This window comes from Pseudomonas sp. MWU12-2319, from assembly GCF_023242525.1.
Classification (GTDB): Bacteria; Pseudomonadota; Gammaproteobacteria; order Pseudomonadales; family Pseudomonadaceae; genus Aquipseudomonas; species Aquipseudomonas gingeri_D.
The window spans coordinates 518,483-631,119 of sequence record NZ_JALJES010000001.1; the positions used below are offsets into that span (position 1 = coordinate 518,483).

General features: G+C 62.3%; 106 protein-coding genes (1 of these 106 cut by a window edge). 47 read left to right on the forward strand and 59 right to left on the reverse strand.

Translation table 11 applies throughout. The annotated features are described in order from the left end of the window. A protein-coding gene (gene ppsA / locus M5C01_RS02170; RefSeq protein ID WP_103499189.1) for a phosphoenolpyruvate synthase crosses the window boundary here: on the reverse strand, window positions 1–210 show its 5' end (the start). It extends 2,166 nt beyond the left edge of the window; the window shows 210 of its 2,376 coding nt (coding positions 1–210); the start codon lies at window positions 208–210; its stop codon lies beyond the left edge, outside the window. 175 nt (window positions 211–385) lie between these two features. Between ppsA and M5C01_RS02175 the strand changes: the two genes are divergently transcribed. Then, window positions 386–1,204, forward strand: a complete 819-nt coding sequence (locus tag M5C01_RS02175) for a pyruvate, water dikinase regulatory protein (protein ID WP_103499188.1) — start codon at window positions 386–388, stop codon at window positions 1,202–1,204. A 5-nt stretch (window positions 1,205–1,209) separates the two neighbouring features. Here M5C01_RS02175 and prpD read toward each other — a convergent pair whose 3' ends face one another. From prpD to M5C01_RS02205, 6 genes are all read right to left on the reverse strand, one after another. Then, window positions 1,210–2,694, reverse strand: a complete 1,485-nt coding sequence (prpD, locus tag M5C01_RS02180; RefSeq protein ID WP_152737155.1) for a 2-methylcitrate dehydratase — start codon at window positions 2,692–2,694, stop codon at window positions 1,210–1,212. A gap of 28 nt (window positions 2,695–2,722) precedes the next feature. After that, window positions 2,723–3,913 (reverse strand): 2-methylaconitate cis-trans isomerase PrpF, encoded by a 1,191-nt coding sequence (gene prpF / locus M5C01_RS02185; RefSeq protein WP_152737156.1) that lies wholly within the window; start codon window positions 3,911–3,913, stop codon window positions 2,723–2,725. Between the two features lie 165 nt (window positions 3,914–4,078). After that, on the reverse strand, window positions 4,079–6,673 hold the full coding sequence (gene acnD, locus M5C01_RS02190; RefSeq protein ID WP_152737157.1) for a Fe/S-dependent 2-methylisocitrate dehydratase AcnD: 2,595 nt from the start codon (window positions 6,671–6,673) through the stop codon (window positions 4,079–4,081). A 19-nt stretch (window positions 6,674–6,692) separates the two neighbouring features. Next, complete coding sequence (gene prpC, locus M5C01_RS02195) at window positions 6,693–7,820, reverse strand: 2-methylcitrate synthase (RefSeq protein ID WP_152737158.1); 1,128 nt, start codon at window positions 7,818–7,820, stop codon at window positions 6,693–6,695. Window positions 7,821–7,876: 56 nt separating this feature from the next. Then, complete coding sequence (prpB, locus tag M5C01_RS02200) at window positions 7,877–8,776, reverse strand: methylisocitrate lyase (RefSeq protein ID WP_103497645.1); 900 nt, start codon at window positions 8,774–8,776, stop codon at window positions 7,877–7,879. Next, window positions 8,773–9,495 carry a GntR family transcriptional regulator gene (locus tag M5C01_RS02205; RefSeq protein WP_103497646.1) on the reverse strand — a complete coding sequence of 241 codons (723 nt, stop codon included), beginning with the start codon at window positions 9,493–9,495 and terminating at the stop codon, window positions 8,773–8,775. Before M5C01_RS02205 ends, prpB begins: the two co-directional genes overlap by 4 nt. Window positions 9,496–9,798: 303 nt before the next feature. Between M5C01_RS02205 and M5C01_RS02210 the strand changes: the two genes are divergently transcribed. The 5 genes from M5C01_RS02210 to M5C01_RS02230 all read left to right on the forward strand — a co-directional run bounded on the left by M5C01_RS02210 (window position 9,799) and on the right by M5C01_RS02230 (window position 15,166). Continuing rightward, window positions 9,799–10,338 (forward strand): ATP-dependent zinc protease, encoded by a 540-nt coding sequence (locus M5C01_RS02210; RefSeq protein ID WP_103497647.1) that lies wholly within the window; start codon window positions 9,799–9,801, stop codon window positions 10,336–10,338. A gap of 5 nt (window positions 10,339–10,343) precedes the next feature. Further along, entirely contained in the window at window positions 10,344–11,876 is a 1,533-nt protein-coding gene (locus M5C01_RS02215; protein WP_152737159.1) for an inactive transglutaminase family protein, read from the forward strand. Next, window positions 11,876–12,862, forward strand: coding sequence for an alpha-L-glutamate ligase-like protein (locus M5C01_RS02220; RefSeq protein ID WP_152737160.1), 987 nt, complete (start codon window positions 11,876–11,878; stop codon window positions 12,860–12,862). The genes M5C01_RS02215 and M5C01_RS02220 overlap by 1 nt, the downstream gene beginning before the upstream one ends. Window positions 12,863–12,979: 117 nt before the next feature. Next, window positions 12,980–14,323, forward strand: coding sequence for an aminodeoxychorismate synthase component I (pabB, locus tag M5C01_RS02225; protein ID WP_152737240.1), 1,344 nt, complete (start codon window positions 12,980–12,982; stop codon window positions 14,321–14,323). A gap of 108 nt (window positions 14,324–14,431) precedes the next feature. After that, window positions 14,432–15,166: a phosphoadenylyl-sulfate reductase gene (locus M5C01_RS02230; protein WP_100940816.1), complete on the forward strand. Its 735-nt coding sequence runs from the start codon at window positions 14,432–14,434 to the stop codon at window positions 15,164–15,166. A gap of 189 nt (window positions 15,167–15,355) precedes the next feature. Here M5C01_RS02230 and cysB read toward each other — a convergent pair whose 3' ends face one another. The 4 genes from cysB to M5C01_RS02250 form a co-directional block, all read right to left on the reverse strand. Continuing rightward, window positions 15,356–16,330 carry an HTH-type transcriptional regulator CysB gene (cysB, locus tag M5C01_RS02235; protein WP_040065465.1) on the reverse strand — a complete coding sequence of 325 codons (975 nt, stop codon included), beginning with the start codon at window positions 16,328–16,330 and terminating at the stop codon, window positions 15,356–15,358. 111 nt (window positions 16,331–16,441) lie between these two features. Beyond that, the gene (locus M5C01_RS02240; RefSeq protein ID WP_103497650.1) at window positions 16,442–16,942 is read right to left on the reverse strand and encodes a universal stress protein; all 501 of its coding nucleotides are present in this window, start codon (window positions 16,940–16,942) and stop codon (window positions 16,442–16,444) included. A 229-nt stretch (window positions 16,943–17,171) separates the two neighbouring features. Beyond that, window positions 17,172–18,137 carry a putative 2-dehydropantoate 2-reductase gene (locus M5C01_RS02245; protein WP_152737161.1) on the reverse strand — a complete coding sequence of 322 codons (966 nt, stop codon included), beginning with the start codon at window positions 18,135–18,137 and terminating at the stop codon, window positions 17,172–17,174. Beyond that, complete coding sequence (locus tag M5C01_RS02250; protein ID WP_103497652.1) at window positions 18,134–18,520, reverse strand: thioredoxin; 387 nt, start codon at window positions 18,518–18,520, stop codon at window positions 18,134–18,136. Before M5C01_RS02250 ends, M5C01_RS02245 begins: the two co-directional genes overlap by 4 nt. Here M5C01_RS02250 and M5C01_RS02255 point away from each other — a divergent pair. Both M5C01_RS02255 and M5C01_RS02260 read left to right on the forward strand, forming a co-directional pair. After that, entirely contained in the window at window positions 18,519–18,965 is a 447-nt protein-coding gene (locus M5C01_RS02255) for a PilZ domain-containing protein (RefSeq protein WP_103497653.1), read from the forward strand. The two genes, M5C01_RS02250 and M5C01_RS02255, sit on opposite strands and share 2 nt — an antisense overlap. A gap of 129 nt (window positions 18,966–19,094) precedes the next feature. Next, the gene (locus M5C01_RS02260; RefSeq protein ID WP_103497654.1) at window positions 19,095–20,171 is read left to right on the forward strand and encodes a 3-deoxy-7-phosphoheptulonate synthase; all 1,077 of its coding nucleotides are present in this window, start codon (window positions 19,095–19,097) and stop codon (window positions 20,169–20,171) included. Between the two features lie 60 nt (window positions 20,172–20,231). Here M5C01_RS02260 and M5C01_RS02265 read toward each other — a convergent pair whose 3' ends face one another. Then, complete coding sequence (locus M5C01_RS02265; protein WP_040065473.1) at window positions 20,232–20,513, reverse strand: GNAT family N-acetyltransferase; 282 nt, start codon at window positions 20,511–20,513, stop codon at window positions 20,232–20,234. Between the two features lie 684 nt (window positions 20,514–21,197). On the opposite strand from M5C01_RS02265, the gene oprI reads away from it, so the two are divergent. Then, window positions 21,198–21,449, forward strand: coding sequence for an outer membrane lipoprotei OprI (oprI, locus tag M5C01_RS02270; RefSeq protein ID WP_100940823.1), 252 nt, complete (start codon window positions 21,198–21,200; stop codon window positions 21,447–21,449). A gap of 133 nt (window positions 21,450–21,582) precedes the next feature. Here oprI and M5C01_RS02275 read toward each other — a convergent pair whose 3' ends face one another. From M5C01_RS02275 to M5C01_RS02285, 3 genes are all read right to left on the reverse strand, one after another. Further along, on the reverse strand, window positions 21,583–22,548 hold the full coding sequence (locus M5C01_RS02275) for a L,D-transpeptidase family protein (RefSeq protein WP_103497655.1): 966 nt from the start codon (window positions 22,546–22,548) through the stop codon (window positions 21,583–21,585). Between the two features lie 127 nt (window positions 22,549–22,675). Continuing rightward, window positions 22,676–22,969, reverse strand: a complete 294-nt coding sequence (locus tag M5C01_RS02280; protein WP_100940825.1) for a hypothetical protein — start codon at window positions 22,967–22,969, stop codon at window positions 22,676–22,678. A gap of 54 nt (window positions 22,970–23,023) precedes the next feature. Further along, window positions 23,024–23,629 carry an arylesterase gene (locus M5C01_RS02285; protein WP_103497656.1) on the reverse strand — a complete coding sequence of 202 codons (606 nt, stop codon included), beginning with the start codon at window positions 23,627–23,629 and terminating at the stop codon, window positions 23,024–23,026. A 10-nt stretch (window positions 23,630–23,639) separates the two neighbouring features. Between M5C01_RS02285 and M5C01_RS02290 the strand changes: the two genes are divergently transcribed. The 3 genes from M5C01_RS02290 to greB are packed head-to-tail and all read left to right on the forward strand — an operon-like array spanning window position 23,640 to window position 27,359. Continuing rightward, on the forward strand, window positions 23,640–24,323 hold the full coding sequence (locus M5C01_RS02290; protein ID WP_103497657.1) for an ABC transporter ATP-binding protein: 684 nt from the start codon (window positions 23,640–23,642) through the stop codon (window positions 24,321–24,323). After that, the gene (locus tag M5C01_RS02295) at window positions 24,323–26,827 is read left to right on the forward strand and encodes an ABC transporter permease (RefSeq protein WP_152737162.1); all 2,505 of its coding nucleotides are present in this window, start codon (window positions 24,323–24,325) and stop codon (window positions 26,825–26,827) included. The genes M5C01_RS02290 and M5C01_RS02295 overlap by 1 nt, the downstream gene beginning before the upstream one ends. A gap of 34 nt (window positions 26,828–26,861) precedes the next feature. Then, window positions 26,862–27,359 carry a transcription elongation factor GreB gene (gene greB, locus M5C01_RS02300; protein ID WP_103498635.1) on the forward strand — a complete coding sequence of 166 codons (498 nt, stop codon included), beginning with the start codon at window positions 26,862–26,864 and terminating at the stop codon, window positions 27,357–27,359. Between the two features lie 30 nt (window positions 27,360–27,389). Here greB and M5C01_RS02305 read toward each other — a convergent pair whose 3' ends face one another. The 3 genes from M5C01_RS02305 to M5C01_RS02315 form a co-directional block, all read right to left on the reverse strand. After that, complete coding sequence (locus M5C01_RS02305) at window positions 27,390–27,698, reverse strand: class I SAM-dependent methyltransferase (protein WP_103498634.1); 309 nt, start codon at window positions 27,696–27,698, stop codon at window positions 27,390–27,392. A 329-nt stretch (window positions 27,699–28,027) separates the two neighbouring features. Then, complete coding sequence (locus tag M5C01_RS02310; protein WP_100940830.1) at window positions 28,028–28,465, reverse strand: DoxX family protein; 438 nt, start codon at window positions 28,463–28,465, stop codon at window positions 28,028–28,030. Between the two features lie 101 nt (window positions 28,466–28,566). Continuing rightward, entirely contained in the window at window positions 28,567–29,991 is a 1,425-nt protein-coding gene (locus M5C01_RS02315) for a transglycosylase SLT domain-containing protein (RefSeq protein WP_152737163.1), read from the reverse strand. 237 nt (window positions 29,992–30,228) lie between these two features. Here M5C01_RS02315 and M5C01_RS02320 point away from each other — a divergent pair, with 237 nt between their 5' ends. From M5C01_RS02320 to M5C01_RS02330, 3 genes are all read left to right on the forward strand, one after another. Continuing rightward, entirely contained in the window at window positions 30,229–31,035 is an 807-nt protein-coding gene (locus M5C01_RS02320; RefSeq protein ID WP_152737164.1) for a TatD family hydrolase, read from the forward strand. Window positions 31,036–31,132: 97 nt separating this feature from the next. Next, window positions 31,133–32,611: a methyl-accepting chemotaxis protein gene (locus M5C01_RS02325; protein WP_152737165.1), complete on the forward strand. Its 1,479-nt coding sequence runs from the start codon at window positions 31,133–31,135 to the stop codon at window positions 32,609–32,611. Window positions 32,612–32,694: 83 nt separating this feature from the next. Further along, window positions 32,695–32,934, forward strand: coding sequence for a terminase (locus tag M5C01_RS02330; RefSeq protein ID WP_103498628.1), 240 nt, complete (start codon window positions 32,695–32,697; stop codon window positions 32,932–32,934). Window positions 32,935–32,970: 36 nt separating this feature from the next. On the opposite strand, the gene M5C01_RS02335 is transcribed toward M5C01_RS02330, so the two are convergent. The 6 genes from M5C01_RS02335 to M5C01_RS02360 form a co-directional block, all read right to left on the reverse strand. Further along, on the reverse strand, window positions 32,971–33,768 hold the full coding sequence (locus M5C01_RS02335; protein WP_152737166.1) for a thioesterase family protein: 798 nt from the start codon (window positions 33,766–33,768) through the stop codon (window positions 32,971–32,973). Window positions 33,769–33,870: 102 nt separating this feature from the next. Continuing rightward, window positions 33,871–34,635 carry a CHAD domain-containing protein gene (locus tag M5C01_RS02340; protein ID WP_152737167.1) on the reverse strand — a complete coding sequence of 255 codons (765 nt, stop codon included), beginning with the start codon at window positions 34,633–34,635 and terminating at the stop codon, window positions 33,871–33,873. A gap of 7 nt (window positions 34,636–34,642) precedes the next feature. Continuing rightward, on the reverse strand, window positions 34,643–36,613 hold the full coding sequence (locus tag M5C01_RS02345) for a DUF3488 and transglutaminase-like domain-containing protein (RefSeq protein ID WP_152737168.1): 1,971 nt from the start codon (window positions 36,611–36,613) through the stop codon (window positions 34,643–34,645). Continuing rightward, window positions 36,610–37,593 (reverse strand): DUF58 domain-containing protein, encoded by a 984-nt coding sequence (locus tag M5C01_RS02350; protein WP_177100363.1) that lies wholly within the window; start codon window positions 37,591–37,593, stop codon window positions 36,610–36,612. The genes M5C01_RS02345 and M5C01_RS02350 overlap by 4 nt, the downstream gene beginning before the upstream one ends. Beyond that, the gene (locus tag M5C01_RS02355; protein ID WP_103498623.1) at window positions 37,563–38,480 is read right to left on the reverse strand and encodes a MoxR family ATPase; all 918 of its coding nucleotides are present in this window, start codon (window positions 38,478–38,480) and stop codon (window positions 37,563–37,565) included. Before M5C01_RS02355 ends, M5C01_RS02350 begins: the two co-directional genes overlap by 31 nt. Window positions 38,481–38,749: 269 nt before the next feature. Then, window positions 38,750–39,028 carry a hypothetical protein gene (locus tag M5C01_RS02360; protein WP_100940841.1) on the reverse strand — a complete coding sequence of 93 codons (279 nt, stop codon included), beginning with the start codon at window positions 39,026–39,028 and terminating at the stop codon, window positions 38,750–38,752. Window positions 39,029–39,237: 209 nt separating this feature from the next. Here M5C01_RS02360 and M5C01_RS02365 point away from each other — a divergent pair, with 209 nt between their 5' ends. Beyond that, entirely contained in the window at window positions 39,238–40,284 is a 1,047-nt protein-coding gene (locus M5C01_RS02365) for a patatin-like phospholipase family protein (protein WP_103498621.1), read from the forward strand. On the opposite strand, the gene M5C01_RS02370 is transcribed toward M5C01_RS02365, so the two are convergent. The 6 genes from M5C01_RS02370 to kdpF all read right to left on the reverse strand — a co-directional run bounded on the left by M5C01_RS02370 (window position 40,281) and on the right by kdpF (window position 48,290). After that, a complete protein-coding gene (locus M5C01_RS02370; protein WP_103498620.1) occupies window positions 40,281–40,970 on the reverse strand; it encodes a response regulator in 690 nt (229 codons plus the stop codon). The two genes, M5C01_RS02365 and M5C01_RS02370, sit on opposite strands and share 4 nt — an antisense overlap. Before the next feature lie 36 nt (window positions 40,971–41,006). Continuing rightward, the gene (locus M5C01_RS02375; protein WP_152737170.1) at window positions 41,007–43,658 is read right to left on the reverse strand and encodes a sensor histidine kinase KdpD; all 2,652 of its coding nucleotides are present in this window, start codon (window positions 43,656–43,658) and stop codon (window positions 41,007–41,009) included. A gap of 140 nt (window positions 43,659–43,798) precedes the next feature. Further along, complete coding sequence (gene kdpC, locus M5C01_RS02380; RefSeq protein ID WP_103498618.1) at window positions 43,799–44,350, reverse strand: potassium-transporting ATPase subunit KdpC; 552 nt, start codon at window positions 44,348–44,350, stop codon at window positions 43,799–43,801. A 70-nt stretch (window positions 44,351–44,420) separates the two neighbouring features. Next, complete coding sequence (gene kdpB, locus M5C01_RS02385) at window positions 44,421–46,484, reverse strand: potassium-transporting ATPase subunit KdpB (protein WP_103498617.1); 2,064 nt, start codon at window positions 46,482–46,484, stop codon at window positions 44,421–44,423. A gap of 10 nt (window positions 46,485–46,494) precedes the next feature. Continuing rightward, a complete protein-coding gene (gene kdpA, locus M5C01_RS02390; RefSeq protein WP_152737171.1) occupies window positions 46,495–48,189 on the reverse strand; it encodes a potassium-transporting ATPase subunit KdpA in 1,695 nt (564 codons plus the stop codon). A gap of 11 nt (window positions 48,190–48,200) precedes the next feature. Beyond that, window positions 48,201–48,290 (reverse strand): K(+)-transporting ATPase subunit F, encoded by a 90-nt coding sequence (gene kdpF, locus M5C01_RS02395; protein ID WP_017128001.1) that lies wholly within the window; start codon window positions 48,288–48,290, stop codon window positions 48,201–48,203. 351 nt (window positions 48,291–48,641) lie between these two features. On the opposite strand from kdpF, the gene M5C01_RS02400 reads away from it, so the two are divergent. The 3 genes from M5C01_RS02400 (at window position 48,642) to M5C01_RS02410 (ending at window position 51,431) form a co-directional block, all read left to right on the forward strand. Next, complete coding sequence (locus M5C01_RS02400; protein ID WP_152737172.1) at window positions 48,642–49,406, forward strand: response regulator; 765 nt, start codon at window positions 48,642–48,644, stop codon at window positions 49,404–49,406. Then, window positions 49,406–50,446 carry an ATP-binding protein gene (locus M5C01_RS02405; protein WP_103498614.1) on the forward strand — a complete coding sequence of 347 codons (1,041 nt, stop codon included), beginning with the start codon at window positions 49,406–49,408 and terminating at the stop codon, window positions 50,444–50,446. The genes M5C01_RS02400 and M5C01_RS02405 overlap by 1 nt, the downstream gene beginning before the upstream one ends. Before the next feature lie 115 nt (window positions 50,447–50,561). Continuing rightward, window positions 50,562–51,431, forward strand: coding sequence for an EF-hand domain-containing protein (locus M5C01_RS02410; RefSeq protein WP_152737173.1), 870 nt, complete (start codon window positions 50,562–50,564; stop codon window positions 51,429–51,431). A gap of 135 nt (window positions 51,432–51,566) precedes the next feature. Here the strand turns inward: M5C01_RS02410 and M5C01_RS02415 are convergent, their stop codons facing one another. The 5 genes from M5C01_RS02415 to M5C01_RS02435 form a co-directional block, all read right to left on the reverse strand. After that, window positions 51,567–52,619, reverse strand: coding sequence for an AI-2E family transporter (locus M5C01_RS02415; protein ID WP_103498780.1), 1,053 nt, complete (start codon window positions 52,617–52,619; stop codon window positions 51,567–51,569). A 126-nt stretch (window positions 52,620–52,745) separates the two neighbouring features. Next, on the reverse strand, window positions 52,746–53,564 hold the full coding sequence (locus M5C01_RS02420; protein WP_103498788.1) for a DUF4892 domain-containing protein: 819 nt from the start codon (window positions 53,562–53,564) through the stop codon (window positions 52,746–52,748). Between the two features lie 147 nt (window positions 53,565–53,711). Continuing rightward, window positions 53,712–54,566 carry an alpha/beta hydrolase gene (locus M5C01_RS02425; protein WP_152737174.1) on the reverse strand — a complete coding sequence of 285 codons (855 nt, stop codon included), beginning with the start codon at window positions 54,564–54,566 and terminating at the stop codon, window positions 53,712–53,714. Continuing rightward, the gene (locus M5C01_RS02430) at window positions 54,563–55,372 is read right to left on the reverse strand and encodes an alpha/beta hydrolase (RefSeq protein ID WP_103498778.1); all 810 of its coding nucleotides are present in this window, start codon (window positions 55,370–55,372) and stop codon (window positions 54,563–54,565) included. The genes M5C01_RS02425 and M5C01_RS02430 overlap by 4 nt, the downstream gene beginning before the upstream one ends. 111 nt (window positions 55,373–55,483) lie before the next feature. Continuing rightward, entirely contained in the window at window positions 55,484–55,927 is a 444-nt protein-coding gene (locus M5C01_RS02435) for a hotdog fold thioesterase (protein ID WP_103498777.1), read from the reverse strand. 222 nt (window positions 55,928–56,149) lie between these two features. Between M5C01_RS02435 and M5C01_RS02440 the strand changes: the two genes are divergently transcribed. Then, the gene (locus tag M5C01_RS02440) at window positions 56,150–56,965 is read left to right on the forward strand and encodes a pentapeptide repeat-containing protein (RefSeq protein WP_248747556.1); all 816 of its coding nucleotides are present in this window, start codon (window positions 56,150–56,152) and stop codon (window positions 56,963–56,965) included. Between the two features lie 3 nt (window positions 56,966–56,968). Here M5C01_RS02440 and sixA read toward each other — a convergent pair whose 3' ends face one another. From sixA to M5C01_RS02455, 3 genes are read right to left on the reverse strand one after another with little or no spacing between them, the layout of a single operon-like run. Further along, a complete protein-coding gene (gene sixA / locus M5C01_RS02445; protein WP_152737175.1) occupies window positions 56,969–57,418 on the reverse strand; it encodes a phosphohistidine phosphatase SixA in 450 nt (149 codons plus the stop codon). Then, window positions 57,415–57,750 (reverse strand): DUF4389 domain-containing protein, encoded by a 336-nt coding sequence (locus tag M5C01_RS02450; protein WP_100940855.1) that lies wholly within the window; start codon window positions 57,748–57,750, stop codon window positions 57,415–57,417. The genes sixA and M5C01_RS02450 overlap by 4 nt, the downstream gene beginning before the upstream one ends. Before the next feature lie 24 nt (window positions 57,751–57,774). Next, the gene (locus M5C01_RS02455; protein ID WP_152737176.1) at window positions 57,775–58,800 is read right to left on the reverse strand and encodes an NAD(P)H-dependent glycerol-3-phosphate dehydrogenase; all 1,026 of its coding nucleotides are present in this window, start codon (window positions 58,798–58,800) and stop codon (window positions 57,775–57,777) included. Window positions 58,801–59,040: 240 nt separating this feature from the next. Between M5C01_RS02455 and M5C01_RS02460 the strand changes: the two genes are divergently transcribed. The 8 genes from M5C01_RS02460 (at window position 59,041) to M5C01_RS02495 (ending at window position 68,043) form a co-directional block, all read left to right on the forward strand. After that, window positions 59,041–61,119 carry a TonB-dependent receptor gene (locus M5C01_RS02460; RefSeq protein ID WP_152737241.1) on the forward strand — a complete coding sequence of 693 codons (2,079 nt, stop codon included), beginning with the start codon at window positions 59,041–59,043 and terminating at the stop codon, window positions 61,117–61,119. A 23-nt stretch (window positions 61,120–61,142) separates the two neighbouring features. Further along, a complete protein-coding gene (locus M5C01_RS02465; RefSeq protein WP_177100424.1) occupies window positions 61,143–62,054 on the forward strand; it encodes an ABC transporter substrate-binding protein in 912 nt (303 codons plus the stop codon). Beyond that, on the forward strand, window positions 62,051–63,946 hold the full coding sequence (locus M5C01_RS02470; protein ID WP_152737177.1) for an ATP-binding protein: 1,896 nt from the start codon (window positions 62,051–62,053) through the stop codon (window positions 63,944–63,946). Before M5C01_RS02465 ends, M5C01_RS02470 begins: the two co-directional genes overlap by 4 nt. 236 nt (window positions 63,947–64,182) lie before the next feature. Beyond that, the gene (gene fabA / locus M5C01_RS02475; protein ID WP_027898655.1) at window positions 64,183–64,698 is read left to right on the forward strand and encodes a 3-hydroxyacyl-[acyl-carrier-protein] dehydratase FabA; all 516 of its coding nucleotides are present in this window, start codon (window positions 64,183–64,185) and stop codon (window positions 64,696–64,698) included. A gap of 11 nt (window positions 64,699–64,709) precedes the next feature. Further along, a complete protein-coding gene (fabB, locus tag M5C01_RS02480; RefSeq protein WP_152737178.1) occupies window positions 64,710–65,930 on the forward strand; it encodes a beta-ketoacyl-ACP synthase I in 1,221 nt (406 codons plus the stop codon). 436 nt (window positions 65,931–66,366) lie between these two features. Then, entirely contained in the window at window positions 66,367–66,612 is a 246-nt protein-coding gene (locus M5C01_RS02485; protein WP_248764275.1) for a hypothetical protein, read from the forward strand. A gap of 67 nt (window positions 66,613–66,679) precedes the next feature. Continuing rightward, a complete protein-coding gene (locus tag M5C01_RS02490; RefSeq protein WP_103498772.1) occupies window positions 66,680–67,096 on the forward strand; it encodes an OsmC family protein in 417 nt (138 codons plus the stop codon). Between the two features lie 62 nt (window positions 67,097–67,158). After that, complete coding sequence (locus M5C01_RS02495) at window positions 67,159–68,043, forward strand: pirin family protein (protein ID WP_152737180.1); 885 nt, start codon at window positions 67,159–67,161, stop codon at window positions 68,041–68,043. 174 nt (window positions 68,044–68,217) lie between these two features. Here M5C01_RS02495 and M5C01_RS02500 read toward each other — a convergent pair whose 3' ends face one another. From M5C01_RS02500 to M5C01_RS02515, 4 genes are all read right to left on the reverse strand, one after another. Then, complete coding sequence (locus M5C01_RS02500) at window positions 68,218–68,946, reverse strand: dienelactone hydrolase family protein (RefSeq protein ID WP_152737181.1); 729 nt, start codon at window positions 68,944–68,946, stop codon at window positions 68,218–68,220. 66 nt (window positions 68,947–69,012) lie between these two features. After that, entirely contained in the window at window positions 69,013–70,917 is a 1,905-nt protein-coding gene (gene htpG, locus M5C01_RS02505) for a molecular chaperone HtpG (protein ID WP_103498784.1), read from the reverse strand. Between the two features lie 89 nt (window positions 70,918–71,006). After that, the gene (locus tag M5C01_RS02510; RefSeq protein ID WP_152737182.1) at window positions 71,007–71,462 is read right to left on the reverse strand and encodes a PaaI family thioesterase; all 456 of its coding nucleotides are present in this window, start codon (window positions 71,460–71,462) and stop codon (window positions 71,007–71,009) included. Next, window positions 71,459–71,935, reverse strand: coding sequence for a PaaI family thioesterase (locus M5C01_RS02515; protein ID WP_103498783.1), 477 nt, complete (start codon window positions 71,933–71,935; stop codon window positions 71,459–71,461). The genes M5C01_RS02510 and M5C01_RS02515 overlap by 4 nt, the downstream gene beginning before the upstream one ends. Before the next feature lie 166 nt (window positions 71,936–72,101). Between M5C01_RS02515 and M5C01_RS02520 the strand changes: the two genes are divergently transcribed. Next, window positions 72,102–72,347 carry a hypothetical protein gene (locus M5C01_RS02520; RefSeq protein WP_152737183.1) on the forward strand — a complete coding sequence of 82 codons (246 nt, stop codon included), beginning with the start codon at window positions 72,102–72,104 and terminating at the stop codon, window positions 72,345–72,347. A 271-nt stretch (window positions 72,348–72,618) separates the two neighbouring features. Here the strand turns inward: M5C01_RS02520 and brnQ are convergent, their stop codons facing one another. The 10 genes from brnQ to sdhC all read right to left on the reverse strand — a co-directional run bounded on the left by brnQ (window position 72,619) and on the right by sdhC (window position 85,637). After that, the gene (gene brnQ / locus M5C01_RS02525; protein WP_152737184.1) at window positions 72,619–73,932 is read right to left on the reverse strand and encodes a branched-chain amino acid transport system II carrier protein; all 1,314 of its coding nucleotides are present in this window, start codon (window positions 73,930–73,932) and stop codon (window positions 72,619–72,621) included. A 289-nt stretch (window positions 73,933–74,221) separates the two neighbouring features. Then, a complete protein-coding gene (sucD, locus tag M5C01_RS02530; RefSeq protein WP_019692317.1) occupies window positions 74,222–75,103 on the reverse strand; it encodes a succinate--CoA ligase subunit alpha in 882 nt (293 codons plus the stop codon). Next, window positions 75,103–76,269, reverse strand: a complete 1,167-nt coding sequence (sucC, locus tag M5C01_RS02535; protein WP_103498765.1) for an ADP-forming succinate--CoA ligase subunit beta — start codon at window positions 76,267–76,269, stop codon at window positions 75,103–75,105. Before sucC ends, sucD begins: the two co-directional genes overlap by 1 nt. A 197-nt stretch (window positions 76,270–76,466) precedes the next feature. After that, complete coding sequence (gene lpdA / locus M5C01_RS02540; RefSeq protein ID WP_103498764.1) at window positions 76,467–77,906, reverse strand: dihydrolipoyl dehydrogenase; 1,440 nt, start codon at window positions 77,904–77,906, stop codon at window positions 76,467–76,469. Window positions 77,907–78,016: 110 nt separating this feature from the next. Further along, the gene (gene odhB / locus M5C01_RS02545; protein WP_100940870.1) at window positions 78,017–79,240 is read right to left on the reverse strand and encodes a 2-oxoglutarate dehydrogenase complex dihydrolipoyllysine-residue succinyltransferase; all 1,224 of its coding nucleotides are present in this window, start codon (window positions 79,238–79,240) and stop codon (window positions 78,017–78,019) included. 42 nt (window positions 79,241–79,282) lie between these two features. After that, window positions 79,283–82,114 (reverse strand): 2-oxoglutarate dehydrogenase E1 component, encoded by a 2,832-nt coding sequence (locus tag M5C01_RS02550; protein WP_103498763.1) that lies wholly within the window; start codon window positions 82,112–82,114, stop codon window positions 79,283–79,285. 293 nt (window positions 82,115–82,407) lie between these two features. After that, complete coding sequence (locus tag M5C01_RS02555) at window positions 82,408–83,112, reverse strand: succinate dehydrogenase iron-sulfur subunit (RefSeq protein ID WP_100940979.1); 705 nt, start codon at window positions 83,110–83,112, stop codon at window positions 82,408–82,410. A 12-nt stretch (window positions 83,113–83,124) separates the two neighbouring features. Beyond that, window positions 83,125–84,897 carry a succinate dehydrogenase flavoprotein subunit gene (sdhA, locus tag M5C01_RS02560; protein ID WP_100940872.1) on the reverse strand — a complete coding sequence of 591 codons (1,773 nt, stop codon included), beginning with the start codon at window positions 84,895–84,897 and terminating at the stop codon, window positions 83,125–83,127. 3 nt (window positions 84,898–84,900) lie between these two features. Continuing rightward, window positions 84,901–85,269 carry a succinate dehydrogenase, hydrophobic membrane anchor protein gene (gene sdhD, locus M5C01_RS02565; protein WP_103498762.1) on the reverse strand — a complete coding sequence of 123 codons (369 nt, stop codon included), beginning with the start codon at window positions 85,267–85,269 and terminating at the stop codon, window positions 84,901–84,903. Beyond that, entirely contained in the window at window positions 85,263–85,637 is a 375-nt protein-coding gene (sdhC, locus tag M5C01_RS02570) for a succinate dehydrogenase, cytochrome b556 subunit (RefSeq protein ID WP_103498761.1), read from the reverse strand. Before sdhC ends, sdhD begins: the two co-directional genes overlap by 7 nt. A gap of 363 nt (window positions 85,638–86,000) precedes the next feature. Here sdhC and gltA point away from each other — a divergent pair, with 363 nt between their 5' ends. After that, window positions 86,001–87,290 carry a citrate synthase gene (gene gltA / locus M5C01_RS02575; protein ID WP_103498760.1) on the forward strand — a complete coding sequence of 430 codons (1,290 nt, stop codon included), beginning with the start codon at window positions 86,001–86,003 and terminating at the stop codon, window positions 87,288–87,290. 383 nt (window positions 87,291–87,673) lie between these two features. Here the strand turns inward: gltA and M5C01_RS02580 are convergent, their stop codons facing one another. The 3 genes from M5C01_RS02580 to M5C01_RS02590 form a co-directional block, all read right to left on the reverse strand. After that, window positions 87,674–89,332 (reverse strand): cation acetate symporter, encoded by a 1,659-nt coding sequence (locus tag M5C01_RS02580; RefSeq protein WP_152737185.1) that lies wholly within the window; start codon window positions 89,330–89,332, stop codon window positions 87,674–87,676. Beyond that, window positions 89,329–89,640: a DUF485 domain-containing protein gene (locus M5C01_RS02585; RefSeq protein WP_103498758.1), complete on the reverse strand. Its 312-nt coding sequence runs from the start codon at window positions 89,638–89,640 to the stop codon at window positions 89,329–89,331. Before M5C01_RS02585 ends, M5C01_RS02580 begins: the two co-directional genes overlap by 4 nt. Before the next feature lie 225 nt (window positions 89,641–89,865). Further along, entirely contained in the window at window positions 89,866–90,714 is an 849-nt protein-coding gene (locus M5C01_RS02590; RefSeq protein ID WP_152737186.1) for a glycine betaine ABC transporter substrate-binding protein, read from the reverse strand. A gap of 288 nt (window positions 90,715–91,002) precedes the next feature. On the opposite strand from M5C01_RS02590, the gene M5C01_RS02595 reads away from it, so the two are divergent. After that, a complete protein-coding gene (locus tag M5C01_RS02595) occupies window positions 91,003–92,595 on the forward strand; it encodes a beta (1-6) glucans synthase (RefSeq protein ID WP_178129741.1) in 1,593 nt (530 codons plus the stop codon). A 167-nt stretch (window positions 92,596–92,762) separates the two neighbouring features. On the opposite strand, the gene M5C01_RS02600 is transcribed toward M5C01_RS02595, so the two are convergent. Then, complete coding sequence (locus tag M5C01_RS02600; RefSeq protein ID WP_152737188.1) at window positions 92,763–93,122, reverse strand: hypothetical protein; 360 nt, start codon at window positions 93,120–93,122, stop codon at window positions 92,763–92,765. Window positions 93,123–93,357: 235 nt separating this feature from the next. Here M5C01_RS02600 and M5C01_RS02605 point away from each other — a divergent pair, with 235 nt between their 5' ends. The 3 genes from M5C01_RS02605 to M5C01_RS02615 all read left to right on the forward strand — a co-directional run bounded on the left by M5C01_RS02605 (window position 93,358) and on the right by M5C01_RS02615 (window position 96,310). Next, entirely contained in the window at window positions 93,358–94,656 is a 1,299-nt protein-coding gene (locus M5C01_RS02605; protein ID WP_152737189.1) for a serine/threonine protein kinase, read from the forward strand. After that, window positions 94,649–95,437, forward strand: coding sequence for a VacJ family lipoprotein (locus M5C01_RS02610; protein WP_177100398.1), 789 nt, complete (start codon window positions 94,649–94,651; stop codon window positions 95,435–95,437). The genes M5C01_RS02605 and M5C01_RS02610 overlap by 8 nt, the downstream gene beginning before the upstream one ends. 63 nt (window positions 95,438–95,500) lie before the next feature. Beyond that, window positions 95,501–96,310, forward strand: a complete 810-nt coding sequence (locus tag M5C01_RS02615; protein ID WP_152737191.1) for a Cof-type HAD-IIB family hydrolase — start codon at window positions 95,501–95,503, stop codon at window positions 96,308–96,310. Window positions 96,311–96,445: 135 nt separating this feature from the next. Here M5C01_RS02615 and M5C01_RS02620 read toward each other — a convergent pair whose 3' ends face one another. Next, window positions 96,446–97,624, reverse strand: a complete 1,179-nt coding sequence (locus M5C01_RS02620; RefSeq protein WP_152737192.1) for a patatin-like phospholipase family protein — start codon at window positions 97,622–97,624, stop codon at window positions 96,446–96,448. Between the two features lie 70 nt (window positions 97,625–97,694). Next, window positions 97,695–98,627, reverse strand: a complete 933-nt coding sequence (locus tag M5C01_RS02625) for a lipid A biosynthesis lauroyl acyltransferase (protein WP_152737193.1) — start codon at window positions 98,625–98,627, stop codon at window positions 97,695–97,697. A gap of 121 nt (window positions 98,628–98,748) precedes the next feature. On the opposite strand from M5C01_RS02625, the gene minC reads away from it, so the two are divergent. The 7 genes from minC (at window position 98,749) to M5C01_RS02660 (ending at window position 105,546) form a co-directional block, all read left to right on the forward strand. Then, complete coding sequence (gene minC / locus M5C01_RS02630) at window positions 98,749–99,486, forward strand: septum site-determining protein MinC (RefSeq protein WP_152737194.1); 738 nt, start codon at window positions 98,749–98,751, stop codon at window positions 99,484–99,486. A 203-nt stretch (window positions 99,487–99,689) separates the two neighbouring features. After that, window positions 99,690–100,502 (forward strand): septum site-determining protein MinD, encoded by an 813-nt coding sequence (gene minD / locus M5C01_RS02635; RefSeq protein WP_100940886.1) that lies wholly within the window; start codon window positions 99,690–99,692, stop codon window positions 100,500–100,502. A gap of 3 nt (window positions 100,503–100,505) precedes the next feature. Then, window positions 100,506–100,760, forward strand: a complete 255-nt coding sequence (gene minE, locus M5C01_RS02640; RefSeq protein ID WP_007898843.1) for a cell division topological specificity factor MinE — start codon at window positions 100,506–100,508, stop codon at window positions 100,758–100,760. Between the two features lie 191 nt (window positions 100,761–100,951). Continuing rightward, complete coding sequence (locus M5C01_RS02645) at window positions 100,952–101,587, forward strand: RluA family pseudouridine synthase (RefSeq protein ID WP_152737196.1); 636 nt, start codon at window positions 100,952–100,954, stop codon at window positions 101,585–101,587. Window positions 101,588–101,646: 59 nt separating this feature from the next. Then, window positions 101,647–102,936, forward strand: coding sequence for a M18 family aminopeptidase (locus M5C01_RS02650; RefSeq protein ID WP_100940888.1), 1,290 nt, complete (start codon window positions 101,647–101,649; stop codon window positions 102,934–102,936). Between the two features lie 198 nt (window positions 102,937–103,134). After that, window positions 103,135–103,311 (forward strand): hypothetical protein, encoded by a 177-nt coding sequence (locus M5C01_RS02655; RefSeq protein ID WP_178129737.1) that lies wholly within the window; start codon window positions 103,135–103,137, stop codon window positions 103,309–103,311. Window positions 103,312–103,374: 63 nt separating this feature from the next. Then, on the forward strand, window positions 103,375–105,546 hold the full coding sequence (locus tag M5C01_RS02660) for a mechanosensitive ion channel domain-containing protein (protein WP_178129742.1): 2,172 nt from the start codon (window positions 103,375–103,377) through the stop codon (window positions 105,544–105,546). A gap of 188 nt (window positions 105,547–105,734) precedes the next feature. On the opposite strand, the gene M5C01_RS02665 is transcribed toward M5C01_RS02660, so the two are convergent. Further along, window positions 105,735–106,448 carry a UTRA domain-containing protein gene (locus M5C01_RS02665; RefSeq protein WP_103499359.1) on the reverse strand — a complete coding sequence of 238 codons (714 nt, stop codon included), beginning with the start codon at window positions 106,446–106,448 and terminating at the stop codon, window positions 105,735–105,737. Between the two features lie 372 nt (window positions 106,449–106,820). On the opposite strand from M5C01_RS02665, the gene M5C01_RS02670 reads away from it, so the two are divergent. The 6 genes from M5C01_RS02670 to M5C01_RS02695 all read left to right on the forward strand — a co-directional run bounded on the left by M5C01_RS02670 (window position 106,821) and on the right by M5C01_RS02695 (window position 112,184). Further along, entirely contained in the window at window positions 106,821–107,888 is a 1,068-nt protein-coding gene (locus M5C01_RS02670; RefSeq protein ID WP_103499360.1) for an ABC transporter substrate-binding protein, read from the forward strand. A 186-nt stretch (window positions 107,889–108,074) separates the two neighbouring features. Next, window positions 108,075–108,881, forward strand: coding sequence for an alkaline phosphatase family protein (locus M5C01_RS02675; protein WP_152737198.1), 807 nt, complete (start codon window positions 108,075–108,077; stop codon window positions 108,879–108,881). Continuing rightward, window positions 108,860–109,723 carry an ABC transporter permease subunit gene (locus M5C01_RS02680; protein ID WP_152737199.1) on the forward strand — a complete coding sequence of 288 codons (864 nt, stop codon included), beginning with the start codon at window positions 108,860–108,862 and terminating at the stop codon, window positions 109,721–109,723. Before M5C01_RS02675 ends, M5C01_RS02680 begins: the two co-directional genes overlap by 22 nt. Then, the gene (locus M5C01_RS02685) at window positions 109,710–110,510 is read left to right on the forward strand and encodes an ABC transporter permease (protein ID WP_103499152.1); all 801 of its coding nucleotides are present in this window, start codon (window positions 109,710–109,712) and stop codon (window positions 110,508–110,510) included. Before M5C01_RS02680 ends, M5C01_RS02685 begins: the two co-directional genes overlap by 14 nt. After that, window positions 110,507–111,496, forward strand: coding sequence for an ABC transporter ATP-binding protein (locus M5C01_RS02690; protein ID WP_103499153.1), 990 nt, complete (start codon window positions 110,507–110,509; stop codon window positions 111,494–111,496). The genes M5C01_RS02685 and M5C01_RS02690 overlap by 4 nt, the downstream gene beginning before the upstream one ends. Window positions 111,497–111,530: 34 nt before the next feature. Continuing rightward, a complete protein-coding gene (locus M5C01_RS02695) occupies window positions 111,531–112,184 on the forward strand; it encodes an HAD family hydrolase (protein ID WP_103499154.1) in 654 nt (217 codons plus the stop codon). Window positions 112,185–112,637: the final 453 nt, after the last annotated feature.

Sequence of the window (112,637 nt, forward strand, 5' to 3'; positions counted from 1 at the left end):
TGCATCCAGCGCCGCATGGATCTGGTCGTTCAGGCCACTGAGTTCGAGAAAATCACGATACGCCTGAGCCGTAGTGGCAAAGCCGCCGGGGACCGATACACCGGCACCCGCGAGGTTACTGATCATCTCGCCCAGGGATGCGTTCTTGCCCCCTACGTGCTCTACATCATGGACGCCGAGCTTATCGAGGGAAACTACGTACTCTACCAAGGTGATCTCTCCACTAACTGTGTTGGAAAAGCTCAGGAGCGGACTGCTCTAATGGGCAGGTTATCCGCCATGTGGCCTGGACCTGGAAAATAAGTGAGAATGCCCGTCATTCCTGGCGGACAAATCCCGCCTATCATATCCAAGAATCGTCACCAGCTTAAGGCCCAAGGCGCAAATGAAACGATCTGCTTTCTTTATCTCCGATGGCACCGGTATCACCGCCGAAACCCTGGGTCAAAGCCTGCTGGCGCAGTTCGAAAACATTACCTTCGCCAAATTCACCCGTCCTTACATCGACAACGTCGACAAAGCCCGGGCCATGGTGCAACAGATCAATATCGCCGCCGAAAAGGACGGATTTCGCCCGATCATCTTCGATACCATCGTCAACCAGGACATTCGTGAGATTCTCGCCACGTCCAATGGTTTCATGATCGACATTTTTTCTACCTTCCTCGCCCCGCTGGAACAGGAACTGAGCGAACACTCGTCCTACTCGGTGGGCAAGTCCCACTCCATCGGCGGCAACTCCAACTACATGGAGCGCATCGAGGCGGTGAACTTCGCCCTGGACAACGACGACGGTGCCCGCACCCACTATTACGACAAGGCCGACCTGATCCTGGTGGGTGTGTCGCGTTGCGGCAAGACCCCGACCTGTTTGTACATGGCGATGCAATTCGGCATCCGCGCGGCCAACTACCCGCTGACCGAGGACGATATGGAACGCCTGCAACTGCCGGCCGCCCTGCGCGCCCACCAGCACAAGCTGTTCGGCCTGACCATCGACCCGGACCGTCTCACCGCGATCCGCAACGAGCGCAAGCCCAACAGTCGTTATTCCAGCTATGCCCAGTGCGAATTCGAAGTGCGCGAGGTGGAAAACCTGTTTCGCCGCGAGAACATCGCCCATATCAACTCCACGCATTTCTCGGTGGAAGAGATTTCGGCGAAGATTCTTGTGGAGAAAGGTGTGGAGCGGCGCTTCAAGTAAAGCACCTAGATCACGAACAGATCGACAAACCGATGCACCGGCGTCGTCTCCAGGCGCGCCGGATCCTTGCACAGGGCGAGGATTTCGGCACTGCGCTGGGCGGTAAAGCGCGTCGCCAGATTGGCCTTGAACTTGTCTTCCAGCAACGCAATACCCTCGGCCCGGCGCCGACGATGGCCGATCGGGTATTCCACCACCACCTGCGCGGTACTGGTCCCATCCTTGAAAAACACCTGCACCCCATTGGCGATCGAACGCTTGTCGGCCTCCAGGTATTCACGGGTGTAGCGCGGGTCTTCAACGATCACCATCTTCTCGCGCAACACATCGATGATCGGATGGGCCGCGTGGAAATCGTCCTCGTAGTGCTCGGCTACCAGATTGCCGAAGGCCAGCGGCACCGCCGTCATGTACTGCAGACAGTGGTCGCGGTCGGCGGCATTGGCCAGCTTGCCGACCTTGGAAATAATGCGGATCGCCGATTCATGGGTGGTGATCACGATCCGGTCGATCTCCCCCAGGCGGCTCCTGACCTGCGGGTGCAGCGTCACCGCCGCCTCACAGGCCGTCTGGGCATGGAACTCGGCGGGAAAACTGATCTTGAAAAGCACATTTTCCATGACATAGCTGCCATACGGCTGGGAAAGGCTGAAGGTGCGCTTGTCTTCGGGCTTGAGCGCCAGGTCCTTGCTGGTATGGCTGAACAGCACATCGTAGAAGCCCCATTGTGGCGCGCTCAACACCCCGGGAATGCCCATTTCCCCGCGCAGGGCGATATCCGCCAGGCGTACGCCACGACTGGTGGCATCGCCCGCCGCCCAGGATTTACGCGAACCGGCATTCGGCGCGTGACGATAGGTGCGCAGCGCCTGGCCATCGACAAAGGCATGGGACAGCGCCGCCAGCAGTTGTTCACGGCTGGCCCCCATCAGTTTGGCGGTGAGCGCGGTGGAGGCGACTTTCACCAGCAGCACATGATCAAGACCGACCCGATTGAAAGAGTTTTCCAGGGCAATCACGCCCTGGATCTCGTGGGCCATGATCATCGCCTCCAGCACCACCCGCATGCTCAGCGGTGCCTCACCATTGGCCACACGCTTCTGCGACAGATGATCGGCCACCGCGAGAATCCCGCCGAGGTTGTCCGAAGGATGACCCCACTCGGCCGCCAGCCAGGTGTCGTTGTAGTCGAGCCAACGGACGATACAGCCAATATCCCAGGCCGCCTTGACCGGATCGAGGCGAAAGCTCGTCCCCGGCACACGCGAGCCGAACGGCACGATGGTGCCCTCGACCAGCGGCCCGAGGTGCTTGGTGCACTCGGGAAAGCGCAGGGCCAACAGACCGCAGCCGAGGGTATCCATCAGGCAGTTGCGCGCGGTATCCAGCGCCTCCGCGGACTCGACCTGATAGTCGAGCACATAGTCGGCGATATCCTGCAGGACCTGGTCGTAATCGGGACGGTTGTTCAGATCAACGTTGGCGCTCATCTTTGCTTCACTCCGAGGGTGGTTCAGCTCAAAAAGCATCACCCGGCACACGTACCCAGCCTTCCATCAGGACCCGCGCACTGCGGCTCATGATGGCCTTGACCACGGTCCATTCACCGTTGACCTGGGAAGCCTGCGCCCCAACCCGCAAGGCACCCGACGGATGACCGAAACGCACCGCACTGCGCTCGCCACCGCCCGCCGCCAGGTTCACCAGGGTGCCGGGAATTGCCGCCGCGGTACCGATGGCCACCGCCGCCGTGCCCATCATCGCATGGTGCAGCTTGCCCATGGACAAGGCTCGCACCAACAGGTCCAGATCGGCCACCGCCACCGGCTTGCCACTCGACGCGGTATAGCTCGCGGGTGCCGCGACAAACGCCACCTTCGGCGTGTGCTGACGGGTCGCCGCCTCATCGATATGCCGGATCAGGCCCATGCGCACGGCACCGTAGGCCCGGATCGTCTCGAACATCGCCAGGGCCTTGGGATCGCTGTTGATATCGCCCTGCAACTCAGTACCGGTGTAGCCGATATCCGCCGCATTGACGAAGATCGTCGGAATCCCGGCATTGATCATGGTCGCCTTGAAGGTACCGACACCCGGTACTTCCAGGTCGTCCACCAGATTGCCGGTGGGGAACATCGAACCGCCGGCGCCCTCCTCCTCGGCCGCCGGGTCCATGAATTCAAGCTGCACTTCGGCGGCCGGAAAGGTCACGCCGTCGAGCTCGAAGTCACCGGTTTCCTGCACCTGGCCCTCGGTGATCGGCACATGGGCGATGATGGTCTTGCCGATATTCACCTGCCAGATCCGCACCACCGCCACGCCATTGCGCGGGATCCGCCCGGCATCCACCAGACCGGCGCTGATGGCGAACGAACCGACCGCCGCCGACAGGTTGCCGCAGTTGCCGCTCCAGTCGATAAACGGCTTGTCGATGGAGACCTGACCAAACAGGTAGTCGACGTCGTGCTCGGCCTTGATGCTCTTGGACAGGATCACCGTCTTGCTGGTGCTGGAGGTCGCCCCGCCCATGCCGTCGATCTGCTTCTCATAGGGGTCGGGGCTGCCGATCACCCGCAACAACAACGCATCCCGCACCGCACCGGGCAATTGCGCCGCTTCGGGCAGGTCGCTGAGGTTGAAGAACACCCCCTTGCTGGTGCCGCCGCGCATATAGGTGGCGGGGATCTTGATTTGCGCTACGTGGGCCATGAAATCTCCTGCTGAGTCTGGACGCGACGCTGTTTCGCGGCAAAACACACATCTGTAGGAGCCGGCTTGCTGGCGATGGCGGCGCTGAATCTTGCGCTGCAATCACTGGCAGGCCGACCTGTCATGAACAAGGCCGGGGCTTCAACTGCCGCCCCGGCAACGCCTTCAACCCACCGTGGCCGATTGAAGGAAGTCCTGGGCAAAACGCTGCAAGACACCACCGGCCTCATAGATCGAGACCTCTTCAGCGGTGTCGAGGCGGCAGGTCACCGGCACTTCAAGACACTCGCCGTTATGGCGATTGATCACCAGGGTCAGGGTGTTACGGGGCGTGCGCTCACCGATCACATCGAAGGTCTCGGTGCCGTCGATGCCAAGGGTCTTGCGGTCGGTCCCAGGCAGGAATTCCAGCGGCAACACGCCCATGCCCACCAGGTTGGTGCGATGGATACGCTCGAAGCCTTCGGCGGCAATCGCCTCGACCCCAGCCAGCCGCACGCCCTTGGCCGCCCAGTCACGGGACGAGCCCTGGCCGTAGTCGGCACCGGCGATGATGATCAGCGGCTGCTTGCGCTCCATGTAGGTTTCGATAGCTTCCCACATGCGCATGACCTGCCCTTCGGGCTCGACCCGCGCCAGGGAACCCTGCTTGACCTTGCCGTTTTCCACGACCATTTCGTTGAACAGCTTCGGGTTGGCGAAGGTCGCGCGCTGCGCGGTGAGGTGATCCCCCCTGTGGGTCGCGTAGGAGTTGAAGTCCTCTTCCGGCAGGCCCATTTTCTCCAGGTACTCACCGGCCGCGCTATCGAGCATGATGGCGTTGGACGGCGACAGGTGGTCGGTGGTGATGTTGTCCGGCAGCACCGCCAGCGGGCGCATGCCCTTGAGCGGTCGCGCACCGGCCAGGGCGCCTTCCCAGTACGGCGGACGGCGGATATAGGTGCTCATCGGCCGCCAGTCGTACAGCGGCGTGACCTTGGGACCGGTGTCTTCGTGAATGGCGAACATCGGAATGTAGACCTTGCGGAACTGCTCCGGCTTCACCGAGGCCTTGACCACCGCGTCGATCTCTTCGTCGCTCGGCCAGATGTCCTTGAGGCGGATTTCCTTGCCGTCGGCGTCCAGGCCCAACACATCCTTCTCGATATCGAAACGGATGGTCCCGGCGATGGCATAGGCCACCACCAGCGGCGGCGATGCCAGGAAGGCCTGCTTGGCGTAGGGATGGATACGTCCATCGAAGTTACGGTTACCGGACAACACGGCCGTGGCATAGAGATCACGGTCGATGATTTCCTGCTGGATCGCCGGGTCCAGCGCACCGGACATGCCGTTGCAGGTGGTGCAGGCAAAGGCCACGACACCAAAGCCCAGCTGTTCCAGCTCCTTGGTCAGCCCGGCTTCATCCAGGTACAGTGCCACGGTCTTGGAACCCGGCGCCAGGGACGACTTGACCCAGGGCTTGCGGGTCAGGCCGAGCTTGTTGGCGTTGCGCGCCATCAGGCCGGCGGCGATCACATTGCGCGGGTTGCTGGTGTTGGTGCAACTGGTGATGGCGGCGATGATCACCGCGCCGTCGGGCATCTGCCCCGGCACATCGTCCCACTGGCCGGCAATACCCTTGGCCGCCAGGTCGCTGGTGGCGACGCGGGCATGGGGGTTGCTCGGACCGGCCATATTGCGCACCACCGAGGACAGGTCGAAGCTCAAACCACGCTCGTAGTCCGCGCCTTTCAGGCTGTCGGCCCAGAGCCCGGTGTGGCGGGCGTAGGTTTCCACCAGCTTGACCTGCTCGTCTTCACGCCCGGTGAGTTTCAGGTAGTCGATGGTCTGCTGGTCGATATAGAACATCGCCGCCGTGGCGCCGTACTCCGGGGCCATATTGGAAATGGTCGCGCGGTCGCCCAGGGTCAGCGCCGAGGCGCCTTCGCCAAAGAACTCCAACCAGGCACCGACCACTTTCTGCTTGCGCAGGAACTCGGTCAGCGCCAGCACCATGTCGGTGGCGGTGATGCCCGGTTGCAGCTTGCCGGTCAGTTCGACGCCGACGCTTTCCGGCAGGCGCATCCAGGAGGCCCGGCCGAGCATCACGCTCTCGGCTTCGAGGCCGCCGACACCGATGGCGATCACCCCCAGCGCATCGACGTGAGGGGTGTGGCTGTCTGTGCCGACACAGGTGTCGGGGAAGGCCACGCCGTCCCGCGCCTGGATCACCGGGGACATTTTCTCCAGGTTGATCTGGTGCATGATGCCGTTGCCGGGCGGGATCACATCGACGTTCTTGAAGGCCTTCTTGGTCCAGTCGATAAAGTGGAAACGGTCTTCGTTGCGACGGTCTTCGATGGCGCGGTTCTTGGTGAAGGCGTCCGGGTCGAAACCGCCGCATTCCACCGCCAGCGAGTGGTCGACGATCAGTTGGGTCGGCACCACCGGGTTGACCTGGGCCGGATCGCCGCCCTGGGAAGCGATGGCATCACGCAGGCCGGCCAGGTCGACCAGGGCGGTCTGGCCGAGAATGTCATGGCAGACCACCCGGGCCGGGAACCAGGGGAAGTCCAGGTCGCGCTTGCGCTCGATCAGTTGCTTCAGGGAATCGGTCAGCGTCGCCGGGTCGCAACGACGGACCAGGTTCTCGGCGAGTACCCGGGAGGTGTAAGGCAGGGTCGCGTAAGCCCCGGGCTGGATGGCATCGACCGCCGCACGGGCGTCGAAGAAATCCAGGTGGCTGCCGGGCAGCGGTTTACGGTATTGGCTATTCATGGTCTGGGACTCGATTATTTCAGCGACGCTCGATTGGCACGAACTTGCGCTGTTCGACGCCGATGTACTCGGCGCTCGGACGGATAATGCGGTTGTTGCCACGCTGCTCGAACACATGCGCGGCCCAGCCGGTCAGGCGCGAGCAGACGAAGATCGGCGTGAACAACTTGGTCGGGATGCCCATGAAGTGATACGCCGAGGCATGGTAGAAGTCGGCGTTGGGGAAGAGTTTCTTCTGCTCCCACATGGTCTTGTCGATGGCTTCGGAGACCGGGAACAGCACGGTGTCACCGACTTCATCGGCGAGTTTCTTCGACCAGCCCTTGATCACTTCATTACGCGGGTCGCTGTCTTTGTAGATCGCATGGCCAAAGCCCATGATCTTGTCCTTGCGCGCCAGCATGCCGAGGGTGCCTTCGACGGCCTCCTGGGGCGAGCTGAAACGCTCGATCATTTCCATCGCCGCCTCGTTGGCACCGCCGTGCAGCGGGCCGCGCAGGGAACCGATGGCGGCGGTGATGCAGGAAAACAGGTCGGACAGGGTCGAGGCACAGACCCGTGCGGTAAAGGTCGAGGCGTTGAACTCGTGCTCCGCGTAGAGGATCAGCGACACGTCCATCACCTTGCGGTGCAACTCGCTTGGCGCCTTGCCATGCAGCAGGTGCAGGAAATGCCCGCCAATGGAAGCCTCGTCGGTCACGCAGTCGATGCGCTTGCCTTCGTGGCTGAAGCGATACCAGTAGCACATGATCGCCGGGAACGCGGCCAGCAGCCGGTCGGTGGCTTCATGCTGGCGGGCGAAGTCGCCTTCGGGCTCGATATTGCCGAGGAAGGAACAGCCGGTGCGCATCACGTCCATCGGGTGGGCATCAGCGGGAATCCGCTCGAGCACTTCTTTCAGTGCCTGGGGCAGGTCGCGCAGGGTCTGCAACTTGCCCATGTAGGCCGCCAGTTCGGTGGCATTCGGCAGCTCGCCGTACAGCAGCAGGTAGGCGACCTCTTCGAAACGCGCCTCGGCGGCCAGTTCACGCACGTCGTAGCCACGGTAGGTCAGGCCGGCACCGGCCTGGCCGACGGTGGACAAGGCGGTTTGCCCGGCGACCTGGCCACGCAGGCCGGCACCGCTCAGTACTTTTGCTTCAGCCATTGCTCTCTCCAATTCTTGAATTTATTAGGGACCCGGCAAGTCAGGGTAGTCAGGTCTCAGCCCTTCTTCTGGGCAAACAACGCATCGAGCTTCTGCTCGAAGGTGTGGTAATCGATACGATCGTAAAGCTCCATGCGGGTCTGCATGGTGTCGATCACATTAGCCTGGGTGCCGTCGCGGCGAATCGCGGTGTAGACGTTTTCCGCCGCCTTGTTCATCGCACGGAACGCCGAGAGCGGGTACAGCACCAGGGACACGTCGGCGGACTTCAGTTGTTCGGTGGTGAACAGCGGCGTCGCACCGAACTCGGTGATATTGGCCAGGATCGGCGCCTTCACGCGGCTGGCGAACAGCTTGTACATCTCAAGTTCGGTGATGGCTTCCGGAAAGACCATGTCGGCACCGGCCTCGATACACGCGGCGGCACGTTCCAGGGCCGACTCCAGGCCTTCCACGGCCAGGGCATCGGTACGCGCCATGATCACGAAGCTGTCGTCGGTACGGGCATCCACCGCCGCCTTGATACGGTCGACCATTTCCTGCAGGGTGACGATTTCCTTGTTCGGCCGATGGCCGCAACGCTTGGCGCCGACCTGGTCTTCGATATGGATCGCCGCCGCGCCGAACTTGATCATCGACTTGACCGTGCGCGCCACGTTGAACGCCGAGGCCCCGAAGCCGGTGTCGACATCCACCAGCAACGGCAGGTCGCAGACATCGGTGATCCGCCGTACATCGGTGAGCACGTCATCCAGGCCGGTGATGCCCAGGTCCGGCACCCCGAGGGAGCCGGCCGCGACACCGCCACCGGACAGGTAGATGGCCTTGAAGCCGGCGCGCTTGGCCAGCAAGGCATGGTTGGCGTTGATCGCGCCGACCACCTGCAAGGGCTGTTCGCTGGCGACCGCATCGCGGAAACGCTGACCGGGCGTGCTCTTGTTGGAACCCTGACTCATGACTCACCTCGCTTCGTAGCTGTCGGTTGGACGGCGTCCTGGTAGTGACGCGCGATATTGCGTTTCGACGCGCCGATATGGCGGCGCATCAGCAGTTCGGCCAATTCGCCATCGCGCTCGGCGATGGCGTCGAGAATCCGGTGGTGCTCGGCGAACGCCTGGCGTGGCCGATTGGGAGTGACTGAAAACTGGATGCGGTACATGCGCACCAACTGATACAGCTCGCCGCAGAGCATCTGGGTCAGGGTGCGGTTGCCCGCGCCCTGGATGATCCGGTAGTGAAAGTCGAAATCGCCTTCCTGCTGGTAATAACCGACCCCGGCCTGGAACGCCGCGTCGCGCTCATGGGTATTGAGAACCTCTCTCAACTCCTCGATTTCCTCGGCCGTCATGCGCTCGGCCGCCAGGCGACAGGCCATGCCTTCGAGGGACTCGCGGATTTCGTAGAGTTCGATCAACTCGGCCTGGCTGAGGGACACCACCCGCGCCCCGACATGGGGTACGCGCACCAGCAGGCGCTGGCCCTCCAGACGGTGAATGGCCTCGCGCAGCGGGCCGCGACTGATGCCGTAGGTGCGGGCCAGCTCCGGCTCGGAAATCTTGCTGCCGGGGGCGATTTCACCCTTGACGATCGCCGCCTGAATGCGCCGGAAGACGTTCTCGGACAAGGTTTCCGAATCGTCCTGGGCAATCGCGGGTGGCTCCAGCTCATGCAACATATTGTCGACACCTTATCCATCAATGGCGCTAAAACTAGCCAATATCAGCAAATCAGTCAAAGAATTAATTGGTATTGTCGACAATAGTCTAAGAAGCACTGAAACAGCGCGCTTCAAGGAACAAACCTCGACCTATCCGACGAGGGAGGCGTCCGGCGCTGGCGCGACAAGTCCAGCATGCTAGAATGCCGCGCGCTTCCGCCGATGCGCTGACTGTCATATTTTCCTGACAGACGTACGAGGATGCTTGCGCGATATTGCCAGTCCCCTTGAATCAAGATTGCCCGATACGCGCCAGGATTTATGAGACTCACGCCTTTCTCCCTACTGCTTCTCTGCCTGTTTTGTCTGCCTGGCATCAGCCTCGCGACCGAGAAGACGGTGTACGGCCTGAACGAGTACGCGCAACTGGCCGGGATCGACCTGCAAGTGCCGGCCAAGCTCGACACCGGTGCCAAGACCGCTTCCCTCAGTGCCCGCGACATCCACCGGTTCAAACGCAACGGTGAAAGCTGGGTGCGCTTCTACCTGGCGATCGACGCCGCCCACTCGCATCCGATCGAACTGCCCCTGGCCCGCGTCAGCAAGATCAAGCGCCGTGCCGGCGACTATGACCCGGACGAGGGCAACGCCTATACCGCGCGCCCGGTGATCACCCTGGAAATCTGCATGGGCAGCGCCTTGCGCAGCATAGAAGTGAACTTGACCGACCGCAGCAGCTTCCAATACCCGCTGTTGATCGGCTCCGAAGCCCTCAAGCGCTTCGATGCGCTGGTCGACCCCAGTCTTAAGTACGCTGCCGGCAAACCCGCCTGCAGCCACGACGCACAAACCGCCGAGTAATCCGAATGCGTTCTCTCACCCTTCACCTGAAAATCCTCATCACCGTACTGGTGTTGCTGGGTGCTTCGGTCACGGCCTATCAGATTTTCGTGCTGGGGATTCCCGTCACCGAGGATGCCACGGACGACTTGTGGAACATCGACGCCAAGGTCGAGTTCGTCGCCAGCACCAAGGAACCGGTGAAGATCCAGATGTTCGTGCCGCCCCTGAGCCGCGACTACGTCAGCCTCAACGAGAGCTTCATCTCCAACAACTACGGGGTGAGCGTCAACCGCGCCGACGGCAACCGCAAGGTGACCTGGTCGGCACGCAAGGTCAGCGGTAAGCAGACGCTGTATTACCGCCTGGTGCTGACCAAGCGCTATACCGGCGAGAAACCCAAGGTCAAAGGTCCGACCTTCCGCGACAGCATGGCGATCGAGGGGCCGGAGAAAATCGCCGCGGACGCCTTGCTCGCGCCGATCCGCCAGCACTCGGCGGACGTCGAGACCTTCATCGGCGAAACCATCAAGCGGGTCAACAACCTCGGCGACGACAACGTCAAGCTGCTGCTGGCCGGCGATCCGTCGACCCCGCACAAGGCGCAGATCATCGAACTGCTGCTGTCCATCGCCCATGTGCCGATGGAACGCGCCCACACCCTGCGCCTGGTGGCCGATCAACCGCAGACCCCGGAACTCTGGCTGCGCAGCTTCAATGGCACGGACTGGCTGTATTTCAACCCGGACACCGGTGAACAGGGCCTGCCGTCCGACCGCCTGCTCTGGTGGACCGGCGCCGACAACCTGATCAGCGTCGAGGGCGGCAAGAAGGCCGGCGTCACCTTCAGCCTGAACAACAGCGAGATGAACGCGATCCGCCTGGCCAAGCTGACCGACGAGAACTCCGACGCCAACTTCCTCGAATATTCGCTCTATGGCCTGCCGCTGCAAACCCAGCAGACCTTCATGATCATGGTGATGATCCCCATCGGCGTGCTGGTGATCCTGATCCTGCGCAACCTGATCGGCCTGCAGACCCTCGGCACCTTCACCCCGGTGCTGATCGCCCTGGCCTTCCGTGAAACCCAGTTGGGCTTCGGCATCGTGCTGTTCACCATCATTACCGCCCTCGGGCTGTCGCTGCGCTCCTACCTGGAACACCTGAAGTTGCAGATGCTGCCACGGCTGTCGGTGGTACTGACCTTCGTCGTGGTGCTGATCGCCGCCATCAGCCTGTTCAGCCACAAGCTGGGCCTGGAACGTGGCTTGTCGGTGGCACTGTTCCCGATGGTGATCCTGACCATGACCATCGAGCGCCTGTCCATCACCTGGGAAGAGCGCGGCGCCAATCATGCCCTGAAAGTCGCCATCGGCACGCTGTTCGCGGCCTCCCTGGCGCACCTGATCATGACCGTGCCGGAGCTGATCTACTTCGTCTTCACCTTCCCGGCGATCCTGCTGATCCTGGTGGGCTTCATGCTGGCAATGGGTCGCTATCGCGGTTACCGCCTGACCGAACTGCTGCGCTTCAAGGCGTTCCTCAAGGAAAACGCCTGATGTTCGGCCTGTGGAAAACCTGGAAAGCCCTGGAGGCCCGGGGCATCATGGGGATCAACCGGCGCAACGCGGACTATGTGCTCAAGTACAACAAGCGCAGCCTCTACCCCATCGTCGACGACAAGATCATCACCAAGGAGCGGGCCATCGTCGCCGGCATCCAGGTGCCGGAAATGTACGGGGTGATCTCCACGGAAAAGGAAATCGACCACCTGGAAGCGATCATCGACGGGCGCCGTGATTTCGTTATCAAGCCGGCCCAGGGCGCGGGCGGCGACGGTATCCTGGTGATCGCCGACCGTTTCGAGGGCCACTATCGCTCGATCTCCGGACGCCTGATCAGCCACGGGGAAATCGAGCACCAGATTTCCAGCATCCTGACCGGCCTGTATTCCCTGGGCGGGCACCGCGACCGCGCGCTGATCGAATACCGGGTCACCCCCGACCCGATCTTCAAGAGCATCAGCTACGAAGGCGTGCCGGACATCCGCGTCATCGTACTGATGGGCTACCCGGTAATGGCCATGCTGCGCCTGCCGACCCGCCAGTCCCATGGCAAGGCCAACCTGCATCAGGGTGCCATTGGCGTGGGCGTGGACCTGGCGACCGGGATCACCCTGCGCGGCACCTGGCTGAACAACATCATCCGCAAGCACCCGGACACCACCCATCCGGTGGATGGCGTGCAATTGCCCAACTGGGACGCCTTCATGCAACTGGCGGCCGGCTGCCATGAACTCTGCGGCCTGGGTTATATCGGCGTGGACATGGTCCTGGACCAGGACAAGGGCCCGCTGATCCTCGAACTCAATGCCCGCCCCGGCCTGAATATCCAGATCGCCAACGACTGCGGGCTGACCCACCGGACCCATGCCGTGGAGGCCCACCTGGCGGAACTGGCCGCCGCGGGCATCACCGAGACGCCGGAGGCACGGGTGCGTTTTGTCCAGGAACTGTTCGGCCATGTGCCGGCACTCAACAACTGATCCACTGCACAACGACAGATCCTACAAGGCAATCTCCATCCAGCGACATGCCCCTAGGAGCAACGCCTACAGGAGACTACAATCGCGCACCGCGCTCCCATGGCTGACCCGCCCCCCATGTTGACCTGCACCGTACATCCGTTGCCCTACCATGCCAATCCCGCCCATTACTTCGCGGCGATCCGCCATGCGCCCGGCGCCGTATTGCTCGACAGCGGCCGGCCCGAGGCCGAGCGCGGGCGTTACGACCTGCTCAGCGCCTGGCCGCTGGAGCAACTGGCGGTGTTGCCGGACGAGCGTGGCGCGGCGTTCCTGCAACGCCTGCGGGACAACCTGGCGCGCCTGGGCGAAGCACAACTTCCGGCGGCGTGCGAACTGCCGTTTGCCGGCGGCCTGATCGGCTACCTGAGCTACGACTTCGGCCGCCACCTGGAACACCTGCCCAATCAGGCGCGGGACGACCTGCAACTGCCCGATGCGCGTTTCGGCCTGTATGCCTGGGCGCTGATCAGCGATCACCAGCAAGGCAGCAGCCAATTGGTGTTCCATCCCAGCGTCGAAGTCGCCGAGCGCGAACGGCTGATCCAGCTGTTCGGCCAGCCGGCCGCCCGGGACAGCAACGAATTCCAGCTCAAGGGCCCGATGACCGCGGACCTCACGGCCGACGCCTACCGCCAGGCCTTCGAACGTATCCAGCACTATATCCAGGCCGGTGACTGCTATCAGGTCAACTTCGCCCAGCGCTTCCGGGCTGACTGCCAGGGCGATCCGTGGGTCGCTTATTGCGCCTTGCGCGCCGCCTGCCCGACACCCTTCTCCGGCTTCCAGAGCCTGCCCGACCACGGCGCGGTGCTGAGCCTGTCACCGGAGCGCTTCGTCAAGGTGAGCCAGGGCCAGGTCGAGACACGCCCGATCAAGGGCACCCGCCCACGCGGCCGCGACGCGGCTGAAGACGCGGCCAACGCCGCCGAACTGCTGGCCAGCAGCAAGGACCGCGCGGAAAACCTGATGATCGTCGACCTGCTGCGCAACGATCTGGGGCGCACCTGCCGTATCGGTTCGGTACGGGTCCCGGAACTGTTCAGCCTGGAGAGTTACCCCAACGTGCACCATCTGGTGAGCAGCGTGACCGGGACCCTGGCCGACGACCGCGACGCCCTCGACCTGATCGCCGGCAGCTTTCCCGGCGGCTCGATCACCGGCGCGCCGAAGATCCGCGCCATGCAGATCATCGACGAGCTGGAACCGACCCGACGGGCGCTGTATTGCGGTTCGCTGCTGTACCTGGATGTGCGCGGCGAGATGGACAGCTCCATCGCCATCCGCAGCCTTCTGGTCAAGGATGGCCAGGTCAGTTGCTGGGGCGGCGGCGGCATCGTCGCCGATTCCGACTGGCAGGCGGAATACCAGGAGTCCATCACCAAGGTGAAGGTCTTGCTCGACACCCTGCAAAGCCTCTGAAGCCTGTGCCCGCAAGGGATCGTGCTTGAGCATGGGGCCGGCGCCGAAGGATTTTGTTACTATTCACCTATTCGAGCGCAAAGCGCCACTGACTGTAGGAACCGCCTGATGAGCCAACCGTTCGACGTCGCAGAACTCGCCGCGACATACGCTAACAAGTCCGCCCAGGACATTCTCAAGCTGGCCTTTTCCCAGTTTGGCGATGACCTGTGGATATCTTTCAGCGGCGCGGAAGACGTGGTGCTGGTGGACATGGCCTGGAAACTGAACAAGAACGTCAAGGTCTTCAGCCTCGACACCGGTCGCCTGCACCCGGAGACCTACCGCTTTATCGATCAGGTGCGCGAGCACTACAAGATCGATATCGAGCTGATCTCCCCGGATCACAATGAGCTCGAGCCGTTCGTCAAGGCCAAGGGCCTGTTCAGCTTCTACAAGGACAACCACGGCGAATGCTGCGGTATCCGCAAGATCGCGCCGCTGCGCCGCAAGTTGTCCGGCGTCAGCGCCTGGGCCACCGGCCAGCGTCGCGACCAGAGCCCGGGCACCCGCAGCCAGGTGGCGGCACTGGAAATCGACAGCGCCTTCTCCACCCCGGAACGCACCCTGTACAAGTTCAACCCGTTGGCACAGATGAGCAGCGAAGAGATCTGGGGTTATATCCGCATGCTCGAACTGCCCTACAACAGCCTGCATGAGCGCGGCTTTATCAGCATCGGCTGCGAGCCCTGCACCCGTCCGGTGCTGCCGAACCAGCACGAACGCGAAGGCCGCTGGTGGTGGGAGGAAGCCACGCAGAAGGAATGCGGCCTGCACTCGGGCAATCTGATCGCCAAGATCTGAGGAGTCCTGAACAGCGCAAAACCTGTGGGAGCGGAGCTTGCCCGCGAATAGGCCCTTGAGGCCGCCAAAAGCTTCGCGGCGGTACGGCGATCCGACAAGCTCCGCTCCCACAGTTTATGTGCCTCAAGCGCCTGACAGCGGGCACAAAAAAGCCCCGAACCAGTCGGGGCTTTTTCATGTTCGGGCGACTCAGTGCACCGGCAGCTCGACACCATCGAACAGCTCTTCCAGTTCCTGCTTGTTGTGGCACTGGATGGCCTTGGCCATGACCTCACGGGTCAGGTGCGGCGCAAACTTCTCGATGAAGTCGCACATGAAACCGCGCAGGAAAGTGCCGCGACGGAAACCGATCTTGGTCACGCTGGACTCGAACAACTCGCTGGCATCGAGCACCACCAGGTCCTTGTCGAGTACCGGGTCCACCGCCATCTTGGCGACGATACCAACGCCCAGGCCCAGGCGGACATAGGTCTTGATCACGTCGGCGTCCGCCGCGGTGAACACCACCTTGGGGGTCAGGCCGCGATGGCTGAAGGCCTCGTCCAGCTTGGAACGCCCGGTGAAACCGAACACGTAGGTGACGATCGGGTATTCGGCCAGAGTTTCCAGGGTCAGCTTCGGCAGCTTGGTCAGTGGGTGGCCCTGGGGCACGACCACGCAACGGTTCCAGCGATAGCACGGCATCATCACCAGATCGCCGAACAGCTCCAGGGCTTCGGTGGCAATGGCGAAATCCACGGTACCGTCGGCGGCCATCTCGGCGATCTGCATCGGCGAGCCCTGATGCATGTGCAGGGCCACGTCCGGGTATTGCTTGATAAAGCTGCTGATCACCGGCGGCAAGGCATAACGCGCCTGGGTGTGGGTGGTGGCGATCGACAGGGTGCCTTTCTTCTCGTTGGAGAATTCCTGGGCGATCTGCTTGATGCTCTCGACCTTGCGCAGGATCTCGCCGGCCGTGGTGATGATACGTTCACCGGCGGGCGTGACGCGGGTCAGGTGCTTGCCGCTACGGGCGAAGACTTCGACACCCAGCTCGTCTTCGAGGAGGCGGATCTGTTTGCTGATACCCGGCTGAGAGGTGTAAAGGCTTTGCGCGGTCGCGGAAACGTTGAGGTCGTGGTGCGCCACTTCCCAGATGTAGCGCAGTTGTTGAAGCTTCATATGTATCCCTCAAAGCAGGTAAACGCCGCAGTAACAGCGGCGATATATAACTATATGAATGGTTTGAAGAATAAATCTAGAACTTTTTTATCAAAACCCTGACTTTCCGACTCAGACATCGCCATAGCGACGGCGTTGCAACAGCGGCACCAGGTAAACCGGCACCTGGGCCAACTGCAGGACCCGCGCGGCGGTGCGCCCCAAATGCGCCTCGCTACCAGTACCATGGCTATGGCTGCCGACGATCAACAGGTCCACCGAGAGAGCCCGGGCCTGTTCGAGAATGACCTGCGAAGGATCGCCCTGGAGCACCTTGATCGACTGGATCATGCTCAGGTCCTGCAGCCCGTCGGCACACTCCTCGCGAAAGCTGTCGAGCACCCGCTGCTCAATGGTCGCCATCACGGTGTTAAGACCCTGGCTGTGAAATTCGTTCAATGCCTGCTCATCCAGGTAGCTCTGCAACACCGACTCGGCGAACAACCCCATCGGCTCGACGGCGTGCACCACATACAAATCGGCCTTGAACGTCCGCGCCAACTCGAGGGCATGCTGCATGACATAAGGCGCATACAGACCGAGGTCGGTGGCGTACAACATCGAACGGATCATGGGGCCTCCTCGACTGCCAGAATGGCGGAGTTCAGTTGAGCTTAGCAGCGCCCCGCAGACCTCGGAGCACGGCTGGTCGGGCCGGCCCCGCTGCTCATCCTTGAAGAAACCCGATCTTGAAAACACCTGAAACCTGTAGGAGCGTGGCTTGCCCGCGAAGAGGGCCGCATGATCGACGCAAGGCTCAAGGGCCTCTTCGCGGGCAAGCCCGACTCCTACAGGAGCGCATTCAATCCTGGCGATTGTTCGCGTCGATAAAGGCCAGGGCCTGGTACAGGGCTCGGATCTTCGGCAACTCGCAACCGGCGGCACTTGCCGCGGCCAGCGGACGCCCATAGACGGCGTCCAATTCAAGCGCCCGCTTATGGACAAAGTCGTGGTACATGCTCGGCCAATAGTCCGGCATCTTTTCCGTCACCTTGAACAGGTGCTCGGCGTAGCCGGCCGGCAGCTCATGACCGCAGGCCTGGGCGCCTTGCACCACCTCGGCCATCAGCGCCCGGACCAGTTCGCGGCTGCTGTCATCGCTCATCAACGGCGTGGTGCTGGCCCGCAACAACACCGATAGACCGTTGTAAGGCACGTTCCACACCAGCTTCTGCCAGCGCGCCTGCTGCAGGTTGGCCATGGCCTGGGACTCGATGCCCGCGGCATGGAACAGAGCGGCGCCCTCTTCGACCAGGGCCTGGCGAGCCGTCGCATCATCGAGCAACGGACCACTGTGATAACCGATGTTCACCGCGCCGAGGGCCTGGTGCACGATGGTCCCGGGGCCGGCACGGTGCACGCAGATAAAGCACAGCCCGCCCAACAGATGCAGGGACTCGGGCAACAGCGCACGCAGTTCATCCTCCACATCGAGGCCGTTCTGCAGCACCAGCACCTTCGCCCCCGGTGCCGCGGCCTGGGCAATCAGCGGCGCGAGACTGGCGTTGCTGGTGGTCTTGGCGCCCACCAGCAACCAGTCGCAGGGCGGCATGTCGGCGGCCTGGGCATAGGCCTGCACATTCTGCAAATGCAGGGCACCGTGCACCGCACTGTCGATCCGCAAGCCGTCCCCGGCCACCGCCGAAAACTCGCTGCGCAACAGAAAATGCACGTCAAAGCCGGCCCGGGCCAGCATCACACCGTAATACCCACCGATCGCACCGGTGCCGATAATGCCGATACGCGGCCTGCTCGCTGAACCTGTCATGGCAACTCCTCTGGTACAAGACTCAAGGCCTGCCGAACCCCGTCGGCAAGCTCGTTCACGGCCAGGCGTGACTGCACAGCTCCATGAAAACCAGCGTCCTTGACCACAAACAGCGCCGGCAGATGAAACACCCCGTAACGCTGCACCGCCCCGCCGTTGTCGCCCGCATCGATCCAGCACAAGCGCTCGACCGGTAAGGCCAGGGTCGGCAATACCTCCCGGGCGAAACGGCAGGAGGCACAGCCGACACTGGTGAATATCAGCAATGAAACACCTGGCAAGTCCAATAGATTCCGGTCGATATCAAAATCCGTCAACTCCAGGCTCTTCACTATACTGTTGGAAAGTTTTTCCACTGACCGACGCAGGGAGTCGTTGTTCATGGTGCGCTTTCTTCCTCATCCCGATGACGTTCCCGTCACATTGACCCTGTTTGAGCACTCCTGCATTTCTCTTCACCAACTCGACCGCATCAGCCTGGGCGGTGTCTCCTGCTATTCACCGCGTGGCTGGCGCAAAGGCTCGGCGTTGCAAATGTGCATTCCCAGCCTCGGTGCCAGCGCCTGTTATCCGGGCTACGTGGCCTGGTGCCTGAAACGCAAGCACGGCTACCGGGTGGGCATTGCCTTTGTCGACGAACAAACCCTGTTCGGCGCGCGCATGGGCGAGCAGGTCTGCCAGATCGAACGCTACCAGCGAACCCGCCAGCAACAAAGCAAAGATCGGCAAAACATCGAAGTCATCGCCCAGGAATGGGTTCGCGAACACGCCAGCGACTTCTCCCAAGCCAGCCTGGAGCGCCCTTATGTGCGAGCTTTACTCGATTAAACCGGCCAGGCCATTGCCCGCCCCCCGCCTAACGCGCTAAGGTTCGGCTCCCCGACGCGCTTAAATCTGCTGCGCTCCGCCGCGCGGGGATCGCTGGCGGCCGGCATCCGTGACCTGACGAGTAACACGATGGCTGATTTACCGATCAACGACCTTAACGTCGCCTCCAACGAGACGCTGATCACTCCCGATCAGCTCAAGCGTGATATTCCCCTGAGCGAGAGCGCCCTGCGCACCGTGACCAAAGGTCGCGAGGTGATCCGCAATATTCTCGATGGCACTGACCATCGCCTGTTCGTCGTCATCGGGCCTTGCTCGATCCACGACATCAAGGCTGCCCACGAATACGCCGAACGCCTGAAAGTCCTGGCCGCCGAAGTGTCCGACAGCCTGTACCTGGTGATGCGCGTGTATTTCGAGAAGCCGCGTACCACCGTCGGCTGGAAGGGCCTGATCAACGACCCTTACCTGGATGACTCCTTCAAGATCCAGGACGGCCTGCATATCGGTCGCAAGCTGCTGCTGGACCTGGCGGAAATGGGCCTGCCCACCGCCACCGAAGCCCTTGACCCGATCTCGCCGCAGTACCTGCAGGATCTGATCAGTTGGTCGGCCATCGGCGCGCGCACCACCGAATCCCAGACCCACCGCGAAATGGCCTCGGGCCTGTCCTCGGCCGTGGGCTTCAAGAACGGTACCGACGGCGGCCTGACCGTGGCGATCAACGCCCTGCAGTCGGTATCCAGCCCCCATCGCTTCCTCGGCATCAACCAGGAAGGCGGCGTGTCCATCGTCACCACCAAGGGCAACGCCTACGGTCACGTGGTCCTGCGCGGCGGCAACGGCAAGCCGAACTATGACTCGGTCAGTGTCGCGGTCTGCGAACAGGCGCTGGCCAAGGCCAAGATCAAGGCCAACATCATGGTCGATTGCAGCCACGCCAACTCCAACAAGGACCCGGCCCTGCAACCGCTGGTGATGGAGAACGTCGCCAACCAGATCCTCGAAGGCAACCAGTCGATCATCGGCCTGATGGTCGAGAGCCACCTGAACTGGGGTTGCCAGGCGATTCCGAAAGACCTCGCCGACCTGCAATACGGCGTGTCGATCACCGATGCCTGCATCGACTGGAGCGCCACCGAAAAAACCCTGCGCAGCATGCATGCCAAGCTCAAGGACGTGTTGCCCAAGCGTCAGCGCGGCTGACCGGACACGCAGACGCGAAAACGCCGGGCATTGCCCGGCGTTTTTGTGTGCGTCGTGGACTCAGATCTTCGCGGCATGCCGCTGATGACGTTCCATGTAACGCTCGACATAGGAGCAGGAAGGAATCACCGTGTAACCCATCTGGTCGGCATAGGCCAGCGCCTGTTCGGTCAGCGCCGCCGCAATCCCGCGGCCGCGCAAGGCGTTCGGCACGAAGGTACGGTAGATATCCAGGGTCTGCTTACCCAGGTCCATATAGGTCAGGTAGGCACGATGACCGTCCACATTGGTCTCGAATTGATGACCTGCCTGGTCATGGTGGATGGACAACGCCTCGCTCATCACTACTCCTCGCGGGTCTTGGATTCTGACCCTACCTTACATGTTTTTCCGACGAAGGTATCATCCAGCTCTGTACGAAAAATCGATACAGCAGCCAAATCATCACAAATATCCTACGCCGCCCCGTGCCTGGTTGGACAACGAGAAGAGCCGACAGCTCCCGAACAAGTGGGCACCTGACAGATAGTAGGCGTCCTGCCCGCCCTGCTCAAGACACGCTCGTCATATGGTCCGACCGGCTCATGGTAGCCCGGCCAAACGGGCCCTTTCGCTGAAAAACCTGAACAGCGGCTGAAGATTGCCGGAATGTTATGTTGTAAGACGAACAGTGCTTCTTAAAGTCACTTTTCAATTGGCAAAGATGCCTCCCCGCCCTGCCGACGGTGGAAGAAAAGAGTCATTCGCCGCGACTAGCGCGACGCGTGTATGAGCAGTGGACAGTCCCTGTGACTGGCACACTAGTGCAGATTGGACTTGCCCAAAGCGCCCGAATCACGCCCGGTTGCTGCACATTTTTTATACAGGATGATGAAAAGTTAGCTGAAAATATTCTCTTCCAAAAATTTTTTTTGCTTCTTGCGTTACGTCAGTTTACTTACTACAAGTAATGGGTAGTATGTATGCCGACTATATCCCCACTCTGGGGAGATGGTTATTAATAGAAAGTCCTTGAAGGGGAACACGATGAACAACGTTCTGAAATTCTCTGCTCTGGCCCTGGCCGCCGTTCTGGCCACTGGTTGCAGCAGCGCATCCAAAGAAACTGAAGCCCGTCTGACTGCTACTGAAGACGCTTCTGCTCGTGCCCAGGCTCGTGCTGATGAAGCCTACCGCAAAGCTGATGAAGCTCTGGCTGCTGCTCAAAAAGCACAACAGACTGCTGACGAAGCTAACGAGCGCGCTCTGCGTATGCTCGAAAAAGCAAGCAAGAAGTAATAATCCCTCGGGGTTGTTATCAAGCCGATCCATTACTGGATCGGCTTTTTTTTGCCTGGCAGAAAGTGGTCGGCGCGCAGGCATAAAAAACCCGCCAGGGCCTCAAGGCCCGGGCGGGTCATTTACAACGCCCTTACTGCTGCAGATCGGGCGCGTTGGAGACCATCGACGGCGCACCTGGCACGGCGATTTCGGTCGGCAGGCCATCTTCGGCCGCTACCACGTCACGCACTTCATCCCAGTTGACCCGCAGGTTGTTCGCCAGGTCTTCACGCTTGAGCAAGGCATTGATCACCGCGGTGTGCTTGTCGACCACCGAAGGGTTGCCGTTGTCGTCCAGCGGTGTATGGGCTTCCAGGAACACCTTGCCGCCGCTCACGCCGAACTTGTAGGCATCGTTGATAATCCGCACCGAAGTGCCCACCGGCACCATGCCAGCCATCTCCAGCACGTTGTTGTTGTACATGCGGAAGCAACCGTGGCTGGTGCGGGTGCCGATGCCGAACTTCATGTTCGAACCGTGGATCAGATAGCCCGGCGTACCCAGGGTGAACTTGAACGGGCCCAGCGGATTGTCGGGACCGGCCGGCACCACGTTGGGCAGCGGATCACCCTCGGCGGCGTGCTCGGCCTTGATCGAGGCCGGCGGGGTCCAGGTCGGATTCGGGATCTTGGCGGTAATGGTGGTGTGGGCAACCGGCGAACCCCAGCCTTCGCGACCAATCCCCAGCGGGAAGGTGTAGACCACATTCCGGCCTTTCGGGAAGTAGTACAGGCGATATTCGGCCAGGTTGATCACGATGCCTTCGCGCGGGCCCGGCGGCAGGATGAAGCGGGTCGGCAGGACGATATCGGTCCCCGCGCCCGGCAACCAGGCATCGACGCCCGGGTTGGCCGCGACCATTTCCGAATAACCCAGGTCGTAGGTGGTCCCGAGGTCAGCGAAGGTGTCCTCGTACTTGGCCTTGATCACCTGGACCTGGCCGACGATGTCCTCGCCAGGCGGTGGCAGCGGCAGTTCCAGGGCCGAAACGGGACCTGCCACACAGAGGGCGGCAACAGACAGGCAACGGGTGACGGCGGGAAAGCGCGATAACATCCGGGACATCCTTCGCATGATCGACGTAAGTAAATAGACAGCAATTGTACACCGACAGCGCACCTGCAAGGGAGATGCCACGCCGGGACAATCGTAACGAGACAGGTACGGTACAGGTTGCCGGGGCTCAGAGCTCGAAGCGCAGTTCCGGCCAGATCGGCGGCGTACCGCGCTTCTGCGACTCGAGAATCGCCCGGCACAGGGGGCACAGGCGCTGGTCCTGGAAAATCGAGCGGTCCACCCCCGACCAGCGCGGCTGGGCCGGCAACAGCGTGCCGCACAGCGTGCGATCGGCCGAGCCGCCGAGTTCCAACTGCCGGGTGACCAGGTGCACGCGTACTTCCTGACAGGCGAACAGATCGAGCTGCTCGTCGGGTTCGATCAGTTGGTAGGCAAACAAGGACCAGGCGGGACGCTGCATCGGGGGCTCCAAATCGGGGCGCCACATTAGCCCAAAGCCGGCCGCTAGAAAAGCTCAAAGCAGCGGTTTCAACCTCGGCCAGACATTATCGAGCAACATCCCCTGCCCCGCGGGTGCCGGGTGAATCCCGTCAGCCTGCATCAGTTCGGGATGGCCGCCGATGCCTTCGAGGAAAAACGGCACCAGGGCGACGTGTTTTTCCTCGGCCAGCTCACCATAGACCTTGGCAAAGGCCTGGGTGTAGCGCTGACCATAATTGGGCGGAATCTGCATCCCCAGCAACAGCACTTTTGCACCCGTGGCCTGGGACTTGTCGATCATCGATGCAAGATTTTGTTTCAATTGCGCCGGCAGCTGCCCACGCAGGCCATCGTTGCCGCCCAACTCGAGCACCACCACCTGCGGTTTATGCTCTGCAAGCAGCGCCGGCAGCCGCGCCTGGCCCCCCGCACTGGTGTCGCCACTGATGGACGCATTGACCACCTGGTCGGCAAAACCCTCGGTCTTCAGACGCTTTTCCAGCAGGGCGACCCATCCCACGCGGGTATCCAGGCCGAAACCTGCGCTGATACTATCGCCCACGATCAGCACTGTACCCGCCGCCGCGTTCTGGGCCATGCACATCAAGGCCAGGCCGGCACTCAAAAACCACACTCGCATCGGATTCTCCATGGGCGAAAGTATTCTCACCGCGCAGAACCTTAGCAAAGTGGTTCCCAGCACGGAAGGTGAACTGACCATCCTGCACCCCTTGAGCCTGACATTGAACAAGGGCGACAGCCTGGCCATCGTCGGTGCCTCGGGTTCGGGCAAATCGACCCTGCTGGGCCTGCTCGCCGGCCTCGACCTGCCCAGCGCCGGCGAAGTCACCCTGGCCGGTCGGGCCCTGAGCACACTGGACGAAGACCAGCGCGCGCGGATCCGCGCCGAACACGTCGGTTTCGTGTTCCAGAGCTTCCAACTGCTGGACAGCCTCAATGCCCTGGAAAACGTCATGCTGCCCCTGGAGCTGGACGGCCGTAGCGACGCCCGCGAACGCGCCCGCGACCTGCTCGAACGGGTCGGCCTGGGCCAGCGCCTGACCCACTCGCCACGCCAGCTGTCCGGCGGCGAGCAGCAACGGGTGGCAATCGCCCGAGCCTTTGCCGCCGAACCCGATGTACTGTTCGCCGACGAACCCACCGGCAACCTCGACAGCCATACCGGCGAGCGCATCAGCGACCTGCTCTTCGAACTCAATCAGGAACGCGGCACCACCCTGGTGCTGGTGACCCACGACGAACGCCTGGCCCATCGCTGCCGGCGCCTGATCCGTCTTGACGCCGGCCATCTGGTCGGCCCCCTGGAGCCTTGATGGCACGCCTGCCGCTGTTGCGCCTGTTCAGCCTCGCCACACGCCAGCTCCTGCGCGATGCCCGCGCCGGTGAACTGCGGGTGCTGTTCTTCGCCTTGCTGGTGGCGGTCGCGGCCAGCACCGCCATCGGCTACTTCGGCGCGCGCCTGAACGGCGCGATGTTGCTGCGGGCCACCGAATTCCTCGCCGCCGACCTGGTGCTCGACGGCACCTCCGGCGCCCGTCCGGAACAGATCCAGGCCGGCCGCGACCTGGGGCTTGAACATGCGCGGGCGGTCGAGTTCTCCAGCGTGATCGCCACCGACAATGCTATCCAGCTGTCGAGCATCAAGGCCGCGGACGAACACTACCCGCTGCGCGGTGCACTCAAGAGCGCCGCCGAACCGTTCGGCGCCGAAACCGCCGGCGGTGGACCGGCACCCGGCGAGGCCTGGGTCGAAGCACGACTGTTGACCGCGCTGGACCTGAAGATCGGCGACAGCATCGACGTCGGCATGAAAACAGTGCGCCTGGCCCGGGTCCTGACCTATGAGCCGGATCGCTCCGTCAACTTCTACAGCCTGACCCCGCGGGTGCTGATCAACCTCGCCGACCTCGACGCCACCGGCGTGGTCCAGCCCGGCAGCCGGGTCGACTACCGCGAACTGTGGCGCGGTCCGGCGAACGCCCTGGCGACCTATCGCGAATCAATCACCCCCGGCCTGGCGGCGAACCAGCGCCTGCTCGATGCCCGCGACGGCAACCGGCAGATCGGCGGCGCCCTGGGCAAGGCCGAGCGTTACCTGAATATGGCCAGCCTGGTGGCGGTGCTGCTCTCCGGCGTCGCCGTGGCCCTCAGCGCCAGCCGTTTCGCCGCCCGGCGCTTCGACGCCAGTGCCCTGCTGCGCTGCCTGGGCCTGTCACGCCGGGAAACCATGACCCTGTTCAGCCTGCAACTGGCGATGCTCGGCGTGTTGGCCAGTGTCTGCGGCGCCCTGCTCGGCTGGCTGGCCCAACTGGGCCTGTTCGCCCTGCTCCATGACCTGCTGCCCGCCGACGTTCCGCCGGGCGGGCTGATGCCGGCGCTCGCCGGTATCGGCACCGGCCTGGTGGCGCTGGCCGGGTTCGCCCTGCCGCCCCTGGCCGCCCTCGGCCGGGTGCCGCCGCTGCGGGTACTGCGCCGCGACCTGCTGCCGATCCCGGCCAGCACCTGGCTGGTCTACGGCGCGGCCTTGCTCGCACTGGGCCTGATCATGTGGCGCCTGAGCCTGGACCTGCTGCTGACCTTCGCCCTGCTCGGTGGCGGGGTGATCGCCGCGCTGGTGCTCGGCGGACTGCTGCTGCTCGGCCTGCAAAGCCTGCGCCGACTGCTGGCCGGGGCCTCGTTGCCGTGGCGCCTGGGCCTGGGCCAGTTGCTGCGCCATCCGCTGGCGGCGGCCGGGCAGTCCCTGGCATTCGGCCTGATCCTGCTGTCCATGGCCCTGATCGCCCTGCTGCGCGGTGAATTGCTCGATACCTGGCAGAACCAGTTGCCGAAAAATGCACCGAACTATTTCGCCCTGAATATCCTGCCGGCGGACAAGGACGGTTTTCGCGACCACCTGATCCAGCTCGCGGCCAAGTCGGCGCCGATCTATCCGGTGGTGCCCGGCCGGCTGATCAGCATCAACGGCACCCCGGTGCAGGAGATCGTCAGCAAGGATTCCGGCGGCGATCGCGCCACCCAGCGCGACCTGAGCCTGACCTGGGCCGCCGACCTGCCGCCGGGTAACACCCTGACCGAAGGCAGTTGGTGGCCGGACAAACCCAGCGGGGACATTCCCGGTGTCTCGGTGGAAACCAAGGTTGCCCAGAGCCTGAAGCTCAAGCTCGGCGATCACCTGGTGTTCAGCGTCGGCGGGGCCAATCGCGAGGCCGTGGTCACCAGCCTGCGGACCATCAACTGGGACAACTTCCAGCCGAACTTCTTCATGATCTTCCAGCCCGGCACCCTGCAGGACTTGCCGGCGACCTACCTGACCAGCTTCTACCTGGCACCGGGGCACGACAAGGACGTCGTCGAACTGTCCCGGGCCTTCCCGGCAGTAACCATCTTGCAGGTGGAAGCCCTGCTGGAGCAGCTGCGCAGTATCCTGGCGCAGGTGACCATTGCCGTGGAGTACGTGCTGCTGTTCGTCCTGGCGGCGGGCATGGCCGTGCTGTTCTCCGGCTTGCAGGCGACCCTCGACGAACGCATCCGCCAAGGTGCGCTGCTGCGGGCACTGGGGGCCGAGCGAAAACTGCTGGTCAAGGCACGACGGATCGAGTTCGGCCTGCTGGGCGCGGCCAGCGGCCTGTTGGCAGCCCTCGGCACGGAACTGGTGAGCTGGGTGCTCTACAGGTTCGCCTTCGACCTGCCCTGGCACCTGCATCCCTGGCTGTTGCTGCTGCCGTTGATCGGTGCGGTGATGGTCGGCGGCGCCGGTGTGTTCGGCACCCGCCGGGCGCTGAATGTCAGCCCGCTGACAGTGCTGCGCGAGGGCTGATAGACTCAAGGTCTTGTTTCGCCAAGGGATACCAATGAGTCGCTACCGCCCACCCCGCACTGCCGGCACCGCCCTGATCACCCCCGAGGGCGAGGCCCGCATGCGCGCCGAGTTGCACGAGCTGTGGCATGTGCGCCGCCCCCAGGTCACCCAGTCGGTGAGCGAGGCGGCGGCCCAGGGCGATCGTTCGGAAAACGCCGAATACACCTATGGCAAGAAGATGCTGCGCGAGATCGACAGCCGCGTGCGCTTCCTGACCAAGCGTCTGGAAAGCCTGAAGGTGGTCGACGAACGGCCCAGCGACCTGAACAAGGTGTATTTCGGCGCCTGGGTCACCATCGAAGACGAAGACGGCAAGGAATCGCGCTATCGTATCGTCGGCCCGGACGAACTGGACCTCAAGCAGAACCTGATTAGTATCGATTCGCCACTGGCCCGGGCCCTGATCGGCAAGGCGCTGGATGCGGAGATCCGGGTGATGGCGCCCACTGGCGAGCAGTTGGTGTACGTCACCGCCATCGACTATCCCTGAACCTGCCGGCGGTCATGCCACCTGACGTCTCTAGCGCCGCGTGATCAACCCCTGCCGCGCAACGCGGGTCAGTTGGCGGATCACGGCTTCGGCGTGCTCGGCATCCGGCGCCTGGATCACCGCCAGATCAAAACTGTTATCGGCAAAGCGGGCCAAGGAGTCACCGTCCTCGACAAACTGGATCAGGAACGCCGAGGCGCGACCCTTGCGTCGTGGCCAGCCGTCGAGATAACGCAACAGCGTGGGCTGGTGTGTACCGCCGAGGAGGATTTTAGGGTTGCGAAAAGGCAGGCTCGCCGTGATCGGCGTCAGACGTACAACGGGGCGTGGGTTGTTCAAAGTGCGTGTCTCCACCTCAACGATCTGCCGGGCAGGTGTGAGGCAACACCGAACCAGCGCTTTAGCGGTATTTCGAAGCTTCTCTCAAGCTTCTGTCGGCGGTCTTTTGATCCACCTGGCGCCCCGCAAGTAGCTGTTTAAATCGGCGCATGTATTTATCCTAGAGAAGCCGGTGGCTGGCTGTCAAGAATCCTCCACAACGAACAAGCCCGCAAAAATGCGGGCTTGTCGTATTCGTGTGGGAGCCGGCTTGCTGGCGATGAGGCCAGTGAGCCTTGCATCGCCGGATCGGACGCTATCGCCGGCAAGCCAGCTCCATCGTCTGGATTCTACGAGCGGGCGATGGCCGCGTCCGCCGAGAGTTTGCCGGCACCTTCGATCAGTACCGCGAGTGTCCCGCCTAACAGGGCCAGGGCGAACTCATAACCATTGTTGGCCATGAACAGACCGTTGTGGATATGCACCGAGAAGATCGCCACCAGCAAGGTAAAGGTCAGGCCCAGCGCCGCCGGACGGGCCAACAGGCCGATGATCAGGGCCAGGCCGCCGAAGAACTCGGTGCCGCCCGCCAACAGGGCCATCAGGTGACCCGGTGCCAGGCCGATGCTCTCCATCCACTGCGCCGTGCCGGCCAGGCCGTAGCCGCCGAACAGGCCGAAGAGCTTCTGCGAACCGTGGGCGGCAAAGATGATCCCGACAAAAATCCGCAGGACAGTCAGGCCATAACCGGCGCGGGTGCTCAGAACGCGATTGATCAAGGTGCTCATCGGTGAATCCTTTTTGATATAGGGGTTGATGGGCCTCATATTAATCAGTTTTTAACATGTAAAAAGCGCAAAAAACCCGACAAAACAATCAACTTATTCGATTACTTACGCAAGGCAATCTTCCGTGCATTCGGCTCCAGGGAGTCGCGCTCGCGGTCAAATGCCAGGTAATACTTGTTCACGCTGTTCACATAGTTCACCGCATTCATCCCCACCTGCTCCATGGCGATGCGCTCGACCTGGAAGAACCACTGATTGGGGTTCAAGCCACGGCGGCGGGCCTCGGCGCGCATGCCCTGGACCCGTTCCGGGCCCATGTTGTAGGCCGCCAGGACAAAGGCCATGCGCTCGCGTTCGTTGAGCTTGGGGCTGGCAAAGAACTTGCGCCGGATCATCGCCAGGTACTTGGCCCCGGCCTGCACATTGTTATCGACATTCTGGATATTGCCGACGCCGACCCGCTGCGCCGCCGAGGGGGTGATCTGCAGCAATCCGGTCGCGCCGCTGGCACCCCGGGCGCCGGGATCCAGGGCCGATTCCTTGAAGGCCAGCGCCGCCAGGTTCAGCCAGTCGATGCCCTGGGCCTGGGCATGCCGTTGCAAGACCGGACGGAGCTTTTCCAGCTTCGCCCGATCACTGCGACTCAGCGGATAATGCACCTGGTACAGGCGTCGATAGATCCGCAGAAACGCCGTGTCCTGGTCCGAAGGGGCCTTGTAGGTCTTGAGAAAGCGGTCGATGCTCGCCCGCAGCATTGAAGCATTGTCGCGTACGAACCAGTGCATCTGCCCCGGCTCGCTGACCAGCACCTGCTTGTCGAAACGCAGCTTGGGCATGATCCGTGCCCAGCGTTCGGCAATCGGCTGCTCGACGACGGTCAGGTGAAAGATCCCGCCCTGGACCATCTCCAGCACATCCTCTGCCGCCAGGCTCGGATCGACCCATTCGATCTTGACCGGCGGCAACTTGCGCAAGGCCAGTTTCTGGTTGATCTGGTTGACCGCCTCGCCCGCGGCGCTGCCGGGGGTCAGGGCCAGGGTCCGGCCGGACAGTTGTTCAAAGCGGGTAAAGCGCTTCTCGCCTTTGAGCCCCACCAGCAGTAACGGCACCGTATTGCCGAGGGGATCGCTGGCGAGCACCGCGTGCCCAGGCTGGACTTCGAGCAATTCCCCTGGGGCTACCAGATCACCCTCCCCACGCTGCAAGGCGCCGAGCAGTTGGTCCTTGGCCTTGGGAATGATCTTGAGGGTGATCTCCTGGTTGTCGCGGGCCTGGCTGTTGAGGAACTGCTCGAAGGCGCGCAGGCGATGGTATTCGAGGCCAATGACCTCGCCCTGGACCTCGCCGCTGCTGTTGCGGCTCTGGTTGACCAATACCCGCAGGACCCGGCTGCTGCGAATCTCCGCGAGGTCACGGACCTTGCCTGGCTGGGCGATTTCCAACGGCCCGGCCAACCGCGCAAGCGCCGGCAACGGCAGCAGCAGGGACAGGCACAGCAGGAGCAACAGCGAGGGTCGCTTCTTCATCCGTTCTCCGGAAAGAATACTGCCCAGCCTCAGACGAAGGTGGCCTGAAGTCGAACAACTGAAATCGAGCGTCTTTTGAACGCGAAAAGTGCGAAAGACTGGGTGCGGCACCGAGGTCATGCCAACCGATGTTTTCTTCCGGCTTTAAGAGACAGTCATAACTCGTTGTAGTTCTTGATTTTTATTATAAATCTACAGCTCTGGTATGCTTTTCGGCCTGTGGCCTGAGGTAGCACCATGCAACTCATCGATATCGGCGTCAACCTGACCAACCCCGGTTTTGCCGGCAAACAGCAGGAAATACTCGACCGTGCCTATGCCGCCGGAGTCTGCCAACTGATTGTGACAGGCACCAGTCTGGAGGGCAGCGAACAGGCGCTGGAGCTGTGCCGGGAGCTGGATCAGAGCGGTCGGCGGCTGTTCGCCAGCGCTGGCATCCACCCCCATTCCGCCAGTGACTGGAGGGCCGACAGCGCCGCTCGTCTGAAAGCCCTGCTGATGGAACCGAACGTCTGCGCGGTCGGCGAATGCGGGCTGGATTTCAACCGCGATTTCTCCCCGCGCCCGCAACAGGAAAAAGTCCTCGAGGAACACCTGGCCCTGGCCGTGGAGTTGCAGCGTCCGGTGTTCCTCCATGAGCGCGATGCCAACGTCCGTTTGCTGGAGATCCTGCGGGACTACCGCGACCAACTGCCCGCCGCCGTGGTGCACTGTTTCACCGGCGAGCAGAAGGCGCTGTTCAGCTATCTCGACCTGGACCTGCATATCGGCATCACCGGCTGGATCTGCGATGAGCGTCGTGGCACCCACCTGCACCCACTGATGCGGGAGATTCCCCGGGGCCGCCTGATGCTCGAAAGCGACGCGCCCTACCTGCTGCCGCGCAGCCTGCGGCCCAAGCCGAAGAACGGCCGCAATGAACCGGCGTACCTGGGCGAAGTGCTGCGTGAAGTGGCCCTGCACCGCGACGAAAGCCAGGAAGACCTGGCCGCCCACACCAGCGCCTGCGCCCGCGCGTTCTTCAATTTGCCGGGCCTCGACTGAAGCGGCATTGACCCATATCAACAATTGCCTCCCTGAGTAGCGGCACAATAATGGCACCTTGCCAAAACTGTTTCCGCCCTATCAGGGAAGACCCACCATGCGTGCCTGGCTTAGCAATATCTCGCTGAAATACAAGTTCTGGGCCGTGAACGCGGTCGCGTTTGTCACCACCCTGTTTCTGGTGCTGTACGCCGTGCAGTTGGAACAACAGGCCCGCACCGACGCCTCCCGCGCCGCGGTCCAGGCCCAGGCTCACCTGCTCGCGGCCTGGCCCGAAGGCAAGGCCTGGCCCGAGGCCGACAACCTGCTGCCGTTCAAGGCCGGTGAAACGCCGACCCTCAAGGGGCAGATGTTGCCGCGTCTCAAGGACGCCAACGGCTGGGTCGCTTACGACTATATGCCACTGTTCGGCGACAACCCGCTGCTCGGCGCACAAGTGCTCGTCCGTGGCGAACAGCAGGTCGCCGTACTCGCCTATGCGCCAAGCCTGGCCCAGGTGTTCAGCGAACGTTTCGCCAACTATGCGGTGGCCGTGTTCATCCTGATGCTGGCGATGCTCGGCGCCTCGCAGTTGCTGATCCGCTTCCTGCTCAGCCAGCTCAATACCCTCAAGGACGTGATGCTCCATGTGGAGAAGACCGGCGACCTCTCGGCCCGTGTGCCATTGGCCGGCAAGGACGAAGTCGGACAAATGGCCAGCGCCTTCAATGCCATGCAAGCCGGCTATCAGCGGGTGGTCGGCACGGTGGCGCGCACGGCGGCGCAACTGGATGTCGGCGCCGCGCGCCTGGCCTCGAGCATGAACGACGTGCGCCACGGCATGCTCGGCCAGCAGAGCGAAACCGACCAGGCCGCCACGGCCATCAACGAAATGTCAGCCACGGTCTATCACATCGCCCAGCACGCCGGCGCCACCCGTGACCTGTCGAAAACCGCCGACGACCTGGCCGGCAGCGGGCACGTCGTAGTCAACCGGGTCCAGCAATCGATCACCGGGCTGTCCAGCGGCGTGCAGCAGACCGCGACGATGATCCAGCAACTGGCCGAGGACAGCCAGAAGATCAATGGCGTGGTCAGCGTCATCCACAGCATCGCCGAGCAGACCAACCTGCTGGCACTGAACGCCGCCATCGAAGCGGCCCGGGCCGGGGAAATGGGTCGGGGTTTCGCGGTGGTCGCCGATGAGGTGCGCAACCTGGCCAAGCGCGTACAGAGTTCCACCGACGAGATCACCACCATGGTCTCCGCCTTGCAGGCCGGCACCCGCGACGCCGTGGACTTTATGCAGGAAAGCTCGTTCAAGGCCGACGACTGCGTGCAACAGGCCCAGGAAGCCGGGGAAGCGCTGGCGCAGATCACCAGCGCGGTGGCCCAGATGCGCGAAAGCAACACCCAGATCGCCGTGGCCGCCGAACAGCAGAGCCAGGTCGCGGAAGAAATGAACCGGGCGGTGGTGAGCATCCGCGACGTGACCGAGAACACCGTGCAACAGACCGTGGACTCGGCCACCACCAGCCATGACCTGGCGAAGCTGGCGGGAGAGCTGAGCAAGGCGATTGGCCAGCTCAAACTATAGGATCGATAGGAAGAGTTGATTCGCCCGGAAAGCTGGCCGGGCTTACTCTCTGTTCACCGACTATACGAACAGAGGACACGATCATGGGCCAACGTCACCCCAACTTCCCCGCCTGGCAATGGCGGGTTGCCCCCCAAGCTTCGAACGATGGCACCCGCGAAGGCATGCAACTGCTGGCGCTGACCCTGTTCGCACTGTCCTTCCTGCTGGTGAGTTCCGGCGTGTTCGCGCAGAACCCGACCAACTTCGCCGTTGGCGTGCTGGGCCTGGTGGCCGCATTCAGCCTGCGCAGCAAAGGCCAGAGCCTGGCGCTGGAAGCCTGAGCCAGCACCGTTCCCCTGAAGGCCGGCTTGCCGGCCTCAGGCAAACACGGTAACGGTCTGCCGGCTCAATGCGATCAGCCGTCCATCGGCGCTCCACAACGCCGCCGCCACATGGCCGTAGCCGTCGCGGGCATGCTCGATCACCGCGCGGTATTTGCACCAGTCCAGGGTATCGAGTTCCAGCAATGGCTGGACGAACTCCACCGTCCAGGTCAGGGTGCTGCCGGCCGCCGGTTTGCCCAGGTGTGACAACACCGCCGGCGGCCAGGCATCCACCAGGGCCAGCAAGTGCGCCTCGGTCAGCGGCTCTTGCCGGACATCCCCACGCAGTTGCACCCAGCCGCCCATCTCGCGGGATTTGTTACCGGTAAAAGGCATGCCGCCCACGCCCCAGCGCATCGACAGATTACGCATGAACTCCGGCATCACCCCCGGGATATAGGGCGCCTCCGGGCATTCGTCCCAATGCTTGAACGTGGCTGCCGGCTCAGCCGCCACCTCCACCACCGATTCCCGCGACGCGCCAAAGCTGCCCTGAACCAACGTCACCACCTGGCCATTTTGCATGGCCCGGCCCAGCACCTGGCTGACCGCCTTGCCCTCGCGCAGCACCTCGACTTCAAAATCGATGGGCACCCCAGGCTCGGCCGGCCCGACAAAAGTGATCGCCAGCGAACGTACCGGCCGCTCGGCCGGTACCCGGGCGCGCATCGCCTCGTATTGCAGCGCCACCATCAGGCCGCCAAACGTGGCGCGCCCCTGCGCCCACTCGGCAGGAATGGAAAGCCCCTTGGGCTCGCGGCGAACCGCATCGAGCAAATCTGAAAAGCGCATGCTGACCTCAGCTGGAAAAAATCCTACAGAATAGTAACCAGCTCATTCGCAGCACACAGCACTCATACCGGCCAAAGCAGCGGTCAAACAAGCCGTCGGCACTCAGCTGAAACAGGTCTCGCTCAACCGATCCAGCACCCGGTCGGCCTTGTTCTCGGCCAGGGCCATGGTCCTGCGCCAACCCGTCACACAGGATTGCAGGTCCGGCTCCTGTTCCGCCCGCAACAACCATTGCCAGCAATCATGCCAATCACCCAGCGCTTCCTGGGCCGACTTCAAGGATTTCAAGGCTGGCGCCGGCAAGCGGTTCAGATGCGGATAGGCTTCGGCGGCGTAACGTACGCGCTTGATCAACAGCCGCAACCGATGGCGGTCATGCAGCGGGTCATGCAAGGCTTCATCCAGCGCCTCCCACTGTTTGGCCAAGCGCTTTTCGATGCGTTTGTGCAGGCCCTTCAACAGGCCCTGGTGTTGCGAAGCCCGGAGAAAACGCGGAAAGGCATCGAGCACACTGAACAGCTGTTTCAGTTCGGGACTACGCGCCACGGCCCAGTAATCATCGGACAACTGTTCCGTACGCCGCGCCGCCGCCACATGATGCCCCTGCCGATGCAGGTAGGCGGCCAGCACTTCACGATCGCGAATCGGCGTGGTCAGGCTGCCGACCTGCTGCGCCGCCTGCTCGACCTGTTCGACACCCGGCAAGCCACGCAACGGCCGCAACAAACTGCGCAGACGCCGTACCGTAGTGCGTAAATCATGCAGGCCCTCCTCGTCGGTCAGCGCATCCACCCGCGCATGACAGGCCAACAAGCGCACTTCCAGGCTCAGGACCTGAACCACCAATTCATCCACCAGGGCAGACATTCGACACTTACTCCCAAATCGAACTTCCAAGACTACGACGCAATGACCGCAACCTCTGTTGCAATGCATCCATCGACGGGGCCTGTTCAGCATAGCGCTGGGCCACGAAGCTCTGGACAAATGCATTGATATTTTCCGCCTGGCGTGGCAACTCCCGGGCCGCCCGCTCGCCAAACGCCTGTGGGCCCTCGCCCGGTTCGCGCACCAGCCCACGCCGACGCAGGAGCTTTTCAAAGGCGGCGAATACCCGTAGCGACGGATCGGAGGTATTGCGCCAGGGGCGCAGCAGCAACAGCGAGAGCAGCCCCAGGATCAGCACCAGACCGACCGGCAGGGCCCAGGCGGTGAGATCGCCGAACCAGCGCCCCAGCAGTTGCAATTGCTGGTCGCCCTGATAACCCAGGACCCAGCGCTGCCAACCGTAATTGAGATTATCCCAGCCCAGGCGCAGATTATTGAGCCAGGTCAGATGTGGGTAACGCAGTGGTGAGAGTGACGAGGCGCCGAGCATATCCTCGTCGGCCGCCAGGGCCTGCTCCAAGCCCTGATCGATACGCTGCGGAGCCACCGCATAGGTCGGATCGACGCTGCGCCAGCCCTGTCCGTCCTGCCAGTATTCAACCCAGGCGTGGGCATCGAACTGACGCACCGTGAGAAAATTGCCCCCCGGATTCAGCTCACCGCCCTGATAGCCGGCCACCATTCGCGCCGGAATTCCCGCCGCCCGCAACACGTAGACCATGGCCCCGGCATAATGCGCACAGAAGCCCTGGCGGCTGTCAAAGAGGAAAGCGTCGATACTGTCGGCGCCCAGGGTCGGCGGCTTGAGGGTGTAGTAATAGGGCTCGTCGTGAAAATGCTTGAGCAGCGCCGCCACCAGCGCCTGGGGTTGTGGATAAGTTTGCCGCAACTGTGTTGCCCACTGCCGGCTGCGCGGATCGCCCTGGGTCGGCAACTGCAAGGCCTGGCGCCGGGCCCGGTCACTGAGTTGCGGATCGCGTATCACCTGCGGCCAGGACTCGGCCCGATAGAGCAAGACCTGCTGCACCGGCCGCTGGCGTTGCACCCGATAGTCCGCCAGTTGGTGCACATCGACCTGATCGGTGCGGGCCACATCCAGTGCCGGCAACCAGGGTTTGCCGCTGGCCTGGAGAATGATGCTGTAGCGCCAGGACTCGCCAGCGGCCTGCCATTTCGGCGCCTGGCTGTAGTTCACCGATGGCGCCTGGCTCCAACGCCGGCCATCGAATTGCTCCAGGGTCAGCGCCCGCCAATACAGGTCGCGACGCGCCGGCATGGGGCCTTCGAAGCTGGCGCGAAAGGCCAGTTCCGCGGAACGCCCAAGCTCGGCCACATCCCCCGGCGACATGCTTTCGGACAACCCGCTCTGTGCCTTGTCGATGGCCAACGGCAATGACCAGAGCGGCGCGATACGGGGGAAAAACAGGAACAGCAGGAGCATCAACGGCAAGGCTTGCAGCAACAGGGTCATGGACAACCACAAGGTCTTCAGCGGCCGGGTCGTCGCGCCCTGCTGCAAACCGACCAGGGCCGCCAGCAGCGCCCCCACCGGCAGCAGGCTGTAGAACGCCCAGGGCAAGCTGTCCTCGAACAGATAGGCCACCGCGACACAGAACAGCCCGAGGAAAATCAGCACCAGGGCATCGCGGCGAGTGCGGGTTTCCACCAGCTTGAGGATAAACATCGCCACCAGCAGCACCGCCCCGGCGTCCAGTCCGATCAGGCTGCTGCGCGAGAGCCAGATACCGCCGATGGTGACCAGCAACAGAAGCAGTTCCATCAGGCGTCCGGGAAAACGCGCGCGCATGCGGTAGACCTGGACCCGCCAGACCGTGCAGCCGAGCCACAACCCGACCATCCACGGCGGCACATGGAACCAGAACGGCAGCATCACCAGGGTCTGGGCCACCAGCAACCAGACCAGGCTGGCGCGGGAAATCAGCGGCGCGGCGCTCATGGGCTTTTCCCGAACAGCGCGAGGGCCCGCAGGCAGGCCTCGCAGTGGGCCGCACCGGTATCGCTGTCCAGCATCTGGTCAGGCAGATGCAGGGAGAACATGGTCTCGCGACGGGACAACTCCAGCACCCAATAACACAGGCGTGACAGGCGCTGCTCGACATCCCCGCCCAGGGCCAGGAAGTCCAGGCACAGCTCACGACCGTCGAGCCGGGCGAATTCCTTGATCAGCAGGCCCTGGCCACGGGAGTAGGCTTTCCAGTGCAGGCGCCGCCAGGAGTCGCCGGGCTGATAGACCTTCAGGCCCTGGTAGTCATCGACACCCTGGCCGTGGGCGCGCATCCCCTCTTCGCGGTCATCGGCGAGCGCACTGGCCAGGGTCGGCAGCTCGCCTTCCAGGGGCTGTGGATAAACCAGCACCTTCTGTCCCAGGTCGAGCCGGCTCCAGGTCCGCAGGATCCCCAGCGGAAAACTGCTTTCGACACCGATGCGCGGCGCGTGCAGCCAGCCGCGCACCAGGGTCGGCCGGTTCAACTCCAGTTCGCAGAAACCCGCGGGCGGCACATCGACGCTGTGCACAGCCTGCGCCGACCAGCCCAGGCCAATGGACTGATGGGCTTTGCCGGCACTCTCCAGGCGCACGAGAAAACGCGCCTGCTCGCCGACAAACACCGCAGGCCCGGTCCCGGCACTGAGCACCAGCCCCTGCAGATTGCGCCAGGTATGCAGGATCGCCACCACGAACACCGACAGCAGCAGGAAGCACAGGGCGTAGGCCAGGCTGCTCTGGTAGTTGATGGCGACCATCAGGATCAGCGCCAGCAGCGCGGCAAATACCCCGCCGGCGCGATTGGGCATGATGAAGATCTGCCGCTGGGTCAGTTGAATCCGCGCCGAAGGCGGCAGGCGCCGCGCCAGCCAGGCCTGCCAGTACTCGCGCAGGCGCCGGATCAAAGCGCCGGCACCTCGCGCAGCAGCCACTGCACCAGGGCACCACCGCCCTGCCCGGTCGGATCGGCACGCTCGCGCAGGCGATGGCTGACCACCGAGGGCAGGACCGCCTGGACGTCTTCCGGCACCACATAGTCGCGCCCGGCCAACAGCGCCCAGGCACGGGCGGCGGCGAGGATCGCCAGGCTCGCGCGTGGTGACAGTCCCCAGGCGAATTGCGGCTGGTCGCGGGTCGCGCCAACAAGACGCAGCACATAGTCCACCAACGGATCGCTGGTGCGCACCTGCTTGACCTGCTGTTGCAGCGCCGACAATTCGGCATGGTTGAGGAGCGGTTGCAGTTTTGGCAACAGGTCGCGGCGCGACACGCCTTGCAGCAGGGCCTTTTCCGCGGCCCGGGCCGGATAGCCGAGGGATACCCGCATCAGGAAACGATCGAGTTGCGACTCCGGCAAGGCGAAGGTGCCGCCCTGGCTGCTGGGGTTTTGCGTGGCGATCACGAAGAACGGCGATGGCAAGGGCCGGGTGGCGCCTTCGATGGTCACCTGGCCTTCTTCCATGGCTTCGAGCAAGGCGCTCTGGCTCTTGGGCGTAGCCCGGTTGATTTCGTCGGCCAGCACCAGCTCGGCAAAGATCGGTCCCGGGTGGAACACGAACAGCCCGCTGTCCTTGTCGAACACCGAGGTGCCGAGGATATCGCTGGGCAACAGGTCGGAGGTGAACTGGATACGCTGGAAACTCAGGCCAAGGACCTTGGCCAGGGTGTGGCTGAGGGTGGTCTTGCCCATGCCGGGCAGGTCTTCGATCAGCAGATGACCGTTGGCCAGCAGGCAGGTCAGGGCCAGGCGAACCTGCGCATCCTTGCCCAACACTACCTGGTTCACGGCCTGCAGACAGGCTTCCAGTTTACTGCGCATAGGCAGACATCCGAACTTGGGAGAAGCCGAAGATACTACCGTGTTTCTACTGCAATGCAGGTTTGTGAAATAACGCTATTTTCCATAACAACACCGAACCTGCTTTCTGCAACAACACCCAACCTGTAGGAGCCTGGCTTGCCAGCGAAGCTTTTGGCCGCCTCACGGGCCTCTTCGCGGGCAAGCCCTGCTCCTACGGGGATTGTGTTCGGCCTTGACTGACGGGCATTGGGCATGCCATGCGTCTATAAGGGAGCGCGCTAATGGGCTCAACGTCCGGCGCGGGACTCACGGATGTAGAAACGCGCTTTCTCGGCCTTGTTGGTACAGCCCTCATAGGCTTCGAACTGCTGCTGGGTCTTGGCCCCGGTCAGCAGCGACAGCGCCTTGGAGTAGCTCACGGTCCCGGCAAAACCTTCGGCCTTGGCCAGGTCCAGCTCGTGCCAGGCGGCATCCAGTTCGGTACCACAGCTGTCCCGGTAGGCAGTTTTGCCAGCACAACCGGCCAACGCCAACGCAATCAATGGCACACAGATCCAGGCTTTCATCGATGACACCTCAGGAGAAAATAAACACTTGTGCAGGTTATGACGGCACGCCAGGCAAAAAGTGCCTTGGTCTTTCACTCAAGCTTAGCCAATCAAGATGACGATGGGTGCAGTCGAGACAATTCAACGGCAAAGAACAGCCGATGCCACGATTGTACCCGCCTCGCCGGAGGTGCATTGTTAACAACCGCTTGTTCAAGGACTGACTCATGAAAAAACGTGTTGCGCTGGTGCTGGGCTCGGGTGGGGCCCGGGGTTATGCCCATATCGGGGTGATCGAGGAAATCGAAAGACGCGGTTATGACATCGCCTGTATCGCCGGTTGCTCCATGGGCGCGGTGGTCGGCGGCATCTATGCGGCCGGCAAACTCGACGACTACCGCCGCTGGATCGAGAGCCTGGACTATCTGGATGTGCTGCGCCTGGTGGACGTGAGTTTTCGCCTGGGCGCCATTCGCGGCGAAAAGGTCTTCGGGCAGATCCGCAAGATCGTCGGCGAGGTCAATATCGAGGACCTGCGTATTCCCTACACCGCTGTCGCCACCGACCTGACCAACCAGCAGGAAATCTGGTTCCAGGAAGGTTGCCTGCACCAGGCGATGCGCGCCTCGGCGGCGATTCCCAGCCTGTTCACCCCGGTGATGCAAGGCAACCGCATGCTGGTGGACGGCGGCATTCTCAATCCCTTGCCGATCGTTCCGGTGGTCTCCAGCCACTGCGACCTGATCATCGCCGTCAACCTCAACGCCACCAACCAGAAGCAGTACCAGCTACCGGTGATCCAACGACCGCCGGCGTTCAAGAGCCGCTTCAACAACCTGCTCAGTTCCATGGGCTCGCGCCTGCCGTTCCGCCGTAAACAGGCCGAGGAGCTATTGCGCCTGGAACAACAGACCCTCGCCAGCGAGGCTGCCCAGGTCGGCAATCCCTGGCTCGATGGCCAGGAACCCCAGGCCCGGCAACCGGCTGCCGCACCGCAAAACGACGGCGCGCCGAAGTCCGCCACCGGCTCGTTCATCATCGACAACGTCGGCCCGGCCTCGCTGCTGGACCTGATCAACCAGAGTTTCGAGGTGATGCAGACCTCGCTGGCGCAGTACAAGATCGCCGGCTACCCGCCGGATATCCTGATCAACGTGCCCAAGCGGGTGTGCCGCTTCTTCGAGTTCTACAAGGCCCCGGAGCTGATCGCCCTGGGACGCTTGATTGCCAGCGATACGCTGGACCGCTATGAGGAAGAAGGGCGCCAGGGCTAGTTATCGAGCAACCGGTAACCGACCCCCGCCTCGGTCACGATAAACCGTGGCGCGGTCGGGTCATCCACCAGCTTCTGGCGCAGATGCCCGACCACGATCCGCAGGTAGTGACTATCTTCGGTATGGGTCGGCCCCCAGATATCCTTGAGCAACTGCTGCTGGGTGATCACCCGCCCGGGGTGCCGCGCCAGTTGCGCCAGCACCGCGTACTCCTTGCGGGTCAGCGCCACTTCCGCGCCATCGAGCAACACCCGCCGGTAGGCCAGGTCGATGGTCAGCGGACCAAAGGTCAGCGCCGCCTCCTGGGCCTCGCCACTGGGCGCCTGGCGCAACAAGGCGCGAATCCGCGCGAGAAACTCCTGGATACCGAACGGCTTGGTCACGTAGTCGTTGGCCCCGCCATCCAGCGCCTCGACCTTCTGCCCCTCGCCGGCCCGCACCGAGAGCACCAGCACCGGCGCCGTGGACCATTCGCGAAACTCACGCAGCACCTGCTGGCCGTCCATGTCCGGCAAGCCGAGGTCGAGCACCAGCAGGTCCGGCTTGTTCAGGGCGGCATGGGCCAGGCCCTCGGCGCCGGTACCGGCCTCCAGCACCTTGTAGCCCTGGGACACCAGGCTGATGCGCAGGAACTTGCGGATCTGCGGTTCGTCGTCGATGACCAGGATGGTCGCGGTCTGGGTCATGGTCTTAACATCATGGCAATCGGTGGCCAAAGCATATCAGGCTTCACTTTCAATGCCCGGTTGCTCCTGCAAAGGGAGGAACAGGGTGATACAGGTGCCATGGCCGTCAATGCCATCATCCACGGCAATATGTCCGCCGTGTGCGCCGACCATCCCCTGGCAGATCGCCAGGCCCAGGCCCGTACCCTGCCCGCCGCGATCGCCACGGGCGGCGGTGTAGAACATGTCGAAAATCTTGTGCCGCTCATCTTGCGGAATCCCCGGTCCTTCGTCACTGACGGAAAAAAACAGCTCCTTGTCGGTGGTGCCGGCACGCAGTTGCAGGCGCCCCTGGGGCGGTGAAAAGCGCGCGGCGTTTTCCATCACGTTGATCAGCGCCTGTTCGATCAGCGCCGCGTGCACATAGAGTAGCGGCAAATCCGCCGGCAACTCGGTACTGACCTGCAACGGCGCCAACACCGCCCGCAGCCGGTTCAGCGCGCTGCCGATGATATCCGCCGGTGCGACCCAGTCGCGGGCCAGCTTCAGCGCCCCGTGGCCGAGCCGGGTCATGTCCAGCAGGTTCTGGATATAACGGTCCAGGCGCTCGGCTTCGTCGCGGGTGCCTTCCAGCAGTTCCCGGCGATCTTCCAGGGGAATCGCCTCGCCCAGCGCCAACAGGCTGTCGATGCTGCCGCGCATGGACGTCAGCGGGGTACGCAAGTCATGGGACACCGAGGCGAGCAAGGCACTGCGCAGTTGTTCGGTTTCGCCGTGCAGGCGAGCGGCCTCGAGGTCATCGGCCAACTGCGCCCGGGCCAGGGCCTGGGCCAGCGGCTGGCTGAGGGCGGTCAACAGACGGCGACGCTGCCCGCTCAGGGTCTGTCCCTCTTTGGGGGAGACACCCAACAGGGCCAGTGGCCCCTCTTCCGCCGACAACGGCCACCACCACCAACGCCCGAACGGCAAGGTGCCGGTGCCCATGCCCGCTGGCTGGTCGTGCTGCCAGGCCCAATCGGCGGCGGCCCGCTCGGACTCGGAGAAGGTCTGCGGGCCACCGGTCTCGACTTTCCAGCCGCCCTGGCCATCGCGGTTGAGCAGACAGATTTGCAGCTCTTCCCAGCCACTGAGGTGCTGTGAAGCGGCACTGATGACTGCCTGGCGATCAGTGGCCGCGGTCAGCTTGCGCGACAGGTCGAGCAGTTCGCTGGTTTCTTCCTGGGTATCGCGCAGGGCCTCCAGTTGCCGCCGCTGACGCGCCGCGAGGTTACCGGTGAGCGCTGCCATCAAGAGGAAAAACAGCAGCGTCAGCACATCCTCCTCACGCTGGATGGCGAAGGAGAATTTCGGCGGGATAAACAGGAAGTCGTAACTCAGGAACGACAACACCGCACAGGCCAGCGACGGCCCCAGGCTGCTGCGCACCGCCACCAGCAACACGGCGGCGAGGAACACCAGGGAAATATTCGGCAATGGCAGCACACTGGCCACGCCCCAGGCCAGGGCGGTGGCCAGGATCGTCGCCAGCAGTGCCATCGCGTAGTCGAACCAGACCACCGCTTGCCGATCGCGGGTACGTGTCACCTGTTGCTCTTCGTCACGGTCCAGCACGTTGATTTCCAGGCCGTGGGCACTGCGCAACAAACGCGCCGCCAGGCCTCCGCCAAACAGTCGGCGATGCCAACGTTGCCGTGACTGCCCCACCAGCACCAGGCTGGCGCGGCGTTCGGCGGCATGTTGAATCAGGGTCTTGGCCACTTCCCCGGCGCGCAGCAGCACCACTTCGCCGCCGAGACGCTCGGCCAGTTGCTGGGCACTTTGCAGGCGCAGGCGCGACTGCTCGTCGCGCACGCTGCCATTGTCCACATGCACCAGGCTCCAGGGCAGATGCCGGCGCTGGGCGACCCGACTGGCATGGCGCACCAGGCGCTCGGCCTGGGCATCGCCATCCACTCCCACCAGCAGGCGTCCGCGCAGGGCCGGCGCCGCCTGGCCGAGGGTCCGGTAACCGAGGGCCAGGTCGTTGTCGACCTGGGCCGCGGCCGTCTGCATGGCCAGTTCGCGCAAGGCGGTGAGGTTGGTCTGGGTAAAAAATGCATCGATGGCGGCGCGGGCCTGCTCCGGCACATAGACCTTGCCGTCGCGCAGGCGCTCCAGCAGTTCCCGGGGCGGCAGGTCGATCAGCAGCAGTTCGTCGGCCTCCTGCAGGACCCAGTCCGGCAAGGTTTCACGGACCTGTACACCGGTAATACCGCGCACCTGGTCATTGAGGCTTTCCAGGTGCTGGACGTTGACCGTGGTGAACACATCGATACCGGCGGCCAGCAACTCCTGGACATCCTGCCAGCGCTTGACGTGACGGCTGTTGGGGGCGTTGCTGTGGGCCAGTTCATCGACCAGCACCAGCTTGGGCTTGGCCTTGAGCAGGCCGTCGAGGTCCATTTCTTCAAGCAGGACCCCGCGATATTCGGAGCGCACCAGCGGCTGCTGCGGCAAACCGCTGAGCAGCGCCTCGGTTTCCGCACGGCCGTGGGTTTCCACCACCCCGGCGAGGAGCTTCACACCCTGGCGCAGTTGAGTGTGGGCGGCCTGCAACATGGCGTAGGTCTTGCCGACACCGGGCGAAGCGCCGAGGAAGACCTTGAGCCGGCCACGACCGTCGCGGGGCAGTTCTGCTAGGAGCGCGTCGGCGCGACCGGAATCACTCATGTCATCGGTTCTCACTTATAAAGCTGACACCTTGTGAGAGCCGGCTTGCCGGCGATGGCGACCAAAAGATCGACGCAGGCTCCAAAGGCCTCATCGGCGGCAAGCCGGCTCCCACAAAGGTGTTGGCGGCATTGGCCGCGTTACTTCGAAACTTCGGCCAGGGCCGCATTCAAGGCAAGCACATTGACCACCGGTGGGCCAATCAGCGGTTGCTCGATATGCATTTCAACCAGTCGCTCGACATCGGCCGTCGGCAGGTTGCGCGCCTGCGCTACCCGCGCCAGTTGATAGCGAATCGCTTCAGGTGGCAAGTGCGGATCGAGGCCGCTGGCCGAGGTGGTCAGCATCGACAGAGGCACCGGGCCCTGGCCGGGCACCGCCTGCTTGGTCGCATCGTCGAAGATCCGCGTGGCCAGGGCCGGGTTGCTCGGGCTCAGGTTGCTCGACGAGCTCGACACGGTGGCAAAGGCCCCCGCCGAAGGCCGCGGATGGAACCAGGTGTCACCGGTGAAATCCTGGGCAATCAGGCTCGAACCACGGACCTTGCCGTCGGCATCACGCACCAGGCTGCCATTGGCCTGCGCCGGGAAGACCACCTGGGCCACGCCGGTGACCACCAGGGGATAGGCGACACCGGTAATCAGGGTCATCAGGACCAACAGGCTCAAGGCCGGACGTACTACGCTGGACATGTTCAATTCCTCAAATTCAGGGGTACACAACCTGCAGGCGCCGGCTTGCCGGCCCCTGCAGAAAAACGCGTCACACCAGGTGCAGCGCCGTCAGCAGCATGTCGATGGCCTTGATCCCCACGAACGGCACCACGATCCCGCCCAGCCCGTAGATCAGCAGGTTGCGCCGCAACAGGTGGGCGGCACTCGCCGCCTGCACCCGCACGCCACGCAGGGCCAGCGGGATCAGCACGACGATGATCAGGGCGTTGAACACGATCGCCGAGAGGATCGCGCTCTGCGGGCTGGTCAGGTGCATGACGTTGAGCACGCCCAGCTGTGGATAAATCGAGGCGAACAGCGCCGGCAGGATGGCGAAGTACTTGGCCACGTCGTTGGCAATCGAGAAGGTGGTCAGCGCCCCTCGGGTGACCAGCAATTCCTTGCCGATCTGCACCACGTCCAGCAGCTTGGTCGGGTCGCTGTCGAGATCGACCATGTTCGCCGCTTCACGCGCCGCCTGGGTGCCATCGTTCATCGCCATGCCGACGTCGGCCTGGGCCAGTGCCGGGGCGTCGTTGGCACCGTCACCGCACATCGCCACCAGACGACCGTCGTTCTGCTCCAGGCGAATCCGCGCCAGTTTCTTCTCCGGAGTGGCTTCGGCCAGCACATCGTCAACCCCCGCCTCGGCCGCAATAGCGGCGGCGGTCAGGGGGTTGTCGCCGGTCACCATCACGGTGCGGATACCCAGCTTGCGCAATTCGGCGAAGCGATCACGAATGCCTGGTTTGACCACATCCTTCAGGTGAATGGCCCCCAGCAGACGACCATCGGCGCAGACCAGCAACGGCGTACCACCGCTCTGGGCGATCCGGTCGACTTCCCGGGACAAAACCGGTGACAGGTCGCTGCGTTTCTGGCCGACAAAGGCCAGCAGTGAATCCACCGCGCCCTTGCGATAGACCCGGCCCTGGTAGTCGACACCCGACAGCCGCGTTTCGGCGCTGAACGGCACGGCGGTCAGTTCGGCCGCGGTCGGTTCTTGCTGCGGATGCAGTTCACGCAGGTACTCGACAATCGACTTGCCTTCGGCGGTGTCGTCCGCCAGCGAAGCCAGCAAGGCGCCTTCAGCCAGCTCCTTGGCGCTGACGCCAGGGGTGGCGTAGACCGCCGTGCAGCGACGGTTACCGAAGGTGATGGTGCCGGTCTTGTCCAGCAACAGCACATGCACGTCACCCGCCGCTTCCACCGCGCGGCCGGATTTGGCGATCACATTCAAGCGCACCAGGCGATCCATCCCGGCGATACCGATGGCCGAGAGCAGGCCGCCGATAGTGGTCGGAATCAGGGTCACCAGCAATGCCACCAGGAACACCAGCGGCAGGCTGCCACCGGAGAAGTGGGCGAACGGCTGGAGGGTCACCACCACCAGCAGGAAGATCAGGGTCAAGCCGATCAGCAGGATATCCAGCGCCACTTCGTTGGGGGTCTTCTGGCGCTTGGCACCTTCCACCAACGCGATCATGCGGTCCAGGGTCGACTCACCGGGGTTGGCGGTGATGCGCACGATCAGCCAGTCGGACACCAGCCGGGTATTGCCGGTGACCGCCGAGCGATCGCCGCCGGACTCACGGATCACCGGTGCGGATTCACCGGTAATCGCCGCTTCGTTGACCGCGGCGATCCCTTCGATCACCTCGCCGTCGCCAGGGATCATTTCCCCGGCGGCCACCCGTACCACGTCACCTTTGCGCAGGTTGGCGGCGGGAACCGATTCGAAGCTGCCATTGGCCTTGCGGCGATGGGCCACCAGGCCTTCGCTGCCGGCCTTCAGGCTGTCGGCGCGGGCCTTGCCGCGCCCTTCGGCCAGGGCCTCGGCAAAGTTGGCGAACAACACGGTGAACCACAGCCAGAGGGCGATCTGGGCGGAGATAAAGATCGAAACAGTGCTGTCCGGCACAAAGCACAGGACAGTGGTCAGGATCGCCGTCAGTTCGACCACGAACATCACCGGTGCACGTTGCAACTGGCGCGGGTCGAGCTTGACAAAAGCCTGGACCAGGGCCGGACGCCACAGGGCGGACATCGCGGTCTTGGCTGGCTCGGCCGGTCTGGCTTGCGCCGTTTTTGCTGCGGGAAGAGGCATATTCATCATTATTTCCTCAGAAACCCATGCTCAGATGTTCGGCAATCGGGCCCAGCGCCAGCGTCGGCAGGAAGGTCAAGCCACCCACCAGCAGGATGGTCACCGTCAGCAACGTGACAAACAGCAGGCCATGGGTCGGAAAACTGTTCTGGCCAATCGGTGCGGTCTTCTTCATCGCCAGGCTGCCGGCCAGGGCCAGTACCGGGAAGATGTAACCGAAGCGACCGAGCAGCATGCTCAGGCTCATCATCAGGTTGTGGAACGCGGTGTTGGCACTGAAACCACCGAACGCCGAACCGTTATTCGCGGTGGCCGAGGTGTAGGCGTACAGCAGTTGACTGAAGCCATGGGGCCCCGGGTTGCTGACGGCCGCGGCCGGTCCAGGCAGGCTGGCAGCCAGCGCGCCGAGCACCAGGGTGCCCACTGGCATCACCAGCAAGGTCACCACCAGCAGTTGCACTTCCTTGGCCTGGAGTTTCTTGCCCAGGTATTCCGGAGTACGACCGATCATCAGGCCCGCGAGGAACACCGCGATCAGCACGTTCAGCAGCATGCCGTAGAGGCCCGCGCCGACGCCGCCGAAGATCACCTCGCCGACCATCATGTTGACCAGCGCCACCATCCCGCTCAGGGGGTTGAGGCTGTCATGCATGGCGTTGACCGAACCGTTCGAGGCGGCGGTGGTGGTCACCGCCCACACCACGCTGGCGGTAGTACCGAAGCGGGTTTCCTTGCCTTCCAACGGAGCGGTCTGCTCCACCAGCGGATTGTGCAACGCCGGGTTCGGCTGATATTCGGCATACAGCGACACCGCGCCGCCGATCAGCAGCAGGGCGAGCATGCAGCCCATGATGGCTCGGCTCTGGCGCAGGTCCTTGACGTAATGCCCGAAGGTGAACACCAGCGCCGCCGGAATCAGGATGATCGACACCAGTTCGATCAGGTCGCTCAGGGCGGTCGGGTTTTCGAACGGATGGGCCGAGTTGACGCCGAAGAAACCGCCGCCGTTGGTACCCAATTGCTTGATCGCGATCTGGCTGGCCGCCGGGCCCAGGGGAATGACCTGGTCGGCGCCCTGCAGGGTCACGGCATTGACGTAGTGGGCGAAGGTCTGCGGAACACCCTGCCAGACCAAGAACAGCGCCATGATCAGGCACATCGGCAGCAAGCCATAGAGAATGGCACGGGTCATGTCGACCCAGAAGTTGCCCAGGGTCGCCGTTGAACGTCGGCTGATGCCGCGGCACAGAGCGACCAGTACGGCCAGGCCGGTGGCGGCACTGGCAAAGTTCTGCACCGTGAGGCCGGCCATCTGGCTCAGGTAGCTCAGGGACGCTTCACCGCTGTAGTTCTGCCAGTTGGTGTTGGTCATGAAACTGATGGCGGTGTTGAACGACAGGGTCCACTCCAGACCCGGCAGATTCTGCGGGTTGAGCGGCAGGTACTGCTGGAACAGCAGGATCGCGAACAACACCAGGAAGCCCGCGAGGTTGAAGGCGAGCAAGGCCAGGGCATATTTCTGCCAGCTCTGCTCGCTGCTGGCATCGACCCCGGACAAGCGATAACAGGCCCGTTCCAGCGGCCCGAACACCGGCGTCAGCCAGGTCCGCTTACCTTCCATCACGTTGTAGTAGAACCGCCCCAATGCCGGTGCCGGCGCAAGCACCAGCACGAGAAACGCCAGGATCAGCAAATAGTCATAACTGTGCATACCTGCCGCTCCTAGTTCCGGTCCGCGCGCAACAGCGCAACCAGTAGATAAATGAACAGCGCCACAGCCAGCAGCAGTGACACCCCGTCCAGAATGCTCATGGAATTTCCCCTTGGTACGGCAACGGCCGTGTGTGGGGCTTATTGTCGTGAGGGAGGCCGTAAAGGAACGAGGGCGAGGCCGGGGGCGATGCGTAAAGAAGGCGTAAAGAGTGACTTTACGTAGGAGTTACACCCTAGAATCCGTAGGAGTTCCAGGGAGATGACCGATTTGACGCGGGCCGCTTGTATCAGTCTCGATACAAAACCGACAAGCGGCCAACATCCGCCCCCTGTAGCTTCGTGCATAGCTACACTTGAAAGGGATTCCGGCCTTCGGACCGGGTACCTATCCTGCAACAATTCGCGGCCCCTCTTTCGTGGTTGGCCGCTTACCGGTAGATAATCGCCCGCATGCAGAACACTCCCGCTCCTCTGGCTGATGTCAACAAACCGCTCTCACCGGGCGATGACAAGCGCTGGAATGTCCGCGCGCTGATCGTCGATGACGATATTCCCATCCGCGAACTGCTGATCGACTACCTGGCACGCTTCAGCATCCAGGCCACCGGTGTCACCGACGGCGCCGGCATGCGCCAGGCCTTGCAGCTTGAAACCTTCGACGTGGTGGTCCTCGACCTGATGCTTCCGGGTGAAGACGGCCTGTCGCTGTGCCGCTGGCTGCGCACCGAATCGGACATCCCGATCCTGATGCTCACCGCCCGTTGCGAACCCACCGACCGGATCATCGGCCTGGAACTGGGCGCCGACGATTACATGGCCAAGCCCTTCGAGCCCCGTGAGCTGGTGGCCCGGATCCAGACCATCCTGCGCCGGGTACGTGACGACCGCACCGAACAGCGGGCCAATATCCGCTTCGACAACTGGCGTTTGAACAGTGTGCTGCGCCAGCTGATCGCCGACGACGGACTGGTGGTGCCGCTGTCCAACGCCGAGTTCCGCCTGCTCTGGGTGTTTATCGAACGCCCGCGCCGGGTCCTCAGCCGCGAGCAGTTGCTCGATGCCGCCCGGGGTCGCTCCATCGAGGCCTTCGACCGCAGCATCGACCTGCTGGTCTCGCGTCTGCGGCAGAAACTCGGCGACGACCCGAAATCGCCGCAACTGATCAAGACCGTGCGCGGTGAAGGCTACCTGTTCGACGCAAAAGAGATCGGCTGATGCGCGCACGCCTCGACACGCTGTTCGGTCGCCTGTTCGGCGTGTCGCTGGTGGCGATCATCCTCGCCCATTTGCTGGGTTTTCTCTGGTTCCATCATTACGGTGGCGGGCCACCACCACCGCCACCTCCCGGCATGATGGAAAATTTCGACCCCGACCATCCGCCGCCCCACCGCCGCCCGCCCCGACCCTGGTTTGGCGGACCGCTGGTGCCGCTGACGCTGCAGATCATTTCCCTGGTGATTGTCGCCTGGTATGGCGCCAAGCTGCTATCGCGGCCGATCCAGCGCCTGAGCGACGCCGCCGAACGCCTCAGCGAAGACCTCAACAGCCCGCCGCTGGATGAGACCGGCCCCCGTGAAGCACGGCTGGCGGCCAACACCTTCAACCTGATGCAGCAGCGCATCCGCGAACAGGTGCAGCAACGCGGACGCATGCTTGGCGCGGTCTCCCACGACCTGCGCACGCCGTTGTCACGCCTCAAGCTGCGGCTCGAACAGGTCGACAACATGAAACTCCAGGGTCAGATGCGCCAGGACCTGGACGACATGATCGGCATGCTCGATGCCACCCTCAGTTACCTGCATGAGCAGCGCACCAGCGAAGCCATGCAATGGATGGACGTCCAGGCGCTGGTCGAATCCCTCTGCGAAAACGCCCAGGACCAGGGCTCGCAGGTCCAGGCCAGCGGCCACTGCGCGCCGTTGCTGGTGCAGCCCATGGCATTGCGTTCGTGCCTGAACAACCTGCTGGACAATGCCCTGCGTTATGCCGGCGACGCCCTGATCACCCTGGAAGACAGCCGTCGGCAATTGCTGATCCGGGTGATCGACCATGGTCCGGGGATTGCCGCGGAAAAACGCGAGGCCGTGTTCGAACCCTTCTATCGCCTGGAAGGTTCGCGCAACCGCAATTCCGGCGGCGTCGGCCTGGGCATGACTATCGCCCGGGAAGCGGCCCAGCGCCTGGGCGGCGAGCTGACCCTGGAGGAAACCCCGGGCGGCGGCCTGACCGCCGTGGTCCGTCTGCCCCGGGCCTGAGCCCTCTGTGTAACGACTGGTACAAAGCCCACACACCCTCGACACCTGAGCCTTGGAGTCTGCACAAGCCGATGCACTGTCATTGGCTTTGCCAACACTTAGGGAGTGTGCACTTATGAGCACGATCAGTAGCGTCAGCAACTACTCGAGCTATACCGGTTACAACACCAGCAGCACGACAGCGACACAACGCCAGCAACAGTTCCAGAAGCAACTGCTGGCCAAGCTCGACACCAATGGTGACGGCTCCATCAGCAAGGACGAACTGAACGCCGCCCTGTCGCAGAACAGCGGCAGCAAAGTGCTCAATGACCTGAGTCAGAATTTCAGCGCGCTGGACACCGACGGCAGCGGCACCATCAGTGCCACCGAACTGTCGGCGATGAAGCCCCACGCCCACGGCGGTCATGGCGGCGGCAAGCCCGATACCCAACTGGCCGATGAGCTGCTCCAGTCCCTGGACACCAATGGTGACGGTTCCATCAGCAGCAGCGAACTGGCCGCCGGGCTGACCAACGCCGGCAGCACCGCCGACAGTTCCTCGCTGTTCAGCGCCCTGGACACCGACAACAGCGGCAGCATCAGCAGCAGCGAACTGGCTTCGGCCCTGTCCGGAATCCAGCCGCCACCACCACCGCCACAAGCCGTGTCCGCCACTGACCTGTTCAGTGAACTGGACACCAATGGCGACGGCAGCATCAGCCAGGCCGAGTTGACCAGCGCCTTGCAGGGCACCTCGACCAGCAGCTCGAGCACTGACGCGACCAGCAGCACCAGCAGCAGCTTCAACGCCACCACGTTCCTGCTCCAGGCCCTGGCCAATGCGAGCGGCAGCAGCAACAGTGGTAGCGGCTCGGGTACCGGTTCGGGCACCAATAGCCAGACCGCCCAGGACAACATCAAAGAGGCGTTGAGCCGCTTGATGGTCAACCTCAAGAGCCAGACCGTGGCGCAGAGCGGTAACGTCACTGCCGCCGCGGCCTGATCCATCGGCTGTAAGAACACACCTGACCTTGTAGGAGCGTGGCTTGCCCGCGAAGCTTTTAGCGGTCTCAAGGGCCTCTTCGCGGGCAAGCCACGCTCCTACAGGTTCGGTGCTGTTTTCAAGATCGAACGAAGATCAGGACTTCTCTTCACGCCGCGACTGGCTCGCGCTCCAGTCGATCAGCAAGCTGTAGGCCACCGCCAGCAAGGTCGGGCCGATAAACAGGCCGATAAAGCCGAAGGCGATCAAGCCGCCAAACACGCCCAGCAACACAATCACCAACGGCAGGTTTCCGCCACGGCTGATCAGGTACGGCTTGAGTACGTTGTCCACGCCACTGATGATGAACGTGCCCCAGATCCCGAGAAACACCGCCATCCCGTACTCGCCTTTCCAGGCCAGCCAGGCCGTGGCGGGAATCCAGACCAGCGGCGGTCCCATGGGAATCAGGCTGAGCAGGAAGGTCGCGATGCCCAGTACCAGGGCCCCGGGGATACCGGCGATCAGGAAACCGATCAACGCCAGCAGGGCCTGGGCCGCCGCCGTGCCGATCACCCCGTTGACCACCCGCTGCACCGTGCCTGCCACGAGCTCCTGGTAGTAATCGGCACGCTCGCCGATCAGCCGCTCCAGCAAGCCGTGGATAAAGGTCGCCAGTCGCGGACCGTCGCGATAGAAAAAGAACACGAAGACAATGCTCAGGGTCAGTTCGAGGATCCCGCCGCCGATCTGCGCGCTGCGCGCCAGCAACCAGTTGCCGACCTGCCCCAGATAAGGCTTGATCGTCACCAGCAAGGCCGCGCCCTGCTGGTCGATGGTGTTCCAGAGACCCACCAGGCGTTCGCCGACGATCGGCAAGCTGCCCAGCCAGGCCGGGGCCGCGGGCAGCCCGTCGACCTGGGCATCCTTGATAAAGGTCACCGCATCGCGCACATGGTCCGCCAGGTTGAGCCCCAGCCAGACCAGGGGCACGGCCACCAGCAACATCCAACCCAACGTCAGCAGCCCGGCCGCCAGGGATTCGCGGTGACCGAGCACACGGGTCAACAGGCGCATCAGCGGCCAACTGGCAAACGCCAGCACGGCGCCCCAGAACAGCGCCGACCAGAACGGTGCCAGCACCCACAAGGTGGCACCGAACAGTACCAGGAGCAGTATCTGCACCAGCAGACGATCATTATTGGGCATGGTCTTTCCAGACAAGAGACGGCAATGAAAGCGTAGGCCAAGCCCGGGTCAGGCGTTTACCGACAGACGACCCGGGTTCAGCGGTAAACGCGCATGATCGTCTCTCGGTGGTCATTCGTACAGCGTCTAACGCAGCAATTCGATATGCAAACCACTGGAGGTGGCGCTGCCCGCCTCCAGGCGCGCGGCCCTCACGCCCTGGGCCATCAGCGCCTGGCGCCAGGCCTCGGCGGAGGCTCCAGAAAGGCTGACCCGCAAGGTAGCGTCCAGGTTCAGGCCCCGGGAAATCAGGGTGACCCAGGTATCCTGGGGGGCGCCGGCCAATTTCGGGAAGTCGAGCTTGCCGGTATCGCGCAGTTCCCGCAGCAAGGTCGCGGAGGTGGGCAGCAATTCGCCCAGCGGCGAAGCGGAGGCGAACTGCTCCACATGCAGGTAGGCGCGGCGGTTGCCGCGAGTGATGCTGTACAACGCCACCAGCGAATTGTCCGCCGGGGCCGCAAGGCGCAGCAGCAGGTAAGCCTGCTGATCGTCGGCACCGGACAACGTGGAATTACCGAACACTTCATTGGCCCACAGGCTGTTTTCCCCACAGTCGCGGGCCTGGCACCAGAACAGCAACTGCGCGCCCTCCTTCTGCAAGGCTTCGCGCGCCGCGGTGAAGGCTTCGTCGGCGCCATGCTCGGGCGGCAGCTCATAGGTCACCGAGGTCATCTGCCCACGGGCGCTGACCTGGGCATCGGTGCGCAGGCGGTTGCTGATCTTGCGGATCGCGCTCTGTGGATAAATCCGTTCCAGCTCGGCCGGCGCCCGATAGTCGACGATCTGCGCATCGGCCAGACGCGGCACCAGCGCCAGGTCATGACTGCCTGGTACATCGGCGGCGAAAAGCGGCGAACTGCAGCAGGCCATCCCAAAGGCGCAGGCCAGGGCTGTGGATAACTTCATCATCGGATAGACAGGGCCTGAACGGTAAGCGCGATAACCGGAACAGAACGTGCCGGAACAGGACGACTCAAGGTCGTGTGGAGGTCGAGGTCTGGCATGGTTGTCTCCCTTTCAACCCACCAAGCCTCGACAGTTGCAGGCGACAAGTCAAGGCGTGGAGAAAAAGCGATTGAAACAGTCTGCGACAAGGATGGCCCCGGCCTCGTCGTTCAAGTGCAGATGGTGCCCACCCGGCAGGTGCTCCAGGCTAAAGGGTAGACGATCGAGCAAGTCCTTGTGCTGGGCCAGTATGCCTTGCTCGGCCACCACCAACTGCGCCGGGCAGGCGATACGACGGATAAAGGCCATGGCCTGCTCCTCGGTCAGGCGCAACGGCGACGGCAGGGTCAGGCGGTTGTCGCTGCGCCAGGTGTAGCCGCCGGGCACCGGCATCAGTCCGCGCTGGGCCAGCAATTCAGCGGCTTCACGGCTGACCGCCACCATCCCTTTCATGCGCGCTTCGATGGCCCGGTCCAGGGTCCCATGCACCGACTTGCGCTTGTCCTGTAATTCCAACTGCGCCTGCAAGGCCATGCCCAGGCGTTCGGCGGCGTTTTCGCCACTGCTGGTAGGGGGAATCACGCCGTCGATCAGGGCCAGGCGCGTCACGCGCTCCGGCAAGGCACCGGCCAGCACGATCGAGACAATCGCGCCCAACGAATGCCCCAACAGGCTGAAGCGCTTCCAGCCCAACTGCTCGGCCACCTGCAAGACATCGTAGACGTAGTCCCACAACGCATACCCGGCGCCCACCGGTCGATGTCCGGAATGCCCGTGCCCGGCCATGTCCAGGGCGACGATACGCAGGCCGTGCAGCTTCGGCGCCAGGCGCGCGAAGCTGTTGGCGTTGTCCAGCCAACCGTGCAGGGCAATCACCGGCTGCCCGTCCTCGGGACCGAACAGATGAGCCGCCAACTCGATATGCGGCAGGCTCAGGCGTACCTCTTCGACCGGATGGCTCATGCGCAACGTCCCTGCCCGTCCTGGCGTTCCCAGCGGGCGAAAATATCCTTGAGCAAACGCGCGGTGTCCTGCGGACGCTCCAGGGGAAACATGTGGCCGCCGGGCATGCTCAGGGATTCGCCATGGGGCAGGCGGCCGACACTGCGGGTGTGATGGGGCATGACCACCCGGCTCTGCTGGCCACGGACCACCGCCAGCGGCACCTTCAAATGCCGGGCCAGGCCCGGGCTGGTGTGCGGCACACCACGATAGATGCTGATTTCCGTGGCTGGATCGAAGCTCAGGCGCAAGCGCCCGCCGTCCTGGCGCAGACCATGTTGCAGGTACGCGTCGAAGCACTCCGGATCAAAGCCGCGAAACAGGGTCTTGCCGGCAAAGTACTGACGCGCGGCGGCGAGGTCGGTGAACTCTTCCCGCCGTCCCAGGGTGCGCCCGGCCGGCGTCAGCCGATCGATAAAACCCAGGCGCTTGGCGGCGCGGATCACCCACTGGTCGGCACGGGTCAGCACCGGTGAGTCAAGCATCACCACGCCCCTGTAGAGCTGCGGGCGACGCAGGGCCGCGTGCAGATGCAGGACACCGCCCAGGGAATGGCCGACACCCCAGACCGGTTCGGGCTGCTGCTCCAGATGGTGGATCAGTTCGTCGACCAGATTGTGCCAGTTATCGTCCGCCGGGAAACGCGGGTCGTGGGCATGCTGTTGCAGATGCGCCACCTGATATTCCGGGGCCAGCGCGGCGAACAACTTGCCGTAGGTCCCCGAGGGAAAACCGTTGGCGTGGGCAAAGAACACGGACTGCGACATACCGGGAGCATCTCGAAAAAGGCAGGTGTTCATTGTCGGCACGCGCGGGTCCCACAGCAATGACCGTAACTGCCAGGAATGATGACAGTCCGGCCATGGCTATGACCCGGCTCAGCGCGCCGGCGGTGTTTGCCCCAGCGGCACCACGGCCATGGTCAGGCGCGACACGCAGCTGGCCTTGCCCTCGTCACTGCTCAGGCGGATATCCCAGACATGGGTGGTGCGACCGATATGAATGGCCTTGGCCACGGCGGTCACCCGCCCGCTGCGCAAGCCGCGCAGGTGGTTGGCGTTGATTTCCAGGCCCACGCAATAGAATTTGCTCGCGTCGATGCACAGGTAGCTGGCCATCGAGCCGACGCTTTCGGCCAGCACCACCGAGGCGCCGCCGTGCAGCAGCCCGTAGGGTTGGTGGGTGCGATGATCGATCACCATGCTGGCGGTCAGCGATTCATCGTCAAAGGCTTCGAAGCGAATATCCAGCAGTTCGCCGATGGTGTTTTTCTGCGAGGCATTGAGTTGTTCGAGATTCGGTACGGTGCGCCACAAAGCCATGGTTGATTCCCCTACTGTGGTTGTTCGTCATGCCGGCGGCCAGCCAACCAAGCAGACGCTCGGTCGACTATTTCACGGAAGAACAGAAGCTCGCAAGCTGAAAAAGGCCCCGCGGCACGCAGGAGGCAATAGCCCACACGAGGAAATCCGGGCGGAATCTGATAGTCGCCAAGGGGCATATCGCGTCGAATTTCCGCCTTCCAGCCCTTGCAAGAGATCTCCATGGCAACGATAGGCCGTCTTCTTCGTCGCTTCATGCCCTCGGGTGACCCCCAGGTCCCCGTTCTCTCAACCCCCCACCCGAGCGAGCTGCACAGCCGCACGATCTGCGAGCTGATGCCAGACGATTTCTCGCAGATCGAACGGGACCTGACCCTGCTGGGTTTGAAGGACTCACTGGCCCAGGCTCGGGTGTTCCTCGGCAGCGCGCCGTCCCTGCGCCAGTACCCGTTGGCCGACCTGCTGGAATTGATGGTGGCCGCCGCCGCGCGCTTTACCGGCATCCTCAACAGTTGGGACGGCGTTCACCTGGACGGTGGCGGCCGGGTATCCCTGCATGTGCAGAAGAAACTCTTCGACTTGCGGGTGCCGCCCTCGCTGTCACCGCAACTGACCAACGCCCTGAAGCGCTGCGCCCAGAACATTGCCACCAAGGATCATCAAGCCGTCGCGTGCCTGCCATTCCAGGACGACGAAACCCGCCGTGCGTTCAGGTACTGGAGCAAGGCGTCCATCTGCCAGGCGTTACGGACCTTGCAGGTGACCAACGTCAATATGATCGGCGTCGACCTGAGCGGTGGCGATTTACGCGGGGTGAGATTTTTCGGGCAATACCAGGAGGCCGACTTCAGGGCGGCCAACCTCAACGGCGCATTGCTCTCAAGTGGTTTCAAAAGCAACGACTTCAGCCATTGCGACCTGAGGAATGCGGTGCTCTCAGGTCACTTTGAAGCCTGTCTGTTCAAGGGCGCCAAGGTCAACGCCGCGACCTTGAAAAACACCCGCACCGACCTGCTCGGCGCGGTGTTGAGTCACTGAACCTCAGGGGTGCCTGACGCCCAGCAGCGTCATCGCCCCGTCCAGCGGCAACTCCCCTTCCAGCTCGGCCAGGCTGGCCGTGCCCATGGGCTCCGGCTGGCGCACATGGCCGTGCTGCAACAGGCTGAGCAGATTGCCCACCAACGGCTGATGGCTGACCAGCAACAGGTTCTCGCCGGTGTCGAGCCGCTGGCTGACATCCCGCGGATTGCTCTCGGGGGTCAGCCAGGGCACGGTGATGATCTCGGCGTCGAAACCCAGCGCATCACGTACCAGCTGCGCGGTTTGCTGCGCCCTCAGGTAAGGACTGGCGTAGATCGCCTGCAACGGCTGGCCGATCAGGTGCGCGGCACTGCGCAGGACCTGCTCGCGGCCATGGGCGGTCAACGCCCGTTCGGCGTCGCTGCGGGCCTGGGGTTCGGCTTCACCATGACGCAGAACCCAGACTTTCATAGCTTGGGCTCCTCATCACGGGCCGGATGCGGCGCTGGCGGAACCACATGCGGGGCTTCGCCTTCAGGAGCCCGAGGGGTCGGCCAATCGGCGAACGGCCAGGGCTTCTGTTCGGTATGGAAACTGCCGAAGCGACCGATCTGGGCCAGGAACTGGCTCAGGCTGTCGCCGAAGTTCATCAGGTTGGCGCTTGGCGCGCCGTAGAACAATCTGTAACCCAGCTGCACCAGCACCACCCCGCCGAGGATGAACTGCGCGACCTGCCAGACCAGCAGGAACACCAGCATCCAGACAATGCGCAACACAATGGATTCGTACTTGGACTCGTTCATGGCTCGCTCCCGTGGCGCTGAATATCAGTTGAAACCGCTGGTGGAAATAAAATCGACATCGGTTTTCGGCTCGCCGCGCATCAATAGCTCGATCACCTGGGTCAGGGTTCGCCCTTCAAACAGAATGGCATGCAAACCGGCCACCAGGGGCATATAGACTCCGACTTCCTGCGCCTTGACCTTCAGCACCTTGAGAGTATTGACCCCTTCGGCGACTTCACCCAGGCGGGTGACCGCCTCTTCCAGGCTCAGGCCCTGGCCGAGGGCAAAGCCGACCTGATAGTTGCGGCTCTTCGGCGAGGAACAGGTGACGATCAGGTCGCCGACCCCGGCCAGGCCGAGGAAGGTCATGGGATTGGCGCCCTGGCTGACGGCAAAGCGGGTCATTTCCGCCAGGGCCCGGGTAATCAGCATGCTCTTGGTGTTCTCGCCCATGCCCAGCGCCACCGCCATGCCGGCAATGATCGCGTAGACATTCTTCAACGCTCCGCCCAGCTCGACGCCGAAGCGGTCGGCGCTGGCATAGACACGGAAGGTCCGTCCATGCAGCGCGGCCTGGACACGGCTGCAAAGCTCTTCGTCCTCGCTGGCGACCACCGTGGCGGTCAAGGCGTGCTCGGCCACTTCGCGGGCCAGGTTCGGCCCGGACAACACGCCGATCCGTGCTTGCGGCGCGATATCTTCGAGGATCTCGCTCATCAGCTTGAAGGTGTGGGCCTCGATGCCTTTGGTCAAGCTCACCAGCAGCTTGCCCACCAGGCGCCCGGCATGGGGCGCCAGCACACTGCGCAAGGCGCTGGAGGGCAAGGCGACAAAAAACAGTTCACAGTCGTCGAGGGTCGCGACCAGGTCGGTGACCGGCTCGACCGCCGGATGCACCTTGATGCCCTTGAGGTAACGCGGATTCTCACGATTGACGCGAATGGACTCGGCCTGCTCGGGATCGCGCATCCATTGGCGCACCCGGTGACCGTTCTCGGCCAGCAGATTGGCGATGGCGGTGCCGAAACTTCCGCCCCCCAGAACCGCGATTGGGTACTGTTCAGTCATATGTAACCCGTCTATCCCTACCAATGGCGATGGCTGCATTATACGGAGCACGCCACCGGCAGCCAGCCCCAATACGAATCCCCTGGCCTGAGCGCTTGACCGATTCAGCCTATACAATGACGGCCATACGCCATGGCAAACCCGGCAAGCTCGGTTAACATGCACGGCTATTATTTTTTTCAAGGCTGTGCCGTGTCTTTTGGCCCTCCCACCACGCGTTCCTCCTTCGTCCTGGCCCTGATGTTCAGCGGCCCGTTGCTGGCTGACGACCTGTTTATGGAAAACCAGCCCCTGCCCGAGGTGCTGACGGCCACCCGCCTGAAACAATCGCCGGCCGCGGTACCCGGCAGCATGACGGTCATCGACAACGAACTGATCAAGGCCAGCGGCGCCCGGGATATCAGCGAACTGCTGCGCCTGGTGCCGGGGATGATGGTCGGCTACACCAACGGCAACCAGGCCAGCATCAACTACCATGGCACCGATGCCTCCAACGCCCGGCGCATGCAGGTGCTGATCGATGGCCGCTCGGTCTATCGCGCGGGCCTGGCGACCGTGGACTGGAGCGATATCCCGGTAGCCCTCGAGGATATCGAGCGCATCGAGGTATTTCGCGGCCCGAACACCGTCAGCTACGGCGCCAATGCGCTGATGGCGGTGGTCAATATCCTCACCAAGTCACCGGGCAGCACCCACGGCTCAACCCTGAAGATCACCCGCGGCGAGCGCGGCATCAATGACTGGTACGCCAGCCAGGGCACCGGCTGGGGTACCGGCGACCTGCGCCTGTCGATGTCCGGCGAGGAGGACGAGGGGTTCCAGAGCGACCACTTGGGCAATGACTACCGCGACGGCCGGCGTGTCACCCGGGTCAGCCTCTCGGTCAGCCAGATGCTCAACGAACAACAGAGCATCGACTGGCAGTTGAACGTCAAGGACGGCACCAACCAGCGGCCCTATACCTACCAGGCGGTGTTCCCCGGGATCACCGCGGCCGGCGACAACTCCGATGTACTGGCCAAGGACTACGCCGGTTCCCTGCGCTGGAACCTGGATATCAATCCCCAACACAGCCTGTATATCCAGGGTTCGGCCCAACATTGGGATCGCCAGCAGGTCTGGCAAGCCTGTGATGCCAAGGTGTCATTCAGCCCACAACTGACTCAGTTGTGGCAGTTGAACCCCAACTATGCCGAAAACCTGGCACGTAACATGACCCAGTACGCAGTCGGCAGGCCCCCTCCGGGTGGCGTCTCGGAACAGGCACTGGCCAATCAGGTTCTGGACCAATGGTTCAATCAGGGCGCCAGCCAGACGGTCTGCGGCAATATCGACCAGAGCACCCGCGAGACCCGCTACGACCTCGAACTGCAGGACACCCTGAGCCTCTCGGACAGCCTGCGCCTGGTCAGCGGCATGAACTATCGTTATGACAAGGCCGACTCCGAGACCTATTTCAACGGCACCATCGACGACAGTACCTGGCGCCTGTTCGGCCAGCTCGAATGGCGCGCCAGCGAGCATTGGCTGGTGCAGGGTGGTGCCATGTACGAAGACGCGCAACTGACCGGCGCCTCCCTGACCCCGCGCTTTGCAGTCAACTACCTGATCAATCCCCGGCACGGCTTGCGCGCGGTCTATTCCGAAGCGATCCGCTCGCCGGATATGTTCGAGAACAACGTCAACTGGAGCTACAAGGTCACCAACCTGAGCTCGCCCACCTACGGCCAGACCAGCGGCCAGTATTTCGTCCAGACCCGTGGCCCGGGAAACCTGGACAAGGAGCGAATGCGCTCGCGGGAACTGGGCTACAACGGTTTCTTCGCCGAGATCGGCCTGAGCCTGGACGTGAAGCTGTTCTATGACGAAATCAGCGACATGATCAGCACGCCGTTGCGCAACAACCAGTTTATCGCCAGCAACGTCAACAGCTCCCGCTTCACCGGCAGCGAAGCCCAGTTCGACTGGCGCCTGGACAGTGCCAACCGCCTGCGCCTGACCTATGCCTATGTCGATGTCCAGGCCAGCAACCCGGTCGACAAGCAGTTCACCGCCCGCAACAGTGGCTCGGCCGGCTGGATGCGCGACTGGGGCGGCGGCTGGTCGAGTTCGGTCTTCTACTATGGCGACGACGCCATCAACCAGTATCGCTTCGAACGGGTCGACCTGCGCCTGGCCAAGCGGATTCCCTTTCGCCGGGCCAGCCTGGAACTGGCCGGGATGCTGCAACAACGTCTCGACGACCAGCCCATCAACTGGCCCGACAACAACTACAACCAGCGCAGTGCCCTGTACTTCAGCGCAGAACTGGAGTTCTGAACATGAGCCGCCTGGGGTCAAGGATGACATCGGCATGGAGCTGGCGCCTGAGGCGACTGGGCCTGGCCCTGCTCGTGCTGCTGGCGAGCCTCCCGGCTCGCTCGGCCGAGGTGCTGCTGACCGGCGTCGAGGACAGCCCCGGGGTCCAGGCCTTTACCGCCGCCCTGGCGCAACAGCGCCCGCACGACCAGATACGCTTCGTGCCCCTGGCGCAGATGCCCGAACCCAGCCGCCTGCCCCCGGCCACCCGCCTGATCCTGCTGGACCCACCCAGCCTGGACTGGCGGCTGAAGGATAAACAGGGGCCGGCGACCCTGGTCCTGCGTATCAGCCGCCTGCAGGCCATGCAACGCCTGGACAGCGCAGCGACCGCCAATCTCAGCCTGCTCTGGAGCGACCCGCCGCTGTCGCGCCAGCTGCGCCTGATCCACGAAGTGATGCCCCAGGCAAGGCGGATCGGCGTGCTCTATACCCGTGACAGCGAATTCCTGCTGGCCGAACTGAACCAGGCGGCCCGACCCCTGGGACTGGAGATCGTCCCCCAGCGCTGGGACGACACCGGCGACAGCCGGCCCCTGCAAACCCTGCTCAAGAGCTGCGACGTGCTGCTCGGGCTGGACGATCCGACCTTGTACAACCCCAGGACCGCGAAGAACCTGCTGCTCAGCAGCTATGCCCGACAACTGGCACTGATCGGCCCCAACGCCGGCTTCGTCAAGGCCGGCAGCCTGGCCAGCACCTTCAGCGACCAGACCGACTGGCTGGCGGTCCTCGACCAGTTGCTCGACCGCGCCCCGTCCAGTTGGCCGGGCAGCCTGTACCCGCAACGCTTCAAGGTCCTGAGCAACCCGCAAGTCGCCCGCTCCCTGGGTATCGAACCGATCGACGAAGCCTCGCTCGCCTCCCGGCTGGCCGAAGGAGAGACCCGCCCATGACCCTGCGACGGTATTGGGGCATCAGCGCCCGGACCCAGATGATCAGCCTCGGCCCCGCGCTGTTGCTGACCTTGCTGCTGATCAGTTTCTTCACCTTCGTGCGGATCCAGGACCTGCGCCAGGAACTCGACCACACCGGTCAACTGATCGCCAACCAACTGGCGCCGGCCACCGAATACGGGGTGATTTCCGGCAACAACGAAGTCCTCGAAAGCCTGATGCGGGCGACCCTGGCCACCCCCCACGTGCGTTTCCTCGAGGTTCAGGACCGCAGCAACAATATCCTGGTGTATGTCGAGCAGCCCTCCCAGGAACACTTCCGGCTGCAGTCGGTGAAATTGTTCCAGGCGCCGGTACGCCTGCAACGGATTCAGTTGGAAAATGACTTCCTGCAGGAAGGCAGCGCACCCGGCGTAACGCAGAGCGAGGACTACCTGGGGCGGGTGATTGTCGGCATGTCCAATGACGCCTTCAGCCAGCGGCAACAGGAAATACTGCTCAAGGCCGGGATCCTCGCGCTGTTCGCCCTGATCTTCACCTTTCTCCTCGCGCGGCGCCTGGCGGCCAGCCTGGCGCAGCCGATCAGCGCCATGGGCCTGGCGGTCAAGGCGATTCAACAGGGTGACTACAAGACCCAGTTGCCAGTGGTCGACGACGCCGAGCTCGGCGCCCTGGCGCGGCATATCAACAACCTCGCCGGCGCCCTCGACCAGGCCAGTCGCGAACAGCACCAGGCCATCGCCCAACTGATACAGACCCGTGAAGAGGCGGAGCGGGCGAACAATGCCAAGTCGGACTTCCTGGCCATGATGAGCCACGAACTGCGCACGCCGATGAACGGTGTACTGGGTATGCTGCAACTGCTCGAAACCACCGAAATGACCGAGGAACAGAGCGAATACGCGGCCCTGGCCTCGGAGTCCACCGAACACCTGCTCAAGGTGATCAACGACATCCTCGATTTCTCGCGGATCGAACGTTCGGCCCTGGAGCTGGAACATATTCCGTTCAACCTCGCCGAGCTGATCGGCAGTTGCGCCCAGGCCTTCCAGCACAACGCCAGCCAGCGCGGCCTGCGCCTGGACCTGCAGATCCCCACGGACATGCAGGCCTTGCAGGTCAAGGGCGACCCGACGCGGATCCGCCAGATCCTGGTCAACCTGATCGGCAATGCGCTGAAATTCACCGAACACGGCAGCGTCGGCATCGAACCGCACTGGCAGGCGCTGGACGACGATGTGCTGTGGTTCACCTGCACGGTGCGCGACAGCGGCATCGGTATTTCCAGCGAACGCCTGGAGCTGATGTTCGACGCCTTCCAGCAGGCCGACAGCTCGATCTCCCGGCGCTACGGCGGCACCGGCCTGGGCCTGCCGATTGCGCGGACCCTGGCCGAGCGCATGGGCGGCACCCTGCATGCCCGCAGCGAAGAAGGCCGGGGCTCGGTGTTCACCCTGGAAATCCCCCTGGCCCTGCACCACCCGACCCAAGCCGCCGTCCTGGCGCCCGCGCCCAGCGGCCATGGCGAAGGACGTAAGGTGCTGCTGGTGGAGGACAACCCGGTCAACCAGACGGTCATCGACGCCATGTTGCGTGGCCTGGGCTTCGATGTCAGCCTGGCCACCGACGGTGCCCAGGCCATCGACCGGGCCCGCAACGGCCTGTTCGCGGCGATCCTGATGGACTGCCGGCTACCGATCGTCGACGGCTACGAAGCCACCCGGCAAATCCGCCAGTTGCCGGAGTACGCTCAGGTACCGATCATCGCCCTGACCGCCAACGCCTTGCAGGGCGACCGCGAAAGCTGCCTGCGCGCGGGCATGAACGACTACCTGTCCAAGCCCTTCAAACGCGTGGATTTACAACAGATTCTCCAGCAATGGCTGCCCTGAATACGACGTGCGACTGGCGTGAAAGACGAAAGTGCGGCAGTCTTAGGCACCCGAATGAGCTGGAAAACCGGCTTGAATAAAAATTTCAGTGCACAAGTGTACATTCATGTCCTTGGTGCTGTGACTTTCACCACAACGCAATAGTCTATGAGTAGGCTGTCGCTTCGAGGCATGAACGCTTCGATCGGCCGGGAAGATTTGCCCCACCTGCCGCATGGGACTATTGAGGAGCTCGCATGACCAAACAAAACGCCTTTACCCGGGAAGATCTGCTGCGCTGCAGTCGCGGCGAGCTGTTCGGCCCAGGTAACGCGCAACTGCCCGCCCCGAACATGCTGATGGTGGATCGCATCACCCATATCAGCGAAGAAGGCGGCAAGTACGGCAAAGGTGAATTGGTCGCCGAACTGGATATCAACCCGGACCTGTGGTTCTTCGCGTGCCACTTCGAAGGTGATCCGGTGATGCCAGGCTGCCTGGGCCTCGATGCCATGTGGCAATTGGTCGGCTTCTTCCTCGGCTGGCAGGGTCTGCCGGGCCGTGGCCGCGCGCTGGGCTCGGGCGAAGTGAAATTCTTCGGCCAGGTCCTGCCGACCGCCAAGAAAGTCACCTACAACATTCAGATCAAACGCGTCCTCAAAGGCAAGCTGAACCTGGCCATTGCCGACGGTTCGGTAACGGTCGACGGTCGCGAGATCTACACCGCCGAAGGCCTGCGGGTCGGCGTTTTCACCTCCACTGACAACTTCTAAGGGTTATTCGCATGCGCCGCGTCGTTATCACTGGTCTGGGCATCGTTTCGTGCCTGGGCAATGACAAAGAGACCGTCTCCGCTAACCTGCGTGCAAGCCGCCCTGGCATCCGCTTCAACCCGGAATATGCCGAAATGGGTCTGCGTAGCCAGGTTTCCGGCTCCATTGACCTCAATCTCGAGGAACTGATCGATCGCAAGATCTATCGCTTCGTCGGCCACGCGGCGGCTTACGCCTACCTGGCCATGAAAGACGCCATCGCCGACTCCGGTCTGAGCGAAGAGCAGGTGTCCAACCCGCGTACCGGCCTGGTGGCCGGCTCGGGCGGCGCCTCGACCCTGAACCAGATGGAAGCGCTGGATATCCTGCGCGAAAAAGGCGTCAAGCGCGTCGGTCCGTACCGTGTGACCCGGACCATGGGCAGCACCGTTTCCGCCTGCCTGGCCACGCCGTTCAAGATCAAGGGCCTGAACTACTCGATCTCCTCCGCCTGCGCCACCAGTGCTCACTGCATCGGCACCGCCCTGGAGCAGATCCAGATGGGCAAGCAGGACATCGTCTTCGCCGGTGGCGGTGAAGAAGAACATTGGAGCCAGTCGTTCCTGTTCGACGCCATGGGCGCGCTGTCCACCCAGTACAACGAAACCCCGGAAAAGGCCTCCCGCGCCTACGACGCCAAGCGTGACGGTTTTGTCATCGCCGGCGGTGGCGGCATGGTGGTGGTCGAGGAGCTGGAACACGCTCTGGCCCGTGGCGCGAAGATCTACGCGGAAATCGTCGGCTACGGTGCAACTTCCGACGGCTACGACATGGTCGCGCCAAGCGGCGAAGGCGCGGTCCGTTGCATGCAGATGGCCATGGCCACTGTCGACGGCCCGATCGACTACCTGAACACCCACGGCACCTCGACTCCGGTTGGCGATGTCGCGGAAATGAAAGGTGTACGTGAAGTCTTCGGCGACAAGGCCCCGGTCATCAGTTCGACCAAGAGCCTGTCCGGTCACTCCCTGGGCGCCGCCGGCGTTCACGAAGCGATCTACTGCCTGCTGATGATGGAAGGCAAGTTCATTGCCGGCTCCGCCAACATCGAAGAGCTGGACCCGGAAGTCGCTGACATGCCGGTACTGACCAAGACCCGCGAAAACGTTGAATTGAACAACGTGATGAGCAACAGCTTCGGCTTCGGCGGCACCAACGCCACCCTGGTCCTGAAGCGCTGGCAGGGCAAGTAAGCCCGGCTTGATCGCGAGATAAAAAAGCCCCGACTGGTTCGGGGCTTTTTTTTACCTGCTGGAAGGGAACACACCTCCTGAAAGTGAACACGGTCCTGTGGCGAGCGGGCTTGCGCACGTTCTGCACCAAATCCCGTCAGATACTTGCAAACAAGGCCTCTGTTCTATACTCATGCTGAGCAAATCTCCTGAAAAGGAGCCAACATGAAACGTTTTCTCTGCTCCCTCGCATTTGTTGTCATCAGCGCTGCAAGTAGTCTGCCCTCGATTGCAAATGCCCAGGTGGGCATTCATATCAACTTGGGCGCACCTCCCCCACCGAGTTATGTTGTTCCGCCAGCTCGCCCGGGATATATCTGGGCACCCGGGTACTGGAATCTCGTAGGCGGTCGCCGTGTATGGGTAAACGGCTTCTGGGTACCGGCTCGACCGGGGTATGCCTACACCCCTGCACGTTGGGTTCACGGCCCCCACGGTTGGCATTTTCAAAAACCAGGGTGGAGTCACCATCGGCCACCCCAACATCATAAACCGCCTCATAAGCCACCCCATCACAAGCCTCCTCATAAACCCCCTCATAAGCCTCCAGCAGGCGGTGGCGGGCATGGTGGAAGACCTCGTCCTTGATCAGGTCGATGCCCACAACGTAAAAGGCCAGGGGCGTGAGCGGGAAAAAAGCTGAACATCACTCAGGCGTAGTGATCTATAAAGTTCAGGGTCTTTTCCCGTCACTCTTCATGAGGTTTGTCATGACCATCACCATCAACACCGAATCCAGCGAAGGTTTTCGTCACAGCGTGCAGATCGATGATCATCAGTTGTTTGCCGATGTGCCCAAGACGGCGGGGGGCGAAGGCTCAGCACCGGAACCCCACGACTACTTCGACGCCGCCCTGGGGACCTGCAAGGCCCTGACCCTCAAGCTCTATGCCCAGAAGAAAGGCATCCCGCTGACCGGGGTCACCGTCGAGGTCAAGCGCGACAACAGCCAGGAACAGAAAGGCAAGTACGGCCTGCTGGTCAAACTGACCCTCAAGGGCGTGCTCAGCGATGCCCAGCGCGAAGAGTTGCACAAAGTCGCGGATCGCTGCCCGGTCCACAAGTTGATGACCACCACCGAAGTCAGCATCGAAACCCTGTTGTCCGAAGGTGCGTTCAGCCAGTAAGGGCAGCGGCGAAAAAGCGGGTTATGCTCTGCGCATCGCCCGCTGAGCCAGGAAACCCTGCCATGAACACACCACTGGTGATCCGTCCTCGCGCCGAGGATGTCGAAGGCCAACCGATCCTGCGGCCCCTGCCCTCGGCCCAGTGCCGCAGCGTTGGACCCTTCGTGTTTTTCGACCATATGCTGGAAACCCGCTATCCACCGGGGCACGGGATGAATGTGCGGCAGCACCCGCATATTGGCCTGTCGACCCTGACCTACCTGTTCGACGGCGAGATAGTGCACAAGGACAGTCTCGGCTCCGAGCAGCACGTCAAGCCTGGCGATGTCAGCTGGATGACCGCCGGCAGCGCCATCGCCCATGTCGAACGGACCCCGGCCGAACGGGTCGCCAGTGGTTCCAGCCTGCATGGCTTGCAGATCTGGCTGGCGTCACCCAAGGCGCTGGAACAGGGGCCAGGGCATTACAGCCATCACCCGGCGGCCAGCCTGCCCGTCAGTGACAATCTGGGGGTGCGCATCCGCCTGGTGGCCGGTAGCGGCTTTTGCCTGACCTCACCGGTGCCGGTGCTGTCGCCGACGCTGTATGCCGATATCCACATGGAAAGCGGGACCACCCTGCTGATTGCGGATGAGTATGAGGAGCGTGCGGTCTATGTGCTGGCAGGCGAGGCGCAACTGGAAGGTGAAGCCCTGGAGCCGCGCAGCCTGGTGGTGCTGCCGACCGGGGAAAGCCTCACACTGTTCGCCGAGGGTGAATGTCATCTGGTGGTGATCGGCGGGGCGCCGCTGGATGGGCCACGACGGATGAACTGGAACTTCGTGGCCAGTGATCCGGTGTTGATCGATCAGGCACGGGCACGCTGGGCGGCCAGGGATTGGCCGACGGTGCCGGGGGAAAGCGAGCGGATCGAGTTGCCGCGCAAGCCCGCGGCGGAAAAAACCTGAATCAGAGAAACCTTACGAGTCGGGTTTATCAGCGAGGTCTGCGGCGTGCTTGAGGACGCTTTCGCGGGCAAGCCCTGCTCCTACAGTTTTTTCTCGTTCACAAGATTTGTGCACGACACCACCCTGTAGGAGCAGGGCTTGCCCGCGAAGAGGCCCTCAAGACCGCCAGAACGCTTAACCCTTGAACACTTCTTCCAGCAGATTGTGCATCGACACAAACGCACGGCCGGCCGTCTTCGCGTCATACATCATCATGCCCGGCACATTGGCATGCGGGTCGGTAAAGGAATGCACCGCGCCGCCGTAGCTCAACAGCTGCCAATCGATACCCGCGGCATTCATTTCCTCTTCGAATGCCGGCAGTTGCTCTTTCGGCACCAACGGGTCGGAGGCGCCATGCAGCACCAGCACCGAGCCCTTGATGTTCTGCGCATCCGCTGGATTCGGCGTATCCAGCGTGCCGTGGAACGACACCGTCGCTTTCAACGGCGCGCCGGTGCGAGCCAGTTCCAGCGAGCAGCAACCGCCGAAGCAGAAACCGAAGGTCGCCAACTGCGCCGGATCCACCACGGCCAGCCCCTGGCTTTGCAGCGCCTCGAACGCCGCCTGCATGCGCTTGCGCAACAAGGCACGGTCATTTTTCAACGGCATCATCGCCGCGCCAGCCTCATCGCCATTGCTCGGACGAACCGACTGACCGTACAGGTCGGCGATCAACACCACATACCCCTTGGCCGCGACCGCCTGGGCGATCGTCTCGGCGCCGGCGCTGACGCCCATCCAGTTCGGCGCCATCAGCAGGCCCGGACGTGGCCCCTTGTGGCCGGCATCAAAGGCCAGACGGCTCTCATAGGATTGGCCATCGATCTGATAGACCACCGAACTCACAGTAACTTGGCTCATTTCGGACTCCGATAAAAACATCCAAGGATAAAAAAACCCGCCGAAGCGGGTTTTCGTACAACCAGTTTAAACCGACAACTCAACCAACAGCTTGTTCAGACGGCGCACATAAGCCGCCGGATCCTTCAGGCTGTCACCGGCCGCCAGGGCCGCCTGGTCGAGGAGGATGTGCGACAGATCGCCAAAGCGGTCTTCGTCCGGCTCGCCATCGAGCTTCTCGATCAGCGGGTGCGTCGGGTTGAATTCGAAGATCGGCTTGGAGTCCGGCACCTTCTGCCCGCTCGCTTCGAGGATCTGGCGCATCTGCAAGCCCAGGTCCTGCTCACCGATGGCCAGGATCGCCGGGGAGTCGGTCAGGCGGTGGGAAACCCGCACTTCGCTGACAGCGTCGCCCAGGGCGGTCTTGATGCGCTCAACCAGGCCCTCTTTGGTCTTGGCGACTTCCTCGGCAGCCTTCTTGTCCTCTTCCGAGTCCAGGTTGCCCAGGTCCAGGTCACCGCGGGCCACGTCGACAAAGCTCTTGCCGTCGAACTCGTTGAGGTAGCTCATCAGCCACTCGTCGATACGGTCGGTCAGCAGCAGCACTTCGATGCCTTTCTTGCGGAAGACTTCCAGGTGCGGGCTGTTCTTGACCTGGGCGTAGGTTTCGCCGGTCAGGAAGTAGATCTTGTCCTGACCTTCCTTGGCGCGGGCCAGGTACTCGGCCAGGGACACCACTTGCTCGCCGTCGTCACCCAGGGTGGAGGCGAAACGCAGCAGGCCGGCAATTTTTTCCTTGTTGGCGAAATCTTCAGCCGGGCCTTCTTTCATCACCTGGCCGAAGTTTTTCCAGAAGCCCTTGTATTGCTCGGGCTCGTTCTTCGCCAGTTTTTCCAGCATGTCGAGGACACGCTTGGTCAGCGCCGACTTCATCGAGTCGATGATCGGGTCTTTCTGCAGGATTTCCCGCGACACGTTCAGGGACAGGTCGTTGGAGTCGACCACACCCTTGATGAAGCGCAGGTACAACGGCAGGAAGGACTCGGCCTGATCCATGACGAACACGCGCTGCACGTAGAGCTTGAGGCCTTTCGGCGCTTCACGCTGGTACAGGTCGAACGGGGCACGGGCCGGTACGTAGAGCAACGAGCTGTATTCCAGCTTGCCTTCGACCTTGTTGTGGCTCCAGCTCAGCGGGTTCTCGAAGTCATGGGCGATGTGCTTGTAGAACTCCTGGTATTCCGTATCCGTCACTTCAGTGCGTGGACGGGTCCACAGGGCACTGGCGCGGTTGACGGTTTCCCATTCCAGGGCAGGTTTCTCTTCGCCTTCGACAGCGGCCACTTCTTTCGGCAGCTCGATCGGCAAAGCGATATGGTCGGAGTACTTCTTGATGATATTACGCAGACGCCAGCCATCGGCGAACTCGTTCTCACCGGACTTCAGGTGCAGGACGATGCGGGTACCACGGTCGGCTTTCTCGACGGTGGCGACTTCGAACTCGCCCTCGCCCTTGGACGACCAGTGCACGCCTTCGCTGGCGGAAAGGCCGGCGCGACGGCTGAACACTTCAACCTGGTCGGCGACGATAAAGGCCGAATAGAAGCCCACGCCGAACTGACCGATCAGGTGCGAGTCCTTCTTCTGGTCGCCCGAGAGGTTCTTCATGAAATCGGCGGTGCCGGATTTGGCGATGGTCCCCAGGTGGGTGATCACATCGTCGCGGCTCATGCCGATACCGTTGTCTTCGAGGGTGACGGTGTTGGCGTCCTTGTCGAAGCTCACACGGATTTTCAGTTCCGCGCCACCTTCCAGCAACTCAGGCTTGGACAGGGCTTCGAAACGTAATTTGTCGACAGCGTCGGAGGCGTTGGAGATCAATTCGCGAAGGAAAATTTCCTTGTTGGAATACAGCGAATGGATCATGAGGTGCAGCAGTTGCTTCACCTCGGTCTGGAAGCCCAGGGTTTCCTTTTGAGTTTCCACACTCATGGTCATCAAACTCCAATTGGATGGCAGTGGCCGCCCCCGAAAGGGTTGGCGGCGGGTTGTCATCAAAGTTGGGGGCTATGACGGGGATTTCAAGTGCCCGGAAGTGTTTCCTCGATCTTGAAGTGAGCCCGGGCGGTGGCAATCGGCTCGGCCTCGCTGCTTTGCCAGGCCGTGATGGCGAGGTTCGCCACCCGCCGGCCCTGGCGACAGAGATCACATCGGGCGTAGGTGTCGCGATATTGCCCGGCGCGCAGATAGTCGACGGAAAAGTCGATGACCTTGGGCACCCCCGGCGAACCGGTAAACACCAGCAGGTGCAGGGCGGCGGCCAGTTCCATGAAACCGGCGATCACGCCACCGTGAATCGCCGGCAGCAACGGGTTGCCGATATTGTCCTTGTTTGCCGGCAGGCAGAACAACAGCTCGTCGCCCTGGCGTGAGCACTGGATACCGATCAGCTTGGCGTAGGGGATAAGCTCCAGCAATTGCCCGTAGTCGCCCTGCTGATGGGCTTGTTGCAACATTTTCTTGAAGTCGTTGCTCATGCCGCACCGCCGTTGAGCGAGCCGCTGAAGCTGTGGGCACCCTTGATGCCCTTGCCCATGCGCATGAAGGTGCCGACCACGTGGGCGATGGGTTGCTGGGGATCATCCTGATAGGCAAAACCGCGGGCGAAGATGATGTCGCGGGTCACCCGATAACATTCAGCGAATCCGTAGACGTCCTTGTGCGGCGCCGCCGGGTGCATGTAGTCGATGCGCAGGTCCAGGGTCGGACAGACCTCGAACTCGGGCAGGACACACAAGGTGGCCATGCCGCAGGCGGTGTCCATCAGGGTCGTCAGCACCCCGCCGTGGATCACCCCGGAGTTCGGGTCGCCGACGATCTCGGCGCTGTAGGGCAGGATCACAGTCAACCCCGTGGCATCGGCGCTGTGCAAGCGCAGCCCGAGGACCTGGCAGTGGCGGATGGCGCTGAGAAAGCGTGTGGCACGCTCGAAAATCGGGTTCTGGCTCATGAACTGATAGCTCTCATCCGGAGAAAAACGTCCATAAAAACGAAACATCAGGAAAAAGTTCCGCTCGGTCGGCACTTATATATCTTTTAAAATCAAGGAACTAATCCCTTGGGGCTGTGTTCTGAAGGCCAGTAGTCAGTGATATCCACACAGGAGCAACACCCCCATGCGTAAGACTTTAGCTATTGCCTTGATGTTGACCGCTACCCTCGGTCTCGCCGCCTGCGATAAAAAATCCGAGGACAAAGCTCAAGACGCCAACCAACACGCCCAGGAAGCTCAGAAGAGCATGAACGAAGCTCAGGATAAGGTGAACGAGGCCGCCAAGGAAAACGCCGAAGCTGCCAAAGCTCAGGCTGAATCCAACAAAGCGGCGGTTGAAGAGCAATCCAAGGAAGCCACCGGCTCCTGATTGCCCTGGAGGTTCTTGCAAGGACTCACCGGCAAAAACCTTCACGCAAAATAAAACCCGCCAAGTGCGGGTTTTATTTTGCTTGGAATCTGTAGAAGACTCTGGGGCCTCTTCGCGGCGGTGCGGCGTCCCGACAAGCCCTGCTCCTACAGTGTTGTGTCGTTCGCAAAATCGGTGGACGACGACGTACTGTAGGAGCAGGGCTTGCCCGCGAAGAGGCCAGCTTGGGCGACGCAGACCCCAAGACCGCAATCGCCAGCAAGGGAGCCGATCAGGCCAGGGCTTCGCTAGGCTTGCCGAGCAGGCGGTCGATCACCACCGCAATCGCCAGCATCACCACCGACGGCACCAGCCAGGCCAGGCCCTGCTCGCTCAACGGCAGGTGCGACAGCTGCGCCGGCATCCAGTCCGCCAGCCCGGCGCCCTTGAGGGCGTCGATCATGCCGAACAACAACGACACCAGCATCACCGGCCCGACGATCCGCCCCTGGGCATGCCAGAACGACTGGCAGAAGCTCAGGGCCACCAGGGCGATGCACGGCGGGTAGATCGCGGTCAGGACCGGGATCGAGAAGGCAATCAGCTTGGTCAGCCCCAGGTTCGACACCAGCAGCGAGAACGCCGCCAGGATGATCACCAGGCTCTTGTAGGACAGCGGCAGGACACGGCTGAAGTACTCGGCGCAGGCGCAGGTCAGGCCCACCGCCGTCACCAGGCACGCCAGGGAGATCAGCACCGCGAGGAAACCGCTGCCCAGGGAGCCGAAGGTATGTTGCACATAGGCGTGCAGCACCGCCGCGCCATTGCTGGCACCGGCCGCGATTTCATGGCTGCCCGAACCCAGGCGGAACAGGCTGATATACACCAGCGCCAGGCCGAGCCCGGCAATCAGCCCGGCAATGATCGCGTAGCGGGTGATCAGCCGGGGCGAATCGACACCGCGGGAACGGATGGCATTGACGATGACGATACCGAACACCAGGGCGCCGAGGGTATCCATGGTCAGGTAGCCATTGATGAAACCCTGGGAGAACGGAGCCGCGACATACTCGGGGGTGGCCGTGCCGATATCGCCGGCCGGCAAGGCAAAGGCCGCGATGCCCAGGGCCGCCAGGGCAATGATCTTCAGCGGTGCGAGGAAACGCCCGACGGTGTCCAGCAGGCGCCCGGGGTACAGGGAAATGAAGAACACCAGCAGGAAGTACACCGAGCTGTAGAGCAGCAGCGCCAGTGGGCTTTCACCGGTCAACGGCGCCAGGCCGACTTCGAAGGACACGGTGGCCGTGCGCGGGGTGGCGAACAGCGGGCCGACCGCCAGGTAGCAGGCCGCGGCCAACAAACCGCCGGCGACCTTGCCGATGGGGCTGCTCAGGGCATCCATGGCACCGCCGACCTTGGCCAGCGCGACCACGGTGATGACCGGCAGGCCGACCGCGGTAATCAGGAAGCCCAGCGCCGCCATCCAGACATGGGGTCCGGACTGCAAACCGACGATCGGGGGGAAGATGATGTTGCCGGCCCCGACGAACAGGGCGAAGGTCATAAAGCCAAGTGCCAGGATGTCCTGGCCTTTCAACACTTTCATTTCAGGAAATACCACACTGCTGAATCGGAATTTAGAGAGGGATTTCCCGTGGGGTGAGGGAAATGCTGTCGACCCGTATGGGGTTGACCCGTTTAGCGCGCGGCGGCCTTGTGGGCAGCGGACGCAAAGAGGCGGGCATCCTAGCAAACTCAGGTGCAAGGCGCACTATTTGAGGGCGATCATGTCCTGCAAGCGACATTTCCGGGTCGCGTTTTCATATGAAACCCAGAAAGCACAAAGGCCACCCGAAGGTGGCCTTTGCCGGTATTGCGTCAGCTAAGCGCGAGGCTTACTTGACCGCCCAACCGGTCAGCTCGGCCAGGGCCTTGCCGATGTCTGCCAGCGAACGCACGGTTTTCACACCGGCGTCTTGCAGGGCAGCGAACTTCTCGTCCGCAGTGCCCTTGCCGCCGGAGATGATTGCGCCCGCATGGCCCATGCGCTTGCCCGCAGGGGCAGTCACACCAGCGATGTAGGAAACAACCGGCTTGGTCACGTGGGCCTTGATGTAGGCCGCCGCTTCTTCTTCAGCCGAACCGCCGATCTCACCGATCATGACGATCGCTTCGGTCTTCGGGTCTTCCTGGAACAGCTTCAGGATGTCGATGAAGTTCGAGCCCGGGATCGGGTCACCGCCGATGCCGACGCAAGTCGACTGACCGAAACCGGCGTCAGTGGTCTGCTTCACAGCTTCGTAGGTCAGGGTGCCGGAACGGGAAACGATACCGACCTTGCCTGGCAAGTGAATGTGACCTGGCATGATGCCGATCTTGCATTCGCCTGGAGTGATCACGCCTGGGCAGTTAGGGCCGATCAGGATCACGCCCAGCTCGTCGCACTTGACCTTGGCGTCCAGCATGTCCAGGGTCGGAATGCCTTCGGTGATGCAGACGATCAGCTTGATGCCGCCGAATGCTGCTTCCAGGATCGAGTCCTTGCAGAAAGGAGCTGGAACGTAGATCACGCTGGCGGTGGCGCCAGTAGCGGCTACAGCGTCTTTCACGGTGTTGAACACGGGCAGGCCCAGGTGCTCGGTGCCGCCTTTGCCCGGAGTTACGCCACCAACCATCTTGGTGCCGTATTCGATGGCTTGCTGGGTGTGGAAGCTACCCTGCGAACCGGTGATACCCTGGCAGATAACCTTGGTGTCTTTATTGATCAGGACGCTCATTATTTGCCCTCCGCAGCTTTGACAACTTGTTGAGCAGCGTCGGTCAGGCTGGTAGCAGCGATGATGTTCAAACCGCTTTCTGCCAGTACTTTAGCGCCCAGCTCAGCGTTGTTGCCTTCAAGGCGAACAACAACCGGGATTTTCACGCCGACTTCTTTCACAGCGCCGATGATGCCTTCGGCAATCATGTCGCAGCGAACGATGCCGCCGAAGATGTTGACCAGTACGGCCGCGACGTTGGTGTCGGACAGAATGATCTTGAACGCTTCAGTTACGCGTTCCTTGGTTGCACCACCGCCCACGTCGAGGAAGTTGGCTGGTTTGCCGCCATGCAGGTTGACGATGTCCATGGTACCCATGGCCAGGCCGGCACCGTTGACCATGCAACCGATGTTGCCTTCCAGGGCTACGTAGTTCAGTTCGAACTTGGCAGCGTGCGCTTCGCGCGGATCGTCCTGGGACGGATCGTGGAAGGTTTTCAGCTTGGGCTGACGGTACATGGCGTTGGCGTCGATGTTGATCTTGGCATCGAGGCAATGCAGATCGCCGTCGGCCTTGATCACCAGCGGGTTCACTTCCAGAAGGGCCAGGTCGTGATCCTTGAACAGTTTGGCCAGACCAACGAAGATCTTGGCGAACTGAGTCACTTGCTTGCCTTCCAGACCCAGCTGGAATGCCAGCTCGCGACCCTGGAATGGCTGAGCGCCAACCAGTGGATCGATAGTGGCCTTGAGGATTTTCTCAGGGGTGTCGTGAGCGATTTTCTCGATGTCCACGCCACCTTCGGTGGAAGCCATGAACACGATGCGACGGCTCGAACGGTCAACGACAGCGCCCAGGTACAGCTCTTTAGCGATATCAGTGCACGATTCAACCAGGATCTTGGTGACAGGCTGGCCATTGGCATCAGTCTGATAGGTCACCAGACGCTTGCCCAGCCACTGCTGTGCGAAGGCTTTAGCGTCTTCTTTGCTGCGAACCAGCTTAACGCCGCCCGCTTTACCGCGACCACCAGCGTGGACCTGGGCTTTGACAACCCACTCGGTCCCACCGATCTTGTCGCAAGCTTCTGCTGCTGCTTCCGGGGTATCTACCGCAAAACCCTGGGATACTGGCAGGCCGTACTCAGCGAACAGCTGCTTACCCTGATACTCGTGAAGATTCATGCTTTTTACCGTCTTCGTTAGGTACTGCGCATTCGGTGCTGCACTGATTGCAGTGCCGCACCACCTGTGACTGCTGCTTGCGTCGTTTTCCGGTTGCCCGGCCCGACGACGCAAGACTGCGTCCAGCGGACGTTCCGCGGTGAGTCTTGCGCACAAGGCTCACGACGGGCAGACCGCCGTGGTTTCTTATTATCTACTCAGCGTTTTTTCTTGTTGGCAATGTGGATGGCGCCGCCATTCACTGCCAACGCCGCTTCGTGCAACGCTTCGGACAGGGTCGGATGGGAGAAAACCATCATGCCGATGTCTTCGGCGCTGGTGCCGAATTCCATACCGATCGCGCCTTGCTGTACCAGCTCGGCAGCGCTTGGGCCAATCACGTGGACGCCCAGGATGCGGTCGGTCTTGGCATCAGCGATGACCTTGACGAAACCGCCGGTATCGTTGGCTGCCATGGCACGGCCACTGGCGGCGAACGGGAAGGTGCCGATGTTAACTTCAACGCCTTCGGCTTTCAAAGCCTGTTCGGTTTTACCGACCCATGCAATTTCCGGGTGGGTGTAGATAACCGACGGGATCAGGTCGTAGTTCATCTGGGCTTTGTGGCCCTTGATGCGCTCGACAACCATGATGCCCTCTTCCGAGGCCTTGTGTGCCAGCATCATGCCGCGAACCACGTCACCGATGGCGTAGACGCCCGGCACGGTGGTGGCGCAGTGATCGTCAACGTGGACGAAACCGCGCTCGTCGAGGGTCACGCCGCAATCAGCCGACAGCAGGTCGGTGGTCACTGGGCGACGGCCAACGGCCACGATCAGTTTGTCGAAAGTAATGGTCTGTTCGCCTTCGGAGTTGGTGTAGGTCACCACCACTTCCTTGCCCTTGTTGACCTTGGAACCGGTCACGCGAGCGCCCAGCTTGATGTCCAGACCCTGTTTGGTCAGGGTTTTCAGCGCTTCCTTGGAGACGGCGGTGTCGGCAGCCATCAGGAAAGTATCCAGGGCTTCCAGCACGGTCACTTCAGAACCCAGACGGGACCAGACGGAACCCAGTTCCAGACCGATCACGCCCGCGCCGATCACGCCGAGGCGCTTCGGTACGGATTGGAATTCCAGGGCGCCGGTCGAATCGACGATCACGTTCTGGTCAACCGGGGCAGGTGGAATGTCGATCGGACGCGAACCTGGAGCCAGGATCACGTTCTCGGCTTCGATCACTTCAACCGTGCCATCAGGCTTGGTCACTTCGACTTTCTTGCCGGCCAGCAGCTTGCCGTGGCCTTCGATCGAAGTCACGCCATTGGCCTTGAACAGCATGGCCACGCCGCCGGTCAGGTTCTTCACGATACCGGCCTTGCGGCCAACCATCGCGGCGACGTCCATTTTCACGGCGCCGGTGGAGATACCGTGGATGGCGAACCCATCCTTGGCTTCATGGTACTTCCAGGAGCTGTCCAGCAGCGCCTTGGATGGAATGCAGCCAACGTTCAGGCAAGTACCGCCGAGGGCCAGCTTGCCCTCTTTATCCTGGTACTTCTCGATGCAGGCAGTCTTGAGACCAAGTTGCGCTGCCTTGATGGCGGCTACATAGCCGCCAGGGCCCGCGCCAATCACTACCACGTCGAATTTCTGAGTCATGTGTCATTCCTTATCGAATCAAACCGGACGGCCCCGCGTGGGGACCGTCGTGGGACGAAGCTGATCGTTCAAGCGGGCAAGGCGCCAGCGCCCTGCCCCCCTGGGCGCAATCAGATATCCAGCAGCAGACGAGCCGGGTCTTCCAGCAGGTTCTTGATAGTCACCAGGAAAGACACCGCTTCCTTACCGTCGATCAGGCGGTGATCGTAGGACAGCGCCAGGTACATCATCGGCAGGATCACCACTTCACCCTTGACCGCCATCGGGCGCTCGTTGATGTTGTGCATGCCCAGGATGGCGGCTTGTGGCGGGTTGACGATCGGCGTCGACAGCAGGGAACCGAATGTACCACCGTTGGTGATGGTGAACGTACCACCGGTCATCTCGTCGATGGACAGCTTGCCGTCACGGGCTTTCTTGCCGTAGGTGGCGATGCCGTTTTCGATCTCGGCCAGGCTCATCAGCTCGGCGTTGCGCAGGACCGGGACCACCAGGCCACGATCGCTGGACACCGCGACACCCACGTCGGAGTAGCCGTGGTAGACGATATCGGCGCCGTCGATGGAAGCGTTGACTGCCGGGAAGCGTTTCAGCGCTTCGGTGGCCGCTTTCACGAAGAACGACATGAAGCCCAGGCGTACGCCGTTGTGGGTCTTCTCGAACAGGTCCTTGTACTTCGAACGCAGGTCCATGATCGGCTTCATGTTCACTTCGTTGAACGTGGTCAGCATCGCCATGTTCGACTGTGCTTCAACCAGGCGCTTGGCCACGGTGGCGCGAACGCGGGTCATCGGCACACGCTTCTCGACGCGATCGCCGGCAGCGAACACCGGGGCGGCGGCCGCTGGAGCGGCAGCCTTGGCTGGAGCGGCAGCAGGCGCGGCTTTCTTGGCGGCAACAGCAGCCACCACGTCTTCCTTGGTCACACGACCGCCCTTGCCGGTGCCGGCAACGGAAGCGATGTTGATGCCGTTTTCTTCAGCCAGCTTGCGCGCGGCCGGTGCGGCCACCGGATCGTCTTCGCCAGCGGCGGCCGGAGCAGCGGCCTGGGCAGCCGCAGGAGCAGCGGCGGCGGCAGGAGCGGCAGCAGCAGCGCCGCCTTCAACGATGGAGCCCAGGACTTCGTCGGACAGAACGGTATCGCCTTCGTTCTTGACGATAGCGCCCAGCACGCCGTCGGCGGTTGCGAGTACTTCCAAGACCACTTTGTCGGTTTCGATGTCGACGATCAGGTCGTCACGCTTGACAGCTTCGCCCGGTTTTTTGTGCCAGGTGGCAACGGTGCCATCGGCAACCGATTCCGGGAAAGTGGGGGCTTTGATCTCGATAGCCATTATCTGTGGTTCCTTAAATTCGGTTTCAGGTGCGCGAAGGCGTTAAACAGTAAAGGCATCTTGCAGCAGTTTTTCCTGCTGCTCAGCGTGCATCGATGCATAACCACAAGCCGGTGCGGCAGAGGCGTCACGGCCGGCGTACTCAAGTACCAGCGACTTGTTGTGTCCGCCAACGATGCGACGCATGTGATGCTGACTGCTGTACCAGGCGCCCTGGTTCATCGGCTCTTCCTGACACCAGACGATGTGCTTGAGGTGTTTGTACGGCGCCAGGATTTCGATCAGGTCGTCTTCCGGGAACGGATACAGTTGCTCGATACGCACCACAGCGATGTCGTCACGGCCTTCGGCACGGCGTTTTTCCAGCAGGTCGTAGTAGACCTTGCCGCTGCACAGAATCAGACGGCTGACCTTTTTCGGGTCGAGAGCGTCGATTTCCGGGATAACGGTCTGGAACGAACCTTCGGCCAGATCTTCCAGCGTGGAGATTGCCAGCTTGTGACGCAGCAGCGACTTCGGCGTCAGCACGATCAGCGGCTTGCGCAGCGGACGGATGACCTGACGACGCAGCAGGTGGTAGATCTGTGCCGGGGTAGTCGGCACGCAGACCTGGACGTTGTGCTCGGCGCACAGCTGCAGGTAGCGTTCCAGACGGGCCGAGGAGTGCTCCGGACCCTGGCCTTCATAACCGTGCGGCAGCAGCATGGTCAGACCGCACAGACGGCCCCACTTGTGCTCGCCACTGGTGATGAACTGGTCGACAACCACCTGGGCACCGTTGGCGAAGTCGCCGAACTGGGCTTCCCAGATCACCAGCGCCTCAGGCGTGGTGGTCGAGTAACCGTATTCGAACGCCAGCACGGCTTCTTCCGACAGGAACGAGTCGTACAGGTCGAAGCGTGGCTGACCTTCGTACAGGTTCTGCAGCGGAATGTAGGTGCCCGCGTCTTTCTGGTTGTGCAGCACGGCATGACGGTGCGAGAACGTACCGCGGCCGATGTCCTGGCCGGTCATGCGGATCGGGTGACCTTCGAACGCCAGGGTCGCGTACGCCATGGTTTCGGCGTAACCCCAGTTGATCGGCAGGCCGCCGGCTTGCATCTTCTGACGGTCTTCGTAGATCTTCGCGACCTGGCGCTGGACCACGAAGCCTTCCGGAATTTCCAGCAGCTTGGCGGACAGTTCCTGCAAGGTCTTCAGATCGAAGCGGGTGTCGTGACGTGCGGTCCACGCGTGACCCAGGTACGGGCGCCAGTCGACGAACAACTCCTTGTTCGGTTCCTTGACCAGGCTTTTTACCACGTGCAGACCGTTGTCCAGGGCGTTGCGGTACTCGTCGATCTTCGCCTGGACACGCTCTTCGTCCAGCACCTTGGCCTGAACCAAGCGCTCGGCGTACAGCTCACGGGTGGTGCGCTGCTTGGTGATCTGCTGATACATCAACGGCTGGGTGCCGCTAGGCTCATCCGCTTCGTTGTGACCACGACGACGGTAGCAGACCAGATCGATCACCACGTCGCGCTTGTACTGCATGCGGTAGTCGATGGCCAGCTGGGTCACGAACAGGACGGCTTCCGGATCATCGCCATTCACATGGAGGATCGGCGCCTGGATCATCTTCGCAACGTCGGTGGCGTACTCGGTGGAACGCGAGTCCAGCGGGTTGCTGATGGTGAAACCGACCTGGTTGTTGATCACGATGTGCACGGTGCCGCCGGTCTTGAAACCGCGGGTCTGCGACATCTGGAAGGTTTCCATGACCACGCCTTGACCGGCGAACGCCGCGTCACCGTGGAGGGAAATCGGCAGAACCTTGTCACCGGCCGCATCGTTGCGACGGTCCTGACGGGCGCGAACCGAACCTTCGACCACCGGGGAAACGATTTCCAGGTGGGACGGGTTGAACGCCATGGCCAGGTGAACTTCACCGCCGGTGGTCATCACGTTGGACGAGAAGCCCTGGTGGTATTTCACGTCACCGGAACCCAGCTCGACCTTCTTCTTGCCTTCGAACTCGTCGAACAGCTCGCGCGGGTTCTTGCCGAAGGTGTTGACCAGCACGTTCAGACGGCCACGGTGGGCCATGCCGATGACGATTTCCTTGGTGCCGTAGGAACCGGAACGCTGGATCAGCTCGTCGAGCATCGGAATCAGGCTCTCGCCGCCTTCCAGACCGAAACGCTTGGTGCCCGGATACTTGGTGCCCAGGTACTTTTCCAGGCCTTCGGCAGCGGTGACGCGCTCAAGCAGGTGGCTCTTGATTTCCGCGGAGAAGATCGGACGGCCGCGCACGCTTTCCAGACGCTGCTGGAACCAGTGGCGTTGCTCGGTATCGACGATGTGCGTGAATTCAGCGCCGATGGTGCGGCAATATGTCTGCTGCAACGCTTCGTGAATTTCGCGTAGGCTCGCTTCCTCTTTGCCGATGAACAGGTCGCCGGCACGGAAGGTCGTATCAAGATCGGCATTGGTCAAGCCGTAATGATTGATCGACAGGTCTGCGGGTGCAGGACGCTGCCACAGTCCCAGCGGGTCGAGCTGGGCTGCCTGGTGGCCACGCATCCTGTAGGCCTGGATCAATCGCAGCACTTCAACCTGCTTCTTCTCGTGCTCACTGCTCACGCTGCCGGCGGAAACCGGTTGGGCGCGGCGCTGGTTCTTTGCCAGCAAGACGAAATGGTCGCGGATTGTCGAGTGCGAAACATCGGTGGCAGCGTTGCCGTCAGCGGGCAACGTCTGAAATTTGGTGCGCCACTCTTCTGGCACAGCGTTAGGGTCGTGCAGGTAGAGCTCGTAGAGCTCTTCCACATAGGCAGCGTTACCACCTGAAAGATAGCCGCTGTTCCACATGCGCTGCATCACGCTTTCTTGCATGCTTGGTCACCCTCGGTTAGGGGACACCACCGGCGAAAACACCACGCACGCTTGCAACAGTCCGAATGCCGAGACCAGAACAAGCCACTTGGGATCACGCTGATAGTCCGGGTACCAGCCCGGATGCCCCTGCTGGTCTCATTTCTTCAAAAATAAGAGCCACAGCTTTATGAGCCGTTGCTCTGGTTATAGCCGGGGCGCGGGTTGAAGCCCGCGCCCTGGCCTTTCTACGGTTACAGCGGTGCCACTATTTACAACTGCCGTTTTACAACAGCCAGGTTACAGCCGCTGAATCACACGCCGCTTTGCAGCAACATGTTACGGATGTGACCGATGGCCTTGGTCGGATTCAGGCCTTTCGGACAGACGTTGACGCAGTTCATGATCCCGCGGCAGCGGAATACGCTGAACGGGTCATCCAGCGAAGCCAGACGCTCGGTGGTCTTGGTGTCGCGGCTGTCTGCCAGGAAGCGGTACGCTTGCAGCAGGGCGGCCGGGCCCAGGAACTTGTCGGGGTTCCACCAGAAGGACGGGCAGGAAGTCGAGCAGCAAGCGCACAGGATGCACTCGTACAGACCGTCCAGCTTCTCGCGCTCTTCCGGCGTCTGCAGACGTTCGATGGCCGGAGCCGGCGTGTCGTTCTGCAGGAATGGCTTCACCTTCTCGTATTGCTTGTAGAAGATGCTCATATCGACGACCAAGTCACGGATCACCGGCAAACCAGGCAGTGGACGCACCACCAGCTTGTTGCCCTTGACCACGGCGGACAGCGGCGTGATGCACGCCAGGCCGTTCTTGCCGTTGATATTCATGCCGTCGGAACCGCACACGCCTTCACGGCACGAGCGACGATAGGAGAAACCTTCGTCCTGTTCCTTGATCAGGGCCAGTACGTCCAGCACCATCAAGTCCTTGCCACCGGTGTCGACCTGGAAAACCTGGGTTTTCGGCGCGGCGTCGGTGTCAGGGTTGTAACGATAAACTTCGACTTGCAACATATCGATCACCCTTTAGTAAGTCCGGACTTTTGGTTCGAAAGTCGGAACGGTCTTCGGCGAGAAGTTAACGGCACGCTTGGTCACACGCTTCTCACCCGGGAAGAACAGGGTATGGCACAGCCAGTTTTCGTCGTCGCGCTCTTCAAAGTCTTCACGGGCGTGGGCGCCGCGGGACTCTTTGCGATGCTCAGCGGCAATCGCCGTGGCTTCGGCCACTTCCAGCAGGTTTTGCAGCTCGAGGGCTTCGATACGCGCGGTGTTGAAGGCCTGGGACTTGTCGTTGATCTTGACGTTGGCAATACGAGTGCGCAGGTCAGCCAACTGGGCGATGCCCTTCTGCATGTATTCGCCGGTACGGAATACACCGAAGTAGTTCTGCATGCAGCTTTGCAGCTCGCGACGCAGAGTCGCCACGTCTTCGCCGTCGGTACGCTCGTTCAGAGCGGACAGACGCGCCAGTGCCGCCGTGATGTTGGCGTCGGTGGCGTCGTCGTAGTCGATACCGTCGGTCAGGGCTTTTTCCAGGTGCAGGCCGGCCGCACGGCCGAAGACCACCAGGTCGAGCAGCGAGTTGCCGCCCAGGCGGTTGGCACCGTGAACCGATACGCACGCCACTTCACCGACCGCGAACAGGCCCGGGATGATGGTGTCGACGCCTTCGGCGTCCTGGGTGATCGCCTGGCCATGGATGTTGGTGGCAACGCCGCCCATCATGTAGTGGCAGGTTGGAACGACCGGAACCGGGGCAACGACCGGGTCGACGTGGGCGAAGGTCTTGGACAGTTCGCAGATACCTGGCAGGCGGCTGTGCAGCACTTCCTCGCCGAGGTGGTCGAGCTTGAGCAGCACGTGGTCGCCATTCGGGCCACAGCCGTTGCCGGCGATGATTTCCTTGACCATCGAACGTGCTACCACGTCACGACCGGCCAGGTCTTTCGCGTTCGGAGCATAACGCTCCATGAAACGCTCGCCGTGCTTGTTGATCAGGTAACCGCCTTCACCGCGGCAACCTTCGGTGACCAGTACACCGGCGCCGGCGATGCCGGTCGGGTGGAACTGCCACATTTCGATATCTTGTACCGGCACGCCAGCACGCAGGGCCATGCCGACGCCGTCACCGGTGTTGATCAGGGCATTGGTGGTAGACGAGTAGATACGACCGGCACCGCCGGTGGCCAGGACGGTGGCCTTGGCGCGGATGTAGCTGGTTTCGCCGGTTTCGATGCAGATCGCGATCACACCGACAAACGCGCCGTCCTGGTTCTTCACCAGATCGACAGCGTAGTACTCGTTCAGGAACACGGTCCCGGCTTTCAGGTTGCCCTGATAAAGGGTGTGCAGCAGCGCGTGACCGGTACGGTCGGAAGCGGCGCAAGTCCGTGCGGCCTGACCGCCTTTACCGTAATCCTTCGACTGACCGCCGAATGGACGCTGGTAGATACGACCCTGCTCGGTACGCGAGAACGGCATGCCCATGTGGTCCAGCTCGTAAACGGCAGCCGGGCCTTCCTGACACATGTATTCGATAGCGTCCTGGTCACCGATATAGTCGGAACCCTTGACGGTATCGTACATGTGCCAGCGCCAGTCATCGTTCGGGTCGGCGGACGCGATGGCGCAGGTGATGCCACCCTGGGCCGATACGGTGTGCGAACGGGTCGGGAACACCTTGGTGATCACGGCCGTCTTGTGACCACCCTGGGCCAGTTGCAGCGCGGCACGCATGCCCGCACCGCCGCCGCCAATGATGATGGCGTCGAAAGAAATCGTTGGAATGTTAGCCATGAATCAGATACCCCAGAGAATCTGCACACCCCAGACGAAGTAGGCGAACATCGCAACGCCGCATACTGCCTGGAAAAGGAAACGCACTGCTGTCGCGGACTTGCCCAGCGCCATCGGCGTCAGGTAGTCGGTCGAAATGGTCCACATGCCGACCCAGGCGTGAGCGCCCAGGGCCACCAGGGCCAACAGACTGAAGATGCGCATCCCGTTGTGGGCGAACAGCCCGTGCCACTGGGCGTAGCCCAGGCCCGGATTCGCAACGACGTATCCGATCAGGAAGATGAAGTAAGCCGCGAGAACGACAGCAGATACGCGCTGCGCCATCCAGTCGTAGAGGCCCGAACGCGATAGGTTCGTAACGCTGGTTACCATATCCAAACTCCCGCCAGAACGATCAGCACCACGGAAATGGCGATGACGATTTTAGAGCCCAGTTTGCCGCCTTCCAGCGTTTCACCGATGCCCATATCCATGATCAGATGGCGCACACCAGCCACCATGTGATACAGCAAGGCGGACAGAAGCCCCCATCCAATGAACTTGGCCAGCGGGCTGGTCAAGCACGCCTTCACCTCGGCGAAACCTTCCTCCGAACCCAGGGATTTGCCCAATGCATACAGCATGAAGCCAAGGCCCAGGAAGAGAATGATGCCGGATACACGGTGAAGAAACGACGTAACGCCGGTTATGGGGAGTTTGATGGTCCTTAGGTCTAGGTTTACAGGTCGTTGGCTTTTCACGGCTTTTTTTTCACTGATGAGCCCTAACGATCAGGGCAAAGTTGTTGGGCAAGTGCACTGGTCAGGTACCCACCACCCAGGGAGTGACGACCCCCAGTAAAACAGGCCCAAAAGCCCCTGGCGGTCGGGTGCCGAGTATAGACAGTTAGGCTACTAATGACAACGCAAAGGACTACCCCTAATAGCGCATTGCGTTAGCCGGATAAAAGGCGTAAATAGCCGTCAATTTCGAGGAAAAGGTCCGCCCAAAGCCGCCTACGACAAGACTTTTGGCAAATTGACATTCGAATTTATCTCACTATAGTGGTGCGGGCCCTGCGTGGGGGGCCTGTCTGATGATTTCAAGCATAAATAGGAGGCCACATGGCTGACAAAAAAGCGCAGTTGATCATCGAGGGCGCAGCCCCCGTCGAGCTGCCCATTTTAACCGGCACCGTTGGTCCCGATGTAATCGACGTGCGGGGCCTGACGGCCACGGGCCGGTTCACATTCGACCCTGGCTTCATGTCGACCGCTTCCTGCGAGTCGAAGATCACCTATATCGACGGCGATAACGGCATCCTGCTGCACCGCGGCTACCCGATCGAGCAACTCGCCGAGAAATCCGACTACCTGGAAACCTGCTACCTGCTGCTCAACGGCGAACTGCCGACAGTCGAGCAGAAGGCCCAGTTCGTCAGCACCGTGAAGAATCACACCATGGTGCACGAGCAGTTGAAGACCTTCTTCAACGGTTTCCGTCGCGACGCCCACCCGATGGCCGTGATGTGCGGCGTGGTTGGTGCCCTGTCGGCCTTCTACCACGACTCGCTGGACATCAATAACGCCCAGCACCGCGAGATTTCCGCCATTCGCCTGGTCGCCAAGATGCCGACCCTGGCCGCGATGGTGTACAAGTACTCCATGGGTCAACCCATGATGTACCCGCGCAACGACCTGTCGTACGCGGAAAACTTCCTGCACATGATGTTCAACACCCCGTGCGAGATCAAACCGATCAGCCCGGTGCTCGCCAAGGCCATGGACCGGATCTTCATCCTCCATGCCGACCACGAGCAGAACGCTTCGACCTCCACCGTGCGCCTGGCGGGCTCTTCGGGTGCCAACCCGTTCGCCTGTATCGCCGCCGGTATCGCCGCACTCTGGGGTCCTGCCCACGGCGGCGCGAACGAAGCGGTCCTGACCATGCTCGATGAAATCGGCGATGTCTCGAACATCGACAAGTTCATCGCCAAGGCCAAGGACAAGAACGATCCGTTCAAGCTGATGGGCTTCGGTCACCGGGTCTACAAGAACCGCGACCCACGTGCCACCGTGATGAAGCAGACCTGCGACGAAGTCCTGAAAGAGCTGGGCATCAACAACGATCCGCAGCTGGAACTGGCCATGCGTCTCGAAGAGATCGCCCTGACCGACCCGTACTTCATCGAGCGTTCGCTGTACCCGAACGTCGACTTCTACTCGGGGATCATCCTCAAGGCGATCGGCATTCCAACCAGCATGTTCACCGTGATCTTCGCCCTGGCGCGGACCGTGGGCTGGATCTCCCACTGGAAGGAAATGCTCTCCAGCCCGTACAAGATTGGCCGTCCGCGCCAGCTGTACACCGGCTACGAGTCGCGTGACATCACCAAGCTGGAAGACCGCAAGTAACCCCTGTCTTGCAATAGCGTCTTAGCGACAACGGAAACGGCCTCTTGATAGAGGCCGTTTCTGTTTGTGGCGCCCTGCCGGGTCCTGCGGCGCTTGTCAGGACGCCTTCGCGGGCAAGCTCCGCTCCCACAGGACAGGGGCCAGACATAGGCATTGAGTCAGCCCCTCCTCCATAAGATGGCGCGTGCACCGCGAACCTCCGGTCAGGCACAGAACAATTGTGGGAGCGGAGCTTGCCCGCGAAGAGGCCCTGTCAGACAACACAAAGCTCAATGCCCCACCACCGGCAAACCAGCACAGTGACCGCCCAACAAAAATGCCCCGATCTCTCGACCAGGGCATTTCGTTGCAACACAGCTTATATAGAGAAGCCTATACAACCCTTAGTGGGAAACCGCCCCACTCGCCCCCAGACCGGTCTGCGAACGCACGAACTGCGGGAAGAACAGCGCACGTTCCTTCTCCGCCGCCACCGACTTGTCGGTAATGGAGAAGAACCAGATCCCGACGAATGCAATGGCCATCGAGAACAGCGCCGGGTACTCATACGGGAAGATCGCCTTCTCGTGATGCATGATCTGCACCCAGATGGTCGGGCCGAGGATCATCAGCCCTACCGCACTGACCAGGCCCATCCAGCCACCGATCATCGCACCACGGGTGGTCAGCTTCTTCCAGTACATGGAAAGCAGCAGCACCGGGAAGTTGCAACTGGCGGCAATCGAGAACGCCAGGCCGACCATGAACGCGATGTTCTGGCTTTCGAACAGGATGCCCAGGCCGATCGCCAGCACGCCAAGGGCGATGGTGGTGATCTTCGAGACGCGGATCTCATCCTTTTCGTTGGCCTTGCCCTTCTTGATCACGCTGGCATACAGGTCATGGGACACCGCCGAGGCGCCGGCCAGGGTCAGACCGGCCACCACCGCGAGGATGGTGGCAAAGGCCACGGCCGAGATAAAGCCGAGGAAGATGTTGCCACCCACCGCGTTGGCCAGGTGCACCGCCGCCATGTTGTTGCCACCGAGCAGCGCGCCCGCCGCATCCTTGAACGCCGGGTTGGTGCTGACCAGCAGGATCGCGCCAAAACCGATGATAAAGGTCAGGATATAGAAGTAGCCGATAAACCCGGTGGCGTACAACACGCTCTTGCGCGCTTCCTTCGCATCACTCACGGTGAAGAAACGCATCAGGATGTGGGGCAGCCCGGCAGTACCGAACATCAGCGCCAGGCCCAGCGAGAAGGCCGAGATCGGATCCTTCACCAGGCCGCCGGGGCTCATGATCGCCTCACCCTTGGGGTGAACCTTGACCGCTTCGGAAAACAGCATGTTGAAGTCGAAGTTGACGTGCTTCATCACCATCAGCGCCATGAACGAGGCACCGGACAGCAACAGCACCGCCTTGATGATCTGCACCCAGGTGGTGGCCAGCATGCCGCCGAACAGCACATAGAGGCACATCAGGATCCCCACCAGGATCACCGCCACGTAGTAGTCCAGGCCGAACAGCAGCTGGATCAGCTTGCCGGCACCGACCATCTGGGCGATCAGGTAGAAGGACACCACCACCAGCGAACCGCAGGCCGACAGCGAACGGATCTGGGTTTGCCCGAGGCGGTAGGACGCCACATCGGCAAAGGTGTACTTGCCCAGGTTGCGCAGGCGCTCGGCGATCAGGAACAGGATGATCGGCCAGCCCACCAGGAAGCCGATGGAGTAGATCAAGCCGTCATAACCCGAGGCATAGACCAGCGCGGAAATCCCCAGGAAGGACGCCGCCGACATATAGTCGCCGGCAATCGCCAGGCCATTCTGCAAACCGGTGATCTTGCCGCCCGCCGCGTAGTAGTCGGCAGCCGACTTGTTGCGCTTGGAGGCCCAGTAGGTGATGCACAGGGTGGCGCCGACGAACACCACGAACATCGCGATGGCCGCCACATTGAGAGGTTGCTTGTGCACTTCGCCGGTCAGGGCGTCAGCCGCCAGGACCAGGGGCGCGAAAGCCGAGCCGGCCAATACTGCCAATAGACGCCGGATCATTGTTGGGCCTCCTTGAGAATCGCGTTGTTCAGGTCGTCGAACTCGCCATTGGCGCGACGCACATAGATGGCCGTCAGGACGAACGCCGAAACGATCAGTCCGACACCCAACGGGATGCCCCAGGTGATGGAAGAGCCGGGACTGAGTTTAGCGCCCAGGATCTGTGGCCCATAGGCGATCAATAGAATGAAACCCGAGTAAAGTCCGAGCATGATCGCCGACAGTGTCCAGGCGAAGCGTTCCCGTTTCCTGACCAGCTCCTTGAAGCGGGGGCTGTTTTGAATCGAGAGGTAAATGCTGTCGTTCATTGTTTTTATCCTCGCAGCACAGATGAGATGAAACCTTTTTCACTTTAGGCGGCTGGGGAAGCGAAACCAGACGACCTTAGTATTAGAACGACATTACGGTTTCGCCAGTTTTCAGGCGAAGACGCTCTGACTCAGTGTAGGCGGTGATGACAGACACCCAGACGCAAAAAGGCCGCATGACGGAATATCATGCGGCCTTTTCGGGGGACTACGCAGGCAGGTGGGTTACTGGGTCCACTCGGCTACGCGGTCCGGGTGCTTGGCGACCCAGTCCTTGGCCGCGGCTTCCGGCTTGGCGCCGTCCTGGATCGCCAGCATGACTTCGCCGATCTCATCCTTGGAGGCCCACTGGAACTTCTTCAGGAATGCCGCCACTTCCGGCGCCTTGGCTTCCAGCTTCAAGCTGCCGATGCTGTTCACGGTTTCCGCGGCGCCATAGACGCCCTTCGGATCGTCCAGGAAGCGCAGTTTCCACTTGGCGAACATCCAGTGCGGCACCCAGCCGGTGACGACAATGGATTCGTTCTTCTTCTCGGCACGGGTCAGTTCGGCGATCATCCCCGCCCCCGAGCTGGCTTGCAGCTTGTAGTCCAGACCGTAGTCCTTGATGGCCTGGTCGGTCTTGAGCATCACGCCTGAACCGGCGTCGATGCCGACGATCTTGTTCTTGTAGGTGGTGTCAGTCTTCAGGTCGGCGATGGACTTGGCCGTGACGTACTCCGGCACGATCAGGCCGATCTTGGCGTCCTTGAAGTTGGGGCCGTAGTCGACCACCTTGTCCTTGTTCTTGGCCCAGTACTCGCCGTGGGTCACGGGCAACCAGGCCGAGAGCATGGCATCGAGCTTGCCGGTAGCAACCCCTTCCCACATGATCCCGGTCGCGACGGCTTGCAGCTTGACGTCATAACCCAGTTTCTGCCGGATGACCTCGGCCGCCACGTTGGTAGTGGCCACGCTGTCCGACCAACCATCGACATAACCGATGGATACTTCCTTGGCCGCCGCACCGGCCAGGTTGGAACTGATCGCCAGTACCAGAGCGGCACCTGCGCCTAAGAGTCGTCGCATCTTCATCGTTACTTCCCCGAAATGCTGCACCCGACGACTGCCGGGCGACGTCAACGTATTGTTATAGTGCATGGCGCCCCCATCACGCCTCACCCTTGAACCCGTCCGATCATCAGCGGAGTTCTGATGCCCTGATCATCAACCCGCCTCGCCCATCGACCTGCTCTGACAGCGACCTCAAGACAACGAGAAACGACATCAGAACGCCAGCAATCGGGGGCTTGGGAAATCCCTTCATTTATTGCGCTCGAACTTTGCATGACAAAATACTGCACAGGCCCAAGGCCGGTGGAAATCCGGGTAACATGCGCGGCTTTGTTCCCATACGGCCCGACCATGTCCGCCACTGCCCGTTTCCCGCTCCTCCCGTTGTTGTTCGCCAGCCTGCTCGGACTTCTTGCACTTTGCGGCTTCTGGTATGGCCTCGGCCAGCCGGTGATCCTGCCCGATGCGGCGACGCCGACCCACAAGCTGCAATGCGCCTCCTATACGCCGTTCGCCAAGGACCAATCGCCGTTCGACCAGCCGTTCAAGCCTCGTGTCGAACGCATGGATGCCGACCTGGCGCTGCTGGCCACCCGCTTCGAGTGCATCCGCACCTATTCCATGACCGGCCTCGAAGCCTTGCCGGACCTGGCGCGCAAACATGGCCTGAAAATGATGATCGGCGCCTGGGTCAACAGCAACCCGGTGGACACCGAGAAGGAAGTCGATGCCCTGATCGCCTCGGCCAACGCCAACGCCGATGTGGTCAGCGCGGTGATCGTCGGCAACGAAACCCTGCTGCGCAAGGAAGTCACCGGCGACCAACTGGTCAAGCTGATCCACAAGGTCAAGGCCAACGTGAAGCAGCCGGTGACCTATGCCGACGTCTGGGAATTCTGGCTCAAGCATCCGCAGGTCGCCCCGGCCGTGGACTTCCTGACCATTCACCTGCTGCCGTACTGGGAAGATGACCCTGCCGGGATCGACCGCGCGATCGAACATGTCGCCCAGGTCCGCGAGGTATTCGGCAAGCGGTTCGCCCCCAAGGACATCCTGATCGGTGAAACCGGCTGGCCGAGCGAAGGCCGCCAGCGTGAAACCGCCCAGCCGAGCCGGGTCAACGAAGCGAAGTTCATTCGCGGTTTTGTCACCCTGGCCGAGCAGAACGGTTGGCACTACAACCTGATCGAGGCCTTTGACCAACCGTGGAAACGCGGCAGCGAAGGTGCGGTCGGCGGTTACTGGGGGCTGTTCGATGCCGACCGCCAGGACAAGGGCGTGTTGGCCGGGCCAGTTTCGAACCTGCCGCAATGGCCGCTGTGGTTGGGCTTCGGTGGGGTGATATTCCTCGGTACCTTGCTGCTGGCCGGGCGAGTGCGCAATACCCGGGCGGCGCTGTTGTTGCCGCTGCTGGGGGCGCTGGCAGGTTGCTCCATAGGTGCCTGGGGCGAATTGGCGTGGGTCACCAGCCGGTTTACCAGCGAGTGGGTCTGGGCCGGCCTGCTGGTGCTGTTGAACCTGCTGGTGCTGGCCCATGCGGCACTGACCCTGGGTAGCCAGGCCGGCTGGCACGCCGGCCTGTCCAAATCCCTGGAGCAACGCGCCGGCTGGCTGCTGGCAGGCGCGGGCTTTGCAGCGGCGGTGATGATGCTGGAGTTGGTATTCGATCCACGCTACCGCAGCTTCCCGAGCGCAGCCTTGCTGTTGCCGGCGCTGGTGTTCCTGGTGCGTCCGGTGCGCGGCCCGCGTCGGGAGATGGGGCTGCTGGCGCTGATCATCGGCGCCGGTATTGCCCCGCAGCTGTACCGTGAAGGCCTGGCCAACCAGCAGGCCTGGGGTTGGGCGCTGGTCTGCGTGCTGATGGTGGCCGCGCTGTGGCGTAGTGTGCGGGTTCGCAAATAACAGACAAACCCGACTTCAGGGCTCGACGCTATTGCGCGCTGAAACACCGTCCTGTAGGAGCCTGGCTTGCCAGCGAAGAGGCCCCTGAGAACGCTAAAAGCTTCGCGGCGGTGCGGCGATCCGACAAGCCCTGCTCCTACAGGTTCGGTGTGCGCTCAACGACTCAGTCAGGCCGAACGCACCAACCGCAACCCCGCAATCACCAACGCAAACACCGCCAGACTGGTGTTGTACAACGCCAGCGCCGGAAACCCGGCCAGCAGCGCCAATACCGCCAAGGCCCGCCCCAAACGCCCCGGCGCGACAAAAGCCAATAGCGCCGCGACCAACGCCGTCCAGCCCAGCGCCTTGAAGTGGATCAACCAGCCCAGGTTGGAGCGCGCCTGGCACTGCCAGCGCGACGCCTCGTCCAGGCACAGCCCGACCCACTGCCCGTCCTCCATCAATCCATAACGCACGCCATAACTGGCAGCCAGCCACAACGGCAGGACAATAAGCAGCAGAACCAGCGGCAAACGGCGAGACATGGACAACTCCGATAAGCGAAAACGGCGCCCAGCATAATCGCCAGAAGCGCCTATGCAAGCGCTCACCACATATAACTGTTCGGCAAACTGCGGCAAAGTGTATCGTTGCCAGGCAATTACCCGTCGCCCCCCATCTAAAATGCTTTTTTAGCGTCGGGACATGGCACTTCGGCAGTACCCCGATGGTCATAGCCTGCGAACCTCATTCAGTGCTTTCCTTCAAAGGGATGTAGTCATGCTCCGTTCTCTGCGCCTCGCTGCCTTTATCGGCGGTCTCATCTTGAGTGCGTCCGCCCTGGCAGTCGATGTCGACGCCGCCAGTTATGGCTACCCGCTGACCAACCCGTTTGAAGCGACCATCGCCACCACGCCGCCGGCGCTGCGGCCGAAACTGCCCGACGACGACAGCATCCACCAGGCCGACTACAGCCTCAAGTTGCGCCCCGAGCGCGACTTCATCCTTCCGGACAATTTCTGGGCGGTGAAGAAACTCACCTACCGCCTGGCCCAGCAGGATCACCCGGCACCGCTGATCTTCCTGATCTCCGGCACCGGCGCACGTTATGACAGCAGCATCAACGAGTACCTGAAAAAGCTCTATTACCAGGCCGGCTACCACGTCGTGCAGCTGTCATCGCCCACCAGCTTCGACTTCATGAGTGCCGCCTCGCGCTTCGCCACCCCCGGTATCAGCCAGGAAGACGCCGAGGACATGTACCGGGTCATGCAGGCGGTACGCGCCCAACAACCGAAACTGCCGGTGACCGAGTACTACCTCACCGGCTACAGCCTCGGCGCCCTGGATGCCGCCTTTGTCAGCAAGCTGGATGAAACCCGGCGCAGCTTCAACTTCAAGAAAGTCCTGCTGCTCAACCCGCCGGTCAACCTCTACACCTCGGTCACCAACCTCGACAAACTGGTGCAGACCGAGGTCAAGGGCATCAACACCACCACCACCTTCTATGAGCTGGTGCTGGGCAAGCTGACCCGCTACTTCCAGCAGAAGGGCTACATCGACCTCAACGACGCCCTGGTCTACGACTTCCAGCATTCCAAGCAGCACCTGACCAATGAACAGATGGCCATGTTGATCGGCACCACCTTCCGCTTTTCGGCGGCGGACATCGCCTTTACCTCGGACCTGATCAACCGCCGCGGCCTGATCACGCCGCCCAAGTACCCGATCAGCGAAGGCACCAGCCTGACGCCGATGTTCAAGCGCGCCCTGCAGTGTGATTTCGACTGCTACCTGACCGAACAGGTGATCCCAATGTGGCGCGCCCGCAGCGACGGCGGCAGCCTGCTGCAACTGATCGACCAGGTCAGCCTCTACGCCCTCAAGGACTACCTGCACGACAGCCCGAAAATCGCCGTGATGCACAACGCCGACGACGTCATCCTCGGCCCTGGCGACCTGGGTTTCCTGCGCAGCACCTTTGGCAATCGTCTGACGGTCTACCCCCATGGCGGCCACTGCGGCAACCTCAATTACCGCGTCAACGCCGACGCCATGCTGGAGTTCTTCCGTGGCTAAATCTCTTTTGTTGATCGCAGCCTTGCTCTGCGCAACCCCTGCCCTGGCCGACAACAGCAAGGCCCATGACACCGTGGTGCCGGATCCGGACGGTTTCTCCGAACCGCTGAAAAAGCTCAAGTTCAACCCGGGCCTGGACCAGCGTGAGTTCGAACGTTCGACCCTCAACGCCCTGAGCGTCTACGACCCGTTGGAGTCCTGGAACCGCCACGTCTATCACTTCAACTACCGCTTCGACGAGTGGGTGTTCCTGCCGGCGGTCGATGGCTACCGCTACGTCACGCCGACCTTCCTGCGCGAGGGGGTGAGCCACTTCTTCAGTAACCTGGGGGACGTTTCCAACCTGCTCAACAGCCTGTTCCAGTTCAAGGGCAAGCGCGCGCTGGAAACCACCGGGCGCCTGCTGCTCAACACCACCATCGGCGTCGCCGGCCTGTGGGACCCGGCGACCAGGATGGGCCTGCCACGCCAGACCGAAGACTTCGGCCAGACCCTGGGCTTCTATGGTGTACCGGGCGGGGCGTACCTGGTGCTGCCGTTCTTCGGGCCGTCGAACCTGCGCGATACCACGGGGCTGGTGTTCGACTTCGCCGCCGAATCACAGATCAACTTCCTCAACGTTTCCCAGGTCAGTTCCGACCACCCGGAGATCTATCTGCTGGAGGCCATCGACAAGCGCTACACCACCAGCTTCCGTTATGGCCAGTTGAACTCGCCGTTCGAATACGAGAAAGTCCGCTACGTCTACACCGAGGCGCGCAAGCTGCAGATTGCTGAATAAACCCGGACCTTGCAGGGCCTGTTCGGGATATTAAAGACTCACAGGCCTGACAAGGACATAAATATGTACCACCTGATCGCCACCGACCTGGACGGCACCCTGCTGCTACCGGATGACCGCATCGGCGACTATTCCCATGGAGTGCTCAAGCGCCTGTTGGAGGCCGGCAAGCATGTGGTTATCGCCACCGGGCGCAGCCAGCCCGATGTCGAGGCGATCCTGCGCCCCTACAACCTGAAGGTTCACCTGATCACCGCCAACGGCGCACGGGTCAGCAGTGCCTGCAAGACCCTGGACGCCAGCGAGCATCTGCCGCCTCAGGCGGTGCGAGCGCTGCTGGACGCCACCCGGCACGACCCGAACCTGGTGACCAACCTGTATGGCCAGTCCCAATGGTTCACCAATGCCGATAGCCAGTTGCTGAAGAGATTCATGCAAAACGAAGGCTTTCCTCCCACGGTAGTGACTGGCGATGAGTTCCCCATCGAGGCGGTGGAGAAAGTCTTCTTTATCCACAAGGACAAGGACCATGAGGCCCTGGCGATCCTGGATGAACAGCTCAAGCGCTTGGTGGGCGATCAGGTACACAGCACCTTTTCCTCGCCCTTCTGCCTGGAAATGATGGCCAGCAGCGTGTCCAAGGGCAGTGCCCTGAAGAAACTCGCGGACTTCCTGCAAGTGCCGCTGAGCCAGTGCATCGCATTTGGCGACGGGATGAACGATGTCGAGATGCTTTCGAGCATCGGCAAGGGGCTGGTCATGGGCACAGCTCACGCCAAGGTGTTCCAGGCCCTGCCCGGGCATGAAACCCTGGGCAGTTGCAGCGAGGAATCAGTGGCCCGTTATCTGGCGGCGAACCTGCTGACAGCGTAATCCACAGACTGAACACGGTCCCCTGTAGGAGCCGGCTTGCTGGCGATAGCGGTTATCCAGGCAACAACGATGTCGGCTACCAGATCGCATCGCCAGCAAGCCGGCTCCTACAAGGTAGTGTCGTGTTCTCGGGAACTAGAGCGCCGATGCCGTCTGCGCCACCATCGAAACCTGCGGCAATCCCAGGAACCGGCACAGCTCATCGCGCTTGGCCAGCGCATCACGACGCCCCAGCTCGATCAACTCGCTGCAATAAGACGCCTCGAACAGCAGGTAGCTCAACACCCCGGCGCCACTGGTCCGGGTCGCCCCCGGCCCGCGCAGGAAAAAGCGCAATGCCGCCGGCAACTCATGACGATGGCGCGCGGCGATTTCATCGATCGGCTGGCTCGGTGCGATCACCAGCACATCCACCGGCGCCAGGCCCAAGCTGCGCGGTTGTGTCGGCAACATCCGACTGAACTGATTCAAGCGCTGCAGCAACTCGATATCGCTTTCCAGGCTGTCGATAAACGTACTGTTGAGCATATGCCCGCCAATCTGCGCCAGGCTCGGTTGCTGTCCGCTATACGTCCGCTCGGTGGCCGTGTCGACACCCCGCGGGTTGCCACTGACCCCCACCACCAACACCCGGGTCGCCCCCAGATGCAGCGCCGGACTGATGGGCGCCGACTGACGCACCGCACCGTCACCGAAGTACTCCTGGTCCAGCTTGACCGGGGCAAACAGCAGCGGGATCGCCGAACTCGCCAGCAAGTGCTCCACCGTCAGCCGGGTCGGCACGCCAACCCGGCGATGGCGCAACCAGGAGTCGATAGCGCCCTTGCCCTGATAAAAGGTCACCGCCTGGCCGGACTCATAACCAAACGCGGTCACCGCCACGGCGTGCAACTGCTGTTGCTCGATGGCGTGGTCGATACCCGGAAGATGCAGTTTGTCATTGAGCAGGTCGCGCAAGGGCGAACTGTCGAGCAACGCCACCGGGACTTGCGCACCCATGCCCAGCAGGCTGTGACCGACAAAGCGGCTGGCCTGGCGTATCACACCCGGCCAATCGCTACGCAGCACCAGATGGCTGCGAAACCCTTGCCAGAATGCGGTCAGGCGCTCGATCGAGGCGGTGAAATCCATCGCCCCACTGGCCAGGCTGACCGCATTGATCGCCCCGGCCGAAGTGCCGACGATCACCGGAAAGGGATTAGGCGCCCCCTCGGGCAAGAGCTCGGCAATCGCCGCCAGCACCCCCACCTGATAGGCCGCGCGCGCGCCCCCTCCAGAGAGAATCAGGCCGGTGACCGGTTCAGCTGGGCTCATCGCGACACTCCATTAATCAGTAACATCCTGATACACCACGCCTGCCCCCCGCCGCAACACCCGGATGGTTTTATCGGCGTTTTGGATAGAGTTTGGGCTCACCCGGCGGCCGGCTCTTGAAACGGCGATGGGCCCAGAGGTACTGCTCCGGGCATTCGCGCAGCGCCACCTCGACCCATTGATTGATCCGCAGGCAGTCAGCCTCTTCGGTTTCCCCTGGGAAATCCGTCAGCGGTGGATGAATCACCAGCCGATAACCACTGCCGTCGGCCAGGCGCTGCTGGGTGAACGGCACCACCAGCGCCTTGCCCAGGCGGGCGAACTTGCTGGTGGCGGTGACGGTGGCGGCCTGGATACCGAACAGCGGCACGAACACACTCTGCTTGATCCCGTAGTCCTGGTCCGGCGCGTACCAGATCGCCCGACCGGCGCGCAGCAACTTGAGCATGCCACGCACATCGTCGCGCTCGACCGCCAGGGAATCGAGGTTGTGCCGCTCACGACCACGGCGCTGGATAAAATCGAACAGCGCATTGCTGTGCTCGCGGTACATGCCGTCGATGGTATGGCGCTGGCCGAGCAAGGCCGCGCCGATCTCCAGGGTGGTGAAATGCAGGGCCATCAGGATCACGCCCTTGCCCTCACGCTGAGCGTTCTGCAGATGTTCGAGGCCTTCGATATGAGCCAGCCGTGCCAGGCGCGGCTTGGACCACCACCAGCTCATGGCCATTTCGAAAAAGGCGATCCCGGTGGACGCGAGATTTTTCCGCAGCAGTTGGTCGCGCTCGGCGTCGGACAACGCCGGAAAACACAATTGCAGATTACGCGCGGCAATGGTCCGTCGGTCGGCGGACACCCGATACATCACCGCCCCGAGAAAACGTCCCAGCCACAACAGGAGCCCATAGGGCAACTGGACAATCAGCCACAGCAAGCCCAACCCCAGCCATAGCAGCCAGTAGCGGGGATGAAGAAAAGCAGCTCGAAAACGCGGGCGATCCATGGGTGATTCCGGACAGACAACAAGGCCGCGCATTCTACAACGGTTCGCGGCGGCTTGCGGCCCGAGGGCGTTCTCGTTATAAGTCTCGGCACTTTTAGTGACAAGCTGCGTTATCCCGACCATGAGCCAAACCGAACTGCTAGACCAGGATCCCGTGTTCCAGCTGAAGGGCAGTATGCTCGCCATCACGGTGCTGGAGCTGGCGCAGAACAACCTCGATGCCCTTGATCGGCAACTGGCGGCCAAGGTCGCCCAGGCCCCGAACTTCTTCAGCAATACCCCACTGGTGCTGGCGCTGGACAAACTGCCGGACGGCCAGGGCCCCATCGACCTGCCCGGGCTGATGCGCGTCTGCCGCCAGCATGGCCTGCGCACCCTGGCGATCCGCGCCAACCGCATCGAAGACATTGCCGCCGCGATTGCCATTGACCTGCCGGTACTGCCGCCGTCCGGCGCCCGCGAACGGCCGGTCGACCCGACTGAAGGCCTGGAAAAGAAAAAACCGGAAAAACCACCCGAGCCGACCATCAAACCGACGAAGATCATCACCTCGCCGGTACGCGGCGGCCAGCAGGTCTACGCCCAGGGCGGCGACCTGGTGGTGATCTCTTCCGTCAGCCCCGGCGCGGAACTTCTCGCCGATGGCAACATCCATGTTTATGGCCCCATGCGCGGTCGCGCCCTGGCCGGCATCAAGGGCGATACCAAGGCGCGCATTTTCTGCCAGCAACTGAGTGCCGAACTGATCTCCATCGCCGGCCAGTACAAGGTTTCCGAGGATTTGCGCCGCGATCCCTTGTGGGGCAGCGCTGTTCAAGTCAGCTTGTCGGGCGACGTGTTGAACATCATCCGGCTTTAACGGATACTTGCCGCCACTTCCAAAATGTCACCTTCTCGTAGAGAAAACAGCTCGAACGGTGTGGGAAATCGCGAAAGGTAAGAATAACCCGAGGCTCTTCAGACTTTTCCTCGATTTCCAACCGACGCTACACGACTACAGTTATTTTTTAGTGACGTTCTTCAGGGGCTGAAAGTCCTTTTTTCCTTTAGGGGTGATACACCTTGGCCAAGATTCTCGTGGTTACATCCGGCAAGGGTGGTGTGGGTAAGACCACCACCAGCGCCGCCATCGGTACCGGCCTCGCGCTGCGGGGCCACAAGACAGTGATCGTCGACTTCGACGTCGGCCTGCGTAACCTCGACCTGATCATGGGCTGCGAGCGTCGCGTGGTGTATGACTTCGTCAACGTCGTCCAGGGCGAAGCCAACCTGCAGCAAGCCCTGATCAAGGACAAGCGCCTGGAAAACCTCTACGTGCTGGCCGCCAGCCAGACCCGGGACAAGGACGCGCTGACCAAGGAAGGCGTGGAAAAGGTCCTGATGGCCCTCAAGGAAGATTTCGAGTTCGTCGTCTGCGACTCCCCGGCCGGTATCGAGACCGGTGCCCACCTGGCCATGTACTTCGCCGACGAAGCCATCGTCGTGACCAACCCCGAAGTGTCCTCGGTGCGTGACTCCGACCGCATGCTCGGCCTGCTGGCGAGCAAATCGCGCCGCGCCGAGAACAACGAAGAGCCGATCAAGGAACACCTGCTGCTGACCCGCTACAACCCCGAGCGCGTCAGCAACGGCGAGATGCTCGGCGTCGAAGACGTCAAGGACATCCTCGCGGTGACCCTGCTGGGCGTGATCCCCGAATCCCAGGCGGTGCTCAAGGCCTCCAACCAGGGCGTGCCGGTGATTCTCGACGACCAGAGCGATGCGGGCCAGGCCTACAGCGACGCGGTCGACCGCCTGCTGGGCAAGACCGTGGAACATCGCTTCCTCGATGTGAAGAAGAAAGGACTCTTCGAGCGCCTGTTTGGAGGCAACTAAGCAATGAACCTTTTTGACTTCTTTCGTGCCAGCAAAAAAGTAAGCACCGCGTCGGTCGCGAAAGAGCGTCTGCAGATCATCGTGGCGCACGAACGCGGCCAACGCAGCACCCCGGATTACCTGCCGGCCTTGCAGAAGGAACTGGTGGAGGTCATCCGCAAGTACGTCAATATCGGGTCCGACGACGTGCACGTGGCGCTGGAAAACCAGGGCAGCTGCTCGATCCTGGAACTCAATATCACCCTGCCCGATCGTTGATCGATCCGGCCGGAGCCACGGCGGCCCGGGACCAGGCCTTTCTGTAGGAGCGAGCTTGCTCGCGATGGACGTCAACGATAACGCGGGGCAGATGATGCCCAGCGGTGTCCCGGCTACCATCGCGAGCAAGCTCGCTCCTACAGAAGGCTGGGCCTCGGGCCGCCGTTGGCGTTTGTTACGAGACTGTTTTAATGCCGCTGTCCAATATCCATATCCTCCATCAGGATGCCGCCGTACTGGTGGTGAACAAGCCGACCCTGTTGCTCTCCGTCCCTGGCCGGGCCGATGACAACAAGGACTGCCTGATTACCCGCCTGCAGGAAAACGGCTACCCCGAAGCCCGTATCGTCCATCGCCTGGACTGGGAAACCTCCGGGATCATCCTGCTGGCCCGCGACCCGGACAGCCACCGCGAACTGTCGCGCCAGTTCCACGACCGGGAAACCGAAAAGGCCTACACCGCACTCTGCTGGGGTCAACCGGAGCTGGACAGCGGCAGCATCGACCTGCCCCTGCGCTACGATCCGCCGACCAAGCCGCGCCACGTGGTCGACCACGAGTTCGGCAAGCACGCGCTGACCTTCTGGAAAGTCCTGGAGCGTTGCGGCGACTGGTGCCGGGTGGAACTGACCCCGATCACCGGGCGCTCACACCAACTGCGGGTGCATATGCTGTCCATCGGTCACCCATTGCTCGGTGACGGTTTGTACGCCCATCCACAGGCCCTGGCCGCCTGGCCACGGCTGTGCCTGCACGCCAGCATGCTGAGTTTCACCCACCCGCAAAGCGGCGAACGCCTGCGCTTAGAGTGCCCGGCCCCGTTCTGAGTGTGTGGGAACCCTCCGCAAATACGGTAAACTCTTGGCACTGCTGTCTGGAGCTACTTATGCGCGAAGAGTTGAACCAAGGCCTGATCGACTTCCTCAAGGCCTCCCCTACCCCGTTCCATGCCACTTCCAGCCTGGTTCAGCGCCTGGAAGCGGCGGGCTACCAGCGTCTCGACGAGCGCGAGACCTGGCACACCGAGGCCAACGGTCGCTACTACGTCACCCGCAATGACTCTTCGATTGTCGCCATCAAGCTCGGCCGTGCCTCGCCGCTGCTGGGCGGCATCCGCCTGGTCGGCGCCCACACCGACAGCCCGTGCCTGCGGGTCAAGCCGCAGCCGGAACTGCAACGCCAGGGCTTCTGGCAACTGGGTGTCGAAGTCTACGGCGGCGCCCTGCTCGCCCCCTGGTTCGACCGCGACCTGTCCCTGGCCGGGCGCGTGACCTTCCGCCGCGACGGCAAGGTCGAGAGCCAGTTGATCGACTTCAAGCTGCCCATCGCCATCATCCCCAACCTGGCGATCCACCTCAACCGCGAGGCCAACCAGGGCTGGGCGATCAACGCGCAGAACGAGCTGCCGCCGATCCTCGCGCAGTTCGCCGGTGATGAGCGGGTCGACTTCCGCGCCGTGCTCACCGAGCAACTGGCCCGCGAACACGGCCTCAATGCCGACGTGGTGCTCGATTACGAGCTGAGTTTCTACGACACCCAGGCCGCCGCGGTCATCGGCCTGAACGGCGACTTTATCGCCGGTGCGCGCCTGGACAACCTGCTGTCCTGCTACGCCGGCCTGCAAGCGCTGCTCACCGCCGACAGCGAAGAAACCTGCGTGCTGGTCTGCAACGACCATGAGGAAGTCGGTTCCTGCTCCGCCTGCGGTGCCGACGGCCCGATGCTGGAACAGACCCTGCGCCGCCTGCTGCCCGAAGGCGACGAGTTCGTACGGACCATCCAGAAATCCCTGCTGGTCTCGGCGGACAATGCCCACGGTGTACACCCCAACTATGCCGACAAGCACGACGCCAACCACGGTCCGAAGCTCAATGCCGGGCCGGTGATCAAGGTCAACAGCAACCAGCGCTACGCCACCAACAGCGAAACCGCCGGGTTCTTCCGTCATCTGTGCATGGCCGAGGAAGTGCCGGTGCAAAGCTTCGTGGTGCGCAGCGACATGGGTTGCGGCTCGACCATCGGCCCGATCACCGCCAGCCACCTGGGGGTGCGTACGGTGGACATTGGCCTGCCGACCTTCGCCATGCACTCGATCCGCGAACTGGCCGGCAGCCATGACCTGGCGCACCTGGTGAAAGTGTTGAGCGCGTTCTACGCCAGCCGCGAGTTGCCATAGAACCCGAGAGCGACACAAAACCTGTAGGAGCAGGGCTTGCCCGCGAAGAACGATAACGCGGTTACCCTGATACACCGCGGCGTCCTTGCGATTCGCGGGCAAGCCCTGCTCCTACAGTTCAGCGTTATCCTCCAGGTCTGATACACACCCGCCAAACCGACCTAGACTCAAGGTATCCCCCTCGACCAGGTCGTTGTCATGATCACGCCCTTCGCTTTCCACACCATGCTGATTCCCATCCTGGGCGGCATGCTGATGTTGGCCGTCGGTTTCAACTTTCGCGAGCGCAACGCCGGGGTCCTGCTGATCTGGGTCGGGATGCTGTTCATCCTTGGCACCGTGGTCTACAAGATCCTCGCCCAGTTGACCGATTAAATGCATTGGCCCCACGGCTGACGTACACTTCGTCGACCCGTATCGTCCATGGTTGACTGCCCAGTGTTTGCCCGCCTTCTCGCCTTGCCCGCCGCTTTATTCATCTGCCTGCTGACCCTCCTGCCATTGGTCAGCGCCGACGCAGCCGGCCTGCCGAGCCTGCTGGCCAGCGCGGAAAAAACCCAGCCGGTCCCCAGCGAGCCCCTGGCGCAATCCCTGGATGAGGTAATCAAGAACCTGGAGAACGACCAGCAACGCGCCAAGCTGCTGAGCGACCTGAAGAAGCTGCGCGACAGCACCAGGAAAGCCCAACCGGCCACCGAAGAAGGCGTGCTGGGGCTGATCGGCAGCACCCTCGCCGGCTTCGAAAAACAGTTTTCCGGTGACGACAGCCCCCTCAGTCGCTGGTCGGAAGAATTCGACCTGGCCAAGGGTGAACTGATGGACCTGACGCTGCCCGCCAGCGAGTGGGTGCCGATGGTCTTCGCCTTCGCCCTGATCCTTGCGCTTTGGAGTTTCCTCGCCTGGGCCATGATCTGGCTCGGGCGCCAGGTGCGCCTGCGCTTCGGCCTCAGCGAGGAGTTGCCACAACACCCGCGCACCGTCGACCTGCTGCGCTTCGCCCTGCGCAAGCTCGGGCCCTGGCTGATCGCCCTGCTCATCACCGTGTACATGAGCTACGCCCTGCCCTCGTCCCTGGGCAAGAACCTGGCGATGGTGCTGGCCTACGCCCTGGTGGTCGGCACCTTGTTCTCGGCCATCTGCGTGATCGCCTTCTCCGTGCTCGACGGCCAGCATCGCCATCAGGCCCTGTACATCCTCCGCCGCCGGGCCTTCCGGCCGCTGTGGCTGATCGGCAGCTTCGCCGCCTTTGGCGAGGCCCTCAGCGACCCACGGATGATCGCCAGCCTCGGCAGCCACCTGGCCCACACCGCCGCGACCTTCGCCAATGTCATGGCGGCGCTGTCCACTGGACTGTTCATCGTGCGGTTCCGCCGCCCCATCGCCCACCTGATCCGCAACCAGCCGCTGTCCCGGCGCCTGAACCGCCGCGCCCTGAGCGACACCCTGGCGATCCTCGGCACCTTCTGGTTCGTCCCGGCGCTGATCCTGGTGGCGATCTCGCTGTTCGCCACCTTCATCTCCGCCGGCGACACCAGCACGGCCCTACGCCAGTCGCTGATCTGCACCGTGCTGGTGGTGTTGTGCATGGTGATCAACGGATTGGTGCGCCGCCACGCCCTCAAGCCCCATCGCGGCCACAAGCGCCATGCCCTGTACTCCGAGCGCCTGAACAACTTCGGCTACACCCTGGTGCACCTGGCGGTGTGGCTGGTGTTTATCGAACTGGGCCTGCGGGTCTGGGGCATGTCGCTGATCGGCTTCACCGAGGGCGAGGGGCATGAGGTCAGCGTCAGGCTGTTCAGCCTCGGCGGCACGCTGATCTTCGCCTGGCTGGTGTGGATTCTCAGCGACACCGCCGTGCATCACGCCCTGACCCGTTCGCGCAAAGGCCTGGCCAATGCCCGGGCGCAGACCATGATGCCGCTGATCCGCAACGTGCTGTTCGTGGCGATCTTCATCATTGCGCTGATCGTCGCCCTGGCGAACATGGGCATGAACGTCACGCCCCTGCTGGCCGGTGCCGGCGTGATCGGTTTGGCGATCGGCTTTGGTGCGCAGTCGCTGGTGGCGGACCTGATCACCGGCCTGTTCATCATTATCGAGGACTCCCTGGCCATCGACGACTACGTCGACGTCGGCGGCCACCTCGGCACGGTGGAGGGGCTGACCATCCGCACGGTGCGGCTGCGGGATATCGACGGGATCGTCCACACCATTCCGTTCAGCGAGATCAAGAGCATCAAGAACTACTCGCGGGAGTTCGGCTACGCGATCTTCCGGGTGGCGATTCCGTTCAACATGCCCATCGACAACGCGATCAAGTTGATGCGCGATGTCGGCCAGAAGATGCGCAGCGACCCGTTGCAACGGCGCAATATCTGGTCGCCGCTGGAGATCCAGGGAGTGGAGAGTTTCGAGTCCGGCAGCGCGATCCTGCGCGCTCGGTTCAAGACCGCGCCGATCCGGCAGTGGGAAGTTTCCCGGGCCTTCAACCTGGCGCTCAAGCGCACCATGGACGAGGCTGGGCTGGATCTGGCGACGCCACGCTTGAGTGTGCAGGTGGTGACCGCAGGGGGCGGCCCGGAAACGGAAGCCACACCCAAATCCTGAGACGGCCAGAGCAATCTTGAGTGCTCAGCTGAAATCCTGAGCACACAACTGAACCTGTGGGAGCGGAGCTTGCCCGCGAAGCTTTTAGCGATCTTGAGGACCCCTTCGCGGGCAAGCTCCGCTCCCACATAAGCCCGCTCGCCACAAGACCCTACTCAACTTCAAGCCCCCTCGGATCCAACTGCGGGTTAAACCACATCCACCCCGACATGAATCGCATCATGTCGCCAGAACTCCAGATCGCAGTCGATCAGTCGTTCATGCTGGTCATAGTTGACCCGGGCAATCCGCAAGCCCGGGCTCCCCACCGACACCCGCAACGCCGCGGCCGCCTCGACCTGCAGTGACGTCGGCACAATCTCGAACCTGACCCGCCCGTAATGCAGGTCGTAATGCCGGGCATACAGCTCGGTGATCGACTGGTTCAAATCAAACTCCAGAATCCCCGGGAAATACTGCGGATTGAGGTAATGCTCGACATACAGCACCAGCCGCTCATCGATCCGCCGCGCCCGGCAGATCTGGATCACGCTGGACAAGGCCGGCAACTGCAACCAGTCACACACCGCCGCCGACGCCGGCTGCAAACGCGCCGAAATCACCTGGGTCGACGGCACCCGCCCCTGGGCACTGACCATTGCGTGAAAGTGGCTACGCTGCATCAGGTTATAGGCCAGGCGCGGCGGCGAAATAAACCAGCCCCGACGCTCCTCGCGATAGATCAGCCCCTGGGCCTCCAGTTGCAACAAGGCCTCACGCACGGTGATCCGGGTGGTACCGAACAACTCACTGAGTTTGCGCTCGGCGGGCAATTTGCTACCCGGTGGCAACAAGCCGTGTCCGATCTGCTCATGCAGGGCCTGACCGATGGCTGTCACCGCCTTTGGAGCCTCTTCACGCATCAACGTTACCTATCTGGACTAGACCAGCACTGTTTTAGGGCACAACCGCACGGGATCGCGGTCTCCAGTTGTAATGCCCAGCCTAGGCAATACAGATGACTGATATGTGACAAAGCGACGAAACGGTGCATGTGCACGGTCGTTCCATAATGATCAATCCCTTTAATATCAGCTAGTTAACTATGGTCTACGCTTAACGGGGTGGTCATGAACACCACCGATAAAAAACCTTGCAGGACTGATGCCGACATCAAAGTGTCATCCAGCAAGCTTAAATTGGCTCAGGTATTGCTGACCTAGACCAAACGATTCAAACCACCGCACTACTTTTTATAAAAATCGCCGCGTTGAAAACGCCCAAAGGAGCTTCGGATGAAACAGCTTTTCCTGGCATCACTGTTAGGCTCGACCATTGCCCTGTGCACCTCGGCCATGGCTGCTGGCACCGATTTGAAAGCACTGGAAACCGCCGCCAAGCAAGAAGGCGCCGTCAACAGCGTCGGCATGCCCGATGACTGGGCGAACTGGGCCGGCACCTGGAAAGACCTGAGCGACAAGTACGGCCTCAAGCACATCGACACCGACATGAGCTCGGCCCAGGAAGTGGCCAAGTTCGCCGCCGAGAAAGACAACGCCAGCGCCGATATCGGCGACGTCGGTGCCGCCTTCGGCCCGATCGCGGTCAAGCAGGGCGTGACCCAACCGTACAAGCCAAGCACCTGGGAACAGGTTCCGGCCTGGGCGAAGGACAAGGACGGCAACTGGGCACTGGCCTACACCGGCACCATCGCGTTCATCGTCAACAAGAAGCTGCTGCACGGCTCCGAAGCGCCGAAAAGCTGGTCTGACCTCAAGACCGGTAAATACAAGGTTTCCATCGGTGACGTGAGCACCGCTGCCCAGGCCGCCAACGGCGTACTGGCCGCTGCCCTGGCCAACGGTGGTGACGAGAAGAACATCCAGCCCGCACTGCTGATGTTCGCCGAGATCGCCAAGCAGGGTCGCCTGTCGCTCGCCAACCCGACCATCGCCACCATGGAAAAGGGTGAAGTCGAAGTCGGCGTGGTCTGGGACTTCAACGGCCTGAGCTACAAGGCCAAGATGGCCAACCCGGATGACTACGTGGTGCTGATTCCATCGGACGGTTCGGTGATCTCCGGCTACACCACCATCATCAACAAATACGCCAAGCACCCGAACGCGGCCAAGCTGGCGCGTGAGTACATCTTCAGCGACGCCGGCCAGATCAACCTGGCACGCGGCAACGCACGTCCCATCCGTGCCGAGCACCTGACCCTGCCGGAAGACGTGAAGGCCAAGCTGCTGCCTAACGAGCAGTACAAGAAAGTCACGCCGATCAAAGATGCCGATGCATGGGAAAAAACTTCCAAGGCACTGCCGCAGAAGTGGCAGGAAGAAGTCATCATCAACATGCAATAACCCACAACCATTGTTCCCGCACGGTAGCGGGAACAATGGGCTCCCCTGTAGGAGCGAGCTTGCTCGCGAGGGTCGCCGGTACACCGCGGGGCATCAGGTTTCCCGCGTTATCGTTGACGTCCATCGCGAGCAAGCTCGCTCCTACCGGGGGAGGTTGATATTCCCCTTCATGACGAGGCCCGGTCTATGCCGCACAACGTTATCCTGGTCGTGCTCGATGGCCTGAACTATGAGGTCGCCCGCCATGCCATGGGCCATCTCCAGGCTTACGCAGGCGCAGGACGCGCGGCGCTGTACAAACTGGAATGCGAGTTGCCCTCGCTCTCAAGACCGCTCTACGAATGCATTCTGACCGGTGTGGCTCCGATCCGGAGCGGCATCGTGCACAACCACGTCTCGCGCCTGTCCAACCAGCGCAGCGTGTTCCATTACGCCCGCGACGCCGGCCTGAGCACCGCCGCGGCGGCCTATCACTGGGTCAGCGAGCTGTACAACCGCACGCCCTTCGTCGCCGCCCGTGACCGGCACACCCGGGATGAAAACCTGGCGATCCAGCACGGCCATTTCTACTGGGTCGACCACTACCCCGATTCCCATCTGTTCGCCGATGCCGAAAGCCTGCGCCTGCAACACGCGCCGAACTTCCTGCTGGTGCACCCGATGAACATCGACGACGCCGGTCACAAGCACGGCCTCGACACCGCGCAATACCGCAACAGCGCGCGTTCCGCCGACATCATCCTGGCCGACTACCTGCAAGGCTGGCTCGACGCCGGCTATCAGGTGCTGGTGACCGCCGACCACGGCATGAACAACGACCGCTCGCACAACGGCCTGCTGGCCGAAGAGCGCGAAGTGCCGCTGTTCGTCCTCGGCGATGCCTTCAGTTTCAACCCCGACGCCACGCCCCTACAGACGCAGCTCTGCGGCACGATCTGCGAGCTGCTGGGCGTCCCCCATGACAAACCTGTATGCCGGGAGTTGTTGAAGTGAATTCACTCACCCGTGGCAAATGGCTCGCCGTGCTCTGCCTGGTGCCCTTTGCCCTGTTCTTTATCGTGTTCGAGATCGCGCCGCTGGTGTGGGTGCTGATCAACAGCGTGCAGTCGGAAGACGACGGCTGGGGCCTGGCCAACTTCAGCAAGATCTTCAGCTCGAAGTTCTACCTGCAGGCGATCCAGTACAGCCTGGAAATCAGCTTCTGGTCCAGCGTGTTCGGCATGCTGATCGCCGTGCTCGGCGCCTACTCCCTGCGCCGGGTCGACTCGCGCCTGCGGGACTTCGTCAACTCATTCGCCAACATGACCAGCAACTTCGCCGGCGTGCCGCTGGCCTTTGCGTTCATCATCCTGCTGGGCTTCAACGGCACCTTCACCATCATGCTGAAACAGGCCGGGATCATTCAGGATTTCAACCTGTACTCGAAAACCGGCCTGATCATTCTCTACACCTACTTCCAGATTCCCCTCGGCGTGCTGTTGCTCTACCCGGCCTTCGACGCCCTGCGCGAAGACTGGCGCGAGTCCGCCGCGCTGCTCGGCGCCGACGGCTGGCAGTTCTGGCGGCATATCGGCCTGCCGGTGCTGACCCCGGCACTGCTGGGCACCTTCGTCATCCTGCTGGCCAACGCCCTCGGCGCCTACGCCACGGTGTATGCCCTGACCACCGGCAACTTCAACGTGTTGCCGATCCGTATTGCCGCCATGGTTTCCGGCGACATCAGCCTCGACCCGAACATGGCCAGTGCGCTGGCGGTGGTGCTGGTGGGCCTGATGACCTTCGTGACCGTGACCCACCAGTGGCTGTTGAAAAGGAGCTACCATGTCGCGCGCTGAACCCGGCTCCGCCGCCCTGTACCACCGCGGGGTGGTCTACCTGCTGTTCCTGATCCTGCTGCTGCCCCTGGCCGGCACCCTGATCTACTCCCTGGCCAGCAGTTGGTCGGCGACCATCCTGCCCGCCGGTTTCACCTTCAAGTGGTACCTGCAACTGTGGAGCGACCCGCGCTTCCTCAATGCCTTCGGCCAGTCGCTGATCGTCTGCGTCGGCTCCCTGGTGTTGTCGGTGGTGCTGATCCTGCCGCTGCTGTTCGTGGTGCACTACCACTTCCCCAAGCTCGACGCGCTGATGAACATCCTCATCCTGCTGCCCTTCGCGGTGCCGCCGGTGGTGTCCTCGGTGGGCCTGTTGCAGCTCTACGGTTCCGGACCGTTCGCCATGGTCGGCACGCCGTGGATCCTGATCGGTTGCTACTTCACCGTGGCCTTGCCGTTCATGTACCGGGCGATCACCAACAACCTGCAGGCGATCAACCTGCGCGACCTGATGGACGCCGCCCACCTGCTCGGTGCCAGCACCTGGCAGGCAGCGTTCCTGGTGGTGCTGCCGAATCTGCGCAAGGGCCTGATGGTCGCGCTGCTGCTGTCGTTCTCCTTCCTGTTCGGCGAGTTCGTGTTCGCCAACATCCTGGTCGGTACCCGCTATGAAACCCTGCAGGTGTACCTGAACAACATGCGCAACAGCAGCGGCCATTTCACCAGCGCCCTCGTGATTTCCTATTTCCTCTTCGTGCTGGTGCTCACCTGGGTCGCCAACCGCCTGAACAAGGACAAAAGCCAATGAGCTTCATCAGTGTCCAGAACCTGAAAAAAACCTACGCCGGCACCACGGTGTTCAGTGATATCAACTGCGAAATCGCCAAGGGTGAATTCGTCACCCTGCTTGGCCCGTCCGGTTGCGGCAAGTCGACCCTGCTGCGTTGCATCGCCGGCCTGACCTCGGTGGACGGCGGCAAGATCCTCCTCGACGGCCAGGACATCGTCCCGTTGAGCCCGCAGAAACGCGCGATCGGCATGGTGTTCCAGAGCTACGCGTTGTTCCCCAACATGACCGTGGAACAGAACGTCGCTTTCGGCCTGAAGATGCAGAAGGTCAATGCCGACGACAGCCACAAGCGCGTCATGGAAGCCCTCAGGCTGGTGGAACTGCACGACTTCGCCGCGCGCTACCCGCACCAGTTGTCCGGCGGCCAATGCCAGCGCGTGGCCCTGGCCCGCTCCCTGGTCACCCGCCCGCGCCTGCTGTTGCTCGATGAGCCGCTGTCGGCCCTCGATGCACGGATTCGCAAACACCTGCGCGAGCAGATCCGGGCGATCCAGCGCGAGCTGGGCCTGACCACCATTTTCGTCACCCATGACCAGGAAGAAGCCCTGACCATGAGTGACCGGATCTTCCTGATGAACCAGGGCAAGATCGTCCAGAGCGGCGACGCCGAATCCCTCTACACCGCGCCGGTGGACGTGTTTGCCGCCGGCTTTATCGGCAACTACAACCTGCTCGACGCCGACGCGGCCAGCCGCCTGCTGCAACGGCCGATCAACAGCCGCATCGCCATTCGCCCGGAAGCCATCGAACTGCGTGCCGAGGGTGAACTGGACGCGCTGATTCGCGGTCACAGCTTGCTGGGCAACGTGATTCGTTACCGGGTCGAGGCCCGGGGCGTGGAACTGGTGGTGGACGTGCTCAACCGCTCGGCCGCCGACCTGCACCCCGAAGGCCGGCGTTTGTCGCTGTCTATCGATCCGAGTGCCCTATGTGAGGTAGCCTGATGTCCTTAGCGCGTTTGAAGAGAGAGCAGTACTGATGGCCCTGGCAATTTTTGATCTGGACGACACCCTGATCCACGGCGACTGCGCCACCCTCTGGAGCGAGCAGATGGTGCGCCTGGGTTGGGTCGACCCGGAGACGTTCATGCAGCGCAACAACGAGCTGATGGACGCCTACGGCAAGGGCGAACTGGCCATGGAAGACTACATGCTGTTCAGCCTGGAACCGATGGCCGGGCGCACCCCGGAAGAAATCGCCCACCTGGTCGAGCCCTGGGTCGAAGACGTGATCGAGCCCTTGATCTACAGCGATGCGTGCAAGGCGATTGCCGCCCACCGCGCGGCGGGTGACCGGATCCTGGTGATCTCGGCGTCGGGCATCCACCTGGTCAAGGCGATTGCCGAGCGCGTCGGCATCGACGAAGTGCTGGGCATCGACCTCGATATCCTGCACGGCGTCTACACCGGACACACCGTCGGCACCCTCACCTACCGCGAAGGCAAGATCGTGCGCTTGATGGAATGGCTGGATGCCGAAGGCGAGAACCTGGAAGGCGCGAGTTTCTATTCGGATTCACGCAATGATCTGCCGTTGTTGCTCAAGGTGGATCACCCGCAGGTGGTCAATCCCGATCCGGTGCTGCGTGAGCAAGCGGAGAAGGCCGGGTGGCCGGTTCACGTCTGGAGCTGAGGCAGGGCAAGGGTTGATGCCCGTCAGTTAAACACGATCCCAAGCCCGGCAGACGTGTAGCGAGCGGGCAAGCCCTACGGCATCAGGGCAAGCCCGCACGATGAAAAACTGCGTCTACTATCAGACATGACAACCCGAACAGACCATCAGACCAACGGTACGCATTTCCCTCCTTGACCTGTCATTTCTGACAGTAGACACAGCACCTCATCCGCGGGTTAATAAATCCCCTGCCCACTGCGCAGCATCCCTTACCACAGCAATACGGCATTGAAGAGTGGACTTGCTGTGGGTTTCTGAATAACGGCTGGGTATGCGGAACTGCGCCCGCCGTTAACAAGCCCCTCGACGCGGGGTGAAATTCGGTAGGGTTTGTTTTCAGAAAACCCCTTTCGGGAGTTTGATGAACATGATGCGTGTCGAATATTATCTGGGACACGTCATGAAAATGAC

What these genes read in the sequence shown, in the direction of transcription:
- M5C01_RS02175 (WP_103499188.1), top strand. Translation starts at nt 386, where the DNA reads ATGAAACGATCTGCTTTCTTTATCTCCGATGGCACCGGTATCACCGCC.
- prpD (WP_152737155.1), bottom strand. Translation starts at nt 2,694, where the DNA reads ATGAGCGCCAACGTTGATCTGAACAACCGTCCCGATTACGACCAGGTC.
- prpF (WP_152737156.1), bottom strand. Translation starts at nt 3,913, where the DNA reads ATGGCCCACGTAGCGCAAATCAAGATCCCCGCCACCTATATGCGCGGC.
- acnD (WP_152737157.1), bottom strand. Translation starts at nt 6,673, where the DNA reads ATGAATAGCCAATACCGTAAACCGCTGCCCGGCAGCCACCTGGATTTC.
- prpC (WP_152737158.1), bottom strand. Translation starts at nt 7,820, where the DNA reads ATGGCTGAAGCAAAAGTACTGAGCGGTGCCGGCCTGCGTGGCCAGGTC.
- prpB (WP_103497645.1), bottom strand. Translation starts at nt 8,776, where the DNA reads ATGAGTCAGGGTTCCAACAAGAGCACGCCCGGTCAGCGTTTCCGCGAT.
- M5C01_RS02205 (WP_103497646.1), bottom strand. Translation starts at nt 9,495, where the DNA reads ATGTTGCATGAGCTGGAGCCACCCGCGATTGCCCAGGACGATTCGGAA.
- M5C01_RS02210 (WP_103497647.1), top strand. Translation starts at nt 9,799, where the DNA reads ATGAGACTCACGCCTTTCTCCCTACTGCTTCTCTGCCTGTTTTGTCTG.
- M5C01_RS02215 (WP_152737159.1), top strand. Translation starts at nt 10,344, where the DNA reads ATGCGTTCTCTCACCCTTCACCTGAAAATCCTCATCACCGTACTGGTG.
- M5C01_RS02220 (WP_152737160.1), top strand. Translation starts at nt 11,876, where the DNA reads ATGTTCGGCCTGTGGAAAACCTGGAAAGCCCTGGAGGCCCGGGGCATC.
- pabB (WP_152737240.1), top strand. Translation starts at nt 12,980, where the DNA reads ATGTTGACCTGCACCGTACATCCGTTGCCCTACCATGCCAATCCCGCC.
- M5C01_RS02230 (WP_100940816.1), top strand. Translation starts at nt 14,432, where the DNA reads ATGAGCCAACCGTTCGACGTCGCAGAACTCGCCGCGACATACGCTAAC.
- cysB (WP_040065465.1), bottom strand. Translation starts at nt 16,330, where the DNA reads ATGAAGCTTCAACAACTGCGCTACATCTGGGAAGTGGCGCACCACGAC.
- M5C01_RS02240 (WP_103497650.1), bottom strand. Translation starts at nt 16,942, where the DNA reads ATGATCCGTTCGATGTTGTACGCCACCGACCTCGGTCTGTATGCGCCT.
- M5C01_RS02245 (WP_152737161.1), bottom strand. Translation starts at nt 18,137, where the DNA reads ATGACAGGTTCAGCGAGCAGGCCGCGTATCGGCATTATCGGCACCGGT.
- M5C01_RS02255 (WP_103497653.1), top strand. Translation starts at nt 18,519, where the DNA reads ATGGTGCGCTTTCTTCCTCATCCCGATGACGTTCCCGTCACATTGACC.
- M5C01_RS02250 (WP_103497652.1), bottom strand. Translation starts at nt 18,520, where the DNA reads ATGAACAACGACTCCCTGCGTCGGTCAGTGGAAAAACTTTCCAACAGT.
- M5C01_RS02260 (WP_103497654.1), top strand. Translation starts at nt 19,095, where the DNA reads ATGGCTGATTTACCGATCAACGACCTTAACGTCGCCTCCAACGAGACG.
- M5C01_RS02265 (WP_040065473.1), bottom strand. Translation starts at nt 20,513, where the DNA reads ATGAGCGAGGCGTTGTCCATCCACCATGACCAGGCAGGTCATCAATTC.
- oprI (WP_100940823.1), top strand. Translation starts at nt 21,198, where the DNA reads ATGAACAACGTTCTGAAATTCTCTGCTCTGGCCCTGGCCGCCGTTCTG.
- M5C01_RS02275 (WP_103497655.1), bottom strand. Translation starts at nt 22,548, where the DNA reads ATGTTATCGCGCTTTCCCGCCGTCACCCGTTGCCTGTCTGTTGCCGCC.
- M5C01_RS02280 (WP_100940825.1), bottom strand. Translation starts at nt 22,969, where the DNA reads ATGCAGCGTCCCGCCTGGTCCTTGTTTGCCTACCAACTGATCGAACCC.
- M5C01_RS02285 (WP_103497656.1), bottom strand. Translation starts at nt 23,629, where the DNA reads ATGCGAGTGTGGTTTTTGAGTGCCGGCCTGGCCTTGATGTGCATGGCC.
- M5C01_RS02290 (WP_103497657.1), top strand. Translation starts at nt 23,640, where the DNA reads ATGGGCGAAAGTATTCTCACCGCGCAGAACCTTAGCAAAGTGGTTCCC.
- M5C01_RS02295 (WP_152737162.1), top strand. Translation starts at nt 24,323, where the DNA reads ATGGCACGCCTGCCGCTGTTGCGCCTGTTCAGCCTCGCCACACGCCAG.
- greB (WP_103498635.1), top strand. Translation starts at nt 26,862, where the DNA reads ATGAGTCGCTACCGCCCACCCCGCACTGCCGGCACCGCCCTGATCACC.
- M5C01_RS02310 (WP_100940830.1), bottom strand. Translation starts at nt 28,465, where the DNA reads ATGAGCACCTTGATCAATCGCGTTCTGAGCACCCGCGCCGGTTATGGC.
- M5C01_RS02315 (WP_152737163.1), bottom strand. Translation starts at nt 29,991, where the DNA reads ATGAAGAAGCGACCCTCGCTGTTGCTCCTGCTGTGCCTGTCCCTGCTG.
- M5C01_RS02320 (WP_152737164.1), top strand. Translation starts at nt 30,229, where the DNA reads ATGCAACTCATCGATATCGGCGTCAACCTGACCAACCCCGGTTTTGCC.
- M5C01_RS02325 (WP_152737165.1), top strand. Translation starts at nt 31,133, where the DNA reads ATGCGTGCCTGGCTTAGCAATATCTCGCTGAAATACAAGTTCTGGGCC.
- M5C01_RS02330 (WP_103498628.1), top strand. Translation starts at nt 32,695, where the DNA reads ATGGGCCAACGTCACCCCAACTTCCCCGCCTGGCAATGGCGGGTTGCC.
- M5C01_RS02335 (WP_152737166.1), bottom strand. Translation starts at nt 33,768, where the DNA reads ATGCGCTTTTCAGATTTGCTCGATGCGGTTCGCCGCGAGCCCAAGGGG.
- M5C01_RS02340 (WP_152737167.1), bottom strand. Translation starts at nt 34,635, where the DNA reads ATGTCTGCCCTGGTGGATGAATTGGTGGTTCAGGTCCTGAGCCTGGAA.
- M5C01_RS02345 (WP_152737168.1), bottom strand. Translation starts at nt 36,613, where the DNA reads ATGAGCGCCGCGCCGCTGATTTCCCGCGCCAGCCTGGTCTGGTTGCTG.
- M5C01_RS02355 (WP_103498623.1), bottom strand. Translation starts at nt 38,480, where the DNA reads ATGCGCAGTAAACTGGAAGCCTGTCTGCAGGCCGTGAACCAGGTAGTG.
- M5C01_RS02360 (WP_100940841.1), bottom strand. Translation starts at nt 39,028, where the DNA reads ATGAAAGCCTGGATCTGTGTGCCATTGATTGCGTTGGCGTTGGCCGGT.
- M5C01_RS02365 (WP_103498621.1), top strand. Translation starts at nt 39,238, where the DNA reads ATGAAAAAACGTGTTGCGCTGGTGCTGGGCTCGGGTGGGGCCCGGGGT.
- M5C01_RS02370 (WP_103498620.1), bottom strand. Translation starts at nt 40,970, where the DNA reads ATGACCCAGACCGCGACCATCCTGGTCATCGACGACGAACCGCAGATC.
- M5C01_RS02375 (WP_152737170.1), bottom strand. Translation starts at nt 43,658, where the DNA reads ATGAGTGATTCCGGTCGCGCCGACGCGCTCCTAGCAGAACTGCCCCGC.
- kdpC (WP_103498618.1), bottom strand. Translation starts at nt 44,350, where the DNA reads ATGTCCAGCGTAGTACGTCCGGCCTTGAGCCTGTTGGTCCTGATGACC.
- kdpB (WP_103498617.1), bottom strand. Translation starts at nt 46,484, where the DNA reads ATGAATATGCCTCTTCCCGCAGCAAAAACGGCGCAAGCCAGACCGGCC.
- kdpA (WP_152737171.1), bottom strand. Translation starts at nt 48,189, where the DNA reads ATGCACAGTTATGACTATTTGCTGATCCTGGCGTTTCTCGTGCTGGTG.
- kdpF (WP_017128001.1), bottom strand. Translation starts at nt 48,290, where the DNA reads ATGAGCATTCTGGACGGGGTGTCACTGCTGCTGGCTGTGGCGCTGTTC.
- M5C01_RS02400 (WP_152737172.1), top strand. Translation starts at nt 48,642, where the DNA reads ATGCAGAACACTCCCGCTCCTCTGGCTGATGTCAACAAACCGCTCTCA.
- M5C01_RS02405 (WP_103498614.1), top strand. Translation starts at nt 49,406, where the DNA reads ATGCGCGCACGCCTCGACACGCTGTTCGGTCGCCTGTTCGGCGTGTCG.
- M5C01_RS02410 (WP_152737173.1), top strand. Translation starts at nt 50,562, where the DNA reads ATGAGCACGATCAGTAGCGTCAGCAACTACTCGAGCTATACCGGTTAC.
- M5C01_RS02415 (WP_103498780.1), bottom strand. Translation starts at nt 52,619, where the DNA reads ATGCCCAATAATGATCGTCTGCTGGTGCAGATACTGCTCCTGGTACTG.
- M5C01_RS02420 (WP_103498788.1), bottom strand. Translation starts at nt 53,564, where the DNA reads ATGAAGTTATCCACAGCCCTGGCCTGCGCCTTTGGGATGGCCTGCTGC.
- M5C01_RS02425 (WP_152737174.1), bottom strand. Translation starts at nt 54,566, where the DNA reads ATGAGCCATCCGGTCGAAGAGGTACGCCTGAGCCTGCCGCATATCGAG.
- M5C01_RS02430 (WP_103498778.1), bottom strand. Translation starts at nt 55,372, where the DNA reads ATGTCGCAGTCCGTGTTCTTTGCCCACGCCAACGGTTTTCCCTCGGGG.
- M5C01_RS02435 (WP_103498777.1), bottom strand. Translation starts at nt 55,927, where the DNA reads ATGGCTTTGTGGCGCACCGTACCGAATCTCGAACAACTCAATGCCTCG.
- M5C01_RS02440 (WP_248747556.1), top strand. Translation starts at nt 56,150, where the DNA reads ATGGCAACGATAGGCCGTCTTCTTCGTCGCTTCATGCCCTCGGGTGAC.
- sixA (WP_152737175.1), bottom strand. Translation starts at nt 57,418, where the DNA reads ATGAAAGTCTGGGTTCTGCGTCATGGTGAAGCCGAACCCCAGGCCCGC.
- M5C01_RS02450 (WP_100940855.1), bottom strand. Translation starts at nt 57,750, where the DNA reads ATGAACGAGTCCAAGTACGAATCCATTGTGTTGCGCATTGTCTGGATG.
- M5C01_RS02455 (WP_152737176.1), bottom strand. Translation starts at nt 58,800, where the DNA reads ATGACTGAACAGTACCCAATCGCGGTTCTGGGGGGCGGAAGTTTCGGC.
- M5C01_RS02460 (WP_152737241.1), top strand. Translation starts at nt 59,041, where the DNA reads ATGTTCAGCGGCCCGTTGCTGGCTGACGACCTGTTTATGGAAAACCAG.
- M5C01_RS02465 (WP_177100424.1), top strand. Translation starts at nt 61,143, where the DNA reads ATGACATCGGCATGGAGCTGGCGCCTGAGGCGACTGGGCCTGGCCCTG.
- M5C01_RS02470 (WP_152737177.1), top strand. Translation starts at nt 62,051, where the DNA reads ATGACCCTGCGACGGTATTGGGGCATCAGCGCCCGGACCCAGATGATC.
- fabA (WP_027898655.1), top strand. Translation starts at nt 64,183, where the DNA reads ATGACCAAACAAAACGCCTTTACCCGGGAAGATCTGCTGCGCTGCAGT.
- fabB (WP_152737178.1), top strand. Translation starts at nt 64,710, where the DNA reads ATGCGCCGCGTCGTTATCACTGGTCTGGGCATCGTTTCGTGCCTGGGC.
- M5C01_RS02485 (WP_248764275.1), top strand. Translation starts at nt 66,367, where the DNA reads ATGCCTACACCCCTGCACGTTGGGTTCACGGCCCCCACGGTTGGCATT.
- M5C01_RS02490 (WP_103498772.1), top strand. Translation starts at nt 66,680, where the DNA reads ATGACCATCACCATCAACACCGAATCCAGCGAAGGTTTTCGTCACAGC.
- M5C01_RS02495 (WP_152737180.1), top strand. Translation starts at nt 67,159, where the DNA reads ATGAACACACCACTGGTGATCCGTCCTCGCGCCGAGGATGTCGAAGGC.
- M5C01_RS02500 (WP_152737181.1), bottom strand. Translation starts at nt 68,946, where the DNA reads ATGAGCCAAGTTACTGTGAGTTCGGTGGTCTATCAGATCGATGGCCAA.
- htpG (WP_103498784.1), bottom strand. Translation starts at nt 70,917, where the DNA reads ATGAGTGTGGAAACTCAAAAGGAAACCCTGGGCTTCCAGACCGAGGTG.
- M5C01_RS02510 (WP_152737182.1), bottom strand. Translation starts at nt 71,462, where the DNA reads ATGAGCAACGACTTCAAGAAAATGTTGCAACAAGCCCATCAGCAGGGC.
- M5C01_RS02515 (WP_103498783.1), bottom strand. Translation starts at nt 71,935, where the DNA reads ATGAGCCAGAACCCGATTTTCGAGCGTGCCACACGCTTTCTCAGCGCC.
- M5C01_RS02520 (WP_152737183.1), top strand. Translation starts at nt 72,102, where the DNA reads ATGCGTAAGACTTTAGCTATTGCCTTGATGTTGACCGCTACCCTCGGT.
- brnQ (WP_152737184.1), bottom strand. Translation starts at nt 73,932, where the DNA reads ATGAAAGTGTTGAAAGGCCAGGACATCCTGGCACTTGGCTTTATGACC.
- sucD (WP_019692317.1), bottom strand. Translation starts at nt 75,103, where the DNA reads ATGAGCGTCCTGATCAATAAAGACACCAAGGTTATCTGCCAGGGTATC.
- sucC (WP_103498765.1), bottom strand. Translation starts at nt 76,269, where the DNA reads ATGAATCTTCACGAGTATCAGGGTAAGCAGCTGTTCGCTGAGTACGGC.
- lpdA (WP_103498764.1), bottom strand. Translation starts at nt 77,906, where the DNA reads ATGACTCAGAAATTCGACGTGGTAGTGATTGGCGCGGGCCCTGGCGGC.
- odhB (WP_100940870.1), bottom strand. Translation starts at nt 79,240, where the DNA reads ATGGCTATCGAGATCAAAGCCCCCACTTTCCCGGAATCGGTTGCCGAT.
- M5C01_RS02550 (WP_103498763.1), bottom strand. Translation starts at nt 82,114, where the DNA reads ATGCAAGAAAGCGTGATGCAGCGCATGTGGAACAGCGGCTATCTTTCA.
- M5C01_RS02555 (WP_100940979.1), bottom strand. Translation starts at nt 83,112, where the DNA reads ATGTTGCAAGTCGAAGTTTATCGTTACAACCCTGACACCGACGCCGCG.
- sdhA (WP_100940872.1), bottom strand. Translation starts at nt 84,897, where the DNA reads ATGGCTAACATTCCAACGATTTCTTTCGACGCCATCATCATTGGCGGC.
- sdhD (WP_103498762.1), bottom strand. Translation starts at nt 85,269, where the DNA reads ATGGTAACCAGCGTTACGAACCTATCGCGTTCGGGCCTCTACGACTGG.
- gltA (WP_103498760.1), top strand. Translation starts at nt 86,001, where the DNA reads ATGGCTGACAAAAAAGCGCAGTTGATCATCGAGGGCGCAGCCCCCGTC.
- M5C01_RS02580 (WP_152737185.1), bottom strand. Translation starts at nt 89,332, where the DNA reads ATGATCCGGCGTCTATTGGCAGTATTGGCCGGCTCGGCTTTCGCGCCC.
- M5C01_RS02585 (WP_103498758.1), bottom strand. Translation starts at nt 89,640, where the DNA reads ATGAACGACAGCATTTACCTCTCGATTCAAAACAGCCCCCGCTTCAAG.
- M5C01_RS02590 (WP_152737186.1), bottom strand. Translation starts at nt 90,714, where the DNA reads ATGAAGATGCGACGACTCTTAGGCGCAGGTGCCGCTCTGGTACTGGCG.
- M5C01_RS02600 (WP_152737188.1), bottom strand. Translation starts at nt 93,122, where the DNA reads ATGTCTCGCCGTTTGCCGCTGGTTCTGCTGCTTATTGTCCTGCCGTTG.
- M5C01_RS02605 (WP_152737189.1), top strand. Translation starts at nt 93,358, where the DNA reads ATGCTCCGTTCTCTGCGCCTCGCTGCCTTTATCGGCGGTCTCATCTTG.
- M5C01_RS02615 (WP_152737191.1), top strand. Translation starts at nt 95,501, where the DNA reads ATGTACCACCTGATCGCCACCGACCTGGACGGCACCCTGCTGCTACCG.
- M5C01_RS02620 (WP_152737192.1), bottom strand. Translation starts at nt 97,624, where the DNA reads ATGAGCCCAGCTGAACCGGTCACCGGCCTGATTCTCTCTGGAGGGGGC.
- M5C01_RS02625 (WP_152737193.1), bottom strand. Translation starts at nt 98,627, where the DNA reads ATGGATCGCCCGCGTTTTCGAGCTGCTTTTCTTCATCCCCGCTACTGG.
- minC (WP_152737194.1), top strand. Translation starts at nt 98,749, where the DNA reads ATGAGCCAAACCGAACTGCTAGACCAGGATCCCGTGTTCCAGCTGAAG.
- minE (WP_007898843.1), top strand. Translation starts at nt 100,506, where the DNA reads ATGAACCTTTTTGACTTCTTTCGTGCCAGCAAAAAAGTAAGCACCGCG.
- M5C01_RS02645 (WP_152737196.1), top strand. Translation starts at nt 100,952, where the DNA reads ATGCCGCTGTCCAATATCCATATCCTCCATCAGGATGCCGCCGTACTG.
- M5C01_RS02650 (WP_100940888.1), top strand. Translation starts at nt 101,647, where the DNA reads ATGCGCGAAGAGTTGAACCAAGGCCTGATCGACTTCCTCAAGGCCTCC.
- M5C01_RS02655 (WP_178129737.1), top strand. Translation starts at nt 103,135, where the DNA reads ATGATCACGCCCTTCGCTTTCCACACCATGCTGATTCCCATCCTGGGC.
- M5C01_RS02665 (WP_103499359.1), bottom strand. Translation starts at nt 106,448, where the DNA reads ATGCGTGAAGAGGCTCCAAAGGCGGTGACAGCCATCGGTCAGGCCCTG.
- M5C01_RS02670 (WP_103499360.1), top strand. Translation starts at nt 106,821, where the DNA reads ATGAAACAGCTTTTCCTGGCATCACTGTTAGGCTCGACCATTGCCCTG.
- M5C01_RS02675 (WP_152737198.1), top strand. Translation starts at nt 108,075, where the DNA reads ATGCCGCACAACGTTATCCTGGTCGTGCTCGATGGCCTGAACTATGAG.
- M5C01_RS02680 (WP_152737199.1), top strand. Translation starts at nt 108,860, where the DNA reads ATGCCGGGAGTTGTTGAAGTGAATTCACTCACCCGTGGCAAATGGCTC.
- M5C01_RS02685 (WP_103499152.1), top strand. Translation starts at nt 109,710, where the DNA reads ATGTCGCGCGCTGAACCCGGCTCCGCCGCCCTGTACCACCGCGGGGTG.
- M5C01_RS02690 (WP_103499153.1), top strand. Translation starts at nt 110,507, where the DNA reads ATGAGCTTCATCAGTGTCCAGAACCTGAAAAAAACCTACGCCGGCACC.
- M5C01_RS02695 (WP_103499154.1), top strand. Translation starts at nt 111,531, where the DNA reads ATGGCCCTGGCAATTTTTGATCTGGACGACACCCTGATCCACGGCGAC.